The sequence below is a fragment of the Salinivibrio sp. EAGSL genome (assembly GCF_013366455.1).
In the GTDB taxonomy this organism is placed as follows: domain Bacteria; phylum Pseudomonadota; class Gammaproteobacteria; order Enterobacterales; family Vibrionaceae; genus Salinivibrio; species Salinivibrio costicola.
Genome location: NZ_JABWMG010000007.1, coordinates 1 through 115343 on the forward strand (window position 1 = coordinate 1; position 115343 = coordinate 115343).

Annotated in this window: 99 protein-coding genes and 8 pseudogenes; 47 read left to right on the forward strand and 60 right to left on the reverse strand. The window is 48.4% G+C overall.

The features are described from left to right. Positions 1-233: 233 nt before the first annotated feature. Positions 234-2225 (forward strand): methyl-accepting chemotaxis protein, encoded by a 1992-nt coding sequence (locus HLG76_RS05585; protein WP_175993248.1) that lies wholly within the window; start codon positions 234-236, stop codon positions 2223-2225. 74 nt (positions 2226-2299) lie between these two features. On the opposite strand, the pseudogene HLG76_RS05590 reads toward HLG76_RS05585, so the two are convergent. Continuing rightward, positions 2300-3090 (reverse strand): annotated as a pseudogene (locus HLG76_RS05590) (IS256 family transposase). Positions 3091-3152: 62 nt separating this feature from the next. Between HLG76_RS05590 and HLG76_RS14935 the strand changes: the two are divergent. Further along, positions 3153-3726 (forward strand): annotated as a pseudogene (locus tag HLG76_RS14935) (transposase); the annotation flags it as partial. A 480-nt stretch (positions 3727-4206) separates the two neighbouring features. Here HLG76_RS14935 and HLG76_RS14940 read toward each other — a convergent pair. Together HLG76_RS14940 and HLG76_RS05610 are read right to left on the reverse strand one after the other, a co-directional pair. Further along, positions 4207-4902, reverse strand: a complete 696-nt coding sequence (locus tag HLG76_RS14940; protein ID WP_254877636.1) for an IS4 family transposase — start codon at positions 4900-4902, stop codon at positions 4207-4209. Between the two features lie 559 nt (positions 4903-5461). Further along, positions 5462-6356: pseudogene (locus HLG76_RS05610) on the reverse strand (NAD(P)-dependent oxidoreductase). 121 nt (positions 6357-6477) lie between these two features. On the opposite strand from HLG76_RS05610, the gene HLG76_RS05615 reads away from it, so the two are divergent. Next, positions 6478-8226, forward strand: coding sequence for a bifunctional UDP-sugar hydrolase/5'-nucleotidase (locus HLG76_RS05615; RefSeq protein WP_175993251.1), 1749 nt, complete (start codon positions 6478-6480; stop codon positions 8224-8226). A 238-nt stretch (positions 8227-8464) separates the two neighbouring features. Here HLG76_RS05615 and HLG76_RS05620 read toward each other — a convergent pair whose 3' ends face one another. Then, on the reverse strand, positions 8465-9394 hold the full coding sequence (locus HLG76_RS05620) for a hypothetical protein (protein ID WP_175993252.1): 930 nt from the start codon (positions 9392-9394) through the stop codon (positions 8465-8467). A 349-nt stretch (positions 9395-9743) separates the two neighbouring features. On the opposite strand from HLG76_RS05620, the gene HLG76_RS05625 reads away from it, so the two are divergent. The 11 genes and pseudogenes from HLG76_RS05625 to HLG76_RS05670 all read left to right on the forward strand — a co-directional run bounded on the left by HLG76_RS05625 (position 9744) and on the right by HLG76_RS05670 (position 18975). Continuing rightward, entirely contained in the window at positions 9744-9917 is a 174-nt protein-coding gene (locus HLG76_RS05625; protein WP_021023852.1) for a hypothetical protein, read from the forward strand. Between the two features lie 143 nt (positions 9918-10060). Beyond that, the gene (locus HLG76_RS05630; protein WP_021023851.1) at positions 10061-10351 is read left to right on the forward strand and encodes an HlyU family transcriptional regulator; all 291 of its coding nucleotides are present in this window, start codon (positions 10061-10063) and stop codon (positions 10349-10351) included. A 293-nt stretch (positions 10352-10644) separates the two neighbouring features. Further along, positions 10645-12198 (forward strand): Re/Si-specific NAD(P)(+) transhydrogenase subunit alpha, encoded by a 1554-nt coding sequence (locus HLG76_RS05635; RefSeq protein ID WP_175993253.1) that lies wholly within the window; start codon positions 10645-10647, stop codon positions 12196-12198. Between the two features lie 9 nt (positions 12199-12207). Beyond that, positions 12208-13584 carry a Re/Si-specific NAD(P)(+) transhydrogenase subunit beta gene (pntB, locus tag HLG76_RS05640; protein ID WP_175993254.1) on the forward strand — a complete coding sequence of 459 codons (1377 nt, stop codon included), beginning with the start codon at positions 12208-12210 and terminating at the stop codon, positions 13582-13584. Between the two features lie 233 nt (positions 13585-13817). Continuing rightward, positions 13818-15257 (forward strand): DUF3404 domain-containing protein, encoded by a 1440-nt coding sequence (locus HLG76_RS05645; protein WP_077677100.1) that lies wholly within the window; start codon positions 13818-13820, stop codon positions 15255-15257. Beyond that, positions 15229-15894 carry a response regulator transcription factor gene (locus HLG76_RS05650; protein WP_021023847.1) on the forward strand — a complete coding sequence of 222 codons (666 nt, stop codon included), beginning with the start codon at positions 15229-15231 and terminating at the stop codon, positions 15892-15894. The genes HLG76_RS05645 and HLG76_RS05650 overlap by 29 nt, the downstream gene beginning before the upstream one ends. Beyond that, entirely contained in the window at positions 15891-16295 is a 405-nt protein-coding gene (locus tag HLG76_RS15170; RefSeq protein ID WP_368656345.1) for a DUF2861 family protein, read from the forward strand. The genes HLG76_RS05650 and HLG76_RS15170 overlap by 4 nt, the downstream gene beginning before the upstream one ends. Then, positions 16295-16807, forward strand: coding sequence for a DUF2861 family protein (locus tag HLG76_RS15175; RefSeq protein WP_368656346.1), 513 nt, complete (start codon positions 16295-16297; stop codon positions 16805-16807). Before HLG76_RS15170 ends, HLG76_RS15175 begins: the two co-directional genes overlap by 1 nt. 277 nt (positions 16808-17084) lie before the next feature. After that, positions 17085-18071 (forward strand): annotated as a pseudogene (locus HLG76_RS05660) (conjugal transfer protein TraF); the annotation flags it as partial. Between the two features lie 97 nt (positions 18072-18168). Beyond that, positions 18169-18336: a YoaH family protein gene (locus HLG76_RS05665; protein WP_077460953.1), complete on the forward strand. Its 168-nt coding sequence runs from the start codon at positions 18169-18171 to the stop codon at positions 18334-18336. A gap of 84 nt (positions 18337-18420) precedes the next feature. Further along, a complete protein-coding gene (locus tag HLG76_RS05670) occupies positions 18421-18975 on the forward strand; it encodes an HD domain-containing protein (protein WP_021023844.1) in 555 nt (184 codons plus the stop codon). 35 nt (positions 18976-19010) lie between these two features. Here HLG76_RS05670 and nadE read toward each other — a convergent pair whose 3' ends face one another. Then, the gene (gene nadE / locus HLG76_RS05675) at positions 19011-19850 is read right to left on the reverse strand and encodes an ammonia-dependent NAD(+) synthetase (RefSeq protein WP_077576974.1); all 840 of its coding nucleotides are present in this window, start codon (positions 19848-19850) and stop codon (positions 19011-19013) included. A gap of 201 nt (positions 19851-20051) precedes the next feature. Here nadE and HLG76_RS05680 point away from each other — a divergent pair, with 201 nt between their 5' ends. Then, positions 20052-20573, forward strand: a complete 522-nt coding sequence (locus HLG76_RS05680; RefSeq protein ID WP_021023841.1) for a nicotinate-nicotinamide nucleotide adenylyltransferase — start codon at positions 20052-20054, stop codon at positions 20571-20573. Positions 20574-20601: 28 nt separating this feature from the next. Here the strand turns inward: HLG76_RS05680 and HLG76_RS05685 are convergent, their stop codons facing one another. After that, on the reverse strand, positions 20602-21273 hold the full coding sequence (locus HLG76_RS05685; protein WP_077576975.1) for a hypothetical protein: 672 nt from the start codon (positions 21271-21273) through the stop codon (positions 20602-20604). Positions 21274-21467: 194 nt separating this feature from the next. Here HLG76_RS05685 and HLG76_RS05690 point away from each other — a divergent pair, with 194 nt between their 5' ends. Then, entirely contained in the window at positions 21468-22637 is a 1170-nt protein-coding gene (locus HLG76_RS05690; protein ID WP_021023839.1) for a 1-acyl-sn-glycerol-3-phosphate acyltransferase, read from the forward strand. Positions 22638-22647: 10 nt separating this feature from the next. On the opposite strand, the gene HLG76_RS05695 is transcribed toward HLG76_RS05690, so the two are convergent. Beyond that, entirely contained in the window at positions 22648-23562 is a 915-nt protein-coding gene (locus tag HLG76_RS05695; RefSeq protein ID WP_077460762.1) for a LysR family transcriptional regulator, read from the reverse strand. Positions 23563-23908: 346 nt separating this feature from the next. Between HLG76_RS05695 and chrA the strand changes: the two genes are divergently transcribed. Then, positions 23909-25054 carry a chromate efflux transporter gene (chrA, locus tag HLG76_RS05700; protein WP_175993256.1) on the forward strand — a complete coding sequence of 382 codons (1146 nt, stop codon included), beginning with the start codon at positions 23909-23911 and terminating at the stop codon, positions 25052-25054. Between the two features lie 142 nt (positions 25055-25196). Here chrA and HLG76_RS05705 read toward each other — a convergent pair whose 3' ends face one another. Beyond that, positions 25197-26225 (reverse strand): Gfo/Idh/MocA family oxidoreductase, encoded by a 1029-nt coding sequence (locus HLG76_RS05705; RefSeq protein ID WP_077460760.1) that lies wholly within the window; start codon positions 26223-26225, stop codon positions 25197-25199. 151 nt (positions 26226-26376) lie between these two features. Between HLG76_RS05705 and HLG76_RS05710 the strand changes: the two genes are divergently transcribed. Further along, on the forward strand, positions 26377-26781 hold the full coding sequence (locus HLG76_RS05710) for an antitoxin Xre-like helix-turn-helix domain-containing protein (RefSeq protein ID WP_025744909.1): 405 nt from the start codon (positions 26377-26379) through the stop codon (positions 26779-26781). Position 26782: 1 nt separating this feature from the next. Beyond that, positions 26783-27469: an RES family NAD+ phosphorylase gene (locus tag HLG76_RS05715; protein WP_175993257.1), complete on the forward strand. Its 687-nt coding sequence runs from the start codon at positions 26783-26785 to the stop codon at positions 27467-27469. 390 nt (positions 27470-27859) lie between these two features. Here the strand turns inward: HLG76_RS05715 and HLG76_RS05720 are convergent, their stop codons facing one another. Next, positions 27860-28399, reverse strand: a complete 540-nt coding sequence (locus HLG76_RS05720) for an RES family NAD+ phosphorylase (protein WP_175993258.1) — start codon at positions 28397-28399, stop codon at positions 27860-27862. Next, positions 28392-28754: a hypothetical protein gene (locus HLG76_RS05725; RefSeq protein ID WP_077661519.1), complete on the reverse strand. Its 363-nt coding sequence runs from the start codon at positions 28752-28754 to the stop codon at positions 28392-28394. The genes HLG76_RS05720 and HLG76_RS05725 overlap by 8 nt, the downstream gene beginning before the upstream one ends. 223 nt (positions 28755-28977) lie before the next feature. On the opposite strand from HLG76_RS05725, the gene HLG76_RS05730 reads away from it, so the two are divergent. Then, a complete protein-coding gene (locus HLG76_RS05730; protein ID WP_236719515.1) occupies positions 28978-29868 on the forward strand; it encodes an alkyl sulfatase dimerization domain-containing protein in 891 nt (296 codons plus the stop codon). A 58-nt stretch (positions 29869-29926) separates the two neighbouring features. On the opposite strand, the gene yciH is transcribed toward HLG76_RS05730, so the two are convergent. Both yciH and HLG76_RS05740 read right to left on the reverse strand, forming a co-directional pair. Next, a complete protein-coding gene (yciH, locus tag HLG76_RS05735) occupies positions 29927-30250 on the reverse strand; it encodes a stress response translation initiation inhibitor YciH (RefSeq protein WP_077460748.1) in 324 nt (107 codons plus the stop codon). Between the two features lie 68 nt (positions 30251-30318). Further along, entirely contained in the window at positions 30319-30687 is a 369-nt protein-coding gene (locus HLG76_RS05740; protein ID WP_077669199.1) for a DUF3319 domain-containing protein, read from the reverse strand. Between the two features lie 209 nt (positions 30688-30896). On the opposite strand from HLG76_RS05740, the gene HLG76_RS05745 reads away from it, so the two are divergent. Further along, complete coding sequence (locus HLG76_RS05745) at positions 30897-31850, forward strand: tyrosine-type recombinase/integrase (protein ID WP_175993259.1); 954 nt, start codon at positions 30897-30899, stop codon at positions 31848-31850. Here the strand turns inward: HLG76_RS05745 and HLG76_RS05750 are convergent, their stop codons facing one another. Both HLG76_RS05750 and HLG76_RS05755 read right to left on the reverse strand, forming a co-directional pair. Next, positions 31851-32855 (reverse strand): D-alanine--D-alanine ligase, encoded by a 1005-nt coding sequence (locus HLG76_RS05750; RefSeq protein WP_077669197.1) that lies wholly within the window; start codon positions 32853-32855, stop codon positions 31851-31853. 178 nt (positions 32856-33033) lie between these two features. Next, complete coding sequence (locus HLG76_RS05755) at positions 33034-33540, reverse strand: SPOR domain-containing protein (RefSeq protein ID WP_077460744.1); 507 nt, start codon at positions 33538-33540, stop codon at positions 33034-33036. A gap of 285 nt (positions 33541-33825) precedes the next feature. On the opposite strand from HLG76_RS05755, the pseudogene HLG76_RS05760 reads away from it, so the two are divergent. Next, positions 33826-36518 (forward strand): annotated as a pseudogene (locus tag HLG76_RS05760) (bifunctional acetate--CoA ligase family protein/GNAT family N-acetyltransferase). A 53-nt stretch (positions 36519-36571) separates the two neighbouring features. On the opposite strand, the gene HLG76_RS05765 reads toward HLG76_RS05760, so the two are convergent. Continuing rightward, entirely contained in the window at positions 36572-37489 is a 918-nt protein-coding gene (locus HLG76_RS05765; RefSeq protein WP_025744581.1) for a LysR family transcriptional regulator, read from the reverse strand. Between the two features lie 212 nt (positions 37490-37701). On the opposite strand from HLG76_RS05765, the gene HLG76_RS05770 reads away from it, so the two are divergent. Then, entirely contained in the window at positions 37702-39333 is a 1632-nt protein-coding gene (locus tag HLG76_RS05770) for a DUF2813 domain-containing protein (protein WP_077460742.1), read from the forward strand. A gap of 14 nt (positions 39334-39347) precedes the next feature. Here the strand turns inward: HLG76_RS05770 and HLG76_RS05775 are convergent, their stop codons facing one another. From HLG76_RS05775 to HLG76_RS05835, 13 genes are all read right to left on the reverse strand, one after another. Continuing rightward, positions 39348-39839 carry a DUF3833 domain-containing protein gene (locus HLG76_RS05775; RefSeq protein ID WP_051503302.1) on the reverse strand — a complete coding sequence of 164 codons (492 nt, stop codon included), beginning with the start codon at positions 39837-39839 and terminating at the stop codon, positions 39348-39350. A 53-nt stretch (positions 39840-39892) separates the two neighbouring features. Continuing rightward, the gene (locus HLG76_RS05780) at positions 39893-40432 is read right to left on the reverse strand and encodes a hypothetical protein (protein WP_108743657.1); all 540 of its coding nucleotides are present in this window, start codon (positions 40430-40432) and stop codon (positions 39893-39895) included. Continuing rightward, positions 40429-40947, reverse strand: a complete 519-nt coding sequence (locus HLG76_RS05785; RefSeq protein WP_175993260.1) for a DUF2878 domain-containing protein — start codon at positions 40945-40947, stop codon at positions 40429-40431. The genes HLG76_RS05780 and HLG76_RS05785 overlap by 4 nt, the downstream gene beginning before the upstream one ends. Positions 40948-40950: 3 nt before the next feature. Then, the gene (locus HLG76_RS05790; RefSeq protein WP_025744576.1) at positions 40951-42192 is read right to left on the reverse strand and encodes a cyclopropane-fatty-acyl-phospholipid synthase family protein; all 1242 of its coding nucleotides are present in this window, start codon (positions 42190-42192) and stop codon (positions 40951-40953) included. Positions 42193-42194: 2 nt separating this feature from the next. Further along, positions 42195-42941, reverse strand: a complete 747-nt coding sequence (locus HLG76_RS05795) for a DUF1365 domain-containing protein (protein ID WP_198532308.1) — start codon at positions 42939-42941, stop codon at positions 42195-42197. Next, positions 42938-44197: an NAD(P)/FAD-dependent oxidoreductase gene (locus HLG76_RS05800; protein WP_037367761.1), complete on the reverse strand. Its 1260-nt coding sequence runs from the start codon at positions 44195-44197 to the stop codon at positions 42938-42940. The genes HLG76_RS05795 and HLG76_RS05800 overlap by 4 nt, the downstream gene beginning before the upstream one ends. A gap of 3 nt (positions 44198-44200) precedes the next feature. Then, positions 44201-44926 (reverse strand): SDR family NAD(P)-dependent oxidoreductase, encoded by a 726-nt coding sequence (locus HLG76_RS05805; RefSeq protein ID WP_077460739.1) that lies wholly within the window; start codon positions 44924-44926, stop codon positions 44201-44203. Further along, complete coding sequence (locus HLG76_RS05810; protein ID WP_077460738.1) at positions 44923-45363, reverse strand: nuclear transport factor 2 family protein; 441 nt, start codon at positions 45361-45363, stop codon at positions 44923-44925. The genes HLG76_RS05805 and HLG76_RS05810 overlap by 4 nt, the downstream gene beginning before the upstream one ends. Continuing rightward, positions 45363-46802: a deoxyribodipyrimidine photo-lyase gene (phrB, locus tag HLG76_RS05815; RefSeq protein ID WP_077577161.1), complete on the reverse strand. Its 1440-nt coding sequence runs from the start codon at positions 46800-46802 to the stop codon at positions 45363-45365. Before phrB ends, HLG76_RS05810 begins: the two co-directional genes overlap by 1 nt. After that, positions 46793-47623: a MerR family transcriptional regulator gene (locus HLG76_RS05820; protein ID WP_025744573.1), complete on the reverse strand. Its 831-nt coding sequence runs from the start codon at positions 47621-47623 to the stop codon at positions 46793-46795. The genes phrB and HLG76_RS05820 overlap by 10 nt, the downstream gene beginning before the upstream one ends. Then, positions 47613-48566 carry a DUF523 and DUF1722 domain-containing protein gene (locus HLG76_RS05825; RefSeq protein WP_175993261.1) on the reverse strand — a complete coding sequence of 318 codons (954 nt, stop codon included), beginning with the start codon at positions 48564-48566 and terminating at the stop codon, positions 47613-47615. The genes HLG76_RS05820 and HLG76_RS05825 overlap by 11 nt, the downstream gene beginning before the upstream one ends. A gap of 137 nt (positions 48567-48703) precedes the next feature. Beyond that, the gene (locus tag HLG76_RS05830; RefSeq protein WP_037367758.1) at positions 48704-48955 is read right to left on the reverse strand and encodes a GIY-YIG nuclease family protein; all 252 of its coding nucleotides are present in this window, start codon (positions 48953-48955) and stop codon (positions 48704-48706) included. A 6-nt stretch (positions 48956-48961) separates the two neighbouring features. Then, complete coding sequence (locus tag HLG76_RS05835) at positions 48962-49606, reverse strand: YceH family protein (protein ID WP_175993309.1); 645 nt, start codon at positions 49604-49606, stop codon at positions 48962-48964. 234 nt (positions 49607-49840) lie between these two features. On the opposite strand from HLG76_RS05835, the gene HLG76_RS05840 reads away from it, so the two are divergent. Further along, positions 49841-50296: a polymer-forming cytoskeletal protein gene (locus HLG76_RS05840; protein ID WP_077645891.1), complete on the forward strand. Its 456-nt coding sequence runs from the start codon at positions 49841-49843 to the stop codon at positions 50294-50296. 13 nt (positions 50297-50309) lie between these two features. Next, positions 50310-50741 (forward strand): DUF3069 domain-containing protein, encoded by a 432-nt coding sequence (locus HLG76_RS05845; RefSeq protein WP_025744569.1) that lies wholly within the window; start codon positions 50310-50312, stop codon positions 50739-50741. A gap of 110 nt (positions 50742-50851) precedes the next feature. Here HLG76_RS05845 and aroG read toward each other — a convergent pair whose 3' ends face one another. After that, a complete protein-coding gene (gene aroG / locus HLG76_RS05850; RefSeq protein WP_175993262.1) occupies positions 50852-51934 on the reverse strand; it encodes a 3-deoxy-7-phosphoheptulonate synthase AroG in 1083 nt (360 codons plus the stop codon). A gap of 287 nt (positions 51935-52221) precedes the next feature. Between aroG and HLG76_RS05855 the strand changes: the two genes are divergently transcribed. After that, positions 52222-52761 carry a hypothetical protein gene (locus tag HLG76_RS05855; protein WP_077460732.1) on the forward strand — a complete coding sequence of 180 codons (540 nt, stop codon included), beginning with the start codon at positions 52222-52224 and terminating at the stop codon, positions 52759-52761. Between the two features lie 207 nt (positions 52762-52968). Next, entirely contained in the window at positions 52969-53166 is a 198-nt protein-coding gene (locus HLG76_RS05860; RefSeq protein ID WP_128080777.1) for a hypothetical protein, read from the forward strand. Positions 53167-53754: 588 nt separating this feature from the next. Here HLG76_RS05860 and HLG76_RS05865 read toward each other — a convergent pair. Then, positions 53755-55074, reverse strand: a complete 1320-nt coding sequence (locus tag HLG76_RS05865) for a DEAD/DEAH box helicase (protein ID WP_175993263.1) — start codon at positions 55072-55074, stop codon at positions 53755-53757. A gap of 257 nt (positions 55075-55331) precedes the next feature. On the opposite strand from HLG76_RS05865, the gene HLG76_RS05870 reads away from it, so the two are divergent. After that, on the forward strand, positions 55332-55814 hold the full coding sequence (locus HLG76_RS05870; protein WP_021023545.1) for a PaaI family thioesterase: 483 nt from the start codon (positions 55332-55334) through the stop codon (positions 55812-55814). A gap of 321 nt (positions 55815-56135) precedes the next feature. On the opposite strand, the gene HLG76_RS05875 is transcribed toward HLG76_RS05870, so the two are convergent. The 5 genes from HLG76_RS05875 to HLG76_RS15180 form a co-directional block, all read right to left on the reverse strand. Continuing rightward, positions 56136-59201, reverse strand: coding sequence for an efflux RND transporter permease subunit (locus HLG76_RS05875; protein WP_077460731.1), 3066 nt, complete (start codon positions 59199-59201; stop codon positions 56136-56138). Then, positions 59198-60307 carry an efflux RND transporter periplasmic adaptor subunit gene (locus HLG76_RS05880; RefSeq protein ID WP_077460730.1) on the reverse strand — a complete coding sequence of 370 codons (1110 nt, stop codon included), beginning with the start codon at positions 60305-60307 and terminating at the stop codon, positions 59198-59200. Before HLG76_RS05880 ends, HLG76_RS05875 begins: the two co-directional genes overlap by 4 nt. Next, entirely contained in the window at positions 60304-61341 is a 1038-nt protein-coding gene (locus tag HLG76_RS05885; RefSeq protein ID WP_077678821.1) for an efflux RND transporter periplasmic adaptor subunit, read from the reverse strand. Before HLG76_RS05885 ends, HLG76_RS05880 begins: the two co-directional genes overlap by 4 nt. Positions 61342-61466: 125 nt before the next feature. Continuing rightward, positions 61467-64778, reverse strand: a complete 3312-nt coding sequence (locus HLG76_RS05890) for a response regulator (protein ID WP_254877637.1) — start codon at positions 64776-64778, stop codon at positions 61467-61469. Beyond that, a complete protein-coding gene (locus tag HLG76_RS15180; protein WP_175993264.1) occupies positions 64779-65987 on the reverse strand; it encodes an HDOD domain-containing protein in 1209 nt (402 codons plus the stop codon). A gap of 179 nt (positions 65988-66166) precedes the next feature. On the opposite strand from HLG76_RS15180, the gene HLG76_RS05900 reads away from it, so the two are divergent. Continuing rightward, entirely contained in the window at positions 66167-66355 is a 189-nt protein-coding gene (locus HLG76_RS05900; protein WP_077460727.1) for a restriction endonuclease subunit S, read from the forward strand. A gap of 185 nt (positions 66356-66540) precedes the next feature. On the opposite strand, the gene HLG76_RS05905 is transcribed toward HLG76_RS05900, so the two are convergent. Beyond that, positions 66541-66882, reverse strand: coding sequence for a 4a-hydroxytetrahydrobiopterin dehydratase (locus HLG76_RS05905; RefSeq protein ID WP_077460726.1), 342 nt, complete (start codon positions 66880-66882; stop codon positions 66541-66543). Then, positions 66875-67747, reverse strand: a complete 873-nt coding sequence (gene phhA / locus HLG76_RS05910; RefSeq protein WP_175993311.1) for a phenylalanine 4-monooxygenase — start codon at positions 67745-67747, stop codon at positions 66875-66877. The genes HLG76_RS05905 and phhA overlap by 8 nt, the downstream gene beginning before the upstream one ends. Before the next feature lie 221 nt (positions 67748-67968). Between phhA and HLG76_RS05915 the strand changes: the two genes are divergently transcribed. Beyond that, positions 67969-68274, forward strand: coding sequence for a DUF6482 family protein (locus HLG76_RS05915; protein WP_175993265.1), 306 nt, complete (start codon positions 67969-67971; stop codon positions 68272-68274). A 17-nt stretch (positions 68275-68291) separates the two neighbouring features. Here HLG76_RS05915 and HLG76_RS05920 read toward each other — a convergent pair whose 3' ends face one another. The 5 genes from HLG76_RS05920 to HLG76_RS05940 all read right to left on the reverse strand — a co-directional run bounded on the left by HLG76_RS05920 (position 68292) and on the right by HLG76_RS05940 (position 72722). Continuing rightward, on the reverse strand, positions 68292-68711 hold the full coding sequence (locus tag HLG76_RS05920) for an SDR family NAD(P)-dependent oxidoreductase (protein WP_175993266.1): 420 nt from the start codon (positions 68709-68711) through the stop codon (positions 68292-68294). Continuing rightward, positions 68690-69025, reverse strand: a complete 336-nt coding sequence (locus HLG76_RS05925) for an NAD(P)H-binding protein (protein WP_175993267.1) — start codon at positions 69023-69025, stop codon at positions 68690-68692. Before HLG76_RS05925 ends, HLG76_RS05920 begins: the two co-directional genes overlap by 22 nt. Before the next feature lie 87 nt (positions 69026-69112). Further along, positions 69113-71080 (reverse strand): Fe(3+)-hydroxamate ABC transporter permease FhuB, encoded by a 1968-nt coding sequence (gene fhuB / locus HLG76_RS05930; protein ID WP_077677081.1) that lies wholly within the window; start codon positions 71078-71080, stop codon positions 69113-69115. Then, a complete protein-coding gene (locus tag HLG76_RS05935) occupies positions 71077-71946 on the reverse strand; it encodes an iron-siderophore ABC transporter substrate-binding protein (protein WP_175993268.1) in 870 nt (289 codons plus the stop codon). Before HLG76_RS05935 ends, fhuB begins: the two co-directional genes overlap by 4 nt. Then, a complete protein-coding gene (locus HLG76_RS05940) occupies positions 71943-72722 on the reverse strand; it encodes an ABC transporter ATP-binding protein (protein WP_021023558.1) in 780 nt (259 codons plus the stop codon). The genes HLG76_RS05935 and HLG76_RS05940 overlap by 4 nt, the downstream gene beginning before the upstream one ends. A gap of 240 nt (positions 72723-72962) precedes the next feature. On the opposite strand from HLG76_RS05940, the pseudogene HLG76_RS05945 reads away from it, so the two are divergent. Both HLG76_RS05945 and HLG76_RS05950 read left to right on the forward strand, forming a co-directional pair. Further along, a pseudogene (locus HLG76_RS05945) lies at positions 72963-74411 on the forward strand (FAD-binding domain-containing protein); the annotation flags it as partial. Between the two features lie 133 nt (positions 74412-74544). Further along, positions 74545-74706, forward strand: coding sequence for a DUF2256 domain-containing protein (locus HLG76_RS05950; protein ID WP_175993270.1), 162 nt, complete (start codon positions 74545-74547; stop codon positions 74704-74706). Here HLG76_RS05950 and HLG76_RS05955 read toward each other — a convergent pair. After that, the gene (locus HLG76_RS05955; protein ID WP_077677077.1) at positions 74642-75574 is read right to left on the reverse strand and encodes a LysR family transcriptional regulator; all 933 of its coding nucleotides are present in this window, start codon (positions 75572-75574) and stop codon (positions 74642-74644) included. The two genes, HLG76_RS05950 and HLG76_RS05955, sit on opposite strands and share 65 nt — an antisense overlap. Positions 75575-75673: 99 nt before the next feature. Between HLG76_RS05955 and HLG76_RS05960 the strand changes: the two genes are divergently transcribed. The 4 genes and pseudogenes from HLG76_RS05960 to HLG76_RS05970 all read left to right on the forward strand — a co-directional run bounded on the left by HLG76_RS05960 (position 75674) and on the right by HLG76_RS05970 (position 80467). Then, positions 75674-77041, forward strand: coding sequence for an NADH-quinone oxidoreductase subunit L (locus tag HLG76_RS05960; protein ID WP_175993271.1), 1368 nt, complete (start codon positions 75674-75676; stop codon positions 77039-77041). Continuing rightward, a pseudogene (locus tag HLG76_RS14955) lies at positions 77041-78813 on the forward strand (putative inorganic carbon transporter subunit DabA); the annotation flags it as partial. The gene HLG76_RS05960 and the pseudogene HLG76_RS14955, both read left to right, overlap by 1 nt. Before the next feature lie 8 nt (positions 78814-78821). Further along, positions 78822-79487 carry a putative inorganic carbon transporter subunit DabA gene (locus tag HLG76_RS15185; RefSeq protein ID WP_217706498.1) on the forward strand — a complete coding sequence of 222 codons (666 nt, stop codon included), beginning with the start codon at positions 78822-78824 and terminating at the stop codon, positions 79485-79487. Positions 79488-79495: 8 nt separating this feature from the next. After that, positions 79496-80467, forward strand: a complete 972-nt coding sequence (locus HLG76_RS05970; RefSeq protein WP_175993272.1) for an L-threonylcarbamoyladenylate synthase — start codon at positions 79496-79498, stop codon at positions 80465-80467. A gap of 10 nt (positions 80468-80477) precedes the next feature. On the opposite strand, the gene HLG76_RS05975 is transcribed toward HLG76_RS05970, so the two are convergent. From HLG76_RS05975 to HLG76_RS06005, 7 genes are all read right to left on the reverse strand, one after another. After that, complete coding sequence (locus HLG76_RS05975) at positions 80478-80936, reverse strand: PaaI family thioesterase (RefSeq protein ID WP_175993273.1); 459 nt, start codon at positions 80934-80936, stop codon at positions 80478-80480. Further along, a complete protein-coding gene (locus HLG76_RS05980) occupies positions 80881-81396 on the reverse strand; it encodes a NifB/NifX family molybdenum-iron cluster-binding protein (protein ID WP_077460715.1) in 516 nt (171 codons plus the stop codon). Before HLG76_RS05980 ends, HLG76_RS05975 begins: the two co-directional genes overlap by 56 nt. A 338-nt stretch (positions 81397-81734) precedes the next feature. Continuing rightward, positions 81735-82016: a DUF134 domain-containing protein gene (locus tag HLG76_RS05985; RefSeq protein ID WP_021023566.1), complete on the reverse strand. Its 282-nt coding sequence runs from the start codon at positions 82014-82016 to the stop codon at positions 81735-81737. A gap of 113 nt (positions 82017-82129) precedes the next feature. Further along, entirely contained in the window at positions 82130-83578 is a 1449-nt protein-coding gene (gene gnd, locus HLG76_RS05990; protein WP_077460714.1) for a decarboxylating NADP(+)-dependent phosphogluconate dehydrogenase, read from the reverse strand. Positions 83579-83589: 11 nt separating this feature from the next. After that, a complete protein-coding gene (gene pgl, locus HLG76_RS05995) occupies positions 83590-84315 on the reverse strand; it encodes a 6-phosphogluconolactonase (RefSeq protein WP_175993274.1) in 726 nt (241 codons plus the stop codon). Continuing rightward, positions 84312-85814 carry a glucose-6-phosphate dehydrogenase gene (gene zwf / locus HLG76_RS06000; protein ID WP_077460712.1) on the reverse strand — a complete coding sequence of 501 codons (1503 nt, stop codon included), beginning with the start codon at positions 85812-85814 and terminating at the stop codon, positions 84312-84314. Before zwf ends, pgl begins: the two co-directional genes overlap by 4 nt. Positions 85815-86050: 236 nt before the next feature. Then, positions 86051-86977: a LysR family transcriptional regulator gene (locus tag HLG76_RS06005; protein ID WP_077460711.1), complete on the reverse strand. Its 927-nt coding sequence runs from the start codon at positions 86975-86977 to the stop codon at positions 86051-86053. Between the two features lie 218 nt (positions 86978-87195). Here HLG76_RS06005 and HLG76_RS06010 point away from each other — a divergent pair, with 218 nt between their 5' ends. Continuing rightward, positions 87196-88827 carry an alpha-glucosidase gene (locus HLG76_RS06010; RefSeq protein WP_077576736.1) on the forward strand — a complete coding sequence of 544 codons (1632 nt, stop codon included), beginning with the start codon at positions 87196-87198 and terminating at the stop codon, positions 88825-88827. 122 nt (positions 88828-88949) lie between these two features. Here the strand turns inward: HLG76_RS06010 and HLG76_RS06015 are convergent, their stop codons facing one another. From HLG76_RS06015 to HLG76_RS06025, 3 genes are all read right to left on the reverse strand, one after another. Beyond that, complete coding sequence (locus HLG76_RS06015) at positions 88950-89471, reverse strand: GNAT family N-acetyltransferase (protein ID WP_175993275.1); 522 nt, start codon at positions 89469-89471, stop codon at positions 88950-88952. A 183-nt stretch (positions 89472-89654) separates the two neighbouring features. Further along, positions 89655-90962, reverse strand: coding sequence for an acetyl-CoA carboxylase biotin carboxylase subunit family protein (locus tag HLG76_RS06020; RefSeq protein ID WP_077460709.1), 1308 nt, complete (start codon positions 90960-90962; stop codon positions 89655-89657). Between the two features lie 138 nt (positions 90963-91100). Further along, on the reverse strand, positions 91101-92150 hold the full coding sequence (locus HLG76_RS06025; RefSeq protein ID WP_217706499.1) for a putative zinc-binding metallopeptidase: 1050 nt from the start codon (positions 92148-92150) through the stop codon (positions 91101-91103). Positions 92151-92345: 195 nt separating this feature from the next. On the opposite strand from HLG76_RS06025, the gene HLG76_RS06030 reads away from it, so the two are divergent. From HLG76_RS06030 to HLG76_RS06050, 5 genes and pseudogenes are all read left to right on the forward strand, one after another. Beyond that, a complete protein-coding gene (locus HLG76_RS06030; protein WP_077679553.1) occupies positions 92346-94349 on the forward strand; it encodes a hypothetical protein in 2004 nt (667 codons plus the stop codon). A gap of 365 nt (positions 94350-94714) precedes the next feature. Next, positions 94715-96544, forward strand: coding sequence for a M4 family metallopeptidase (locus HLG76_RS06035; RefSeq protein WP_077576738.1), 1830 nt, complete (start codon positions 94715-94717; stop codon positions 96542-96544). Positions 96545-96808: 264 nt separating this feature from the next. Beyond that, positions 96809-97546 carry an ABC transporter substrate-binding protein gene (locus HLG76_RS06040; RefSeq protein ID WP_077669172.1) on the forward strand — a complete coding sequence of 246 codons (738 nt, stop codon included), beginning with the start codon at positions 96809-96811 and terminating at the stop codon, positions 97544-97546. Between the two features lie 65 nt (positions 97547-97611). Beyond that, positions 97612-99165 carry a methyl-accepting chemotaxis protein gene (locus HLG76_RS06045; protein WP_175993276.1) on the forward strand — a complete coding sequence of 518 codons (1554 nt, stop codon included), beginning with the start codon at positions 97612-97614 and terminating at the stop codon, positions 99163-99165. Between the two features lie 27 nt (positions 99166-99192). Beyond that, positions 99193-99923, forward strand: a pseudogene (locus HLG76_RS06050) (substrate-binding periplasmic protein). Positions 99924-100019: 96 nt separating this feature from the next. On the opposite strand, the gene HLG76_RS06055 reads toward HLG76_RS06050, so the two are convergent. The 4 genes from HLG76_RS06055 to HLG76_RS06070 form a co-directional block, all read right to left on the reverse strand. After that, entirely contained in the window at positions 100020-100787 is a 768-nt protein-coding gene (locus HLG76_RS06055; RefSeq protein ID WP_158009974.1) for an ABC transporter substrate-binding protein, read from the reverse strand. A 65-nt stretch (positions 100788-100852) separates the two neighbouring features. Then, on the reverse strand, positions 100853-101917 hold the full coding sequence (locus tag HLG76_RS06060; RefSeq protein WP_077677388.1) for an efflux RND transporter periplasmic adaptor subunit: 1065 nt from the start codon (positions 101915-101917) through the stop codon (positions 100853-100855). Then, a complete protein-coding gene (locus HLG76_RS06065; RefSeq protein WP_175993277.1) occupies positions 101914-105222 on the reverse strand; it encodes an efflux RND transporter permease subunit in 3309 nt (1102 codons plus the stop codon). The genes HLG76_RS06060 and HLG76_RS06065 overlap by 4 nt, the downstream gene beginning before the upstream one ends. A gap of 135 nt (positions 105223-105357) precedes the next feature. Beyond that, positions 105358-105696: a helix-turn-helix transcriptional regulator gene (locus HLG76_RS06070; RefSeq protein WP_021023582.1), complete on the reverse strand. Its 339-nt coding sequence runs from the start codon at positions 105694-105696 to the stop codon at positions 105358-105360. A 214-nt stretch (positions 105697-105910) separates the two neighbouring features. Here HLG76_RS06070 and HLG76_RS06075 point away from each other — a divergent pair, with 214 nt between their 5' ends. From HLG76_RS06075 to HLG76_RS15105, 3 genes are all read left to right on the forward strand, one after another. Continuing rightward, the gene (locus HLG76_RS06075; RefSeq protein WP_077460700.1) at positions 105911-106102 is read left to right on the forward strand and encodes a DUF2892 domain-containing protein; all 192 of its coding nucleotides are present in this window, start codon (positions 105911-105913) and stop codon (positions 106100-106102) included. Between the two features lie 10 nt (positions 106103-106112). Beyond that, positions 106113-107813, forward strand: a complete 1701-nt coding sequence (locus HLG76_RS06080; protein WP_077661449.1) for an FAD-dependent oxidoreductase — start codon at positions 106113-106115, stop codon at positions 107811-107813. A 191-nt stretch (positions 107814-108004) separates the two neighbouring features. Further along, a complete protein-coding gene (locus HLG76_RS15105; RefSeq protein WP_077661450.1) occupies positions 108005-109747 on the forward strand; it encodes a PAS domain S-box protein in 1743 nt (580 codons plus the stop codon). 69 nt (positions 109748-109816) lie between these two features. On the opposite strand, the gene HLG76_RS06090 is transcribed toward HLG76_RS15105, so the two are convergent. Then, positions 109817-111298, reverse strand: coding sequence for a bifunctional diguanylate cyclase/phosphodiesterase (locus tag HLG76_RS06090; RefSeq protein ID WP_175993278.1), 1482 nt, complete (start codon positions 111296-111298; stop codon positions 109817-109819). 391 nt (positions 111299-111689) lie between these two features. Here HLG76_RS06090 and HLG76_RS06095 point away from each other — a divergent pair, with 391 nt between their 5' ends. Next, on the forward strand, positions 111690-112115 hold the full coding sequence (locus HLG76_RS06095; protein WP_077661452.1) for a YeeE/YedE family protein: 426 nt from the start codon (positions 111690-111692) through the stop codon (positions 112113-112115). A 15-nt stretch (positions 112116-112130) separates the two neighbouring features. Next, positions 112131-112568 (forward strand): YeeE/YedE family protein, encoded by a 438-nt coding sequence (locus tag HLG76_RS06100; protein ID WP_077661453.1) that lies wholly within the window; start codon positions 112131-112133, stop codon positions 112566-112568. 62 nt (positions 112569-112630) lie between these two features. Here HLG76_RS06100 and HLG76_RS15110 read toward each other — a convergent pair whose 3' ends face one another. Next, a complete protein-coding gene (locus tag HLG76_RS15110) occupies positions 112631-113929 on the reverse strand; it encodes a PAS domain-containing methyl-accepting chemotaxis protein (RefSeq protein WP_277918949.1) in 1299 nt (432 codons plus the stop codon). A 366-nt stretch (positions 113930-114295) separates the two neighbouring features. Then, positions 114296-115186, reverse strand: coding sequence for a cysteine synthase CysM (gene cysM / locus HLG76_RS06110; RefSeq protein WP_077661454.1), 891 nt, complete (start codon positions 115184-115186; stop codon positions 114296-114298). Between the last annotated feature and the right edge of the window lie 157 nt (positions 115187-115343).

Sequence of the window (115343 nt, forward strand, 5' to 3'; positions counted from 1 at the left end):
CCGCAGGCATACCGGCGATGGTTGAAAAATGAACACTTATGCGCTCGCCCTGGGTATCAGGTGGGTTATATGTTTTTTGAAATCACCTAGGTTTGATGAAGATTTAGATGTTTATAGTAAGTCGCCCTAGTTATTCGTTTCTCGGTCTACCGCTTTTGATTTTAATTTAGGCGTAACTTTTTAAATTCCGGAAGATGTCTGGTTGTTTTTTCATTAAAATAGGATTTTTTGATATGAGGGGATCAGTTTTAATAAGAATGTATTTGGGGTTCTCTTTTTTAGTGGTTTTGTTTATTGTGGCTGTTGTCTTGCTTATATTTAACATGAAGAATATGTATTCTGATTTTGAGGCTGTGAGTGAAGAATCTTTTCCATTAGTGTTGAAGTCAAATGAGGCTAGAACTAATCTTTTACATTTGGAGAAAGTTGTCAAAAACTATATAAATGAAAATGAAGTCAAAAAGCTCGACGGTATTAAAGATAACTTCTTTAAGGCGAAGGATGTTTTTGATAAAAAACTTTCAGAGATAGAAGATAGCGCCCGATTTCTCTCTATGGAAGGGAGTCACAATAATCCACTTATCGTTTTTGACAGCGAATACTCTTCAATAGCATCTTTAATCATGAGCTCTTATAAAAAAACATTGATATCTGAGAATCGTTTTTCACAGTTAATGAGAGATTTTCAGCGTTTAAATATGAAGTTAACTGTAGGGCTTAAAGAATACGTTGCAAAAAAGAATGATATAGCACTAACTTTAATGGCGGATGGGTTCTTTAGTCAGTTGCATAATTTACAAAATGACACATCAGATGCACTATCAAGTCGTGATCTTGCTTATGTGGATCAAGTCATTAAAAAAAATAGAAAATCGCTTGTGCACCTAAATTATGCATTTAAACTTTTATCTTCACAGGCTCCTGATTTAAAAGATAAGTTTGATTCTCCGTTGAAGGAATTTACCAAGCATATAGGAATGAATGACGGAGTTCTGGAAGAATATAAAATAGTTCTGCGTGACAAAAAAGAGCTAGATGAAAGGGTTATAAGATTAGATATGATGGCCAGGAAGGCAAGTTTCGAGTTGGGTGAAATAAGTAAAGTTGCCAAAAGTAACCTCGATAAATCTTTGTATCTTGCTAGCACGAAATACAAGGATGGTGTGGTGCATACGTTTGCTGTTGGGCTTATTTTGACAATAATTGCTGCCGGGGTCGGAATTAATGTGTCACGTAATGTTCGTCGGCCCTTATCTGACATTGTGAAAGTTCTAGAGGGATTGTCTGATGGTGATTTGAAAGGGAGGTTGTTAAATAATTATAGTAATGAATTTTCTATAATTGGTCGGCACATAAATCACATGGCCGATAGGTTACAAGAGCTGATCCTGAAAATTGGAAGCGCATCTGAGGATATGAATAAGGCAGCAATGAAAAACAGTGATGCTATTAGTGATACAAATAGTAAACTTTCTGAACAGAACGCTTTAGTGTTAAAAGCTAATTCAAGCATGAGAGGTATAGAGTTTTCAGTATCTAAAGTTAATGATAGTGTGAATGTGACATCTAATAAAGTTATTTCTGCAAAAAGAGCATCCGATAGTAGTTTAAATATGATGAACGACAATATGGAAATGATGGGTGTTTTGGAAGATAGGTTAGCTTCGTCAGTCGTTGCGGTCACTGATTTGAAAAGGAGTTGCGATCATATTGGCTTAATGCTTGATGTTATTCATAACGTGTCAGAGAAGACGAGTTTACTAGCATTAAACGCTGCTATAGAAGCCGCTAGAGCAGGGGAGAATGGACGTGGATTTGCGGTTGTCGCTGATGAAGTACGAGAGCTTGCTAGAAAAACATCGGAATCAACTATTGAAATAGAAGATAAAGTTCAGTATTTAAAAAGCCGCGCAAGTGAGACACATTGTGTTATTCTAAACTGCGTAGAAGATATGAAAAAGTCTAAATCTTATGCTCTAGGAACGAGTAAAGCTGTGAAAGTGATTCAATGTTCATTACAAGAAATAGCCAACGAAAGTAAAGATATCGAGAGTTGTATGAAAGAACAAAATAGTATGACGACTGATACAGCTATGAGATTGAATGCAATAAAGGAGCTGTCTGATGAAAGCAATCTTGCTATATCTAATATGACTGAGGTGAGTGCTGGTTTATCAACTATCGCTAAAGAACAATTTGATCTGGTAAAACAATTTGATCTATAGCGATCACTGATATGATTGAGGATGTTCAGTGTAGAGGGATCCGAGGGTGTTCAATATTCTGTGTCAGCCAATTTTCATAGGTCTATGTGATCATCCAGTCGGCCTTCGAAGTGAATGGTCAGCTGCGATAGCGTCAGGTTCCAGTTCTGCTCCGGGTGAGACCAACGCTCAGACGCCTTTAACATACCTGCGTAGATTAGCTTGAGCAAGCTGTTCTCATTGGCAAAACCGCCTTTGGTTTTAGTCAATTTGCGGAACTGGCGGTGCACGGCCTCAACGGCGTTCGTCGTATAGATGGCGGTACGCACGTATTCCGGGTATTTGAAGTAAGCAGAGAGCGTGGGCCATTTATTGCGCCAGGACTTAATAACGATGGGGTATTTGTCACCCCACTTAGCTTCTAAGTCATCTAGCGCACTCTCTGCGGCAGATAACGTCACTGCTTTGTACACACACTTCAAGTCGGCCATAAAGGCTTTTTGGCGCTTACTGGCCACGTATTTCATTGAGTGGCGAATTTGATGAATAATGAAGTGCTGTATCTCCGTCTTCGGATAGATACTTTCAATCGCTTCCGGGAAGCCTTTAAGGTCATCAACGCACGCAATAAGGATATCTTGTACACCACGGTTGTGCAGGTCGGTCAGCACGCTGAGCCAGTGGTGGGCACCTTCTGATTCTGACAGGTAAAGGCCCAGCAGCTCTTTTTTCCCCCAACGTTGAGGCCGAGAATGGTGTATACCGCTTTAGTGATAAAGCGGCCGTTCTCTTTGATTTTATAGTGAATGGCATCGAGCCAGACAATCGGATAGACCGCGTCTAATTGCCGCTCACGCCAAGCCTGAAGCTCAGGCTGTAGTGGCATAGTGAATTTGGCCACCTGATTAGAGGTGTTAAGATACGCCTCATAGCATGACAGGTGAAACCATGACCAAACGCACAAGACGTACTTTCAGCGCTGAATTTAAACGTGAAGCCGCTGAGGTTGTTCTCGAACAAAACTACACGATTATCGAAGCAGCTACTGCCATGGGCGTGGGCAAATCCACCATGGACAAGTGGGTAAGGCAACTCAGACACGAGCAATAAGGCGTTACGCCTCATGCTTCCCCCATCACAAAAGAGCAAATTGAAATTCGGGAGCTAAAGAAAAAGCTGGCGCGTCTTGAGGAGCATAATGACATTTTAAAAAAGCTACCGCTCTCTTGATGTCCGACTCTCTGAACAATTCTCGATAATCGAGAAACTCAAGACGAGCTATTCAGTCAACAAGCTGTGCCAGGTATTTAGGGTACACCGCAGCAGCTTTCGTCACTGGCAACAACGTTCAAAAAAGCCGATATGTGCCCAAAAAGTCGTGGAAGAAGCCAAGGTCAAGAAGCTCTTTCGCGACAGTGAAGGCTCTGCTGGCGCGCGTAGTATTGCGAGAATGGCGACGGATCAAGATGTCCCGCTGAGCCGCTATCGTGCCAGCAAACTGATGGAGAAGCTTGGTTTAGTGCTGAGGGATCCCCACTTTTTTCACCTGAGCTCTCCCGCTGCCATTGCCTTCAGCCCTCCAAGTGCTAAAGCCAGATCCCGCACTCTGCAATCATATCCTTTTCGTCCAATCAGCTCCCTACCCAAGAAAAAATAGGACAGAACCCGGCGGGTTCGAATCGTATTAGCCTGAAAGTCTTTATAGTAACCTTTCATGTAACCCACCTTTCCCAGAATGAGAAGGCCAAAGACTCAGCATCGCAATCAGCAATAAGATCTCAACCCACTTAGGGCAATGACTATCACTAAAGTTAAGTGATAAACCAAATCGCTCGTTCTTTGTGTCTCGAACCCCTTCTTCGATAGCTATCCGTTGGGTATATAACGCGACAAGGCGTTCAGTGCCCCAGCTGTCTTCAGGTAGGTTCGAGACTAACAGCCAGGGCTCTCTTCCTCCTTTTGCATGGACACGACTGGCGGTATCTCGTTTAAGTGAGCCACTTCAGTTCTTCGCTTTTCGGCCTTTAAGCTTCTTGCGGTAGAGCACTGCCTGGCAAGCATGCTTATGTTGTTTTGTGAGTCTTGCAACGCCTAACTGGCGCGGTTTAAGTTGGGCTTGTCCGAACAGTCTATCGGCTTCATGCCATTGGCCACCAACCTGGATATGGCTGTTACCTCGGACTCGGCCGAGCCAATACCAACCTTGCTCTTCTATAGGTTTGAACCACGGCACTTTAAAACCAGCATCGGTAGTGACGATGGGGAGCACCCCTTCGGGGATCATCATCGCAAGGCGGCGAATAAATGCCCTATGAACCTTCGAAGAAGCAAGTTGGCTCTCTGGATGAACTTCTTCATAGAGGATAAATGCTCTTCCTCCTACAGGGATCGTTGCCCGAATAATCTGCTTATCGACATGATTCACCGGGGACCAGTCCACAATAATGATTGGATGCTGAATGTTCCTGAGTAAAAAGTGACTCACGAAGGCATAGACACTCGCTCTTTCCCGCTGAAGATGTCGGTTGCCCAATAGGCGGCAGACCCGCTTGATACTGTGCTTAACCCTGGTTTGTGTACGTTTCATACCGCGACCGACTCCGGTTAACGTCAGTGTGCCACTTCCATTCAAGGCATCGGTGCAATCGAGGACAGCGTTGATGCGTCGTTTATCTTTGATGGCAGAGAACTCGGACATGAGGAAAAAAGAGTGTAGAATACTGGCTGGACTCATGATGGTTGGTGCTGTTGTGTTGTGGTGACCCATCATCGCCGATTATCATGGAACTACCTACCTTTTTTATCCTATCTCACTGATTCTTCTATGTAAGAAGTGGGGAGCCATCAGACTTTAAATCCAGCATCACTGATAATCAGTAAGATCACCTAAGAAGGTAAGATGCTTGCTAGGTCAGATAAAAACTGGTCATGAGCCGACTTTGAGCACTGCTTTGACAGTGGAAAGGTCTTCTCATATGTTACTCTTCGTGATTGACTCCGGGAGTCAAAGGGATCATAGGAGCCCTTTTAGGTGTGCTACTAAATAATAACTACTTATCTTTCTTACTCGTGCTTAACTGCTTATCACACCATTTTTCAATAGAGGGTGCGTATAAGGTGAATAGGCCAATCATCATGGCGATGGCGCAGATTACATAGATAGCTGTCATTGCAACCCTCCTTAGTGATTAACTTTAGTATATACCTTTTTTCGCCTTTCCTCGGCCTCAAGTGCCGAGGATTGACGTATTTTGAGGTTAGGTCGATGAAGATGGTTTGGTATCTGTATCAAACTGCTTGATCAGGACCGAGGTGTCGCAACGGCCATAGCCGCGCGCTTGTAACTTGTTATACTGTTGATCCACCTGCTCGGTTAAGGGAAGTCCCACGCCTAACTTGGCGGCTTCTTCTAAACAAAAGCCCAGATCTTTACGCATCCAATCAATCGCAAAGCCAAAGTCAAAACTGTCTTCCGCCATGGTCAAAGCACGGTTTTCCATTTGCCAAGAGCCTGCGGCCCCGTGCTGAATGGCATTAATCATTTTTCGATATCGAGATCAGCGGATTGCGCGAAGGTGAGTGCCTCGGATAAGCCTTGTAAGACGCCGGCAATACATATTTGGTTAGCCATTTTACAGCGTTGACCACTGCCATGCGGGCCAATATGTTGGATTGCACTGGCATAGGCGTTCATGACGGGTTCAACGTCACTGAACACAGTCGGGTTGCCACCGACCATAATGGTGAGGGCGCCTTTTTCCGCCCCTGCTTGGCCGCCTGAGACGGGGGCATCGAGAAAGCTTATGCCTTGGCGTTCGCATACTTGTGCCAACTCAAGTGCCAGCTCGGCAGAGGTAGTGGTATGATCGACCAGCGTACTGCCTTTTTCATATTGGCTAACACGCCAATATCGCCATACACCACACTGCGTACGTCATCATCGTTTCCCACACACAAAAAGACGATATCAGCATCAGCTACGGCTTCGGCTGGCGTTATTCCATATGTGCCTGAATAGGTGTCGCACCAGGTTTCGGCTTTGCGGGTAGTACGGTTGTACACGCGAGTCGGGTAGCCGTTATGTTGTAGGTGGCCGGCCATCGAAAATCCCATCACGCCGAGGCCAATAAAAGCCACTTTGGTCTTGTTCACTTGCATGTCGTCACGCTTCCCTGTTGTGGATTAGGTAGTAATCTATCAAAAACTTAACCTTTCTTGTATGTGTCAATGTTAAGCTTGTATCATCTTCTTTTGTGTTGTGGCACGGATTATTATGACAGCACGACAACCATTCTCATTAACCATCGCGCATATTAACGATACGCACTCACATTTTGAGTCTACGCCTGTCTCGCTCAGCTTAGAGAGCGAAGACACGCGGGTGTATGCGAATTGTGGTGGATTCGCACGTATTGCTTCGGCAGTGAAGCACTTTCGCCAACAGGCTGAACACAATCAGCACGGCTTTCTGTTTCTGCATGCGGGCGATTGCTTCCAAGGCACGCTGTATTATTCCCTATTTAAAGGAAAAGCGAATGCCGACATGCTTAATCGCCTAGGGATCGACGCGATGGCCATCGGTAATCATGAACTGGATCAAGGCAATGGGCCCGTTGCCGATTTTCTCGATGATATTCAGTTTCCTTTACTTGCCGGTAATTGGCATGTGGATGATGAAGCAAAAGACAAGCAAAAACGGGTAAGTGACAAGCCCGCTTTAATGGCATACGTGCCCGAGCACGCACGTGCGAGCACCCTGATCAAAACCTACGCGGGCCATCAAGTCGGTCTGTTTAGCTTAGCGGTTGAGCAAATGGCAGCGCTAGCCCATCCCGATCATGATACGCCGTTTTTGCCGGCCACTCAGATAGCCAAAAATACGGTGGCGTATCTGCGCGCTCAAGGTGTCAACACCATTATTTTGTTGAGCCACCTTGGTTATGATAAAGACAAGGAATTAGCAGCCGCGGTTAAGGGTATCGATGTGATCGTGGGAGGACATACCCATGTGCTGCAGGGAGACTTTCAAAACCTTGGTTTGGCGAAAGAAGATCCCTACGGCTATAAAGTCAACGATACCTGGATTGTGCAAGCCGGTTGCCATGCGCAATCTATTGGCCGCTTTACGTTATCCATTGATGAAAATGGTCGGCCAGCTGCCTTTAATGGCCAAAATTACGTACTGCTTGGACGCAGTTTGGCGATGGATGCCTCGCGCGAGCAACAATTAACCGCGGCTTCTTACCAATCGGCGCGTGATTACCTGAATAGTCAGTCTAATGTGCTGATTTTACCGAGTGATTTAGACCTAAAGCATTATTTGCAACAGACGTATCGCCCACAAGTGGCGCGACTAGAACGTGACATTGTCACGGATGTGCCTGAGCGTTTACGCCATGTACGCGTCCCTGACCGTGAAGGCGGTAGCGATGTGGCCCCTTTGGTCACTGAAAGTTTCCTTTGGGCCGCGCGTGAGCAGGGGATTGATGCGGAGTTTGCGATTCACAATGCCGGTGGCGTTCGCGTCGGTCTAAACGCTGGCCCGCTTTCAGCGGCATTGATTGCCGGTACACTGCTACCGTTTGCGATCGACGTGATTGCGTATCGCGTGACAGGGAAACAAATCCGCTGCGCGTTAGAAGGGGCAATCAATAATGCCACCAACAATGGCGTTGCGGGTCTTGGGACTGGTAGTTTCCCTTATTGTGCCGCTATCCGTTATCGCTATGAAGCGTGGCGCCCGATGGGGCAGCGCATTACCCAGCTCGAGATAAAACGGGATGAGCATTGGGTGAGCATGGACGATGATCACCAATATACCGGCGTGTCATCGTCCTATACGGCACAAGGAAAAGAGGGCTATGACGCACTGCAGACCGGTCGTCGTCGCTCAATTGGGTTATCAATGGCGGAGTGTTTTATTCAATATGCGCGTCAGCAAACGACACTCGCACTCCCGAGTCAGCCGTTAGTTTGCTACCTGCACACCCCCGATCAGATACAAACCTGTTGGAGCCAATAACTTGGCCCACCCTTTGCTTATTTACCGATAGGTCCGCACATTCGGCATGACGTTGCCGTTAGATTAAGTTTGGGTCGTTATTGTCGATAACAGTAATAGGTGACCTGAATGTAGCCATACTCTCGAAAGGTGAAGGTGATGGAAAAACGTGATTGGTTTGATGTGGGGTTGATTAGCTTTTGGCTGATAGCTTGGGCATCTTTGGTTTATTTTGTACCGGTTGTATAAACGAGCCGCGCTAGGGTACCTGCGTGTCAGCGCGATGCGCGTGACGTATGGCCCAGCGAACTAAAAGTGGCTGTAGGTAAATGGGTAACTGAATGGCACCGATTAAGGGTAAAAATACCGGGCCAAGTGCGACGCCGGCAACAGTATAGGTCAGTAATACATTGCGATTTACGGCGGCCACCGCGGCGATCATACTGGCTGCTTGTCCTTGTCGTCGGTATAAACCGAAGGCAATGGTAAAAAAAAGCATGCAAATTGCGACTGAAATTGCTAACAGTTCTAGGGCATACGCTTGATCGTTTTGCCAGGTTTCTCCAAATGGCCCCACCAGCCCCAAAGGAAAGCTAAACACCAGCACAATAGTAAACTGTGCGAGCTTGCCGTGAATGCGTTTGAGTTTTTCGGGCTTGACCAGCGCGTGAAAAATCGCGGCGAACGCCATGGGCCCGAAAATAAATACCACTAATCGAATCACGTAGCTTTGTAAATCCAGTGAAAAAGCATCACCACTGAATATTGTTAAATTGACGAATAAGACAACTGGCATCAGCAACGTTGAAGCGATGGTGTAGGCCATGGCGATCAGCGCGTCCATGCCTAACGAACGGATAATGGCGGGTGTGGCAAACAAGGAGCCGGTTGCGCAGATCCCACTAATCGCGAGTAATAACCCTGTCGATGCACCCAATAACCAAGCGATCGAACAGGTTATCAGCGTTAATACCACCGCATGAATAAATGCATATACCCACACTTGCCACTGGCCCAGTGCTTTTACCAGTAAACCTTGGTGGATGCCAAGCAGTGTAAATAGCATCAGCGCAAACAAAACATAGGGAAGAAAAGGAAACAACGCTAGCGATACCGCTGGAAATGCAAAGCCAATCAGCGCAGCAATAAAAAGAAAGATCGCAGAGTGTCGGGCTAGAAACGCAAGCATGGTCAACACCTTAGTGACATGTGTAACATTGATGTTATCAGGTTTTAATCGATAATCGAGCGATAAATCGCCATTTTTAATAAGTAAGACACGGCCATGTGCAAGTGACAAGGTATCGCATGGGTGTGGAGACGGCTTTCAAACAAAATAAATATAATGACAGCTCAGGGGAACGTAAAAGCAAATAGGCGCTTTTTTAACCGTAAGTTAACATGATTTTCTGATTAGCGATTGCTTGCTTTTCGGATTATAAAAACTAATCCTATGCTTTAATTTTCATCAATTTATCATTGTGGGTTAGCCACCTATACTACGCACCGAGTGATTCAGAAAATAAAGCGAGGATCGTATGACGACTGCAACGGTTAATATGACACGTTCACGTCGATCTTACGCGGTAACTATCAAAGGACTGATCGCTCATGCCATGGATGTGTTGTTTACCCGCAGCACGCAAGCACCTGCTTATGATGCAAGCCGTTTACCGGCGCATTTGCAGCGTGATATCGGCATAAACCGATAAGACGACAAAACGTAGACAGAACGCGAAACGCCACATCATCGAGATGTGGCGTTTTTTTATTTGTGGTTTAATCACCCTTGGCATTAACCAATCATATATTGCCTGATTTGTCCGAGCCGAAAGATAAAAAGGAGTAAAGAAAGATGGGATGGTTTTCCGCACTTTTTTCTGGTGGTCAATCGAAACAAGCTAAAGCGACTGTGACCCCAACAGATTACAAAGGCTATTTGATTTACCCCGAAGCGACCGCAGAAAGCGGCCAGTACCGTGTATGCGGGCGTATTTGCAAAGAAATCGATGAACAGGTGATGACCCATCACTTTATCCGTTCTGATCTATTGGGAAATCAAGACGATGCAAATAGCTTGATGATCACAAAGGCCAAAATGATGATTGACCAGAATGGCGACAAGATTTTTGCGCGTGGCGGTTAGGCGATGCTGAGTGATACCAAAATTAATGCATAACTATGAACAATAAAAACAGATAAAGTGTCGATTGGATCACATTTATACCCTAATGGCGATCCTCGCCCTGTGGTGATTAAGGAATAAACTCGTTAAGTTAAGACTGTTGCGTTGCTAAGCACAAAGCACTGACACCCGCAACTGAGTGAAAAATGGATAAAACCTTTTTTAATACATATTGAGTCAGTGAATGTCTCATAGGTGGTAACTCACCTGTGACAACTAAAAATTTCTTATAAGCCAACATTCAGGGAATAGCTATGCAGATTGGTGTTCCAAAAGAAAGGCTCGTTAATGAAACGAGGGTAGCTGCAACGCCAAAATCGGTGGAACAGCTTATCAAACTCGGTTTTGACGTAGTGGTAGAAAAGGGAGCGGGCGAAAAAGCAAGCTTCGAAAATACTGCGTACGAACTTGCCGGGGCGACCATTGTTGATACGGATGCCGTTTGGCAATCTGAGGTCATTTTTAAAGTTAACGCACCGGGTGTGATTGAACAAACCGGCGAAGATGAAGTGGAACGCTTGCAAGCAGGTACCACGTTAGTCAGCTTTATCTGGCCTGCTCAAAATGAAGAGCTGCTTGAGCGATTATCGTCTCGCAATATTAATGTGATGGCGATGGATGCAGTGCCGCGTATATCACGCGCACAATCATTAGATGCTTTAAGCTCGATGGCAAACATTGCCGGTTATCGCGCTGTTGTCGAAGCGGCCCACGAATTTGGCCGTTTCTTTACCGGACAAATCACCGCCGCTGGTAAAGTGCCGCCTGCCAAGGTTTTTGTTGCCGGTGCGGGAGTGGCAGGCCTTGCTGCGATTGGTGCTGCCGGGAGCCTAGGTGCCATTGTTCGTGCCTTTGATGTTCGCCCAGAGGTAAAAGAGCAAGTTGAAAGCATGGGCGCTGACTTTCTTGAAGTGGATTTCAAACAAGACAGTGCAGGCAGCAGTGATGGCTATGCCAAAGAGATGTCGGATGAATTCAATCAGGCCGCACAAAAACTCTATGCCCAACAAGCAGAAGATGTCGATATTATCGTCACCACAGCGCTGATCCCTGGAAAACCTGCGCCAACGCTGATTACCAAAGAAATGGTAGACAGCATGAAATCAGGTAGTGTGATTGTTGATTTGGCTGCGGCCAATGGTGGCAACTGCGAGTACACCGAAAAAGACCAGGTCATCACTACGCCAAATGGGGTGAAAGTGATTGGCTACACCGATATGGTTGGGCGCTTGCCGACTCAGTCATCACAGCTGTATGCTACCAACTTGGTTAACCTCACCAAACTACTTTGCAAAGAAAAAGACGGCAACATCACTATTGATTTTGAAGATGTAGTCGTCCGTGGCGTTACTGTTATTAAAGAAGGCGAAGTCACATGGCCCGCACCGCCGATTCAAGTGTCGGCACAACCGAAAGCGGAGCCGAAACCTGAACCTGCGCCGAAAGCAGAGGCAAAGAAAACGTCACGGGCAACCAAGTATGGCCTCATGGCAGCCGGATTGGGCGCTTTTGGCTGGGTGGCGAACTACGCGCCGAGTGAGTTCCTTTCTCATTTGACCGTATTCGTGCTTGCCTGTGTAGTGGGCTACTACGTGGTATGGAATGTGACCCATGCACTACACACGCCACTGATGTCCGTCACCAATGCGATTTCAGGCATCATTATCGTCGGGGCGCTATTGCAAGTAGGACAAGGGATCGGCTTTGTTACCTTCCTCTCCTTCATTGCCGTGTTGATCGCCAGTATCAATATTTTTGGCGGCTTTACTGTTACAAAGCGCATGCTTGAAATGTTCCGTAAAGGGTAAGGAGAAAGAATGTCTGAAGGATTGGTACAAGCTGCGTACATCGTTGCTGCACTCTGTTTCATTCTGAGTTTGGCTGGGCTCTCAAAGCAAGAGTCTGCGCGTGCCGGCAATTACTACGGGATTACCGGGATGGCTATCGCGCTGGTGGCGACGATTTGGGGCCCTGACGTCCAAGGTGTTGGCTGGATTATACTCGCGATGATTATTGGCGGCGCGATTGGTATTTACTATGCCAAACGGGTTGAGATGACGGAAATGCCGGAGCTGGTGGCGATGCTGCATAGCTTTGTCGGCCTGGCCGCGGTATTAGTCGGCTTTAATACCTATATTGATCACCCACCATTGACCGGTGCGATGCTCAATATTCACTTAGTTGAGATCTTCTTGGGCGTGTTTATCGGTGCAATAACATTCACCGGTTCAATTGTTGCCTTTGGTAAGCTGCGTGGCGTGATCTCGTCGAAAGCGTTAGCGTTACCGCATCGTCATAAGCTTAATCTTGCTGCCGTTGTGGTTTCCTTTTTGCTGTTGATCAACTTCGTGAATGCAGAAGGCTCTACGTTTGCACTTATTGTAGTGACGCTCATTGCGCTCGCATTTGGTTATCACCTTGTCGCCTCGATTGGCGGGGCAGATATGCCGGTTGTGGTGTCGATGCTGAACTCGTATTCCGGTTGGGCAGCGGCAGCGGCAGGCTTTATGCTGGCGAACGATCTACTGATCGTCACGGGAGCCCTGGTTGGCTCATCGGGTGCCATTTTGTCTTACATCATGTGCAAGGCCATGAATCGCTCATTCATTAGTGTGATTGCTGGTGGTTTTGGCTCAGATGGCGCTGCGTCATCGGGTGACGAAGAGGTCGGTGAATACCGCGAGAGTACCGCTGAAGAAGTGGCAGAAATGCTAAAAGACTCCAACAGTGTTGTGATCGCCCCCGGTTATGGTATGGCCGTTGCGCAAGCGCAATATCCTGTTTACGAAGTGACAGAAAAACTGCGTAATATGGGCATTGACGTGCGATTCGCGATTCATCCCGTGGCAGGGCGTTTGCCTGGGCATATGAATGTGTTGCTCGCAGAAGCGAAAGTCCCCTATGACATCGTATTAGAGATGGATGAAATTAATGATGATTTCCCAGATACGGATACGGTACTGGTGATCGGAGCCAACGATACGGTTAACCCCGCCGCAATGGATGACCCGTCTAGTCCCATTGCGGGCATGCCCGTACTTGAAGTCTGGAATGCTAAAAATGTAGTGGTCTTTAAACGCTCAATGAATACCGGCTATGCTGGGGTGCAAAACCCATTGTTCTTTAAAGACAACAGCACCATGCTCTTTGGCGATGCGAAACAAAGTGTCGAGGCTATTTCTAAAGCGCTATAGTTAAATTCAAAGGCACTATAGTTGAACTCTGGGACGCTATTATTTTAAAGAGCTCGTCCTTCAAAAGAGCCAGTGATTCAGCTGGCTCTTTTTTGTGCACGATCGCCGGCGCTGGATGTGAGTAAAAGCTATCTTGCCTAATAGCTATCTTGCGTAAAAGCTATCTTGCATCCTGACAGTCTGAACTTACAATGCACTGACATTATTTATAGGTTTGGTGGTAAGCTGTCACTATGCGAATTCTGCTGCTAATTATTTTTACGTTGACAGCTTGGCCAGCGATGGCGGCGAGTACATTTTCAGAGCAAATGACTGCGTTCCGGGCTCAGTTACTGTTGGCGGATCCTGTTGCTCGTTATAACCTCATCGGTATTAACCGTGCTTTTCCACGTGTATTACTCAGTCCAGAGAGCTTATTGCCACAGACGGCGCGCTACCCACTAAAAGATATTCGCCGGCTGTATCAGGCTGCGCAAAAGTGTCAAGGACCTTGGCCAGTGAATCCGCAAGTGACAGAGCCTTTGGTGTTTACTCGTGCCATGTGTAATAACACCCAGCTTCCGGTTGCTTGGTTTTCTCGCTCTGGGTTTATTCATCCAGGTGGCGGGAGCTATGCGGCCAAATACGCGGAGAAATATCCGGCGCGACGCAGCGAGCTTGTGCGCTTTTTTCATATCCAAGAGCGACCCAAAGCCGAACCTGACAGTTTACTCGGTCGACTGCAAAGAATGGATTCATCAGCCGTCGAGGCATTGAATAGCGGCGCTAAAACCTTGGTCAGTCAAAATGAAATGTGGATCCGTGTGGGCAGCTATTACCATTTGTATGCCGCGCAGCAATGGCAACCTCTTGTTGCTGAATTTGATTTACACCTTACGCCTCGGGGGGAGCAAGATTTTTGTTTGGCCCGTGTGGGGAACATTTGTTGGAATGAAGAAAAAGCGCCTAGCTATTGGCCTTATCTTGTCGGCGCGCTGATTATCATCAACCTGGTTGCCCTCGGTGGTTGGGGATTTAACCGATGGACGGTACAGCGTCGGTTGATGCAAGAGCGTATGCTGGTATTACAAATATTGACGCACGAGTTACGTACCCCCATTGCCAGCTTGTCGATGACGGTTGAGGGGTTTCGGCGTAAATTCGATACGTTACCAGAGCCCTTTTATGATGAGTTTCGTCGTTTGTGTGAAGATTCAAGGCGTCTAAAACAGCTGGCGGAAGCGAGTAAGGATTACTTGCAGTCGAATCAAAAGCCATTGGGCAAAGAAACGATTCCGTCTATCGAAGAATGGTTAGGATACATTTGTGAAGAACATCAAGTGACGCTTCAGGTAAGTCAAGATGGCGCGGTGCGGGCCAATGTCTATTGGTTGACGACATCATTGAACAATTTGATTGCCAATGCGGTCAAATATGGTGTCGCCCCGGTTGAAGTGCATGCAAAGGTATCAGCGGATCGTTTCACCATTGCAATATGCGACCAAGGCGATCTGACCGCCAAGGATTGGAAGCACATACGTAAACCCTTTGTCAGCCAAAGCGGTCTTGGGCTCGGGCTGACGATCGTAGAATCGATGATTGAGAGAATGGGGGGCAAGTTAATCCTTTCTGGTCCACCCACCACATTTACTTTGGAGATTCATTGTGACGCAACCGACGTTACTTCTGGTTGAAGATGATGCCAATCTAGCAGACGGCTTATTGGCAAGTTTGGAGCAAGCGGGCTACCAGTGTTTATATGCTGATAGTGCGGCGAAAGTTGCTGAGTTATGGCGTGATGCGGATCTTGTCATCTTGGACCGCCAACTGCCTGAAGGCGACTCAATCGAATGGCTCGCGGATTGGAATAAACTCAAAACCGTGCCAGTGATCTTGTTGACAGCCATGGTGTCCGTGCGTGATCGCGTTGGCGGGTTAGACTCGGGCGCTACCGATTATATCACTAAACCCTTTGCCGAAGCAGAGCTGCTCGCGCGCGTGCGTGTTCATCTTCGTCACCCTGTCGGAGAAGCGGAAATATCGAGTGACGATCTCGTGATCAATGAGGTGAGAATCGATACCGCGAGTCGTGCAGTCTTTTGTGGTGACCAAGAGATGACATTGACACGCACTGAGTTTGACTTGTTGCATTTCCTCGCCAAAAACGCAGGGCGTGTATTTACGCGTGATGAATTGCTCGATCAAGTGTGGGGGTATAACCATTATCCTACCACGCGTACGGTTGACACCCATATATTACAACTACGCCAGAAGTTGCCCTCGGTGAATATCGAGACGCTACGTGGCGTCGGCTATCGCATGAAGGCATGATGAAAACGCGCGCTCTCTTTGGACTATTAGCAACTATGCTGGGTGCTGGTGGCGCGCAGGCCGCGTGGTTTAACGGCAATGACGCGTTAACCAGTGCCCATCAGCGCCTATTAAATGGAAAAACCGCAGCCAGTGTAGAGGCCATGATTGAAGCCTGGCAGCAACCCAATCTTTCTGCTGCCAAGCAGGATCATCTCGCTCAGCTGCTTGCGCTCGCGATCACGGAGGACTGTGGGCGCAGTTTAAGCCAAAAGACATTGCCTGATTGGTTGAGCAATATATCTGTGCGTCGCGAAACGGTCCAAACCACGAGTCGGGTGTATTATCGGCTCCAAGTGTCAGGGGAGTCGCAAACGGGGGTGAATGCACTCACGTTAAAAAATGGCCGGATAAAACGGTGATGCATGGTGAGTTCTCTCCGGCGCAGCAACACGGTTGGCGTTTGATCAAAGATGGCCTTTCCGATCCTATTTCCCAAGGTCTTTATCAACTCACAGCAGAGTCAGTATCAGGCCATACGTGGTCGAGTTGGTTGCTTCTGACCCAGCCTCAGCCACGTCAAACATTGAGCTGGAAAGATACCCGAAGCTGGCACATTGCCCCTTTTGATGATTTTAACTCAACCTGTCAACGGCCCTTTCTGAGCCTTAACCTGTATCCGCACAATCAACCGGATGGTGCCCCGATCTGGTCTGCTGAAAAGCATAAGCGGCTTCCTACTCAGCTGCCAATGTTAGATGTGCCTAATGGTCAATACTGGTTTAGTGTTGCCCTGATTGAACGGCGCTGGCAGGGCGCGCTGTCAATTGAAGAAGTTCAGCGTATCGGCCGGGCGATTGATTTACCGGATTTGGATCCTGACGCTTTAAATAGGATAGCGCCGAGCCGCTCGGACAAACAAAGTGACGAATAAATAGACATTTGCGTTATGGTCAATTTGATAAAGTTCACACCTTTTTAGTGAGTTCGGTCCAATTTTTCACTTTTACCTCTATGCTTGCCTTTTAAATAGCAAATCAAAACATAGGGGTAACGCAATGACCTTTAAAACAAAAGCGCTTGTGGTGGCACTGGCCGCATGCTCAACCAGTGCGTTGGCGGCGACTAACCCAACCGATGCCCGTGCCAATGCCATGGGTGGGGTAGGCGTGGCATAGGGGGATTATCTTTCCGCAGGCTTTCATAACCCAGCTTTGGCTGCACTTGATCCCGATAGCGCGTTTGGGGTGCTTATCCCGTATATTGGTGCCGAAGCGCGAGATCCCGATGAGCTTATTGACGGCCTCGATGATGTCGCCGATGCGTTTGACCAACAAGATGCAACAAAAATTGAATCTTCACTGAGAGCGGTGCAAGGCGATAAAGCCTACGTCAATGCGGGTGTTGGTGCTGCGGTGGGGATTCCCACAGGCTCTATCTCGGCGACACTCTATACATCTGGGTTAATTGAGGGAGCAGTCTTAACAGATATCGATTCCGATGACTTTAATCAATCAACTGGTAACTTTACACCAGAATCCTCAGCAACCATTCTTGCCGCCGGGGTTGGTGAGTTAGGGGTGGCACTGGCAACCAACCTTGATATTGCCGGCCAGCGCGTCGCGGTGGGGGTAACGCCTAAACTGCAACGGATCACTACCTATAACTATGGCGTCTCGGTTGATGCTTATGATACCGACGACTGGGATGATAGCCGCTACCGCGAAGAAGAAAATGCTTTCAATCTTGATTTGGGCGCCGTGTGGCAATCGGGCCCTTACCGGGTTGGCCTTGCCGGCAAGAATTTAGTTAGCCAAGATGTCGATACCGTAACCAGTACGATAACGGATAACCGTTTTACTTATGAGCTTGAGCCGCAATTTACCCTTGGCTCGGCGTTTGTGTCTGACTTTGTGACCGTTGCTGCCGATTTAGATCTCAACAAGAAAAGCGGCTTTAAAGGTACGCTTAATGTGGATGATGACACCCAGTTTTTCCGAGTCGGGGCAGAGTTTGACGCCTTTGGCCATGCGCAACTACGCACCGGCTATCGTGCGGATCTAGAAGACAATGTCGATAATGCCTTTACCCTCGGTCTTGGTTTATCCCCCTTTGGTGTCGCCAATCTTGATATCGCCGCGAGTATCATCGATAGCAACACCTATGGTGGTTCCGCTCAGCTGGCCTTTACGTTTTAAATCAGTTACTGCATGACAAATGATTGGGCAGGCCCTAAAATGGCCTGCCTTTTTTAATCATCACTTACCAATCATTGATCATCAAGAGAGTAACCGAATGTTTGACGGCGTTACGCTAAACCACGAGCAACAACAAGAAGCGGCAGAGCGCATTCACGCGCTGATGGCAAAAGGCATGAGCAGCGGTGAGGCGATTATGCAGGTTGCCAATGAAATACGTTCGCAAGCAGCGCAAGCGGCTCAAGCCTCTTCGTCTGAAGAGTGAGACACACTGCAAACATATTGTGTTTTTATTTACAATTCCAACAATCCCTGATTAATTTAAAGTAGGTCAGTAAAGGAGTGTTGGATGGGTAGTCGGCTGGAACAAGCGCGAGAGTGGGCGAGGGTAAGACATGCCCTCCAGCGGTATGGCGCTCAGCCCTATCGTTGTCACCTGGATCATGTCGAGCGGATTGCCACGCCTTTTGGTGAACAAGCACGTATTGTGGCGCAACTGCACGATATTTTGGAAGACACCGCGACGCGTGTGGATGAGATCTCTGCGCTTTTCGGCCCCACGGTAGCCCGCGCTGTGATGCTGGTGACCGATCCGCGCCGACCCAATCGCGAAGAGCGAAAACGCGCGTTAAACCAGCGTTTGATTGTGCTTGATGTCACGGATGAGGCGGCTTGGCTTGCCTTGGTGGTAAAAACCTGTGATCGACTCGCGAACGTCATTGCCAGTAGTGAACACAGCCCAAAACGGTTTGAGCAATATCAACGCGAACACGGCGGCTTTCGCGTTGCTGTATATCGCCCCGGTTTGTGTGACAACTTATGGCAAGAGCTAGATGGCTTGATTGATGCCGGCCAACACGCAGACCGACATCCTGATCATCAGCTCCACGCGTCGATCTCTTAACCGCTGTTTTCGACGACGCTGTTAATGCTTAGTCGTTAGTTATCTAAGTCATACACAGTCGGGACGGGCTGTCGTTTGTGCTGCGTTGCCTGGTACACCTTAATAATCTTCTCTTTCACCGCATTATCGACTGGCTTACCTTCAAGAAAATCATCAATTTGCTCATACGTGAGTTGTAATGCGTCTTCGTCGGCTTTTTGTGGCGATAAGTCTTCCAAATCCGCGGTAGGGACTTTATGAACTAACACATCCGGCGCCTCTAAGTGGGCGGCAAGTTGACGCACTTGGCGTTTATTGAGACCAAATAAAGGGGCAAGATCGCAGGCGCCATCGCCGAATTTGGTATAAAAGCCGGTGATGTTCTCTGCTGAGTGATCGGTGCCGAGGACCAAACCTTGGGTTAAACCTGCAATTTCATACTGTGCAACCATTCGAGCGCGTGCTTTAACATTGCCTTTGGCAAAATCAATCCGCCCTTCGTTTGCTGGCAATAGCCCAACTTCCGACACTGCATCGAGTACCGATTGATGTGTACCGTCGACACCGGGTTTTACATTGACTGTCACGGTTTTACTTGGTTGGATAAATGATAGCGCGAGTTGGGCTTCATCCTCATCTTTTTGCTCACCGTAGGGTAAGCGTACCGCGATAAACTGATATTGCTCGGTGCCTGCGGCTTGATTAAGTTCGTCAACGGCTAATTGTGCCAGTTTTCCACATGTTGAAGAATCGACGCCTCCACTAATGCCTAATACAAGACTCCGGGTCCCTGAACGTTGTAGCATGGCTTTGATAAACGCAATGCGACGGCGTACTTCGAGTGCTGCGTCAATCGTGGGTTGCACGCGCATTTCTTCGCGGATCGGGTGTTCCATGTTGTGTTCCTCTTTTTAACTCTGGCATGCGACTTTAATGAAGGTTTGGCTGCGTATTATTGTGCATGATCTCTGGCGCGTTGGGTATAGCCAAATCAATCCCTTCGCGTTGCTGGTTACGTGTTAGGTTTTTGATTGGTTTCATGGCATCATTATGCGCGATATCCACCGCATCCAGAATGGTTCGGCTAAGAGAATACGATGACAGAGCAAATTGCAGTGTTTGGTAGTGCTTTTAATCCGCCGACGCAAGGCCATGCGTCGGTATTAGCACAACTGAACCACTTTGATCAGGTATTGCTGGTCCCTAGCTACAAGCATGCTTGGGGGAAAGCGATGGCGCCTTATGACACTCGCTGTGCGTGGGTGCGGACGTTTATCGATGATGTCGCGCTCTCGAACCTGACACTATGTCAACGCGAGGCATCGCTTGGCGCTGAAGGTGACCCTGTCACAACATTTATGCTGCTGAGTGCGTTACAGCAAGATTATCCAGAGGCCGCGTTAACTTTTGTTGTTGGACCAGACAACTTGGTTAAGTTTGGTCAATTCGCGAACAGTGACGAGATCCTTGCGCGCTGGTCTGTATTAGGAATGCCAGAAAAAGTGGTGGTCCGAAGTACCCACATACGTGAACGACTCCAGCAGGGACTACCCATTAGTGAGTTAACCACCCCGAACGTCGCGGCACAGCTAACCGATTCAGCGTTCAGGGCGTATTAGCACATGATAGATTGATTCGTCTTGTGTATCACGCCTCGAAGGTGTCGGTATAACGCGCATACAGTGATTCTGCTTGCGCGTGCGCGATGCCGATATTTGTCGCCGCCTTGGTTAATGTTTGCCCCGATTTAAGGGCTGCACGGAGTTGTCTCACGATAAAATATTCGTGTAAATCTTCCATGGTCAGTTGCGTGAGTGCTTGTAATTGATAGTGTTGTTCAGCGTTTGCGGGTGGTTGACCTGTTTGCGCTCGTGTCACACAATCTGCCAAGCTTTGGGTTTGTCGGTCGAGTGTTTGTGACGGTGTCATGAGTGAAACCTGATCTAATGCGACAGCTTGAAGCCGGCGTGCTTGCGCTGATGATGACGGCTGATATCCTGACGTAAGCAGTGCACAAAGGCTGGCAACAAGCAGGGGGGACACCTCGATATGGCCAACTTGTGTAGGCAGCTTCTGCGTGACACGTGGCGATATGGCCAGTTGATGTACTCGAGTGTTTGGCGTGATGGTCAGGGCATGCAAACACTCAAATGGAAGCCAAAACCCTTGACCACTATGCACAGGGATGTCGGCTTTCCCTAAGCGAACAAATACGACGCCGTCTTCAACAAACAGCAAATTAGCCGTGTAACGACGCTTACGAGGCGTGAAAGTCAGTGATGATGGTTGGTAAAACGTATGTTCGCTGGTGTACTTCATAATGGCGTCTCAATGTAACAAGGCGGCAATGGTGAGCACTTTTGCTGTTAAGGTCAAGTACACACCCCGAAAGGGAACCCTTTTGGTGCAATAAGGTCTGACCTCCAACCTGTGGAAAATATCGGTGGATTCACTTTGAATCCTTGTTTGGCTGCGTAAAATAGCGCGGTTTTTATTAGCTATAATGGAAGAACGTGCAGACAGTTAACGATCCCTATCAAGAGATTCGTCCTTATTATGACGAAGAAGTTCCAGGTGCGATTCAGCGTCTTATTCAAGATGATGAATTTATCAATGCGATTCTGTCTTATCGCTATCCACACGCATCAGGCCCGCTCGGTTGGCTACTCAAGCCTGCGCTAAAACTGTATCTGACCAAAAAGTGGAATAACATCAGAACCGTACAGGATGTGCAGCTACATGTTGCCAGCTATATGCGCAAGATGATCAAAACAAGCTGCGATAAAGTCACGGTCTCCGGTGTTGAAAATCTCGACCCAAGCCAAGCGTACCTCTTCGTCTCGAATCATCGGGATATTGCCATGGATCCCGCCTTAGTGAATTGGTGTTTGCATCAGCGCGGATTAGATACGGTAAGAATCGCCATTGGTGATAACTTGTTGCGTAAGCCGTGTGCAACGGAGCTGATGAAACTGAATAAAAGTTTTATTGTTAAGCGCTCTGCTAAAGCCCCCCGTGAAATGATGAAATCGCTATCACAATTATCCGCTTACTTACGTCTTTCTCTCGATGAAGGGCAGTCTATATGGATAGCGCAACGAGAAGGGCGAGCAAAAACCGGCGAAGACATCACTGATCCTGCGATCTTAAAAATGTTCTTTATGGAAGGCCGAAAACGTAAGCAAGATTTTGATACGTACATGGGCAACTTAAACGTGGTTCCTGTAGCAATATCGTATCAAAACGACCCTTGTGATCTGGACAAAGCGACGGAATTGGATGCGGTTAAGCGATTAGGGGCGTACGAAAAGAGTGAGTTTGAAGACATTCAGACCATCGTCAAAGGTATCGTCGGCAACAAGCGCCATGTTCATGTCGCCTTTGGTGAGCCAGTGACACTGTCACAAGATACGCCTGACTCCATGGCGGCGAAGATCGATAGCCAAATTCATCAGCTGTATCGGCTGTATCCGGCCAACTATATTGCGGCTGGGGTAGAACATGACAGTGTCACACCAGCCGAACGCCGTCTTTACGAGCAAAAAATTGCTCAAGCGCCTGAAGCGGCGCGTGAATATTTGCAACAAATGTACGCCAATCCAGTCCTCAACCAACAGACAGTAGGTGCTGTTCTTTCAGATGACGACGTCGTCGACGTTGTAGGAGAACAAAACGCCGAGTGACCTTGTCACTTTATTGGCGATCCCAAGGCGGTGGATCGCCAATTTCATCACGCATGAAATCGACAAACTCTCTGACCTTGGGTGCAAGATGCTTACGCCGTGGGTAAACGATATAAATTGGCAGTTCGAGACAAGGCTGCCAGTCGGGAAGTACCTCAACCAGCTCACCCGTGTCTAACTCATCGTTTAATAGATAGGTCGCGAGATAGGCGATCCCCAATCCCGCTTTGACTGCTTCGAGCACCGCTGGGGCATTATTGATTGTGTATTGGCCGCTGATATGAACCACTTGTTCCGTGCTGGCCTTGGTGAAGGGCCATTGGTCATAACGACGTTCACGGCTTTGATAAGTAATACAGTCATGATGACGTAATTCATTAAGTTGTTGCGGGGTGCCGTTATTCGCAAGGTAGGTTGGGGCAGCAACCAGTTTGAACTGACAGTCTGCTAATTTTCTCGCCACCATCCCCTCAGGAGGGTGCTCATGAATCGCTACCCAACAGTCATAGCCTTCTTCGACCAGGTTAGGTCGATGGTCGAACAAACTAATGTCGAGATTAAGATCAGGGTATAGCTGTCGGAATTTGGCAAAATGGCGCGTCATTATAGTATTACCGAATGACTGCGCGACGCCGATTTTTAGCTTACCGGTTACCTCATTCCGATAACCTGCGACCATGGCTTCGGCTTCATCTAAGGTTGCCATTAACTGGCTACCATAATCCGCATATCGAGTTCCCACTTCGGTCAACGATACCGAGCGGGTGTTACGCTGTACCAGTTGGACGCCCAAACGATCCTCGAGGTAACGAACCTGTTTACTCACTTGTGATTTGGAAATACCAAGTCGTTCAGCGGCGCGCGTAAAATGCTGCTCTTGTGCAACGGCAGCCAACACCACAATTTGTTGGAGATGTTCGAGCATAGTCTGTGCTTCCATGTTCTCAGTAGGGTGAGACTACCACATATTTCCCTGCCTCTGGAATTAATAGTGACAACGTCACACTAAGCTATCAGAGAAGCACCGTAAAACCCCTTCCTTTTCTTTTTTCTATCTTATTGTTTTTTAATGTCAATATATTATTGTTTCCTGTGAGATACACTGAAAACATTAAATGTAAGTACTCACTTTTAAAACGGTTATAAAATTTCACACTATCTTTCATTTATTCTTATATCGGCTTATTTATTGTTTATATCGACAATGAAAACTGGAATGGCTGTTTTTATTCATGATTGATATCGCATAAAATTTAGCGAGGAGGTGATAGATGATTGAATTAATCAAACAGTTTTTCTTATTAGGGTGCATGTCGTTTGGTGGGCCGGCCGCGCATGTCGGCTATTTTGAGCGTGTGTTCGTCAAAGAAAAGCGGTGGCTGAGTGCGGATACCTTTGCTTCTGGTTTAGCCATCAGCCAGTTTCTACCTGGCCCAGGAAGCAGTCAGCTCGGTATGTATATTGGCTATCAACGCGCGGGTTATTTAGGTGCGTTTGGCGCATTTGTCGCGTTTACCTTGCCTTCTTTTGTTTTGTTGACAGCGGCGGCGGTATTAAACAGCGGTGCGCAAGCTTCTGATTGGGTCGCAAGCATCATTAGCGCAGCCAAATTATTAGCGGTGGTGGTAGTGATTGATGCTACTGTCTCAATGGGCCGAAAATTTATCGGCTCGTTAGCGACTGGGACAATGGCGGTGGCAACAACGTTATGGCTATTGCTAACGCCATCGGGCGTATTATATCAAGTACTTCCCATTGTCATTGCAGGCATTGTAGGAGCTATTGGGTTTGCGAAGCCCCAATCACATCATGCACCAGTTAACATTGCGTGGCGCCGCAGTAGCGTGATCCTGGGTCTCTTTTTACTATTGCTCACAGTACCTTGGCTGTTTAATCAAACCTTATGGGTACAGGTGTTTAATCTGTTCTACCAAGCGGGCAGTTTTGTCTTTGGTGGCGGGCATGTGGTTTTGCCATTGCTCGAGCCCATTATCGGTGACGTTGTCACTGATTCGGCGTTAATTGAAGGTTATGCGGCGGCTCAGCTAGTGCCGGGGCCGATGTTCACCATGGCGAGTTATCTGGGTGCCAGTGTTGAAGGGTTAGCTCCCATTTGGGGCAGTATTATTGCAACGATTGCGATTTTCTTGCCTGGTGCATTACTTATGTTCGGTGTTTTGCCGATTTGGGAGGCGGTTAAAACTCAGCCTCGCTTGGCCGGGGCTATCAGCCTCATTAATGCCAGTGTCGTGGGGTTACTCGCCGCCGCGCTGTATCAACCCGTATGGGTTTCCGCCTACACAAAACCTTTGGATTTAGTGCCCATCGCGCTTGGCTTAGTGGCATTAACTCAATGGCGAATTTCGGTGTTTTGGTTACTCCTATTAATGATGGTGTACCAGTTTACTCTCGCTTAATACGCGCCATACTTTGTGGCCCAGCTGTGTCTGGGCTACTTTTTATCACTTAGCGCACTATAACTTTATATGTTGTAAAGCAAAAAGCTAAGTCACATCGCTCATGTGGCTCAGCTTCTTAATTAATTTATAAACTGCAGTCTTAGAACTGCCACGGTTGGCGAGTGCCTGTGTCGGAGGCTGTTTGTGCCAGCTCAATAGCATAGATGACTTTGCTTGCAGAAATTGGGCAAACAGGCGAGGGTTGGTTATCGGTAATTGCCTTTGCTAATCCATCGAACAGGCGGTGATATTGGCCGTTTTCAAGGGTGAGAGGATCAGGAGTGACGCTGTCACCAACTTCGAGCATCCCTTGATACGCTTGCTCACCAAAACCAGAGACAGTTACCATCAAACCTGCGCGTAGTTGCTCTTCTTGAATATCTAACCCTACGGTACTGAAGGTCGCTTTTTCACCCTGGACGACAAAGCGTTCGGTGGTACCTGAACGGTAAGGGCTGGAGGATAAAATTACTTCTGTGTTTGGGTAATGCAGCGTCACTTGAAAATAGTCGGTCGTTTCGCTGCTAGGGCGTAGCGCACGACAGGTGCCGGATACCGCATCCGGTTCCCCTAAAAGATGGAGGGCTTGGTCAATTAAATGAGAGCCGAGATCATAGAGAATGCCGCTGCCTTCACCTGGCAATTCACGCCAACGTTGGCGGACTTCTGGGCGGTAGCGATTAAAGCTGGAATGCATGACTTTGATGTCGCCAAGCTCACCTGCTAGGTGTAACCCTTTTAGGGTGAGAAAATCACCATCCCAACGTCGATTGTGGTAAGGGCACAACACTAAGCCTTTTTGCTTGGCCAGCGCCGCTAGCTCGAGACCATCACGGCTATTGGTCACAAAAGGCTTTTCTACCAAGACATGGCAACCGGCTTCTAATGCTTGTTTAACGTGTTGGTAATGGAGGTGGTTGGGGGTAGTAATCACCACCAAATCTGGGGTTTGTTGAGTGAGTAAAGTGTTGAGGTCGTCAAAGCAAGCCGCTTTAGGCAATCGCTGTGCAACTTGTTCGGGTTTACTGGACACAACAGCTGAAATAGCGAACTCAGAGATTGCACTCAAAAAAGGAACGTGAAATGTATTGGCAGAAAAGCCAAAACCGACCAAAGCTGTTTTTATCATAAAGCGTACTCGCATTGACGATGTATTATCAGCACTTTATCGGACATCGACACGCCAATCAATCTAAGTGCAAGATCTCTCTGTCTCAATATGGATATAATTATAGATTAAGTCCATAATGAGAGTGTGTGAGCATGAAATGGTGAATGATATGACAGCAGCACAAGCACCAAAGGCGGCAGACAAGAAGAGAATGGCTCAGGTCGGCTTCAAAGCTGCTGTAAAAATAATGGAAGGATGGGGCTGTACCGGCGCAGACATGCAGCGAATTCTTCGCATGCCAAGGTCTACATTCCAAAAGTACAAGGCGAACCCAGACACTATATCTATGGATGATGATCAGCTTGAGCGCTTAAGCTATATCGCAAACATTCACAGTAGCCTTCGAATCATCTTCGATAACCAAGAGAACGTTCAGGGTTTCATGTCGATGGAGAACAAAAACGCTTACTTCGAAGGGCAGACGCCTTTATCTATTATTAGTAGCGGCAAATTCGCTGATCTTTACGAAGTGTTCTGTCGTGTCGACGCGTTACGTTCAGGTCAATGGGGGTAGCATGCCGAATGCGAGAGAAAATCAAGCGGTAGGTTATAGGCTCATTCCGTCTAAGTACCCGACGATTGATTTGTTTGATGATGTCCTTAATCCGGAAGATTTTGAGGTGATGTATCAACTGCAAGCATTGACGAATCCACGTATTCTCGATGAAGTGGGTGATGTTTCCCTGATTAAGCCGGAGGAAATCCCGTACCACTGTGAACGTGGTCGTAGCTATGCGGTAGCCGCCTTTACGCACATTAACCGTGATGGCTCACGCTTTGCTGATGGCAGCTTTGGGATGCTTTATATTGGTGACACCGAACAAACCGCTGTAAAGGAGGTCATGTATCACCAGCGCAAGTATTGGGCTGGCGTTAATGGGCTTCACTATGATCGTTTGGTGTTTAGGGCGCTTCGTTTCACATTTGATGATAATAAGGTGATTGATGTGTGCGACAAGCCAATGACAGATCCAATTTACGACCTGATTGATTACTCTGCGGCACAGATGCTTGGCCGCCAGGTACGGCAAAATGATACATTATCAGGGATCCGCTACCACTCAGTGCGAAATGAAGGGAGGATCTGCTGGGCGATGTCTACGCCAAAAGTGGTTAGCGATGTCATCCAATGCTTCCACGCAGAAATGATTTGGAACGGGAAAGAAATCAGTCAGGTTGAGAAGATTTACGCAATGGACTGAGCGGTACGGCTGTATGTTAACAAACCAACCTTAAGTGCGCATTATGTATGTTATGTTAAATAAGGTGTTTATCAGATGACGAATCGTATCGATAAGACAAGCGCCTTGACTCCTCACCTCCATTTTCTCTCCCCCTTCAGTATTCTGACGCGATGATTCAACATAACTGACTATTTACCATAAAATAGCTAATCACCACTTTCTTTAATCAACTTAGTTCAAATGCTCCGCTTGACCTAAGATGCTTCAATCATGCGGTGATGAGCCAAACAAGATCAGCGTTATTGCTATCTTATACTTCTACCGCATTGAAGCGTCAGTTCGCCAAAGTCACGGCAACTGCTGTCGTGACCAGCCTGTTCCCCGCATTTCTTGCGGTGTCGGACGGCGCTAATAAGGTGATGGCGGCAGGCGTTCAAAGTCATCAATCACTTTAACCATGTTGGGTGGCGTATCACACCATCGCCAAAATACGATATTTTTCATGTCCTGAGTGGCTCCACGCGCAAAACTTGGCACAATAATGGCGTTGACCTTTGCACTGATGAGCTGCGTCGATAAGTACCAACTATCGGGCGTTTGCTGCTGGGTCACTTGATCTAACCAAGCACAGCTTAGCGTCGAGGGCTTGATGCCACAGTTTAGAAGCACTGTTTCATCGGTCAGATCGAGTACATTGTCGCAGTCGACATCATATTGACATATTGTCAGAGGCTGAGCTTTAAAACGAAACCCCTGCTGAGCCTCGACCCATGCACCTGATTGAGACAGTGAGGTGTATAAGGCGCCAACACCTTTTGGGTTAAACCGACCACCGTTGCGTCTTGCCCCTTCACCACTGTTAGGCGCGTATGACCAGCGAGGGTTATGGCCACGAAATACCGCACCTTCAAATTTAAACAAATGGTCCTTTAGCTTCTCTTCACGCATAACCGCCTTCGCTCGTATGATTGAGGTAGGCTCTGACCGCATCTATTCGATCGTGCTTAACCAGTTGTTCTGCGGTTAATCCGCCAAACTCTGGCAGCCCTTCGCTCCGATACCACGCGTAGGCATGAAATTCATTCCCCGTCCACGGAAGGATTCGGTTGATCACTTCTGTGCAGTTACGTAGTTGTTGCTGCGCCTTGATTGTTGAATATCGTTCGGTGCGACTCAGCGTGGAATAAGGTAACCCAGACAATGACGCAATTTCTTTCAAATTTGTATGGAAAAACGCGGCCATTTTGCTCGGTTCAACGATACCTTCTGCGTTCATGACTACATCTAAAATAGATCGGTTCATCGTAACCACCATGTCATTTAAATTTGACTTATATACGTCTAAAATGGATGACATTATGACAGTTGTCAAGCTGGGCTAAAATACAGCAGAACAGCAGGTGTTTACTGTACCGGGAACACAAATCACGGTTTGCTCCGGACGAATTCCACCCATTAACCTTTTTAGGTTCAGCAAGGTTTGCTACAGTTCATCAGTCATTAGATCATTCATTATAAGGATAACCATGAAAGCGCACATTTGGGCGTGTTTGCTCGTGGCGTTAGCCAGTTTTGGCGCGATAGCTCAGGACGAAAACGATGTTAAGCATACTAAGGCGGCCAAAGAGCCAACATCGTACGCCGAGCAAAGTATTTACGATAAACCATTGATGGAAAGGTATGTTTTGGATGAGATCCGGAACTTAAGAACCGATTTCCAAGCGTTAGAAAAACGTATGGTCACAGAGATTACCGACCGTGAGCTCGACGTGGCGGATAAGTCACTCAACTACGCTAATGTGACAGTGACCTACTTCTTTTATCTCATCGCGGGCGCAGCATCGCTCATTGCCCTCGTTGGCTGGCAGTCGTTACGTGATATTAAGACCAACACCAAAGAACTGGCGGATCAACAGTTATCTGAAATTGCAGAGCAATATGAGCGCAAGTTCCAAGCGCTCGAGCGAGATTTGAAGCGTAAAACGCGCATTATTGCTGAAAATAACAAAGAAATTGAACGCATTAACGAAATCCATAACTTATGGTTACGTGCGCAGCATTCGCAGACGCCAGAGCAGCGGATGGAAATTTATAATGAGATACTCAAAATCCGCCCTGGTGATCTCGAAGCGTTAACTCACAAAGCGGATGCCGCGATGGAAATGGGTGAATACCATTGGGCGCTAAGTATTAGTAACCGCGTCTTGGAAGTGGATGAGCGCAATGCTAATGCCCTATTCCAACGCGCTTGTGCTTATGCAAGGTTAGGTGCCGAGGACCAAGCCGTGTCTGACTTAGAGCTGGCGATAGCTGAAAGTGCTTCGTTGCGTGAGGCGGCTCGAGAAGAGGCCGACTTTGAATCACTGCATGGTCACGAGCGGTTTGATCTGTTGATTGACCCTGATGGACTTATTTAAGCAACAAAAAACGTAAATAAAAAAACCAGGCATGAGATGTTGCCTGGTTTTTCTTTTTTTACCCGCCGGCCAGTTTGACTGTGTGGCCTTTCTTTTCTAAGTACGTTTTGATGTTGTCGCGCTTATCCCCTTGGATCTCAATCACGCCATCTTTCACGGCTCCCCCGCAACCACATACTTTTTTGAGTTCGGCGGCGAGCTGTTTTAATTCAGCATCATCAAGGTCTAAGCCAGTGACTAAGCTGACGCCTTTACCTTTGCGCCCTTTTGTTTGGCGCTGGATACGAACAATGCCATCCCCTTTAGGGCGTTGAGGCTTCTCGGGCGTTTCTTTGATTTTTCCAGATTCTGTTGAGTAGACTAAGCGGTTTTCGTCAGACATGGTGATAGTTTTGCTTCGTTGAACATTTTAGGATGATACTATCAAAAGCAACCCTATGTTGGCAGTCACTATCCGCGCAGCTGCTCTCCATTTTTATCAATAAAAAGCTTTAATCCTGGTAGCGACCCCTTCATCAGTTTGCCTCGGACAATCATATACCAGCCCTTTTCATCTTTTTCTGGATCGTCGTTCATAATACGAAAACCATTATATTCTTCCACCTGCTTTTTTGACGATACGTCACCCTCTTCATCATCAAAATCGGCGGGATCGACAAGAATACTGGTGTCAGCCCACCACTCGATTGATTTTTTCACATTGTGCAAACTGCCAGATATCGATTTACCCCCGAGTCTAGCGCGGTAAACCTCTGTGGCCTCATCGCCACCTTCTGACTTTTCAATCGTATAACCACGATGAAAAAGGCGTCGGGTCATGTTTTTTCCTCCCGCAAATAGCCGTGTACGCCATGTTGCATTGAACTACGGCCTTGAGTCTGTTTTAGACTATTATCAGCCCTACTTAGAATTATTTCATTAATCCAAGCCATTAACGGATTTAGGGTCTAGTGTAATGAGACATAAGTCTAATATTTTTCATTCTAGCGTGTTAGACTGACAACAAACATATAAAGTTATAGTGCGTTATGAAAAAGATTTTACCGCTTGAACCAAAGCATATTCCCGATAGCTTGGCCCTTTTCAATCAAGGCGTAGTCAGTTTGGATGAGTGGGAATTGTTAACGCAAGGCGCTTACAGTCATAATTCATTACTCAGTTACCGTAATGACTGGCACGTATTTGCTGATTTTTGTCACGGCCAAGGGGTCACAGCCGTGCCATGTGCGATAACGACGTTGCGTCGCTTTGCCGAGCTTGCGGCTCAACACCGTAAAATATCGGTGATTCGTCGTGTCGTGGTCACCGTCGGCTTAGTACATCGACTACATCAACAGCGTGATCCCAGTAAACATCGCGAAGTAAAATACGCCATGGCTCGATTACTTCAGGCAAAGTTGCCGGAAAGTAAAGAAGCCACCCCCTTTCACGCGCAGCACATGATACAACTCAATGAACAACTCGCTGGTTCGCAAAGACTGCAAGATCTGAGAGATCGGCTTGTATGGTCACTTTCTTATGAAGGATTGCTTAAACGCAGTGAACTTGCCGCACTGACCACAGACGATCTGATTACTCAAGGTACCCAAACGTTCATAATAGTTAGAGATCAACGGGTAGCATTGAGTGAGCAAACAGCGATGTTAGTCGCCCAGTGGTTAGATAAAACAGGAATGAATCATGGCCCTCTCCTTCGTCGAATCAACAAACATGGCCATTTAGGTGAGACCGTATTAGACCCGTCATCGATTTATCGGATCTTTCGACGCGCGAGTCGCTTGCTGGGTGAGTCCGTTACTTTTTCCGGGCAATCGCCTCGCGTCGGTGCAAGCCGTGCACTTGCCAATAAAGGAATGACAATAAAACAAATCCAGCATCTTGGCCGCTGGAAAAGCCCCGCAATGCCGGCGCAATATGTCGGTAACACGATAGCAAGTGAACAAGCTAAAGCGCGATACCGACATAAGAAGCTGACGGAATAACTAGCTTACTCGCCGTCCCGTTGCATGGGTGATACGTGATGCGAGATATTCATCAAATGCTAACCCATGATGTTCGACCAATTTAGGGAACATGGAAATGGGCGTCATACCTGGAAAGGTATTAATTTCGTTGACGAGTACCGTACCGTTCTCAGTCAAGAAAAAGTCAATGCGCGACATGTCCTTTAATCGCAGTTGCTTAAACGCTTGATGGGCATAGTCGCGAATACAGGCAACTTGTTCCTCGCTAAGGTCGAGTGCTTCAATCTGTGTATTGCTCGAACTCCCTTCGCTGTATTTCTCTTCAAAGGTATAAAAACTCCCCTCTGGACAGCGTATTTCACCCGGCTTGGTGACAATAATTTCGTCGCCAACCTGAAACGCGGCGACCTCTAATTCACGCGGTTGAATCGCTTTTTCGATCAATACTTGGTCAGAAAACGTAAACGCATCTGCAATGCATGTTGAGAGCTGCTCTTCTTCAGTCACACGATAGCAGCCTACACTGGAACCTTGACTGGCCGCTTTGACGAAAACACCTTGATGCTCAGCAAAAAAGGCGGACGCACGTGCCATGCTTTGGTCACTTTGATCGGTGATAAACACGTAGGGTGTGTTCGGAATGCCGAGGGCATCAAACCACAACTTCGAGGTAATTTTATTAAAGCAAATTTGGCTACCTTCCGGGCCGCATCCTAGGTAAGGCAGGCCGGTGATCTCGAGTAGTGACTGAATATCCCCCGTCTCGCCGGGAAAACCATGGAAGCAAGGGATCACATAATGAATTTGCCTATGCTCAACCTTGCTACAAAGCATGCCATCAGTATCAAGGTGACAGCGCATACCATCGTCAAGATGCCATCCCTCTTGGGTGATTTCGACTTTTTGGACATTGACTCGAGGGAGCTTCGCTAGCTGTGATTCAATATACTGCGCAGAAACGAGCGAGATATCGTGCTCCGCACCACCGCCACCGCACAGTAAAAGCAGGTTTAGTTTCGTCATTATTTTCTCTCACCACGTGCATTAACACGTTACCTGAATATACCGCCATAGTAGTCAAATGCGACGTTGCTTTCACCTATCGACGCGTATTTGTTGGTATTTTTGTGTTTGATTGCTGCGGGTTTGTTCAAAGCTGACCCAAGAGCCAGCTTCTATATTGACAGGCGCGGAGATTCGACTAGTTAACGCGTGTCATCTCAGGCGTTGATGAACGCTTAATGTCTGCGATGTCACGAACAAAAGGACCATACTGCTGAATGGTTTGCGGTAAAGCCTTAATGGCACGCTTCGCTGCATCTCGTGATGAATATTCACCATACAACAAGGTATACCAAGGTAAGCCGTCTACCATTTTCTTGTTGCTCCAAAGTGGCTCGTTACTTGGAAGCCGTTTGGCGTAATCAGTAAACCCGCGATCATGGCTAAGTGCCACAATTTGAATGGTATACCCTGGGCCCTGGCTTGATGCTTTTACGGTTTGTTTTTTCGGCGCTGGCGACGCTTCCTCTTTCCAAGCGGATTGCCCTTTCGATGCAGATCGCTCTTTCGGTTGTGGTGCCGAGGTTTTCACAGTCTCGCGCGTATCGGTTGACTCAATGGTCTGACTATAAATTTCAGTGGTCACACCACCACCACTGCATCCTGTTAGCAGCAGCGCAACTGCAAGTAAGCCCAGTTTTTTCATTGTGATTCTGTCAGTTATCCAAATTTGTTTCATTGTGCCCCCGACCTAATAGCCATTCAACCAAAAGTTAACCTGTTACATAAGGTTTCCGGTGATAGCTCACAGATAGAACGTTAAACGACGTGCTTGAGTGTATCGTAACAGCCAGTTTCTGCCACACCCAGATCACATTGCGTTAAAAAAGACCGTTGATTTCAACGCTGAACCGATAGACTGGCTTCAGAGCTTAACCAATTGATGTGCCCACCGTTGATGACGCTGGGCGACGCTTTTTCGGAGGAAACTATGGCCGGCATCGATCAACTCCTCAAGCCTAAATCTATTGCGGTTATAGGTGCGTCCGACCGCAGCGACCGCGCAGGCTACGTTATCACCCGCAACTTACAATCCGGTGGATTTCAAGGCCCTATCATGCCTGTCACACCTAAGTATCAAGCGGTTGCCGGCATTTTGGCGTATAAAACGATTGCGGACCTGCCACTTGTCCCCGATTTAGCTGTTCTCTGTACCCGTGGTGAAGCGACGCCAGCGCTTATCGAACAATTGGGAGAAAGAGGCGTTAAGCTCGTCATTGTGCTCGCAGCCGGGATGCGCGGCCAGCTCGACTCACTCGGCACAAGTCAGTACGCGATAATGCAACGGGTGGCAGAGAGATACACCATGCGCGTGCTTGGCCCCAATAGTTTGGGCATGATTTTACCATGGCTTAACCTTAACGCATCCTTTGCACCTGTGCCGGCCAACAAAGGAAACATTGCTTTTGTCTCTCAATCGGCCGCCGTCTGTACCACTATTTTGGACTGGGCGCGAAATAAACGTATTGGCTTTTCAACCTTTATCTCATTGGGCGAAGCCTGTGATATTGATTTCCCCGAATTACTCGACTTTTTGTGTCGCGACAGTAAAACCGACGCGATTTTGCTCTACGTCGATTCAATTCGTGATGCACGACGCTTTATCTCCGCTGCGCGAGCGGCCGCCCGGAATCGTCGTATTCTCGTATTGAAAAGTGGTCGTACCCGCGGTGGGTCCGTTGCTCTTGAACAACTTAGTCAGACCAGTACAGGGTTAGATGCCGCTTACGATGCTGCAATCCGTCGCTCTGGGATGTTACGTGTGAACAACACGCACGAGTTATTTGCCGCGGTCGAGACGCTATCTCACTCCGTTCCTTTGCGTGGAGAACGACTCGCGATTATCACTAACGGCGGTGGGCCGGCAGTAATGGCGGTTGACACGCTGATGGATGCTGGGGGTAAGCTAGCGACCTTGAGTGATTCAACGCTTGACGCCCTAAATCAGGTCTTGCCTGCAAGCTGGTCGCATACGAACCCCATTGATCTGGTCGGAGATGCTGACACGCAGCGTTACCAAGCGGCAATAGATATCATGTTAAACAGTGATGAGGCCGACGCGGTTTTGATCATGCATTCCCCATCGGTCACGGCACCTGGACTGGCGACCGCCAAAGCCATCATTCATTCATTAAAAGAAAACCCTCGCGCGCGGCGCTTTAATATTTTAACGAATTGGCAAGGAGAGGGAGACGACGCCACAGTCGCCCGGCTGGCGTTCACGCATGCCGGCTTCCCAACCTATCGAACACCTGAAAGCGCCGTGACTGCTTATATGCACTTAGTCGAATATAGGCGCAACCAAAAGCAATTAATGGAAACCCCTACCTCGACTGGACTCATGGACTATGACTTATTGGCCGCACGGGCGTTTATCGAACAAGCAGAAGACATTGAGCATCTCACCCTAACGACCCATGAGGTACGACCCTTTTTAGAAGCTTATGGTATGCAGGTTATATCTACCTGGCTCGCGACCGACGCGGTAGAAGCCGCCCAAATTGCCGAACAAGTTGGTTATCCTGTTGCCGTGAAGCTTCGCTCTTCCGATATTCGTCATAAATCAGATGTACAAGGCGTGATGTTGAATTTACGTACAGGAGCGGAAGTCGCTAATGCCGCTCAAGCGATCCTTGATCGCGTGTCTGTCACTTTTCCCAACGCCCACATCCAAGGATTATTGATACAGTCGATGGCTCCGCGAGCGGTGCCCAGGAGCTACGCGTTACCATCAGTAATGATCCCGTTTTTGGTACCATCATTTTACTCGGAGAAGGCGGCTCTGATTGGGATGTCACCAAAGATGCGGCAGTCGGGATCCCGCCGCTGAATATGGCACTGGCGCGCTATCTTGTGATTGGCGCGATTAAAAGCGGTAAAATCAAGCAACGCGGCTTTCCTATTGCTATCGATGTACCGCGTCTATGTCAATTTTTAGTGACATTGTCACAAATGATCATTGATTGCCCGGAAGTCGATGAGCTCGATATCCACCCACTTCTGGTCGCTGGCGAGGAACTCACGGTTTTGGATGCATCGCTGCGGTTACGAGATTACGCGGGTAGCCAACAAAAGCGCTTAGCTATTCGGCCTTACCCTAAAGAATTGGAGCAATCGGTCACGCTTAAAAACGGACAAACCATTCTGCTGCGTCCTATTCTTCCCGAAGATGAGCCAACGCATAAGGCCTTTGTCGAAAAAGTGTCTGAAGAGGATCTATACCGCCGCTTTTTCTCTGACGTTGGCGAGCTAAATCATGAGGCGTTGGCGAATTTGACTCAAATTGACTATGACCGTGAAATGGCGATAGTGGCCACGTTCCAACTATCTTCCGGGAGAGAAGAAATCTGGGGAGTCGCGCGTTTATTGGCCGATCCTCAAAATACAGACGCCGAATTTGCGGTCTTAGTCCGCTCTGATTTAAAAGGTGTTGGTCTCGGCAGTGTGCTTATGAACACCATTATTAACTATGGCCGCCAGGCCGGCCTATCACGCATCACCGGGATGACCATGCCCAATAATCGAGGGATGATCGCACTCGCACAAAAATGCGGCTTTAGTATTGATGTGCAAATGGCCGATGGCATCGTCGATATGCAACTGCCGTTATCATCCAACGCGTAAGCGAAGACAACGCGCGACCAAAGCTGGTCAATTCAATCCAGCGCCTTCTTCATTCAAGACGAGGACTTATTAATCGGTATGTCGCCTGCTTGCATGTAAGGCGCAAGTAAATTGGGCAACTGTCTGACTAACCAGGATTTAGCATTGCCCATTCGATTGCGCTTCCAGGCTACTCCGAACTTGAGCTGAAACGGCTCTCCCCCTTTTAGGCGTTTTAAACGTCCGGCGTTGAGATCGTCTTGGACCCAAAACCAGGGCAACGTCCCTATGCCTTGGCCATTCAAAATAGCCGTATATTTGTCATGCATGGAACTGACGGTTAAGCGTGGTTGATTTTCCAGCACATTATAGGTTTTCGGCTGCATACCTCGCGCCGTGTCAGCAACCGCGACGCCACGGTATTTGGCGCGAACATCGGGTTCAACCGGGCGCGCTTCTTTATGTATCGGATGGTCGGGAGCAGCAACCCAATAGGCGCTCATTTCTCCCAGCGGCTGTACTTTTATCCCTTGAGGCACAGTATCGGGGATCGGCGCAATCAGTACATCTGCGCGCTCTTGTGCTAACGCCTCCCAACAGCCTGCTAGTATTTGCTCAGACAGTTTCAGCCGTGTACTACTCTTTTTAGCTAAACGCTCGATCAGCGGAAAAAAGAAGTCACTCTTAAACAATCCATCGTAGGCAAGACAAATTTCCAACTCCCAGCCGTGAGCCAATGATGCAGCATCCGCCACCATTTCATCTGCCGCTTTTAACAACATGCGCCCTCGCTCAACCAATAAATGGCCGGCATCAGTAAACGTCGCACGGTGGCCTGAACGATCAAAAATCACTAATCCAAGTTCGTCTTCAAGCTTCTGTACTTGATAGCTCAGCGATGAGGGCGCACGATTCAACGACTCAGCGGCAGCAGCAAAACTGCCTTTTCGCTCAATGGCATCAAGAACGTGTAAGGCTTCAAACGACAACATAATTTTCTCTCGATGATCACCCTAAAAAGGGCACGTAACAGATCTACACACTATATCAGGGTTTACCTTGCCACCCTATGGTAAATCGAAGGGCAATCCCTCGAGAGGAAGCATTATGTGTTAGTCACGATAAATCAGGCATATAGCACAAAATAACCATCGATTTCGTTTCCTTTTTCGTCAAGGTGTCATACTCTAAAACAGAGGTGACAATGAGATTAGACCGTATAGAAATTGCAGGCTTCCGTGGCATCCGGCGCCTATCACTCCAAGTCGATGAACTCACCGTGTTAATCGGCGAAAACGCATGGGGGAAATCGTCTCTTTTGGATGCACTGGAGCTCGCACTCCATCCCAGTGGCGATAAACCTCAGTTTAAACGCTCTGACTTTCATGTTGACCATGCCCTTGGCGTCGCACCAGAACAACAATTTCAGATTATTCTCCGTTGGCAGGAAAGTTTTCCGGGGGAGCATAAAGCTCGCCGTTATCGTCGTTTTAAGCCGCTCTGGAACGGTGAAAATGGCGGTTGCCGAACTTTAGATTACTGTCTGAACGCGACCATGCAAGAAAGTAAAGTGTCGGTACAGCGTGTATTCTTGTCTTGTCAGGGAGAGATAATTGAAAAGGTCGACAACGATGCGCTCGCAAGCCATTTAATGCAGATCCACCCCGTTGTTAGGGTACGTGATGCCCGACGTATGCGGGTACCTGGGCAAATGGTCAATAAAGACAATACGCGGGTTGAGCAACGTTTAGATAATACCTATCGCCGTTTATTAATGATGCCTGGGCACGTTAACAAAGGGGAAATAAAAAGTGGTCTGCATGCAATGCGTCAGCTACTCGATCACTATTTTGCCGCTGACGAGCATAGCCGCGCCCCCTACCCCATTCATGCTCCTGGCGCACTGTCGATTACTCATAATCAAATGCACCCCTTAGAAGCGGTTGCCGCCAATACATCCAACCAAAGCCGGCTCGTATTAATGGGGTTACTGAGTGCATTTGTGCGGGCGCGTGGCCCGAAACAACTCAAACGTAATGCCCGACCTATTATGTTGTTTGAAGATCCTGAAGGTCGGCTACACCCCACACTTTTAAATCAGGCATGGCGGCTCATCCAACTCATGCCCATGCAAAAACTGTTGACCACCAATAGCGGTGATTTGTTGGCTGGCGTTCAGCTCGATCATATTCGCCGGCTTGTACGCCATCCCACGGAAACACGTAGCCATCAAGTCCCTTCTCACCTACTGACGCAAGATGAACGTCGGCGTGTCACGTTCCACGTTCGCTTTCATCGTCCCAGCGCACTGTTCGCACGCTGCTGGTTATTGGTTGAAGGTGAAACTGAAATCTGGCTATTTAATGAGCTTGCACGATTACAAGGTTATGACTTTGCAGCGGAAGGTGTCCATTTAATTGAGTTTGCACAAAGCGGACTTAGGCCACTCATCAAGACCGCCAAGGCACTGGGCATTGAATGGCACCTTGTCGCCGATGGTGATATGGCAGGAAAGAAGTACGCAGCCACCGCGCGAGGACAAATCGAGCATCAGCCCGAAGGAGCAAGACTGACGGTACTGCCCGATAGAGATATTGAGCATTATTTATATAACAATGGCTATGAGCCGTTGTTTCGCGAGATGGCTGGCGTGGCGAGCCAGCAGCCGCACATGAACGATAAGCGTATCATCGCCAAGGCGTTAAAGCGCTACGCAAAACCCGATGCCGCCCTGGCCATTATTGCTTATACAGAAAATGAGCTGAATACGCCGATCCCTAAACTGCTCCGTTGGGTTATTCAGCGTGCCATCGGGCTAGCTAGAGGCGTTGGATAACGCCTCAAACACACTTATTGTTCGACGCGTTGGAAAAACAGCGTCACTTTGCCCACTTCAATGCCCCATTTTCGCATCGAGGTCACGTTAAAGAGATGATCATCATCTTGACGAAACATCCAGTCATCAAAGTGGAACTGGTATTCACTCTCGCCAACAGGCACCACTAAATCATAGCGCCAATTCAGGGCATTACCCGCAACGACACCCCTTGCCTCGCCGACGATATCGCCAGCCGTCCCCGTATAAGTACCATCTTGATGACGCGTAATCGTCCACACGCGCGTTTGGGTTTCTCCATCCGCATAGATAAACGATTCATCCAATGTGAGCGTGTCACCGTCGACCGTTCCCTCAATATCCACTTCGAAGCGGCGGGTTTGCTCTCCTGTAAAGTCTTGGACCATGCCCCACGCTTTGGTATGTCCATCAAAATACTCGAACATGTTGAACGCCGGCTCACGATCTTGATAATCATCGATATCCGCCGAACAAGCAGCAAGCATGATAACGCTTGCAAGGGTAAGGCATGCCCGGTTAAAACTGCGGGTCCACTTTGTCATGATGCTTCTCCTAATAATGCGCGCCGATGATCGGGGTACTCTGTGTTTTCTGATAACCAGATAGCTAAAAAGGCGTCGGCTAGATCTGTGTCATCGATCACTAATGTGGTGCGCCAATCTTGCCCTTGAGATTGATAATGGAAAACGCCTTTGTCCTTGTAGCGAACAAACGCAAGTCGATCGTCTTCGACAATATCGCCCCACGCATCATTAAGCGCAGTTTGCCAGCGTTCACGTTGTGAAGCCGAATAACCTAAATGCGCCCATTGGTCGTTAGTGGCTTTCATCAAGCGCTCGTCGCTAATATCACGGGCATACGTGATCACCAGAGCATGAGGTAATGGTGGTTCGTAATCGCCTGATGGCGTGCGTAATGACGATTGATAAATCGTCCACCAGCCCCAAGTAAAGGTCGCTTCCCCCACTTCGGGCCATTGCTGCCAGGCCATCGAGCCGCCGGTCGTTGGCTGCTCAGCTTGCACGGAAGTTGCCATGGTGAGAATGAGGCTGGCAATAAGTACTTTCCATCCTGTCATTGTTGTCCCCTTGTTGCCGCCATTCGCGCCTCTACTTTGTGTTGTAACCAACGCATTAAGACAACGAATAACACACTGTATATCGCCCAAACGCCGAGTAATACCACGCCCGTTATCCAAAAGGATTGCGGGAATGATAATGCACCGAGTCGCTCTCCCGCGAGATAACTGCTTGCTCCCCCCACACTGCCAATGCATGTGATCAACCAAATTGGCCGAGCGAGCACGAGTTCACGCATAAGCCACGCAAAGGCGCAAAAACCCAACCAAAGTAAAATAAGCCAAGAAGGCATGATCAGTGAGCTGGTGTCGACAGCTAACCACTGCGTATACAGCATCACACTGTCACCAATGATGCCTACTGGGGCAAGGGTTAAGATCCCAGCGATCACGGTACGATCATAGGCGATCGCAGCCAGTAACATCGCTCCCATCAACCATTGTAAACTCGGCGGCCCGATAGCCGCCGAAAACCAGTACACGTTGAACAATAAAGAGATCAACACAAAACGCATTATTTAGGCCTCTCGCCAAGCCGGACGACTGAGCAACAGCTGGACTGCACTGATGGTTCGCTCTCTGAAGCCGCCTTCGCAATAGCAAAAATAAAAACGCCACAGGCGCGCAAAACGATCGTCGTATCCGTATTCCCGCAAGGTCTCTGCTTGTTGATTAAACCGGGTATGCCAGTCAGCTAGCGTTTGCGCGTAATCCAAACCAATGTCTTTTAAATCCCGCATCACAAAGTCCGTTTGGGCGGTGAAGTGATCAAGTAAGACGTTTACCGAGGGCAAAAACCCTCCCGGGAAAATGTGCTTTTGAATAAAATCGACATTGCGACTGTAATGGTCATAACGTTGATCCGCTATTGTAATCGCTTGAATCGCCATCAAACCACTCGGCTTGAGTAGTGACTGACACTTTCGCACAAAGGTATCTAGGTATTCTTTGCCTACCGCTTCAATCATCTCTATCGAGACAAGTTTGTCGTACTCGCCGGTCAGATCGCGGTAATCCTCTTTAAGCAATGTGATCTGATTATCTAACCCCTCTCGTGCAATACACGCCTGTGCCCAAGCATGCTGTTCTTCCGAGATGGTGGTGGTAGTAACGCGACAGCCGTAATGCTTTGCGGCATAGATCGCCATGCCACCCCAACCTGTGCCAATTTCGATCAGGTGATCATCAGGCGTTAGCGACAGTTGTCGGCAGAGACGATCCATTTTTTCGATTTGCGCGGCTTCTAGTGAGGCTTCCTTTTCCGGATAAATTCCACTGGAATACAGCATTTGATCATCGAGAAAGTGACGATACAGATCGTTGCCAAGATCATAATGCGCGGCAATATTGCGGCGTGCTGTGTCTTTCTCGTTACGATTGCGCCAATGTGCCAGTTTATGACCGAGGCTCACCAACCAACCCGTGTGCTTTTCTATCCGATCAATCGCCGGCAAATTACGAGCAAAGACCCGAATCACGTCGGTTAGACTGGGCGATTCCCACCAGCCTTCAATATAAGCTTCGGCGGCTGCAATACTGCCACCGGTCAAAATCCGAGTATAAAAACGTGGATCATGGACTAAGACTGATGCATGTAATTGTGCCTGAGGATCTCCGCACTGCAAGGTCTGACCCTGCTCATCAACGAGCGAAATGGAAGCATCTTTGACGTGTGCCATTAACGTATAAACCAACTGCTTCGCGTAATGCTCTTTACGCGTCAATGTGCGTTGACTTTGAGGTACGTCCGTTACAGACATAATTACTCCTTCTTCGCACCCGGGTGCGGATAAAACGGTGCGCCCTTTATCCAAAGTTTGAGCGCTTGCCAATAAATACCAATGAGAACTTTTACTGTCTCTATCGGTGTCCGGATCAATAACTTACCCAATGTTTTTGAGGTAAAAGGCCGTCGTTGTAGGCCAAGTGTCGCGTCAAACTCCTTGGCTTCGCGGTGCGCTTCAAGATGCAAGTGCACGCGCTCGCGGGGCGGACGAAGACGCCAATGATAGCGTTGTTCTATTGGATTGAACGGCGACACATGAAACGCTTTATCATTTTCCCAACGCGTACCGGCCGGAACCGCGTAATAGTGGCGTTCGCCCCAAGGGGTGTTACTGACTTCTGCAAGCACGTAGCGCCAGTTATTGTCGTGATCATAGACGTAGTAAAAATTCGCCGGACTAAAATACACGCCGAGATAACGCAGCTGACACAGCGCATAAACTTTTCCTTCTATGCGCTCGCCCGTGAGTGTGTATACCTTGTCAAGACACGCCGCTTTGGTATCTTCTCGCCCATCTAAATAGTCTCGATAATCAAAGGCCGCCCAGCCCCATTTACCCAGCCGGAACCCCGTAACCTGTGACGACAGTAATGCCAGTTCGTCTAGGTCAATCAACGGCATAAAAACAGGATACGTGAACGTATGTTTGATCGGTGTATAGCGCCGATGCCGGACCTGGCCGACATACAAACCGCTATTCAAAGTTACAACCGACTCAGTCACGAATTGATGCCCTCCACCACGTCAAGTGCACTTTTAACGCCATCTTCATGAAAACCGTTATACCAATACGCGCCACAAAACCAGCTTTGCTGTTGGCCATTAATCTGATGACGCTTTTGCTGTGCTGCGACGCTCTCGGTATTAAACACTGGGTGTGCATACACAAAACGACGTAAAATCTTGCTGGGTTCTATTCTGTGTGTTTGATTGAGCGTGACACAAAACGTCTCAGGCGACTGAATTGATTGCAATATATTCATATTGTAGGTCAAAGCTGCCGGATCCGTGTCTATTTCTTCTGACAAGGGCAAATGATAATTCCAGCTCGCCCATGCACCTTGTCGCTTAGGTAACAGAGAGGTATCCGTATGTAGCACCACTTCATTATCTTGATAAGGGATGGCGCCGAGAACGTCACGCTCTGCATCACTGGGATCGGCTAACATAGCAAGCGCTTGATCGCTATGACACGCGAATACCACCTGATCAAACACCTGCTCGCCCTTATCCGTGGTGACATAGACCGCGCCTTGATCACGTCGAACCTGTTTTACCGGCGTATTGAGATGAATTTTATCGGCAAAAGCCGGTGTCAGTTTTTTCACGTATTCGCGTGAGCCACCTGGTATCACATACCACTGCGGTCGATTCGTTACATCTAACAAACCATGATTTTGGAAAAACCGTAGGAAAAAGGCTAATGGAAATCCACGCATATCCGACAGCGTTGACGACCAAATGGCCGCACCCATCGGTAAGATATAGTTTTGACAAAAATAATCACTGAATCCATGTTGGTTAAGGAAATCCCCTAAGGTATTCAATGATGAAGACGAGGCACTATCTTTCGCTGCGTACGCGTCACGTGCGAGACGATTAAAGCGCATGATTTCGGCTAGAAAGCGATAAAAACGTACATTAACGATATTGCGTTTTTGCGCAAACAACGACGACAAGCTGTGGCCGTTATATTCTAAGCCGTTTGCATCGTTGCGCACACTAAAACTCATTTGTGAAGGCTGACGTCCAACCCCGATGTCATTGAGCAAGCGCTCATAATTTGGATAAGTTCTGTCATTAAAGACGATAAAGCCGGTATCAATCGCGTATTGACCACTTTCGACCTCAATATCAACGGTCGCCGTGTGACCACCGAGGTAGTCATTCGCTTCAAATAACTGAATATCATGTTGTTTGTTAAGGTAATGGGCGCACGTTAACCCGGCAATGCCCGAACCAATAATGGCAATTTTCATGGTTTAGTTCCTTGTCATACGTCGAGCAAGGGCTATCTGCCAAGACATAGGCAGTAGCGCTAAAAATTTAAGAATAAACGTGAATTTTCGTGGGAAATGCACTTCTGTCTTGCCTTTGGCTAATCCAGACTGGATCGCCGCTGAGGCTTGTTTAACACTGACTCGCATTGGCATAGCAAAGTCATTTTTGTCCGTGAGCGGGGTTTCCACGAAACCAGGAGAAACAAGTGACACTGTCACTCCTTGCTGAGCAAGATCTGCGGATAACGTATTGGCGATATAGCTGATCGCCGCTTTGGAGGCGCCATAAGCTTCTGCTCGGGGTAGCGGCATGTAACTGGCAGAGGAACCCACGATCGCAAGATGGGTCGCATCACTAAAACCCGCTTGTAATGCTTCAATACAATTGAGCACACCAAAGACATTGATATCAAACACGCGCTTAAACAACGACACATCGACCCGACCTTGATCGATATATTCGCAGGTTCCCGCGTTTAAAATGATCAAATCTGGGGCCATACTGAGTTTGCCCAATGCCTGATGGGTTTGTTCACTATCGGTCGCGTCAAACGCCAAGGGGGTGAGTGAGGCATGATCATTTGCCATTGCAGACAGTTTGTCTTGATTGCGCCCACACGCGGTGACTTGCCAGCCTTGTCGCGCATAATCTCGAGCCAACTGTTCGCCAATGCCAGAGGTGGCGCCTGTGATCACTACGTGTTTCATTGTCCTAACCTCGTTTTAATCTGTTTCAGTAAGCGCCCGAGAACAGGCAATGCTTCATATAGCATTTCACCCATGTCAAAGTAGTCACGATGACGGATAATTTTGCCCTCGCTAAAGCGCAAGTGAGAGCAACCTTGAACCTGACGCGCTTTGCCTTTTTCTAACTTTGGATGCGAGAGTGTCATGGTCCAGGTGACAAATGCGTCATCGTCTTCGACCGTGGTGTGATGAATAACAAATTGACAGTCAGTAACATTCTCATAAAGCACAGTAAAATACTGAATGAAGGCTGCCAGTCCGACAATCTCATGTGCCGGGTCACGAAACACGATCTCTGGATGATAAAGGGTTTCTAATGACGTTAAGTTACGTTTGTTTAATGCCTTATAAATAGACACAAACTGCTTCACTCCGGCTTGTGTTTCATGATGTGCCATTAAAACGACTCCTGAGGCTGGTTTTTAGCCGCTTCAAATAAGGCTAACGCTTTCTTTCTTTGTTTAGCGTGATCAACCACAGGTCGTGGATAATCTATTGATTTAGCATACTTTTCTGCCCATTGCCAGGGTTGATGAACATGCTTGCCAGGCACCGATTTTAAAGCCGGAATCCAGCGGCGGATAAAACGGCCATCACTATCAAACCGCTCTCCTTGTGTTGTTGGGTTAAAAATCCGGAAGTAAGGCTGCGCATCGGTGCCGACAGATGCCGACCACTGCCAACCGCCATTGTTTGATGCAAAGTCGCCATCAATCAGTTTGGACATAAAATAGTCTTCGCCCCAGCGCCAGTCGATCAGCAAATCTTTGGTTAAAAAGCTCGCCACGATCATTCGTAAGCGGTTGTGCATCCAGCCGGTTTGATTCAGTTGCTGCATGGCGGCATCGACAATCGGATAACCCGTTTTTCCGTTTTTCCACGCCTCAAACAAGGTTGAGTCGTTTTCCCAGACCACCGACTCTCCCCAGCTTAAAAAACACTGCCGCTTGCTAATTGCAGGGTTCTGCGCGCTGACTTCTTGATAAAAATCTCGCCAAATAAGCTCAGACAACCAGGTAGCAGCGCCGGTATCGGGCTCACGCCAATCGCCGTTTTCCGCCTGAAGTCGGGCTAAGCATTGTCGTGGTGACAAGGCGCCGATGGCGAGATAAGGGGAAAGCTGACTGGTGCCATCCATCGCAGGAAAGTCACGGTGCTTTTTGTAATCTGCCGCTCGCTCGCGACAGTATTCGCGCAAACAATCAAGGATCCCTTTTTCGTCACTCGCCCACGCAGAGACATCTTCGGTTGGGTAGACAAACTCAATCGGGGCGAGTTGAGAAAAGATGTCTCTCACCACAGATGTTTCTTCTCGCACAGACGGCGCTCTACGGGGCGATAAGTCCAAGTTATCAAGCGCGCGCAAGCACGCTTTTTTAAACGGGGTAAACACTTTGTATGCTTCTCCCTTGCCTGACTTTATCGTTCCAGGGGCAAATAAATTGCGATCGGCATAGGTATGCCAAGCAATCCCTCGGGCAGCTAAATCAGCCTGCACGCGTTCATCTCGTTTGACTTCATTGAGCTCGTACTCATGATTGGCGAATACCGCTTGTGCATCTGTTTGTGTGGCATACTCTGCCACTGTACGCGCCGCCTCAGTAAAATCATTCGCCCGTTCAACCACTAATGGGATGTTGAGTGCTTTTAGCTCCTCACGCAGCGCTTCGAGCCGTGCTTGAATAAGTCCGGCTTGTGTGGGTGCAAGCTGGTGCTCAGCCCACTGCTGTGGTGTTTCGATAAAAATCCCGACAACAGGGCTAGATGACGCACTCGCGGCACTCAACGCCAAGTTGTCTAACACACGTAAATCGCGCCGAAACCAAACTAAATGCATAACGTCTTGTTCTCCCTCAAATCCTCGAGCTCGTCACCGTGTACGGAGTAAATGAATGCCTGGCTCACCACCTCAATCTCATTTTGCGACAGACAAAGACGTAGTTGGTTAAGCTGCGTACGATCAAGTCGATGGTTTGCCATCACCGCCAGTGTTTTAATTTGCTGCTCGCGCATGACCTCTAAAATCAAACTTAACTGGCTGTGTGCCTGTGAAAGTATAGTGACGTTGTAACCTTTTTCGTGAAGAGCTACCGCCATTAACAAACGTTGATACTCACTGGTTGGGTTGAGCGATACCAACCAACAAGTTGCTCGCGTGTTTCTCTTGGCATTCGCGGCGATCACCGACCGGCACTGTTCAATCACCGTGGTTTGCCAAAGATCACGCTGTAGCATACTGACCGCTCCATCGTGATGACTGAGCCATTGATCGACGGGTGTCATGACATGCTCGACCAACCAGTAAAAGGGATACTCTTTGAAGAGTTGGTCCAAACTTTGGCTAAGGCGCCTCACCGAGAACGTATGAATACAGTCGATCAAATCTCGAGCGACACCGTTGTCTTGGACATCGATAGATGCGGACGTTTGCACCAACAAGGGTTTCACCTTGCTAATTGGCACACCTTTGTCTAACCACTGAAGAATGCTCGCAATCGTGCTGACGTCATCGTCACTGTATAAACGGTGGCCTTTTGCGGTTCTTGCTGGTGACAATAAGCCATAACGACGCTGCCAAGCGCGTAAGGTCACAGGATTAACGCCCGTTTGCTCTGCGACCTGACTAATAGTGAGTGTGTGGGATCCCTCACAAGCCATAACGTAACCTCAGTGCGTCGGGGTATGGCTTAAGATAGACTTGATTGGCCAGATAATCGTCGGGATGATTATGTAAATGATGTGAAATTAAGGTCAAAGGCGCCAGTAATGGCATGGTGCCTTGACGATAGGCGTGGATAAGGTTCGCCAATTCTGCTTTTTGGCCTTTATCGAGATTATTTTTAAAATAACCTTGTAGGTGCATTAGCACATTGGTGTGCTTTTTACGGGTAGCGCGAATGGCAATCGCCTGCATAAAAGCGGTCCGATACTGTTCAAAGAATGCATCGATATCGTAATGCCCAATGTTCGCCATAAAACGCCCTAACTCGCGATAACGTTCGGGCGAGTGTGCCATCAACACCAATTTGTATCGGGAATGAAAATCAACTAGAGCTTTTTTAGTGACGCCACCTTCAACACTTTTATAGAGATCATCGAGCGCGAACAAACGGAACACGAAATTCTCTTTTAAGATAGGATCATTAAGGCGACCATCTTCTTCTATCGGTAGCCAAGGCATCTGCGCCATCAGTGCTTGCGTGTACAAGCCAACCCCTGAAATATCAGAGGCGTAGCCATTTTCGCGATACACTTTGACCCGCTCCATGCCACACGTTGGTGACTTTGCGCAGACGATGTATCCGCGGAGTGCTTTGTGTTCCAGCTCTTCCGCTTTACGCTCACTAAACGCGATCATTTTATCCGTGTAGTCTTTTTGTTGATCCTTGGTTTCAACAAGCTTTACAGAAAGATCGCCTTTATCGACCAGCCTAATCGCCGGACGGGGAACAGGAAGACCAATCCCCACTTCAGGGCACACGGGCACGAAATCCACATAAGGACCTAACTCTTTCGTGACGAATGTGCTCCGCTTATGGCCACTGTCAAAGCGGACTTTTTCACCGATCACACAGGCGCTTACACCAACTGGAAACGACATGCCTTACCTCTACACTCACTGTGCGACGGGTGCCGCACTTGTACATTTATATTATCTTGTACAAGTAAAGGTAGAGGATAGATCAAAATTGTACAAATTTTTTTATTTGTACAATTTAAGAGAATCAAAGCGACGTGCTATTGCTGAAGGCATAACGCTTCTTTACGTTCCTTAGGCCACTGTTTAATCTCCCATTCGCGTTGCATCGCAGCCCGTTTTTCCATGGGCTCTGACTGCCACGCCAATAATAGTGGACCTTTACCTCGCAATGCTCGGGCGCCTTTTCCGGCTGAATGCTGTGCGAAACGACGAGAAACGTTAGTGGTAACACCGCAATACAAGTGGCCTTGACGCGTTCGAATCAAATACACAAACCAAGGCGTGTCCATGCTCAATTACTGCCCCAACAGTGTACCTAACAGTTGACGTAGCTCTGATACCTCTTGCTCGAGTACCGTGACACGTTGAGAAAGGGAGACGTTATCAGACGCGCCAACCGCTTCTGATTCATCCTCTGAATGCATCAACGAATCAATCGACGCATCGGTAAACAAATGCCTGTACCGTGATTCTCGCTTACCCGCTTCACGGGGTAATTTTTGCACCCACTGTTGCTCAACCATGCTTGTCAGTGTTGCTTCGACGTCCGCCATGTCATCAAAGGCGCACAAACGTTGCGTTCGAGTTCTTAGTTCTCCGGGTGTTTGCGCGCCACGCAGTAACAGTACACAAATAATGGCTTTTTGCTGTTCACTAAACGTCAAGTCACCAAATGTCGTGTTACAAAACCGATGCTGGTATTTTGTCACACGACTTCCGCTCCCCTCTTGCGGGCTGACAAGCCTTGCTTCTTCCAACTGATGGATAACATCCAGCACGTCTGAGTCCGACATATCGTAAACAGGATCGCGATTGCTTTTCTGATTCACTGCGGTGGTCAGCGCATTTAAAGTCAGCGGATAGTGATCTGGCGTCGTGACTTCTTTTTCAAGCAAGCAGCCAATAACACGCTGTTGGTATGGGGAAAGCTGTATTGACATAGTAGAGATGGACATAGTTGATGTCTCTATTCGGCTAAATGATTGGCTTTATATCAATTGACGGTGATGCAAGCAATCGCTGTTCACTGCCTTAGGGAACACACGAGCCACTCAGCAACCCCGAATACTGGTAGCGGGATCACATCTTTATCACGCGCTTATCCGCCGATCATCCTCCATCAAAGCGTGGCTAATGGTATACTTTGACGAAATGAAGTATGTGGAGAGCACGACATGGGCCTGTTTAGTTCAAAATCTCATCCAAATCATGGGTTATCTATCATTGCCAAAAACTGCAAAGTGGTGGGTGATATCGATCTTGAAGGTGACATTCAAATTGATGGGTTTGGAGAGGGAAATATTACTCAAGCCAATGCTGTTGTTATTTCTGCTTCTGGCCATTTTCGCGGTACCATTCACGCTAAACATATCACTATCAATGGGTTAATCGAAGGTCAGTGTGATGCCGATGCCATCGATATCCTTTCACAAGGAAAAATGAAAGGCGTACTTAACACCGAACAATTAACCATTGAAAAAGGCGGCCTACTCGCCGGCGAAAACCGAGCTACCTTGTTAACGGATACCGTTGTCCCACTGCCTGAACAGAATCGTGCCGAGACCAAACAGGATCCAGACGCGCACCACGCCGATCATAAAACACGCTCTTCCTCATCTAAAAAATCATAAGGAGAATCGGTGTATGTCTGATACCGATGCAAACCCAACACAGGTCAGTTTTGAAAGCTTCTCCCCAGAGCTACAGTGCGTGATTCGCTATGAGCAAGCGCCTGAGGCCATGTACGCAATGATCGCATCTGTCCATGATGCTTCTAGTTCAAGTGTCAAAGAAGCGTGGGAAATACTGCCTGCCAGCGCACAAAATATTCTCGATAACTATGACCAATTTCATGCGCTCGTTGCGATTAGCCAAAGTTATGCAGGTATCGATGCGCTGAGCGAACTCGAGAAAGTCGACTTAAGTGATATGTCTGACGAGGCGAAAGAAAACTACAAAGCCCAAGTACTCGACGATGTACTTAGCTCTTGTGTCAAAGATTTAGCTAAACAGCTTAAACAAGCACGCTTAAAGCCGGGCTTGAAACGCGAATTCCAAGCGATTTTTCAAAAATAAAGAGATAGAGACGGCTAGCGCTAGCCGCTAACCTTGGTCGTTAAGAGTAAGCCCCCAAACGCTGGGGGCTTTTTTTATCGACGAACATTTTTCCTCGGCGAACAAACCAATTAGGCAGACTCACTAAGACGAGCCGCTTTTTCTCGACGCGCTCGAACAGCTGCTGCCAACTGGTGTAGTGCCTTCTCGGTATCATCCCAACCAATGCAGCCGTCTGTGATGCTTTGACCATAGGTAAGCGACTGACCATCCGTTAAATCTTGTCGACCTTCGACCAGGTGGCTTTCAATCATCACACCGAAAATTGCCTGATTTCCAGCGGCGATTTGGCCCGCGATATCTTCACAGACGTCTTTTTGTTTTTGATACTGTTTGCTGCTGTTTGCATGACTTAAATCTATCATTACTTTTTGACGCAGTCCCGCGCCCGTCAACGCGCTGCAAATCTGATCCACGTCTCCGGCACTGTAATTTGGCACTTTGCCCCCGCGTAAAATCAAATGGCAGTCCTCATTACCGGCCGTCGCGACAATCGCTGAATGGCCATACTTGGTCACAGACAGAAATTGATGAGGGGCACTGGCAGAGCGAATCGCATCCGTGGCAATTTTTATATTGCCATCCGTTCCATTTTTAAACCCCACCGGACAAGACAGGCCTGACGCTAGCTCACGATGCACCTGAGATTCTGTCGTTCGCGCCCCGATTGCTCCCCAGCTAATCAAATCCGCCATATATTGTGGGGTAATCATATCGAGAAACTCACCCGCTGCAGGTAAGCCAGTATCGGCGATATCGAGGAGCAGTTTGCGCCCTAAGCGTAAGCCATCATTAATTTTAAAACTATTGTCCAAATAAGGGTCATTAATCAGACCTTTCCATCCAACGGTAGTGCGTGGTTTTTCAAAATAAACCCGCATGACAACTTCGAGATCCTCACTTAAGGTTTCACGTAATTGCTTAAGTTGACGTGCGTAGTCTCGCGCGGCATCTGGATCGTGAATCGAGCAAGGGCCAACCACAACCACCAAGCGATCATCATCGTCGTTTAACACTCGGTGAATCGCCTGACGGGCGTTTACGACGGTCTGCTCTGCCGGCTCTGTTGCGGGGAACTTTTCCAATACAGCAATCGGCGGAAGAAGTTCTTTTATTTGCTGGATTCTTACGTCATCCGTTGGGTGTACACTCATGGGCTTGTCCTGTGTTTGCTTTTATCGTTTACGCGCTAATGCGGCCACTGATGGGCTTACGTTCTTGTGGTTACACGTCTACGCTAACCTGACATCTCTGCGTGTGCAAATATTTTTTTACAGAGAAAATAGTCATCAATGTTTTAAAAAAATTGACAGGGATAAATAGGCAGTATTTCCGTTGCGGTGCACGACAAGAGAATTCCCACTGCAAACACGACCTCGTTATTGCACTTGTCATACAGAAGCTATTACACTGATCATTAAATATAAAAGGAGTAAATGACGTGATCACACGCCTAACCACTAGCGCACTCTTGGGGATATGCCTTTGGGCTCCAACCGCCCAGGCGACCAACTTTGACTATAACCATATTCAAGTCAATGCATTAGGCAATCCTAGTGGGCTGGGTGGTTTAGCACGTTTTGCGTTTACCGAAGGGGCGCATTTTGTCGTCAAAGGGAATACGCAATTTGAAGGGGACTGGTATACCTCTGGCGGGGTTGGTTTTCATGCTCCTATTAACGAATTTGTTGATTTATACGGCGAACTTGAAGGTGCGTGGTTTAGACGCCCAGAGGATGACAGGCATGATGCCGGCGATTTGGCGACGGTCATCGGTGGTGGTATGCGAGCCTGGATCGCACCGCCCTTTGAGGCGAATCTTTATGTCGGTTCGATTATTTTTGACCAAGACGATAGCACCAGCCTTGTCGAAATTGGTGGTCGTTTTCACTCAACAGAAGCGTTATCTCTCGGCGCAACCTGGCGTGCTAATGGTTTAGAGCAAAACCGCTTGATTTTCTCAGTCAGATACCTGTATTAATAGCCTGTGATTCGTTGCTCTTCTTCTACAGCGTGATCATACCAGTGTGATCTTCTCTCGCTGGTGAAAATTTTAATCTAAGCTAAATTAAACGTAGAGGCGTACCACTCTGGTAAAAAGTGGGCGTCTTTAGTGCGTGGTGTAACACTCACGTCTGACGCTCGTCGTCATTGTACGTGAGAACTGTCGGAGGGTATAACGATGGTGATGACTCAGCGTATTGGTGAATTTGAGAGAAAAATACAAGAGGCCTATCAAGAGGGTAACATTGAAACGGCTCACCGCTTAGAGGAGCAGGTCGCGTTATTGCGGCGGCGTAAGCTAAAACCTGCTGCTGATTTTAAAGCAGCCAGTCAGGTAGAAGACTTTCACGATGTTTCTGACGGGGATTACTACGATAGTTAACACATCACCATAGAAGCGTCCAGAAATCACATTCTCATAAAAATGTATTATATGTAAAAAGCCTTCTCCAAAAGAGAAGGCTTTTTTATTTGCTGCCTAAAAACATGTGTTTAAAAAGGACGACTACAGCAAATTATTGTGCGGCACGCTCACGACGAACGATCCATGCCGCGGCAGTAATAAAGGCAACGACCAGTGCAGTTTCCACAGCAACACCCCAGTTTCATTGATGATTAAAAGACAAAAACCCAAGTTGCCAGCCACTCAAACCGTCTGAAGAATGAGCGACTATCAACAGATGCGCATAGTCTACGACTCAATGAGCTAAAAATCAGCTATAGAATCGATCTAACGCAAAGAAAAGCGCTTTTTTTGGCAAGATCGACACTTCGACAGATAAAGTTTCATCAACTCACAAAGTTAAACGTGACAATGCGCAGTTTTAGCTAGGGGTTTATTGTAAAAAGCGCTGAGCTAACTGATTGAGAAAAGCACGAATGGTAATAAAAGATTATTAGGCTCATCGACTCCGCTGCACCAGGGGGGGTACAGCGGATAGTCACGACAAAAGATAGACGTATTGTGGCGTTAGGATTCAGGTTTTGTTTTCTTTTTTGCTAACGGCACATCGCCGACAGGCACATTGTTGTAAAAGCTCTTATCTCGTTTTTTCGGGGCTTTAGGCTGCTTTTTAACCGGTGTTTTCTGGCGCTTTGCCGGTCCAGGCGATTTTTTATTAGGGGCTTTTTTCTCTTTAAAGCCTTTAAATTTACCCTCTAGGCCTTCTATTGCCGTAAATTCAAGCTTTTGTTGCAAGAAGCCTTCAATATTTTTAAAGCTTCGCCAGTCTTTCGGCCCAACCAGTGAGTAAGACAGGCCTTGGTGCCCTGCCCGACCAGTCCGCCCCACGCGATGCACATATTCCTCAGCGTGTTTTGGCATATCAAAATTAATGACCAAAGACACATTCAACAAATCTAAGCCGCGTGACGCAACATCGGTAGTGACCAACACCTCATGAAAGCCGCGCTCAAACTCATTCATAATACGACTACGTGATGCTTGGTTTAGCTCACCACTCAACGCAATCGCTTTATACCCTGCCTGTGTAAATCGCTCAGCCAATCGTTCCGTGTCTGCGCGAGTGGCAGTAAAGATCATGACTTGCTTGTGCACGTTGGCTTTCATCAAGTGCTCAAGCAAAGCCTGCTTATGATCCAAGTGATCACACAGTACAAAATGCTGCTCAATATCACTGTGCAGTCTTTCCGCTTCACCAACCGCGACTCGCTTAGGAGACTTTAGCATACCGGCAGCAATTTCAGTCACTTGCTGATGATCTAACGTTGCAGAGAACATCAGTGTCTGGCGCAACCTATGCTCAGCATGCGCATTCACGCTATCCAATTGTTCTTTAAAGCCAAGATCGAGCATGCGATCCGCTTCGTCTAAGATCAGCATCTCTAAACCAGATAAAGACACGTTGCGCTGTTTCAAATGATCGGCGAGTCGACCAGGAGTGGCCACCACAAAAGTTGGCGACTGACGAAAAACCTTTGCTTGCTCATTGAAGTTTTCGCCACCCAGAACGAGGGCCGCTTTATGAGTCGTGCCACTGGTCAGCATCCGCAACTGGCCATAAACTTGTTTGGCCAATTCGCGAGTCGGTGCCAATATTAACACGCGAGGATCACGACGACTGAGAGGTTTTGAACGCAAAACACGCTGCATCGCAGGCAGCAAAAACGCCAGTGTTTTTCCCGAGCCCGTTTTCGATGACGCCAGCAAATCTTTCCCTGCCATCACAACAGGAATTGCCTGACGTTGAATATCAGTTGGCTGTTCAAATCCACGGTGGGCAATGAGCGACAGTAAGCGTCTATCGAGTCCCAAATCGTCAAATTGCAAGGTATCACTCCAAAGGTAAATCAAAAGCAAAAGGCGCACACGCGCCATTTAAGGCGGCGAATGCTATCATACTTTACGCAAAAACACCGCACCAAAAATTTCGACACTCCAATATCCAGACGCTGTGATTACATGTATGTCTGTCTACGTTATCTGCGAAAAAAAGGCATCAGCCCGCAAGTTTGTTAACAAAATGTTGACGCACAAATAAACATCAATGTAGCGTTACAGGTAAGACCAGATAACAAGGAGTGTCTATGTTCTCGTCTCCACTCGCCCGTGCGAATCAGCATCTATCACTATTCGGTTTCCTAAAAGTCCCAATGATTGGCTGGTGCCGACCCAAGATCCTTTCGATCGACGATAAACATGTCACGATGAAAATTCCGCTAGGTCGACGCACCAAAAACCATTTGAACAGTATGTATTTTGGTGCTTTAGCCGTAGGGGCTGATGTAGCGGGCGGCTTTCTAGCGATGGCGATGGCAGAGCAGCGCGGTGTGAAGATTAGCCTTGCGTTTAAATCGGTACAAGCCGATTTCCACAAACGTCCCGAAGGGGATGTCATTTTCACCTGCCAAGATGGCGAAAAAATCAGTGCCATGATTGGCAATGCCATAGAGACAGGTGAACGCATCAACCAGCCGGTGACTATTGTCGCAACGTGTCCAAGCTTACATGGTGATGAACCAATGGCAACCTTTGAGCTTACGTTATCAGTGAAACACATCACTGATTAGCGCGTCGGCTTAACCGTAACAGCCTCGGCAACGCAGAAAAAAACCAGATTATCGGTCAGCAGATAATCTGGCTTTTTATCAGTAATCGTTAGCGATAACGACAATACAAAAAGCTCAGCGCACTCATTCTGACATCCGTGATACGGGTGCAAGAATCACTGAAAAATCATTGACTTTATACAAGCACAATAAAGCTGCGGATTTCATCGGTAATACACCGAGTTATCAACCGTTTCTGTGGATGACTTTAAAGTTATACACAGCTGGCGTTTTTCTTACTTTGAAAAACACAGCACCGCGCTAAGCGATGCCGGTTGATCGTTATTCAGGGTGATAACGAATTTGATAGAAAATGCGATACAACACCGGCACCACAATCAAGGTCAGCACGGTAGCAAACCCAAGACCAAACATGATGGTCACTGCCATAGGCCGGAAAAATACATCAGGTAGTAGGGGTAGCATCCCCAAAATGGTTGTAATTGCCGTCATACAAACGGGTCTCACACGACTAACCGCAGCATCAACCACGGCCTGGTATCGCTGTTTTCCACTCTCAACCTCTATATTTATCTGGTCGATTAGCACAATTCCGTTTTTAATCAACATCCCACTTAAACTTAAAAATCCCAGTAAAGCCATAAAGCCAAACGGTGTATCAAGTAACAATAAGCCAGTGGTCACCCCGATGACGGCCAGCGGTACCGTTAGCCAAATAATGACCGACTCTTTCACTGAGTTAAATAGCAAAATAGTGACCAAGAACATGAACAAATAGCCAAGCGGCATAATACTAAACAGCCCTTCTTTCGCCTCCTTGGAAGACTCATGCTCACCGCCCCATTCAATGCTGTAACCATCCGGCATCGGTATCGATTCAATATCGGCACGTACACGGCTCAATACGGTCGCGGCGGTTGTTTCTCGCAATGGATCAGGGTCGGCCAAAACAGTTAGCATACGTTTACGATTCTTCCGCATAATGATCGGATCTTCCCAACGCATGTCATAATCCAGGATGACCTGCTGCAAGGGAATATAATCTTGCAATGCTGGACTCCAGATTTTCATTCCTTCAAGCGTATTGATATTGACGCGCTCTTCATCCGGCAGTCGCGCAACAATGGGCATTAAATTGGTACCATCACGATAAACACCAATCCGCTTGCCACTAAATGTCATCGCCAGTAGCTCGTCGACATCCTTTTTGGTGATCCCATAACGACGTGCTTGGCTTTCATTAAATTCAGGTTCCAGCACCTTGGTACGGTTGCGCCAATCGTGGCGAATATTGACGGCATCGGGATCATCATGCAGCCGCGCTTCCACTTTTTTCGCTATCGCACGAAGTTCAGTGGGGTCGGAGCCAATAATACGTGCCTCTATTTTAGATCCCGTCGATGGTCCCAAAGAAATCGGTTTCAGTTTTAACTGTGCATTGGGGTGTTGGCGACGTACATACTCGCGCACCAATCCCATCGTTGATTTCACATGCTCATATTGGTCTACTCTTACTATCAGCTCACCGTAGGCGGCATAGCTTTTCTCAGGTGAGTAGGTCAGCATAAAACGTTGCGATCCCTGCCCAGCACTGGTAGACACATAGTTCACCCCTTTTTGCTCGCTGAGCCAGCTTGACACTTCGTCAAGCGTGTCTTGTGTGGCGCGAATATCAGTTCCTTCCGGTAACCACACATCAACCATGAACATAGGCGTGGTTGAGTCAGGGAAAAAGGACTGCTTAAGATGACCAAAACCATACACGCTCGCACCTAGCGCTAAGACCATCACCAGCAAAGTGAGGTAAGCATGGTGCATGCACGCAGTTAAAAAGCGCTTATACACCACAAAAAGAATACCATTATAGGGATCGCTTCCCTCGTCGCCCTCTTCTAAAGGCGTTTCTTTAAAAAAGAGGCTCGCAAAGAAAGGGGTCAATGTGATCGCGGTAAACCAGCTCAATAGCAAAGAAATTAGCAATACGGTAAATAGCGTTCCACAGTATTCCCCTGTCGCGTCTTCGGACAAACCAATCGGGGCAAACGCGGTGACCGCAATAACCGTCGCCCCCAACAACGGCCATTTCGTTTGTGTAACAATGTCATGCGCCGCTTGTAATCGTGTTCGCCCGCGTTTTAGTCCGACAAGGATCCCCTCCACCACCACAATGGCATTATCGACTAACATCCCAAGGGCTATCACTAAGGCACCAAGAGAGACGCGTTGCAGGTTGATCTCGAAATAGTACATGAACACAAAAGTGCCAAGCACAGTGAGCAAGAGCACTAGCCCAATCAATAGGCCCGAGCGCAAACCCATAAAGAACAACAGCACCACAATTACGATCGCCACCGCTTGTCCCAAGCTCGAGACAAAACCGGTGACTGAGTTATCTACTTCGTCAGGTTGGTTATAAACATGATGAACGTGAATACCTACCGGCTGATCGCTATTCAGCTCGGCTAATCGTTTATCTACTTTTTCACCCACTTCAACCACGTTGACGCCATCAGCAAACGAGATCCCAACCTGGAGTGCCTGCTTACCATTGTAAGCAATAATTTGACGCGGGACTTCTTGGTATCCACGTTTAATATCCGCCACATCACGTAGGTAAATTAATCCCTCGGAACCTGCTTCTGTTAAAATCAAACTGCCCAATTCTTCAACAGAAGAAAACTCGCCAGTTGGGTGAATACGGATATATTCATCACCGACCCGCAACGCCCCTGCGTTACTGACCAGATTTTGGGTCGCTAACAGGTTAAACAGAGTATCTGGCGAGATCCCCAGGCTACTCAATCGTTGAATTGAGACCTCGACAAAGACTTGTTCTTGCTGAGCCCCACTAACTTGTACCTTGCCCACGCCATCAACAAGCTCCAGCTCACGACGCAAAAAATCAACATAATCTTTTAGCTCGCTGTAACTGTAACCCTCTCCAGTTACTCCAAGTAAGATGCCGAATACATCGCCAAAATCGTCTTTGACTGAAGGTGGATTAACGCCAGGCGGTAACTCGCCTCGGGCATCATGGACCTTTCGTCGCAATTCATCCCAAATTTGCGGCAAATCATCTGAACGATATTTGGGTTTCATTTTCACTGTAATTTGCGAGAGGCCTCGGCTAGAAATCGATCTCACCTCGTCAACATAAGTCAGCTGTTGTACCGCTTTCTCCAGTGGATAGGTGACTTCTTCCTCCACTTGTTGCGGTGTCGCCCCCGGGTAACTGGTGACGATCATCGCATCTTTGATCGTAAAAGCAGGATCTTCGAGGCGCCCTAATCCTAGGAATGCAAGGGTGCCGCCGATAAGAAAAATCAGGGTGATCATCCAACTGATCACCTTGTTTTGAATAAAATAACCCGCCACACCTTGCTTCATGATGCTTGTTCCTCTTTTGACGCCAATTCTACTTTTTGTCCTTCAGACAGATGGTTGGCACCGCCGACGACGATACGCTCACCCATAGAAACTCCCGTTACGACTTCAATCTGTTGCCCATGAATGCGGCCCATTTCGACTTGTCGTTTGCTTACCGTTTGGGAGGCCTCATCGTAGACCCAAACATAACTATGATCGCGATCGAGTGGATCGCCATCTTGATTGAAAATCGCTTCGATAGGGACTGAAAGGCCTGTACGCGTCATTTTTAATCCATCACGAGCAATACTGACTTGTACCGGCATACCATCCAATATGAATTGGTCATCAGGCATTGGCATTGTCAACGTCACCACGAATGCCCCACTGTTGGGATCTGGCTCTGCGGTGAATTCATCGACGGTGGCTTTGTATGACTGCCCTTGCTCAGTAACGACCTTAGGTTGCAAGCGTGTTTGCACAGATGCTGCATCCCCACCTGCATTGTGACTAAAAAGAACATCTGGGACCTGAACGCGAATATCAGCGCGTGACGCATCATGAATATTCATAATCCCTTGTCCCGGAGCAATCGTCTCGAAAGGTTCTGCGTTCACTTTCGATATCACTCCATCAGCGGGGGCTTTCAATGCGACATAAGATAAACGGAGATTAGCCAAGGCTAATTCTGCTTGTGCAATTTGTCGCTGCGCTTTTAGTTCATCAAACTGAGACTGGGCTAGCATTCCTTTTTCAACAAGCGGTGCCGAACGCTGATACTGTGAGTTAGCAACGTCGAATTTTGCGTTCGCATTTTCAACCGCTAAGCGATAGTCCGTCGGTTCGAGACGGGCGAGGACCTGTCCTTTTGACACACGATCCCCGGCTTGCACATTAATGGCTTGAATTTCGCCCGGCACCCTAAACGCTAACTTGGCTTTATCGGCGGCAGCGGCAACCGCGGGGAAAGCAATCCGCTCATCCAACTGTTGTTGTGCGACTGTATGAGTTGAAACAACAGGCAAAGGTGCTGAATGAGACGCCGGATCAGGTTGACAGCCACTGATAACGCTTAGCCCGAGTACCACGCTAAGCCAAAGCAGCACCTTGATTAATTTTATTCTCATAATCCTCGCTCCTTCACCCAAGCTCTCACTCGATCACCGGCTTCAAGTGCGCCCGCACCCGTCGCGACAATGACATCGCCATTGTCAAGCCCAGAGGTAATCTTGCCGTTTTTGAGCACGACAGGAACCAAGGTGATCTCTCCGTCTTCATTCACCCGCCAAACCGCACTTCCTGAGTCTGATTGCACCACTGCCGTATCAGGGATTTGGGGCTGTGATTGCGCCGGTATGGTGACATGGACTTTCGCAGCCATCCCTGGTAATACATTGACCGCATCGGGTCGACTCAGACTGACCGTGACATGATAAGACGCGGTTTTTGGATCCGCTTCAGTATCGATCTCTTTAAACTGAGCCGAAAATTGGCGATGCTCATACGTGTCAAAAGAAACACTCGGCGTTAAGGTATCAAGATGCTGGGCGAAATAGTGAAAGTAGCGCTCCGGTAACTGGAAACTCACGTTAATAACATCTTTAGATTGAATATGCAGCACCGGAGATTGTGCTTGAGTAAACTCGTTGCGCTCTTTCATTCTTAATGACACGGTGCCTGCATACGGCGCTTTGAGCTCGGTGTAATTTAGGTTGGTTTGTGCCTGTTCAAGACCAGCCGCAGCTTCGCTTAGTGCCGAACGCGCTTCATCAAACCGCTGCTCCGAAATAACTTTATCATTGTGTAACCGATCAGCACGGTTAAATTGAACCTGAGCAAGCTGGTATTGTGCACGCGCTTTGTCTAACTGCAGTGAGTACTGTTGATTATCAAGCGCCGCGAGCATCTGCCCTTTCTTGACATCCATTCCTGCTTTTATCGGCATAGATTCAATAACGCCTGAGACTCGAAATGACAGTAACGCTTTGTTATCTGCTTCAACCTGAGCGGGGAACTCCCGGGTTAATCCTTCTTCATTCGTTACCACAGTCAATAACTTAGCAGGACGCGTTGGCGTCTCTGAGGGAGAAGATATCGCTGGCTCACCACACCCAAAAAGGATGAGAGCAGCGCAACTGGCTAATACAAAACGCTTTATCATCAGCTTATCCTTAACAATAAAACCTAGAGTCCGACAGCAACTGTCAGACCCTAGGTCTTTGATGGGTCTTTATTTTTCATTCTAACCGACACTGAGTGTTATGCTAACCAGCGCCAGAGCATGTATCAAGATGTTTCCGATAAACTGGCTGTTTGTTCGACAATTAATGCTGTTTGTTTCTCAATAGGAAGAATGTAGGGCTGCAACGATTCCAGATCTTCATGCGGTGACTTTTCCAACTCTAGACACGTTTTAGACAGTTCGTTCGCTCCGATCATGGCTGCTGCACCTTTCATTTTGTGTGCGAGTTTTTTAACTTTACCCACATCTTGCTGTTCAAATGCTTGCTTCAGCGCGGTTAAATCTTGGGTTTGATTATTAACATATTTATTAAGTAGCATGGTCACTAGCTCCATACTATCACCTACTTGATCTTTGACATGCTGAACGTCAATGGGGTATGAGTCACTCATGGCAGGTTCTCCATCATCTTGGGGCTGAGCTTCAACGCCGCTATCATCGCCATAACGGACCGAGTCTGGGTTAGCGTAAAGTAGTAACAATTCAATTAATTGATCTTTACTAAACGGTTTAGCTAAATGCCCATTCATTCCCGCGTCCACACATCGCTCAGCGTCCCCAGACAACGCATTGGCTGTTACCGCTAAAATTGGCGTGTGTTTATCGAATTCACGGATCTGCCGAGTCGCTTCAAAGCCATCCATTTCCGGCATTTGGCAATCCATCAAAATGATATCGAAAGGGGTCTTTTTGTGCAGTTCAAGCGCTTCTTTTCCGTTCACGGCTAGCGCTCGTTGGCAGCCGAGTTGTGCCAAAATAATATCAATAAGTTCTTGGTTAACAAGATGATCCTCTGCCACCAAGACATTGAGATCAAAATTGATACTGTCGTATTGCCCCGCATCCGGACTTGGATCAACTAACGTATGTTCATCTTCGTTCAATACTCTATAAAGCTCAGCATGGTAAATGGGACAAGTCAGCGTGGCCATTCCTGTATCATGATGCCCATCATGACTGATTGCGATACACTTATGCACGCTGCCGACAAATGCCTGGCAGCCTTGCATTTTGTCTTGATCGACCATTAGGACCGTCTGTTCAGGTTCGCCCAGTTCAAGGTTTCGTCCATCAGAGCATGGCGTTAGCGCGAGATTAAAACCTTGTAAATAAGCAGTCAGCGTCTTAGTCAATATTCTATCGCCAGAGACTAAAAATATATGATAACCCTCAAGAGCGTTGCTCAAGTCGTAACTTGATAAGAGCGTACAATCAGGATTAGGGACACTAATCGGCACTTCCGCGACAAAAGTAGTCCCTTGGTTTTCTTGACTGCGTATATAAATATCCCCATCCATTAAACGCAAAAGCTTGCGACAGACGGGCAAGCCCAGGCCGGTTCCTTGATAAGAGCGAGAATACGAATTATCAACTTGCGTAAAATTCTCGAAAATAGCATCATGACGATCTTCCGGAATACCAATTCCGGTATCCTCGACTTCCATGACAAGCTTGGTGATGCCACTGTCATCATGCGTTTGAAATAGATTAACACAGATATGACCGCGCTTAGTGAACTTCACTGCATTACCAACAAGGTTAATAATCACTTGTTTATAACGCATCGCATCTAATTCAATGTCACATGACATGTTGGGGTCGATATAGCAATGGAGACGTAATTGTTTTTCAGCCGCTTTCGCCGTAAATATACTTAGAGATTCATGTACGATCTCAGCCAAATCTACCGACTGCTTGCTAAGCGTCATTTTACCTGCTTCTATTTTGGTGAGATCGAGCACATCATTAATAATATTTAATAATGCCGTCGATGAATTCTGTAGGGTGTCAACAAAATAGCGTTGCTGTTGCGTAAGCGACGTTTCCATCAATAGATTAGACATCCCCACAATCCCATTCATGGGTGTGCGAATCTCGTGACTCATCATTGCTAAGAAGTTAGTTTTTGATTCATTTGCGCGCTCAGCTTGTTCCTTCGCTCGCGCCATTTCTCGTGAAATCATATCGTTCAGTGCTTTCTGTTGCACAAAGTGCACCATCGAACTCAAACTTGATAAAATCGGCTCTATCCAGCTTTGTAACTCTTCATTGTATGTCGTAGACTCATCAAAAAGGCAAACCACACCAACCATTTGATTTGACATGTAGAGCGGCGTGCCAAACACATTAACAATCATTTTCTGGTTATTACCGGCAACACCTGCCATCTGCAGACTACGCTTGCTCTGTTTCGTCTCAATAATATCTTCGATTAAGCCACGAACAAATTCCTCACCAATAAAGTTATTTTTAACCAGGCGCGTTTGTGCCAAAATACGGTAAGGGAGGTTGTAATCTATATCATCATCGTCATGATGGCCAACTTCAACAATAATACCATGATTGCTCTCACCAATACGGAGTAGAATGTCTAACACATCTTTAAAGCTCTTTTTAAAGTCCTCACGTATCAAAAATTTATCTTGTAAACTCTTCATCGCCGAGAAAAGCTCAGCACCTTTGGACACTTTTTGCTTGTCCAGATGTTGCTCAGTGATATCACGTATAATGGCGACATTAAGTGCGCGAGGATCTTCGTCTTTAATGGGGGTCGATTTCACTTGTACAACGCGAACGCCCTCGTCGGTCTCTATTTCATAGGAGCGTTCAACACGTCCATTCAAGCCGTAAAGAGCTTGAGAAAAATATCCACGAGAATTAGGCGTGACACGAGAAATTATCGTGGATAAACTGATTGCTTCGTCGGGAACCAACTCAAGCTCGAAAAGCTTTTTTGCCGACTCATTGATTGTAATAATGCGGTGTTTTTCGCCCAGCACTAACAAAGCATCCGTATAACTATGAATAACGGTATCCAAATATGCGCGACTTCTCTCTGCACGATTTATTTGCTTGGCATATTTCCAAATAAAAAACACCACTAATAGATTCAAAAGTACGATTTGTGTCGCTGTACGGAGCACTTCTGTATTTAACTCTCTATTAATATAACGACTATCTTGATAAATGATTAGTTTACCCACCTGGACAGACTGGCTGGTTTCATTGTAAACCATTGGAACGATGACTTTATTTAACTCGTCACTAGAGCGCATACCTTTGGAGTCAGTCACATAACGAAACTGATCATTAGAGTCAGTTAACTCTAAACGGTGTACATAGCGTGATCCCATTTCACTATCTAGATCATTTTGTACATTATTAAAGTCATAGTTCCACATTAACGTTGGTAACCGCTGCTTTAAACGTTGGGTAATCGAATTAATGTCTTGATTCATGTCTGACTCAAGGCGCTCTTTCGCAACGTGATAATTATAGTATCCGAAAACGCCCAGTAATAAGGTCGCCAATACCATTAAAACGACGGCTAGCCGCATCCCTACTTGATTCATCATTTACACCTGCATCGTTGCAGCTAAGGTCTGAGTTTGAAAACGTGCTTTATCGAAAGCTTTGAGTACAGCACGTTCTTTTAACGTCATTTTCTCACATACTGAGCCGACCCACTCCCAATTGGCATGCTCAATGTGCTTACATAACATTAACAATTCACCATAACGTCCTGATTGAGACAAGAGTGCATTTTTCGCTTCTTGGTCGAGATCAAGTTTCCCAACTAAATCTTCCATTGGCGCTGCTAACATAGCATCAAGCAGTGAAAAGGCACCAACTAAAAAGGCCTCATCAGGATCCATACCTTTTATCATTGGCGCCGTCTGTTGCATAAAAATCGCACGGAGTATCGCGGATGTCTGCAAATGAGAGCATTCTTGATGATTCATATTCGACATAATGAGTAAGGATATTAACCGACGCAACGACTCGAGCCCTAGATAGACAACCGCTTGCTTCGGGTTTGTGATCGGCTTTTTTTTCGATTTAGCCAGGATGTTCGCACTGGTTACAACTTTATAGAGTAACGAGACATCACGAGAAATCACGTCAGTGATTTCATCAATATCATGAGGACTACGATTAATCACGATGCAAGCATCTAATAAGCTGATCACAGATGGCGCCACATCATTATGACTTTTTACTTGCGGCTGTTCAAAAAAATAGCCTTGAAACAGACTAAACCCAAGTTGCTTGGCCAGCATAAACTCGTCTTTTTTTTCAACTTTCTTCGCAAGAAACCGAGTGTCTGGATAATCAGACATTGTGCTAACCCAGTTCATCGGGTCTTCTTTTGCCATACTAACAGTAATGACATCAAACAAATGCAAATGCCGCTGCCACCGGTTAGAAAACACGGTGCTGTCACCCTGTATCGTAAAGCCTGCTTTTCGGTAGGCCTCTAGCTGTTTAATCAGTACAGGCGTTGCTTTGCACGTCTCCGTAATATAGAGAACCAAACGCGCGACAGGAATAGAAAAGGGTATCTCATCTAATAAGGCCGTTTCTGAGAAACTCACGACATAGCGCAAATCATCATCAAGCTCCTTTCCCGATAGAAAGTTGGCACTTAAAATCCGCGATGTTGCGGTATCTTCATCAATCGAGGGAAATTTGTTTTGTAACCCTTCACGAAATAATAAATCGCTACCCCACTGATTTTGCTTGTCGTCAAAGATCGGCTGGCACGAAAAAAAAATCTCACTCACAATGTACTCCCCCCAAAACGATCCCTTAGTACAAACTTAGACCAAAGGAAGGACTTTTGATCGTTTTTTTGATTAAAGTGAGTATGTTAAGTCCATTTCCCTACCAAGATAGTGCCTTTTACTTGGGAGAAATCATGAATTTTGCTACGCTTCCCGCAAAGACACTAAGAGGATAAATCATGGATATCTTAAACCAGCTCGCTGATGATGCCCCCGAGCACGAGCCGGATTCGTTACCGTCACTCGACGAACAAAAAGCGATTGTGGCAAAACTCAAAGCGCTTGAGGAAAAAGGCGAGCTCACCGACGACGTATTGGCGCAGTATTTTGCCGCCAAACAAAAAGACACAAGCGACGAAGAAGAGTAAACTCAACACGATAAAGTGACCTTGTCACTTTTTAAATCTATCCTATTTTGCGCTATGAGTGTGATAGCCGAGACGTGCCAATGAAAGATGTGAGCCTCGCAGGATTGATACTTGCGTGACAGGGATAGATAGCAAGTGAGCGAAAAAGATACGCCCCGAGTTCAATCTTGGGGCGTTTTTTTGGTTTACTCAGGCGCAATGCCGTCGGTTTTCGCCGCACAAATAAAATCATTTTTGTGCAGGCCTTTAATCTTATGCGACCACCAAGTCACGGACACTTTACCCCACTCCAGCAAGATAGCCGGATGGTGGCCTTCTTGCTCAGCCAGTTCAGCTACTTGGTTGGCAAACGCCCACGCCAACTTAAAGTTGCGGAAAGTAAACTCGCGTTCGAGCTGATCAATCCCATCTCGCGTCACTTTGCTCCATTGTGGGATATCTTTAAGCAGCGTCGGCATTTCCTCAGCACTGACCAATGGGGCATCAATATTACAGGCTTCACATTTCAACTCAGTTAGTTCAGACATGTTGCGTTTCCTTTTGCTGTTCTGTCTTTTTCGGTTTGGGCGGGAACAAAGGCGCATGAAGGCCCAGTTCCATGGCTTGATGCACATCAGCAATCAAATCACGTTGGCTGATGGCAAATAAGTCGTCAATCGACTCAATGGTAAAGTAAATGGGTTGCATGATGTCAATCCGATATGGCGTGCGCATGACATCTATCACTTCTAAAGGCTTACGCACCGCTTTGTCGCTATTAAAGGCGTACTCGGTCTCCGCCGGCGAAGACAAGATCCCGCCGCCATAAATACTGCGATTGCCTTGCGCGTCACTGAGTAAACCAAACTCGACCGTAAACCAATACAAGCGTGCAAGATAGACGCGCTCTTTGGGCGTGGCCTGCTTACCGAGCTGACCATACATATGGGTAAATTCAGCGAATGCTGGGTGGGTGAGCATCGCACAGTGACCGAAGATCTCATGAAAATAATCCGGCTCTTGCAAGTAATCAAAGTCTTCTTTGGTGCGCAAAAAGGTCGCCGCGGGGAATTTTTTATCCGCCAATAAGGCGAAGAAATGGTCGAAATCAATCAATGCAGGCACGGGGGCCACTTGCCAGCCCGTCTCTCGCATTAACACTGCATTGACATCTGGGATCTGTGGCACCGTGTTATGCGGCAAGTCGAGCAGTCGTAAACCGTCGAGATATTCTTGACACGCTTTGTCCTTGATGCACGCAAGCTGCCGTGTGACTAACTGGCGCCATACATCGTTTTCTTGTGCCGACCAGGCTACACGACCTTGCTCATCAAGTGGTTTGGATTCGTATTTACTCTGTTTCACGTTCACCGCCTTGTGTCGTTGTCTGGCGTAAAAATCGCGCGTAAACAGCGGCCCTTAGCCTTACGCAATGTTTCCGTTACTCACAGATTACGTCGACTTTGCAGAGAAAATCATCTCCTCACCTCGGTTTTAATTTTACTTTTGCGTAACATTTATTTTACATTGTGCGTTCAAAAGGCTGTCGCTACGGGTAATGCCTCACCCTCGAGGGATCCGCGTGCTTGCATGGCTCGTAGTGGTTGAGAAAGGCCTAACTGCAGGGACGAGTGATGAATTTACAACTGAGCGAACTGATAAATTGCGACAACATTGACAAGATTCAGATCCGTGGCATTGATGGCATGTTATATCAAGCCATCGCCTTTTTACGTCACGGCGATACGGTGGAGCAGAAGCTAATTTACCACGGCGATAAGCCCTATCTGTCCCGCAGCTTGCTAGCGGTGAAAGATGATTTTGAATGGATTAACGCCGCGCAATACGTGTTAGTCACTGACACGGCGTATGACGAAATGATAGGGCTTGGCACGGAAAAGCCTTTATCGACCCTAGAGCAGCCATTGCATTGGAAATAACTCAACAATGCCCCAACCTATGGGGCAATTTCTTCCCCGTCCCACGCAAACAGACGCCCAGTATGACGACTGTCTAGGCCATCCAATACCGACAATAAGTAGCCAGCCGATTGAGCCGGGCTGAATAATTTACCGGGCTTAACATTGGCTTGGAATGGCGCGGATAAACGACTATCGACGGTCCCCGGATGCAGACCAACCACGGTCAATGATTTGTCCTGGCGGCCAAGTTCAATGCTCATGCATTTGATCAGCATGTTCACCGCCGCTTTACTTGCACGATAGGCGTACCAACCGCCCGCACGGTTGTCACTAATACTGCCCACGCGCGCCGACAAGATAGCGAGCTTCGCCTCAGCGTTACGTTTCAGTTTGGCCGCTAGATGTTTGCTCAACAGCAGCGGCGCAACGGCATTCACATCAAACAGCTGGTGCATGGCCTCACTGCTGCACGCCGCGAGGCTTTTTCTGGGCTGACCGCATCATCATGAAGCATCCCCGAGGCAATGATCACCGCGTCTAGACTGTTGTCGTCGATGTGCTCGGCCGCCGCTTGTATCGATGCGTCATCGCGAATGTTCACTGTCACCGGGGTGACCTTTTCACTTATTTCGGCAAGTAGCGCGGGGTGACGCCCCAAGGCAAAGACTTGCTGAATGGATGGCTTGTCGAGCAATGCGCGGCAAAAAGCTTCACCAATCGCGCCACCTGCGCCGACAACCGCCACACGCTGCATGGAATCACTGTTCATTCTCTTGGCTCCTCAAACAAAAAGAGATGCAAACTGCATCTCTTTAGTTAGGGATGAGGCGATCTTGTCGATCACCGTACGTTAAAACTATAGCTTACGTAACACAACCATGAGGTAAAGCCCGCCTATCAAGGAAGCAATGATCCCAGCTGGCATTTCTTGCGGATACAGCCATTGTCGTCCTAGCCAATCGGCAAACAGCATCAATCCCATGCCAATCAATCCGGCGGTGATCATGTGCGCGCGGGCATTTTTCGCACCCCAACTGCGCGCAATATGCGGAGCCATCAAGCCGACAAAACTAAGCGGCCCTACCACCAAGGTGGCACTGACGGTCATGACCGCGACGAGGGCCAGCAACAGCATGCGGGCACGCCCTACCTTTACCCCTAGCGATTGAGCAGTTTCGCCACCGAGCGGCAAAATATCGAGCCACCGCTGACACATCAATCCCAGTGCCACCAGCACCGCCGCAACCAAGGCCAATGTAGTCACTGTGCTGTCGGTCACATAATAGGTTGAGCCTGAAATCCAAGCGAGGACTTGATACGCGCGAGGATCGCCGCCCGCCATCAAGAAGCTCTGTACCGCTTGCATCAGTGCGGCAATGGCTACGCCAGTGAGCAACACCTTTTCTGGCTGGAAGCCGGTTTTGTGATTGAGTAGTACAATCAACGCCAAGGTTGCGCCGGCACCGATTAATCCGCCGACATACAAACTCAGCATAGACGCGCCCATGCCCGCAAAAATGGTGACAATCAGCCCCAGCGCCGTGCCGGCACTGATCCCCATCACCTCAGGGCTCGCCATCGGGTTGGCACTTAAACGCTGAAGCACGGCACCCGCAACAGCAAGCACACCGCCCGCCAATGCCGCCGCCAGCAAGCGTGGCAAGCGCCATTCCAACAAAGACCAATCGCCGCTGAGCGCCAGCCACTGCCAGCCCTCACTTTGACGCGATACGGTGGCAAAAATCACCACACCTAACACCAGTAACATCAACGTTCGGCCTAACGGCCAATCCTGACGCGGTGCGGGCGATCCCGATTGCATCTGTTGGCGTTGACGATTCCCCAGTGACACCCGTGGCAACAACCACAAAAGAAGAGGCGCCCCTAACGCTGCCGTCGCCGCCCCAGTGGGCACCATCATGGCCCGGCGGCCAGGTAACAGTTGGACAGCCAAATCGGTGGCTGCCAACATCAATGCGCCTAAAATCATCGCCAGGCTCAATCGGGTGATGAGCTTACGTGCGCCACATAAGCGCGCAATCGCGGGCGCGGCGAGACCGACAAAGCCAATCACGCCAATCAAGCTAACCACCCACGCGGTCAGAAGCACCGATAGCCCCAGAGCAATTACGCGAATTTTCGCCAGTGATACGCCCAAGCTTTTCGCTCCTTCATCCGAAAGACTCAAGACGTTGAGCGGCTTTAATAAGGCAAGGATCAACACGACCGCCAATCCAACACGTGGCAGTAAGGCTTGCACACTGTGCCAGTCGGTTTGCACCATCGAGCCCGCGCCCCACACCATCATGCCGTGTAGCGCTTCTTGATTCATCAACAGCAGTACAGTGCTGAGCGCACCGCAGTATAGATTTAGAATCAAACCCGCGATCACCACCACGGTGGGCGATAGGCCGCGTCGCCATGCCAGCGCAAACACCACCAGCATAGTCAGCACCCCGCCAGACATCGCCACCATCGCGCTCGACCAAGTCAATAGCCAAGGGGCATAAAGCGTCGCAAGCATCAGCGCCAAGCTGGCGCCATTCGCCACCCCCAGCGTAGAGGGCGAGGCCAAGGGGTTGCGCAAAACCTGTTGCATCAAGGTACCGGCCAGCCCCAAACACGTCCCCGCCAGCAATGCGGTGACCAAGCGCGGCCACCAGGTTAAATGCATCACCACCCCAATCGACGCACTGTCATCCAGCGACCACAACGACTGCCAAAGCATGGAAACATTCACATCCCACTGCCCCAATTGAGTGGAGGCGAGGCTTAACAGTGCCGTCAGTAACGCCAAGGGTACCCATAATAGTTTCAGTTTCATGACTGCTCCCCTTGTTCAGGGTCGGTCAATGCCACGGTCACAAGGCGGGCAAAGCGTAACGCCGATGGAATCGCACCAAAACTCCATACGGGGTCAATCATCAATGGCGTACGTCCCGTACGTTTAACCAAATATTGCCAAAACATATTGGTCTTAAGGGTTTGCTCCACACCCGCGGGGAGCGGGCGCACAATCACCAGCTGCGCATCAAGGTCTAGCAGCTCGCGGGTGGAAACCATGCTAAACCCCCAACTGTTGGTGGTGTTTTGCCACGCATTGCTGAGCCCCAATTCACTGATGGCGGCGTGATACAAGCTGTTGGTCCCAAACACCCGCACATGGTTGGGGTCTAGGAACTGGATCATCAGCAGCGGGGGCTGTTCACCGGGGATCGTATCGCGCAAGCTCGCCAATTGCTGTTTCGCATTGGCAATCAGGGTTTCACCGACCTCCGGACGGTTGGCCTCATGTGCAATTTGCCGCGTCACGGTTTTGAGCGATGCCCAGCTTAGGCCGCTTTCATACAGAGGAATTGAACTGACCGGCGCAATGGTGCTTAACTTGGGCTTCATTGCCTTAAAAATGGGTGAAATTAGAATTTTATCGGGATGAAGCTCGGCCAAACGCTCCATGTTCGGCTGGGTGCGAAGCCCAATATCAACGGTTTTTTCTGGAATGGGCGGGGCTTTCACCCACGAATTGTAATCCGCCTTTTGCGCGACCGCGACGGGCGTCACCCCCAAGGCCAATAAGGTTTCAGTTTGGGTCCAATCCAGCGAGAGAATACGAGGCGACGCGCTGACGCTCGCTGACATCATGGCCGCGGTCAGCCAGACCATAAGCGTCAGAAAAGAGGACTTGATCATACTGGCGATAACTCCCCCGGCATAGCGACCGCATAGCCGGCGGCATGATCGGCAATCGGCATTTCAATACCATAAATCGATTTGAGGGCCGACTCTTGAAACACATCACTAACCGCACCTTGAGTCAGGACTTGCCCGCTGTGCAAGGCGACAATCTCATCACAAAAACGCGCCGCCATATTAATATCGTGCACCACAATAATGATGGATTTATCCAGCTCTCGGCTGAGTTTTCGCACCAAGGTCATCACTTCAACTTGGTGGGCTACATCTAGTGCAGATAGCGGCTCATCGAGCAGTAAGTAACGCGTTTGCTGTGCCAGCAGCATCGCAATCCATAGCCGTTGGCGCTCGCCGCCCGATAAGGTATCGACCAAGCGCTCGGCATAATCTTGGGTACCGGTGAGCGCCATTGCCTCGTTGATCGCTTGGTGATCGGCTTTGGTCAACCGCCCCAGCAAGCCATGCCAAGGATAGCGACCAAAACTGACCAACTCATACCCAGTTAAGTTATCTGTTGCCGGTAAATGCTGTGGCAAATACGCCACCTCGCGCGCAAACGCTTTTTCTGACCATTTCGACAAGGGCTTTTGGTCTAATGCGATCTGTCCGCTGCTGGTTGCCTGTTGCTGCGCTAACAGCTTTATCAACGTCGATTTGCCCGAACCATTGTGGCCGACCAACGCACAGATTTTTCCTGGCGTAAACGACAAGCTCACCTTATCAAGCAACACTTTTCCGTTGACGGCAAACGCAACGTCCTTTGCCTCTAACATATCCCGATCCTACTGCTTAAGTACAAGCGCGGGATGCGCCTGTCAGTTAATTCTACAGTTGGTAATTTTCCGATGCCTAAAAAGCAAATGCAAACCATTTTGATTTCGCTTTGTGCGCTTAGCGCTTGTTAATCAGAGAAATTAGACCTCAACCACGTCACCATCAGGGATCCAAACACCATTCAGCCTCGTACCGCCAAGGGTGAATAAAAGTTTGTTGTTACGACTGTCGAGAACGCTATGTCCGCGCCGATCAGCCTTGTGTGGCTAAAACGCGATTTACGCCTGCGGGATCACGCCCCCCTACAAGCCGCCATTGCCGCTGGGCGTCCCTTGGTGATCCTGTACCTGTTTGAGCCACTGCTGCTCAACGATCCGCACCACTGCGAGCGCCATTGGCGATTTGTCTGGCAATCGCTGTGTGATCTCAATCAACAGCTGGCACCGCTTGGCGGGCAGGTCACCATTTGCCAAGGTGAAGCACTCGCCGTTTTCGACGCCATCCACCAGCAGCAGGCAATTGGCGCGGTCTACAGCCATCAAGAAATTGGCGTCGACGCGACATTTTCTCGTGATAAAGCGGTGGCGAAATGGCTGGCAAGCCATCAGATCCCTTGGCATGAATTTCCCACAGGGGCGGTGATCCGCGGCGCAAAAAATCGGGGGGATTGGGACGCAGAATGGCAAAAGGTGATGCGCGCCCCTCTTGCCGATCCGGATTGGCAGCAAGCGCGCTGGCTAGACACATCACTCACGCTACCCGCGCTCGATCACCACAAGTGGGATTCTCCCGCGCCACGCTTTCAACCCGGCGGCCCAAGTTGGGCGTATAAAACCTTGCAGTCTTTTTTCCGCGAGCGCGGGCAAAGCTATCAACGCCACATCTCTAAACCGCTCGCCAGCCGCAAAAGCTGTACCCGACTGTCACCCTATCTCGCATGGGGTAACATCAGCTTGCGCGAAATGTATCAAATTACTCTCCTCCATTGGCAGAAAAAGGGTTGGCGGCGTGCGCTGGTCGCTATGGTGTCGCGTTTGCATTGGCACTGTCATTTTATGCAGAAATTTGAAAGCGAGCACCACATGGAGCATCGCCCCGTTAATCGCGGCTACTTACATTTTGAGTACGCGAACGGTCCGCAGAGCGATGCGCATCTGCTCGCATGGCAACAAGGTCATACCGGTTATCCGCTCGTCGATGCCTGTATGCGTTGCCTGCACGCCACCGGCTATATCAACTTTCGTATGCGGGCGATGCTGGTCAGTTTTTTAACCCACCATCTACTGATTGATTGGCGCCGCGGTGTCCATCATTTGGCGCAGCTATTTCTCGATTTTGAGCCCGGAATTCATTACCCCCAGTTTCAAATGCAAGCTGGCGTAACGGGCGCAAATACCTTGCGCATTTATAACCCAGTGAAACAATCGCAAGAGCAAGATCCGGAAGGGGCATTTATTCGTGAATGGTTACCTGAGCTTTCTCCCTTGCCCGACAGTTTGATCCACACCCCGTGGCAAATGACCGACATGGAAGCGATGATGTACGGCGTGGTGCTTGGCGAAGATTACCCGAAAGCCATTGTCGATATAGAACAAACCGGCAAACGGGCGCGTGATATTTTATGGTCGTTTCGTCAACAAGACGCGGTTCGTATCGAAAAAGCACGGATCCTTGCCACCCATGTGCGTCCAAACAGCCCTGAGCCAACAAATGGCCCTGAGCAACGAATAAGCGATAAGCGGATCAAAAGCCTTGATCACGCGGATAAGCACACAATGAAACAACGGTCACGTGCCACTCAATCTACTGGAGGCAACCCAGATGGCGCATAAAAAGCCGCATCTTCCCAGCAAGGCATGTTTGACGTGCGAACGCCCGTTTACGTGGCGTAAAAAGTGGGCACGCTGTTGGGACGAAGTTAGGTATTGCTCTGACCGTTGCCGCCGGGAAGGTCGTCGCCATGCGCGAGCGGCGACGCACTGAACGCATCTAAAAGCGAATTCAATTTCGGATGTACCCACTGACGTTTAATCGATACCGCATAAAACGGCTCATACACACTCGGCAGTAAGGCATAGCGGGTGAGCATGCCACTATCTAGCTCATCGCGAACCACCACTTCGGGCATCACCGCTAACGCGTCATTATCTCGGCTTAAAAGGCGCAACATCGCCATATCATTGGCTTCTGCCATGATGTAAGGCTTGAGTTGATACTGCGCAGAGATGGCATCAAACCCCGAGCGAATCGGGTTATCGCCATAAGGCAACACCCACGCTTGGTGCTGGTAGCTGGCATCTAAGGTGGGCGATAACGCTTTACCCGGCCAACCAATCACGGCTACCGGCTGGCGTGCCAGTTGCTGATACTGCCAAATTTGTTTATTGGTCCCCCGCACCGCGATATTGGTTAGCGCCAAATCCAACTGGTGATCAGACAGCGCATGAAGCAAGCCGGTTTGATCCATCGACTGCAACACATAGCGGCACTCTCGTTGATTGACCAATGGCTGAATAAACTGCTCGATAAAGTTCCGCGACATGGTGGATAAGGTGCCAATGCGAATCGTGGCACTGGACAGCGCCCCGCCACTGGATAGCAACTGCTCTAACTCTTCCCCTTGGCGAAAAATCTCTTCGGCATAGTTCATCGCTTGATAGCCACTTTCGGTCAACGTCAATGTACGACCTTGCCGCTCAAACAATTGCACCTGCATCGCCTGCTCAAGCTGCTTGATTTGTGACGACAGCGCCGACTGCGAAATATGCAGGTTACGGGCGGTCTGGGTCAGGTTGCCATGGCGTGCCACCTGCCAAAAATAATACAAATGATGGTAGTTAAGTCGGCTCATCGTTCTATAAAACAGAATGAAAAGTAATTTATTATGTATTTTACTTAATTGTAGTAAGTTTTCACAATGGTTCGCATAACTATTGCTGTGAGGTAAGTCATGTTATCCCTATTTCTCGTCACGCCGCTCAAACTGGTGCTGCTGGCACTGGTTGCGCTTCTTGGCGGTGTTATCTGGCGATACAGTGCCACCGCGTTTGCAGGCCAAACCGACAAACACCGTTTTCTTTTATCCTTACTGCTCACCTTGTCGGCAGTCTTGTTGGTTTTAGTCAGCAATCACCTGTTGCTGTTTTGGCTTGCTTGGGTGGCGGTTAGCCTCTCATTGGGTCGCTTAATTCTTTTCTATCCGCATCGGCCTCGCGCCCAACTCGCGGCACACAAAAAAATGCTGCTCGCCCGCTTTAGCGAATTGCTACTCGGTGGCGCATTTTTACTGTTATTTTTCCACTACCAAACCGCGCAGATTGACCAATTGATGTTTCAAGTCAGCCAGCAGCCTCACACGCTGACTGTAAGCATCGCCGCCTTTATGCTGGTGGGTGTGGCGATCATTAAGTGCGCGCAACTGCCCTTGCACGGCTGGCTCATTCAAGTGGTGGAAGCACCTACGCCTGTCTCTGCCTTGTTGCACGCCGGTATTGTGAATCTTGGCGGGATCTTATTGATGCTGCTCGCGCCAGTGCTCGCGGCGAGCCCCAGTGCCAGCTTTACACTGCTGGTTATCGCCGGTGTCAGTACCCTGGTGGCAGGGCTGGTGAGCCTGACACGCGTGAGCATTAAGGTAAAACTGGCGTGGTCGACCGTCGCACAAATGGGTCTGATGTTAGTTGAAATCGCCCTAGGCCTTTATGAGTTGGCACTGCTGCACTTACTGGCGCACTCTTTCTACAAGGCGTTCTCTTTCCTCAACAGCGGCAATGGGGTGAATCATTGGCTAGCAACCCAACTGGCCGACGCCTCAGTTCCGCGTCGCTGCCATTGGCTTGCCGCGATGGCCACCACCGCCGGTTTGATTGTCGCCGTGCACCTGAGTGTCGGTATTTTAAATAGTTTTGCAGCCGGTTGGTTGCTGTGGATGGCGATGACCATGCTGCTATTACCGGCCTTTACCCGCCCAGGCGCTGCTCGCCCGACACGCGTGCTGCTCAGTAGCGTGTTTGCGCTTGGCCTGCTCGGGCTCTACGCCGCCATTAAACATAGCTTGATTGTGTTTGTCGCGGGTGGAAATGCCACCTATTTATTTGCCGATGCCTTTGCGCTGGTGCTGTTTATCACGCTGTTTGCTCTATCACTGGCGGTCCAGTACTGGCCTCACAAAGCGTGGGTCAACCGCCTGTTTATTTGGCTAAACGCCGGGGCTTACCTTGATGAGTGGGCGACACGCTTGACTCTCAAATGGTGGCCGAGTGCTTCTTTAATCCAACTACAAACGACCCAATGGCAACCGCATAAGGAGACGCGTTAATGATTGCGAAAACGCCCAACGTATCTGCATACCCTGAGTCCCTCGATGTGAGCGATTTTCGCGATGCCACCCAGCAAGCGGTCGTAGCGATTGCGCCAAGCTGGCCGTTGGATCAAATGATTGCGGTGAACCCATGGTGGCCGCAACGCTTTACCCCCATTGAGCAAGTCTTTGCTGAGCAAGCGGTGTTAAGTGGCCACTGTCCGCTAATGCCGTCGGCGTACTATCTGTCGCATTGGCAATCGCCCATTAGTGAGGCACACCTTGCCGAGGCCATTTCAACCTCTGGCAGCGCATTAACAGTGAGTGATTGTCTGCGTGCACTGCGCATTCATAGCAGTAACCTCCCGCGTTGGAAGCCATTGGCTGAGTTGTGTGACCGCACTCGGGAAACACAACAAGGCTTATCGTGGCAGCAAGAAATCCAGCAGCAAGTGAGCCAGTTTCTCGCGCTTTATCACCAATACCCACAGCGCTTTGATGCCCAAGGCCAAGGCGGTGAACACCTTTATCAATGCTGGTTGAGTGTGGTGAGCCAAGATAAAGGCATTAAAACCCTCACTGGCGTGGATTTGCTCGCCGATTTCGCCGCTCTACCCACCCAAATGGATGCACTGATCGCTGAAGCGGCCGCCTTTTGGCAACCGATTCTTCATGACCCAAACGGTAACTTGGCCTATTGCCACGCGCTGATGCATGGTTTATCAGGTTGGGCAAGCTGGCAAGCCTGGTTAGATTGGCAGCAACAGCTCGGTGACAGTGAACAGCAAGATCATGGTATGGGCCTATTCGCGATTTTACTCGCGTGGGATACAGTGCTGGCACGTTGGCTTGCCAAACACCGTGAAGCAGCGTGGGCAAGCATTCGTCAATCCATGCACCACCAAGCGGTGAATGTGCGCCATTGGTATCACCAAGCACAACAACAGCTCGCGCCACTGTGGATTTGGCAGCAAGCGCTAGAAATCAGTCAGCAGCGCCCTTGGGCACACGCCCTGTCCGCGCAGGCCAGTGTCGACACTCTCGCCACCTCGCCTACGCTGCAAGCTGTGTTTTGTATCGATGTGCGCTCTGAACCGATGCGTCGCGCGTTAGAAGCACAATCTGATCGGATTCAAACCCTTGGCTTTGCTGGCTTTTTTGGCTTGCCGATCGCCTATCAACCCACTGATAGCCAGATTCAACGCCCGCAACTGCCCGGCTTATTGGCACCGGCGATCACCGCCTCACAAACTCATGCCACCCCCGAACGCTGGTTGCGGATGACCAAGCTCGGCTGGCAACGTAGCCTTGATGCGCCCGCCGCCAATTTAGGCATGGTCGAAGCCGGTGGCATGCTAAAACTGGTGAGTTTGTTAAAGCGCGCATTGCGCATTTCTGGCACCGAAAACCCGCTAAATCGACTCAGTCATACTGACAGTGATTGGGCGCTCACCCTTGACAATACGCCGTTAACCCCAGCAGAAAAAGCAGAGCTAGGCACTGGTATCTTGCGCGCCATGGGCATTGCTGACCATTTAGCCGATGCCGTCTTGTTGGTGGGTCATGGCAGTGAAACCTGTAACAACCCTCATGCAGCAGGGCTTGACTGTGGTGCTTGCGGTGGACAAACCGGTGAGGTGAATGTACGTGTACTCGCACAGCTTCTTAACGATGCCGACGTGCGTGATGCCATGGCACAGCAAGGCGTAACGATTCCCGCCAGCACCCGTTTTTATGCCGCCATGCACAACACCACGACCGACGCGCTGGATGTCTTTCACGCCCCCGAGCATGCCCAATGGCAAACTTGGCTGGCCGCTGCGAGCGAGCAAGCACGTGCAACCCGCGCCAACCAGTTGATCAAACGCCTACCCAGCCATCCAAGCTCAAACGCTTCTTTGCTACACGGGCCAAAGATTGGGCACAAATGCGCCCTGAATGGGGACTGTGTGACAACGCCGCGTTAATCGTGGGCCCGCGCACCCTGTCTCGACAGATTAATTTGCAAGGTCGCAGCTTTTTACACGACTACGACTGGCATAGAGACAGTGACTTTAGCCAGCTTACGGCAATCCTCACCGCGCCCATGGTGGTGACCAATTGGATCAACTTGCAGTACTTTGCTTCTGTTACCGCACCGGAAAAATTTGGCAGCGGAAACAAATTGCTGCACAACATCGTGGGTGGGCACATTGGGGTGTTTGAAGGGAATGGTGGTGACTTGCGAATTGGCTTATCGCATCAATCCGTGCACGATGGCCGTCGATATCGCCACCAGCCAGTGCGATTAAGCGTATTTATCGCTGCCCCTCGGGAGGCAATTGATAGTATACTTGCACGCCATAACGATATAGCCGCGCTGGCGAATCACGGCTGGCTGTACTTGATGCAAATTGATGCGCAAGGTGCAGTATGGCAACGCGATCGCTCGGGTCAGTGGTATCACCTGAACGTAGCAACATAAAACGGAGCATGTCGTTGAAAACGCAACTTCTCTCAGCGCAGTGTTCAACGGACCTAACACAAGCCGCCGAGCTACTGAAAGCCGGCGAACAAGTCGCGGTGCCTACAGAAACCGTGTACGGTCTGGCAGCGGATGCCAGCAATCCAGACGCCGTCGCGGGCATTTTTACCGCCAAAGGGCGACCCGCCAATCATCCTTTGATTGTTCATCTCGGTGACGTCGCATCGATCACCGAGTGGGCAACGCCGATCCCGGATGAAGCATATAAGCTGGCGAATGCCTTCTGGCCAGGGCCGATGACGCTGCTGCTGCCACGTGCCGAGCATGTTTCACCGGTCGTCACGGGTGGATTAGATACCATTGGACTTCGCGTTCCCGCGCAACCTGTGTTATTGGACCTGCTCGCCACCCATCAGCTTGCCGTTGCCGCCCCGTCAGCGAACCCGTATAAAAAGCTCAGCCCCACCACGGCAGAGCAAGTGATGCATGGTTTAGGCGGAAAAATCGCCGCGGTGATTGATGGCGGCCCTTGCCAGCATGGGCTGGAATCGACCATTGTCGATCTTACCAAGCGTCCATTCCGTGTACTTCGCGCCGGTCCCATCACCGCCAGCGAGTTGAGCGCCGTGCTGGGTGAAACAGTCGACGCCCCCGAGCAGCACGATAGCGTAGTACCCGGCAATGTCGGTAGCCATTACCAACCCAACACCCGGTTGCAGATGGTGGCTGCGGACTTGTCTGATCTCCCTGCGCCCCATCCGGAAAAACGCGCGGCCTTGCTTCACTTTGGCGAAGCCCCGACACGGGATGATCTGGTCTGCATTGCCATGCCGGATGACGCCGCGCGCTACGGGCAAGCGTTATATCACCAACTCGCCCAAGCCGACCAACTGGGCGTCGATGAAATCTGGCTCGCCCAGCCCCCTCATGGCGAAGCGTGGCTTGCCGTGCATGATCGCCTACGCCGCGCGGTCAGCTAGTTTTTGACGCTCACAACGCGCGTGTTTGCATAAAGCTTGCCGTTGCAGTGGCACACACAGTGTCTGCAACGGTCAGTGTTGCCTCCAACTGACTCATTCCGTGTTTCGCTTTCACACACCAGGCACGTACCTCAGCCTCAACGGCAACGGGCACTGGATGGTGATAGCGAATATTAAGTGACGCTGTCACACTTTGCGGGGCAAACAAGAAGGTACAATGGGTCAACGCCGCATCCAAAAGCGTGGCAATGACCCCACCGTGCAGCTGGTTTTGATACCCCTGCCAAGCGCTTTCTAACCACACTGTTGCGGTGACGGCATTGTTATCGTCTTGATAAAATTTAAAATTAAATAGCCCGTTGTCACTGCAAGCCACACACTGATGATGGGAATCCGGCGGGATAACAGGTTGCTTATTCATGGCAACCGCAACCGTGGCCACTGTTTCGACCTCGTTGACCTTGTCCATGTCCACACCCCCGATGTTGACCACCTATACCACTATCTTGCGCGCCACATCCTCGCCCACGTCCTGAATGACACGCTGCTTTCCGTTGTTGTGGTTGTTGCTGTTGCTTCATTCGCTGCAACGCCGGCCGCCCTTGACTCGCATCCGTAAGCGGTTGCCAGTACGCAGGCGACAACCACTGGGTAGGATTTAGGCGACCATTGGTTAACTGATAAACATGTAAGCCAGCATCAAGTAATCCCGCTAACGCATGCTCGCCAATATGACGGGTCACCACACGTGTTACTTGGTTAGCTTTCAGCATCGCTATCAAGGCGTTTTTGGCACCGCAACCTTCTGTTACACGTGGGTTGGCGAACTGAGCGAGTGCTTGGCCATCGTCGTCAAACAGCGCAAAGTGCTCGGCCTTCATAAAATGTCCCGCAGGACGGTCTTGGTTCATCGCAATAGCAATTGTCATCTTCCGTTCTCTCTTTATATAAATGGCATATGCTAAAAATACGCCTGATTTATGGCATATGCAAACTATTCTGTGAGAGAAAAATGAAGAAAGTCACGTCAAGACGTGGAGAGTGTTCGAATCAAGCTGCAACGTCGTGCGACAAAATACTTTTTCGAACACGCGCTCATCCTTGCTAAGTCGCATGATGAATGACAATAACTAAGTGGAAGCATTAGTTTAAAAATACCTATTTTCACGGCAATCATTGACGTGAAAATACAGTTTAGTAAACCATAAAAGCACCTTGGTTAGTCACATACAGCACAGACCTTTTTTTGTAAATGATTAACCCAACACTACTCTTCTGACTCAAACACCAGTGCTTTGCCTTCTACGAGGCAGGCGGTGGTTTTGGCGCGGGCGCGTTTAACCAGGTTGGCTAACGTTTGACGAGATACGCCCATGACTTCCGCGGCTTGCAGTTGCTGCATCCCTTGATGGTCAACAAGGCGCATGGCTTCGAACTCATCCAAACCTATGGTCACCGTCTCTAGCTCACTGAGTGGAATGGCGTTGGGTTTAAAACAATTGGTATGCGGTTTTCCGCAGATACGGCGGGGCATTTTAGGGCGCGGCATAGGTTCTCCTTTTTCGCCTATGCTAAGTGAGTTTTTTGCTTATGCCAACAAAAAGGGATGCCAATGCATCCCTTTTCTATTTATTGCTACGAGCAGTGACTTAGCCTGTCACGTTACACGTCGTACGTCGTCGAGGCGGTGTTACCGCCAGTGCCTGTCCAGTTGGTGTGGAAGAACTCACCACGTGGCTGATCAAGACGCTCATAGGTATGCGCACCGAAGTAGTCACGCTGCGCTTGCAGCAGGTTGGCTGGCAAACGTGCTGTGGTGTAGCCATCCAAGAAGGTCAGCGCCGATGTGGTACATGGCATTGGGATACCGGTTTCCATCGATTTCGCCGCCACTTTACGCCATGCGGCTAAGCAGTTATCTAAGATCCCTTTAAAGTACGCATCTGAGCCCAAGAAGGCCAAGTCAGGATCCTTAGCAAAGGCATCACGGATGTTACCCAAGAAGGCCGAACGGATAATACAGCCGCCACGCCACATCAGCGCGACGTTGCCGTAGTTGAGATCCCAGCCGTTCTCGTTTGACGCTTCACGCATCAGCATAAAGCCTTGCGCGTAAGAGATAATTTTTGACGCCAGCAGCGCTTGACGCAGCGCATCAACCCACTCGGCTTTGTCACCATCAACCGGCTGGATATGTTTTTCAAATAGCTTCTCTGCCGCGACACGCTGATCTTTCAATGCTGACAAGCAACGCGAAAATACCGATTCAGAGATCAGGGTCAGCGGAATGCCAAGATCCAGCGCGTTAATCCCAGTCCATTTACCGGTGCCTTTTTGACCCGCGGTGTCGAGGATTTTCTCAACCAAAGGCTCACCGTCTTCGTCTTTATAACCCAAGATGTCCGAGGTGATCTCGACCAGATAGCTATCCAACTCGGTTTTGTTCCAGTCGGTAAAGACTTGCTGCATCTCATCATGGCTCATGCCAAGGCCGTCTTTCATGAACTGATACGCCTCGGTGATCAGCTGCATATCGCCATACTCGATACCGTTGTGCACCATTTTCACAAAGTGGCCGGCGCCATCACGGCCGACCCAGTCACAACATGGCTCGCCGGTATCGGTTTTCGCTGCAATACCTTGGAAAATAGGCTTCACCGCTGGCCACGCCTCTTCTGAGCCGCCTGGCATAATAGACGGCCCAAAACGCGCGCCTTCTTCACCGCCAGACACACCAGCACCGATAAAGTGAATGCCTTTTTCTCGCAGCGCTGCCACACGACGGTTGGTATCTGGATAGTTGGTGTTACCGCCATCAATAATGATGTCGCCTTTCTCAAGCAATGGCGTCAGTTTGTCGATAAAGGTATCGACCACATCACCGGCACGAACCATCAGCATCACTTTACGTGGCGTTTCTAGCTTCTCAACCAGCTCTTCCAGCGAATAAGCGCCAACGATGTTAGTGCCCTTGGCTGGGCCTTCAAGAAACTCATCGACTTTGGCCGCGGTTCGGTTATGTGCCACGACTTTAAAGCCGTTGTCGTTCATGTTGAGGATCAGGTTTTGGCCCATGACCGCCAAACCAATTACGCCAATATCACCTTTCATCGTGCTCTCCATTAATTCTGTCCTGGTAATTTTTTTGCTGCCGCGGCATCGAGTACCCATTCCGTCGTGCCTTTGGCACTGCGGATATTGGCGGCAGGATATGGCAGTTGCGTGGGCTCGTGTGTGGCGATCTCATGTACAATCGCTTGCTTGCCTTCACCCAACACCAGATAACTGATTTTCTTCGCCGCGCGCAGCACACGGGCGGTTTTTGATACACGCTTTTGACCCGATTCAGGATGCGAGGCCACCAGCGCCAGTGCGGTATTGTCATATTGAGGATCGTGCGGGAATAGCGAGGCGGTATGGCCATCGCCACCGACGCCCAGCAAGACCCAATCAAACACAGGCGTGCCGTTTTCGCTTGGGATCAGCGCTTGCATTTCCGCACTAAAGCGCGCGGCTTCCACGTCCGGATCGTCTTCACCACGAATGCGATGAATGTTCTCTTCTGGAATGCGAATCTGGCTAAACAGTAGTTTGTCGGCTTCGCCAAAGTTGCTCTCGGCATCATCCGGTGCCACACAGCGCTCATCGCCCCACCAAAAATGCAAGTTTTGCCACTGAATCGCCGTGGCGTAGTCATCACTGGCTAAACGCTTAAACAGCATTTTGGGCGTGCTGCCACCAGATAGCGAGATGTGTACGGCACGATCTTGCTCGCTGAACGCTTGCATCGCGTCAGCTAAGTGATTGACCACCGCGTCGGCGTCATCAAAAATACGGGCATTGATCATAGTTCGCAGTATTCCGTGTCTGTGAGGTTTTTGCAGGGGAAACGCCACGCATGGTCGTCTCGCGCCAGCAAGTGGTCGGCTTCTTTCGGCCCCCAAGTGCCACAGGCATAACCATATAGCGCTTTGCCATTATCCTTGTATTGGAGAATTGGCTCAACAAACTGCCAGCAGGCTTCCACCGCGTCACTGCGGGCAAACAAGGTTGCATCGCCTTTTAAGGCATCAAGCAATAAACGCTCGTAAGCCGTCAGCATCTGGGTTTCTTCCAGCGACGTATAATGAAAATCCATGTTTACCGCTTTGGCGTTAAAGCCAGCACCCGGCTCTTTCAGGCCGAAACTCATTTGAATGCCTTCGTCGGGCTGAATACGGATCACCAAGCGGTTTTCGGGCGCATTTTTGCCGAATACGGGATGCGGGGTCTGTTTAAAGTGGATCACCACTTCGGTCACGCGCGTCGGTAAGCGTTTACCGGTGCGCACGTAAAATGGCACCCCATTCCAACGCCAGTTGTTGATAAACATCTTAAGACCAACGTAGGTTTCTGTGCGCGAGTCTTCCGCCACACCTGGCTCATCACGATAGCTGGGTAATGCTTTGCCGCCAACTTGCGATTCAGTGTACTGGCCCAGCACCAAGTTATTGTGCAAGTCGTCTTCAGAGAGCGGCTCAAGCGATTGCAGCGCTTTAAACACCTCATCACGCATTGCATCAGCATTGATCTGTGCAGGCGGCTCCATCGCCACGAGCGACAACACTTGCAATAGGTGGTTTTGGAACATATCCCGAACCGCGCCCGACTGGTCGTAATAACCACCGCGACCTTCTACGCCAAGATGCTCCGCACCGGTAATTTCAACATAGTCAATGAAGTTGCGATTCCAAAGCGGCTCGAACATCGCATTGGAGAAACGGAAAACCAACAGATTCTGTACCGTTTCTTTGCCTAAGTAATGGTCAATACGGTAAATCTGATGCTCTGCAAAGTAGGCGTGAATGTCTTTGTCTAACTGACGAGCGGAGGCTAAGTCGTAACCAAACGGCTTTTCGACCACCAAGCGTTTCCAACCGTTACTTTCATCATTCAGGCCATGTGCGGCTAGACAGGCAGGAATAAAGTTGTACAGCTTCGGCGGCGTAGCAAGATAAAACAGCGTATTACGCTGGGTGAAACCATATTGTTCGGACAATTCGTCTAAACGCCCTGTTAGCGCGCCATATTCGTGGGTGTCAGAGATATTGAACGATTGATAATGCACGTGCGCCATAAAGGCGTCGAGCGTGGCAGGATCGGTTTCTTCAAGCTCTTGCATCGAGCGACGGAGCTTGTCACGGAACGACTCGTCACTATAGAAGGTGCGGCTTGCGCCAAGAATTGCGAAAGACGCAGGCAGCTGTTTGTTCGCATACAAATGATACAGGGCTGGGATCAGCTTGCGGAAGGTGAGATCGCCAGATGCACCAAAAATAACAATACTGCTGTTTTCTGGAATTACCATCATCTTTCCTTTGATAATAAAGGTACTGCATGTGATTTGCGCCACAAATTAGCAGCGCAGTGGCCAAATTGGTAATTGGCCCTACCTATTGATGCCATTGATGTCGCCACTGAAATATGGAGCCGGCTAACTCATCCCTACATTTGCAGCCAGCACGACCAATTCAATGTGCGACAAAAGCACTCTAGTCTAGCACTTTATTCGTCAATAAGCTGCCCCACACTGGTAAGAGGTGCTCAATCGACATCGCTCGCCATCCAGTCAGTCCCGCTTTCCAGCAGACACGTAACGAACTGCGAGACTTTATCGCTTGTCGCCCCGTACGCGGTATAAACACCCACGTTGCCCCGTTTTTCTGCATTAACCCAAAGCATGTTAATTCCCTTAGCGCCGAGAAATGACGCGGCTTTATCGGTGTAAGGCATGAGAGCATGCGTACGTTGCAACAACGAGATGCTGGCTGAGAGTGAGTCGAGATCAAAGGCATGCGGGTGAAGGTTTAGCAACGGTGGTAAAGGACGAGAAAGTAAATGGGCATGGCGAGGATGATCGGGTGTCACTCGCAATAATGGCCAGTCAAAAAGATGCGCTGACAACACCGGCTGATGGTGGCGCTTCAATTGGTCAAACAAGGGATGATCCTGATGTGCAAACCAAGCTTCTGTATCTTGGAACAAAGGGGTAAAACGCACCTGACTGGTGGCAATTAGTTCACTGATTTCATGGCCAATAAAAACATCAATATCGCCATTTAAAAGCGATGACATTAATGCCAACCGATTACCAAACTCAATATGCACCGAACACTGATGCTCGGCTTGATACGCCACCACCGCCGATTCGACAAACAAAGGCCACCAGGCTTCTCCCGTCCCTAGCTTAACCTGTCCGGCTTCTCTGGCTTGTAGCACATGCAACTGTGCTTGTAATCGTTGGCGCGCAGCGTGTTGGGCCGTTGCGTGCTGATAATAAAGCTCGCCAGCAGCCGTCATACTGACGCCACGCGGATGCCTTATTAATAATTGGCTTAATAGACGCTGTTCTAACTTTTGGATTTGCGCGGTCAATGTAGGCTGACTGATCCCTAGCTTTAACGCTGCGGCTTTAATGCTGCCACTCTCAGCCACAGCCAAAAAATAACTTGCCGCTTTTTCTACGTCCATTGCATCACCGTTCACATTTTTGCTTTAACCGTTATAGTTTAAAACACTTACTCGCATCAATCATAGCCGTTAAATAGGTTTATATTCACTCTTTGGTATAGCCATATAGCTATAACAAAGAGAGAGTTATCTATTTTTAATCCCCGTCTTGGGCAGGTACATTCATATCCATTATCGAACGCGTGTTCAAACTGATAAAAAACAAAGAGGTAATGGGTATGCAGTACGCTTGGTGGCATGATGCCGTTGTTTATCAAATCTACCCACGTAGTTTTTACGACACCAATGATGATGGCATTGGCGATCTGAACGGAATTATCGAGAAACTCGATTACTTACATTGGCTCGGCGTCAATGTGTTATGGCTATCACCGGTGTACCAATCGCCGATGGATGACAATGGCTACGACATTTCCGATTACTGCGCGATCGCGCCTGAATTTGGCACCATGGAAGACATGACGCGCTTGATTGATAAAGCCGGCTCGCTCGGCATCAAAATCGTGATGGATTTGGTAGTCAATCACACCTCCGACGAACACCCTTGGTTCCAAGCTGCGCTTCAAGACAAAAACAGTCCCTATCGCGACTTTTACATTTGGCGTGATGCCAAACCCGATGGCAGTGCGCCGGATGATCAAGGCTCAATCTTTGGTGGTAGCGCATGGCAATGGGAGCCAAACACCGAGCAGTACTACTTTCACTTGTTCTCCAAACGTCAGCCCGATCTGAACTGGGAAAACCCCGCCGTCCATGACGCCGTGTATAAGATGATGAACTGGTGGATTGACAAAGGCATTGGGGGATTCCGCCTTGATGTAATAGATTTAATTGGTAAAGAGATCGACAAAGGCATCACTGGCAACGGCCCGCGCCTTCACCCTCTGCTGCAGGCGATGAACCAAGCAACATTTGGCGGCAAAGGCTTGCTCACCGTCGGCGAAACATGGGGCGCAACGCCGGAGATCGCCAAACTTTATAGCGCACCGGAACGCAATGAACTCTCCATGGTGTTCCAATTTGAACACATTACCGCGACCTGGAAAGACGGCGATAAATGGCAGCCCGTGCCGCTGGATGTCGCCGCCCTTAAACAGGTACTGTTCAAATGGCAACAAGAGCTGGCCGATAGCGGTTGGAACTCACTGTTTTGGAACAACCACGACTTGCCCCGCGCCGTATCTAAATTTGGTCACGACGGAGAGTACCGGACACGCTCAGCAAAAATGCTCGCCACAACCTTGCACTTAATGAAAGGCACGCCCTATATCTACCAAGGGGAAGAGATTGCGATGACCAATGTCGCCTTCCCGTCTATCGACGATTATCAAGACATCGAAACCCGCAATTTTTACGACTTGCGTGTTGCAGAAGGCGTTGATCCAGACACCATGATGGAGGCGGTCTACCAAAACAGTCGCGATAACGCCCGTACTCCAATGCAATGGGAGAACGCACCGCAAGCAGGCTTTACCCAAGGAACACCATGGTTACCGGTTAATCCTAACTACACCACCATCAATGTGGCACGGGCAACTGAAAATAGCGGCTCGGTGCTCTATCACTACCGTGAGCTGATTAAGCTGCGCAAGCAATACCCAGTGATTGCACATGGCCAGTTTGCGCCTGTGGAAGAAGCCCACCCTGATGTGATCGCCTACGAGCGCTTCGACGATACCCACCGTATTCTCGTGGTCAGCAACTTTAGTGAGCAAAAACAAACCATCACCCTCCCCGAACACTGGCGCTATAAGGCCTTAACCTGCCTTAGCTACAACATGGATCCGGTCAAACAGTTAAGCACCACCTACAAACTGGCCCCTTATGAGTCGTTTGCAGTGATGCAATAGCAAGGGCGTTTCGTCTGCCGATACCATCAATATAATCGGGTCGCGCCTGCAGATAGCTGCAGGCGCGAAGCCAAAGCCGACTCACCCCTCTTACACGCCATAAACGACGTCTACAGAAGGCATTAATACATATACCCAAGCCAATCCATATGCCCTGCTGGCCATGATTTGTCTGTCATCGGTTTTACATATAATTCATCGACATACTCGACCGCAACACCATAGTTAGTGTGTTCATGAATGCGTAGCCAAGAGGCATGTGACTCGACAAGCTGAAAGCCATTAGCCACATAAAAATCGTGCAGCTCAGAGATGAGAATAATGAAATCAACATCTTTGTCTTTGGCATAGTCAGTCAGTTGCGCCAGCATACCCGAGCCAATCCCTTTTCTTTGCCAAGCGCTGTCGATGCAAAAATCACTCACCCCTAATACTTTGTATACGTCGCCACCGACATTCACTGCCCTATAATCCAACCCCATATAGCCAATCAGTTGATTACCTTGGTACTGCAATGCCCGCATGTGGAGAAGCTGCTTGTAGTAAGAACGGGCAACTTGATGGTCAGGAAATGCCTTGTTTCTAAGGGCTTGAATAGCCTCATGCTGCGCGTTAGACACTTCGATTTCTGGGAGAATTTCCATGTTTAAGCTATTGATAATAAATCCATTTATTCAATTATTAACGAAGTCGACATATTAATATGGTTCCAATCATCTTGGCTCATAGGTGACGGGAAAATGTGTTTTAGCTCACACAAAAAAGCCTGGGTTAGAGACGCCTCTAACCCAGGCTGCGGAGGATAAGCAAGGTTTTATCAAGACGTACTAGACGTAAAAATCCAAGTCTTCTTGCGCTTTTAATAAATCCCGCATTTTGATCGGATCATCCCCGAAGAAGAACACCAGCCCCCAGTGGGTACCAAACGCATCTCGCTCTGGAACCGTCTCTTCAGCAGGCGCTTGAAGCTCATGGAAATCAAAATAGGGATGTTCTATACACTCTTTTGGCATTTCTAACTGACTGACGACACGCCGTTTGGGATATACGCCAAAGCAGCCAGCATAGCCTTTTGCATCAACAACTTCACGCGGGAAGAAAGCATCAACTTCTTCTTTTGTGCTCTTAGGATCAAACACCAAAAATGAAGCCTGATAAGCATTAAAGCCATAAGCTCGCTCAATCAACTCAAACGCTTTAAATCCCGGTGGGCGGTAGGCGACCTCACCAAAGTACATAGTGCCGTCACTGGTCACAAAGTATTCTGGGTGGATCTGACCGAACTGGATATCAAAGGTTTTAATCAATAACTCAATTTGCTTAGTAATCGCGTCTCGCCAACTCTCGAGCTCTTTTGTCGCAGGCACAAACACCGAGTAGCCGAGTGTGACGTATTCAGAGATATTTAAGAACATGATCTTGCCATCATGAATCCAGGCTTCAACGGCAAACTCCCATCCATCGAGATGACTTTCCATAAGCAGCGGGTATTCTTCAGCCGGGATAGCATCGATTTCGTCAACGGTTCGCAGCATGCGATGTCCTAAACAGCCTGCTTTATCAAACGCTTTGACATGAATCGGATCGTCTGGATCGCCGTCAAGTTTGAGTAATGTTTGATTAACTCGCTTCATAAATCGCACGATATCTTCTTTTTCATGCGCCTCTTCAAAAATGCCGACACGAATACCGCCAAGCTGAGCTCGACGTTTCATTAGCGCTTTATCACGGAATAAAATCGATTGCCCGTACATCCGAGGATTATCAAGCAGTACAGAGTTGATGGCGCCGGACCATTCAACGGTTTCTTCAAACAGTGGCACAGCGACATCGACGCCCTCAGCCTTGAGTTTTCTAGCAAGCTCGATAGAAGTGTCATCAAGTCGAAGGAAATCCCATGACATAAACGGGATATTGTTCGCAGTACAAAAATCTCGCGCCCACTCAGGTGCAACCACGATATAGCGACGATCAAATTTCTGGGCCGCTTTAATTGCGTTGACACTCCACCCTAATAGCGCAATGTAACCTTTGTTTGGATCTTTGGGGGTTTCAGTTCCTTGGACAGAGTCCATAGAGGGATCTCGCCAGGACAAAACTTCTGGTGACATGTCTGATTTAGGCGTAATCGCCATATTTATAACTCCTTTTATTTGATACTTAGGCATCGGAAACGGACCAACGTTGATGCGATGCATCCTATTCCCATCCATCGTCTTTTAAAGACACCATTCCAAGTAGATGTTCGTTAAGGCCTTTGACCTATATAAAACTCATCGCCCCTGCGCGCCACGACGAAGCCAGTCATGTACAAACGCAAGCTTTCGATGGGCAGTCTCAGACAATACATAGGGATAAACGTCAGACAAGCCCATGGATCGATTAATATGATTTACTCGCATCACAATGGCAGAGGCCACATGAACCAGCAGCTCCGTGTCAGGCTCGGCATAGGGATCCCAGCCGTGGCTAGGCATCTCCGGCGACACAAGCCCCGAGGCCACAAAGCTATCAGTGATATCAGTAAGATGTAATAGGCTTGCTGCCGTTTCCGCCCAATCTTCATGGGGGTGAGCCGATGCATAAGAAGTGATGTACGCCTGCTCCCACCCTACCGGTGGCCCTTGATGATAATGATTTTCTAGCGACGTGGTGTAATCGCTACGTTCGTCCCCGAACATCTCACGAAATGCATTAAGAAAATCTTCTCGAAGGCTTAAGCGCCACCAAAGCATATGCGCAATTTCATGGCGCATATGGCCTATCAGCGTTCGATACGGTTCATCCAAGGCTTCCCTGCGGGAGATACGCACCACAGGATCGGCCTCAGAAACGCTCATTGTTACCACGCCATCCCCATGCCCCATTGCCGCCAACGTATTACCATCAGCGAGCATATGAAAGGTAGGCCGTGTACCAGGATCTTCTGGTCGGAACCAATGCCACCGCCCTAAGTTATCGATGACCCAGCGTTTAGCCGCTTCCGTTTCTGCCCAGTAATCAATGGCGTTAGGTATGTCAGGATCTGGTGCGAGTGCTGTCATTGCGCAAGCCCGGCAAAAAGCACCTTCTTCAGGCGCTATCCAATTACATCCTATAATGACACGGTTGGCACAAAATGGTGGCATAGGCAGAAAAGCACGCGCCTGAGGGTCATAAGCTACCGGTGTTCCCTCTGCAGTGGCCAAGTTGTGAAACCATAACGTGCCGGAACCTACCGGATTCGTGAAACTCATCATATTCGGCAAAACTCCAGAAAAGGCAAACGATGCCGCGGAAAAGTACTTTCCGAGCCACCCACCGTAGGCTTTGGCTGTGCTCACAACCAGCGATATTTCCCTAAAACTGCGACTGGGTCACAACAAACGGCTTTCGATTTGCTTAGCAATCCAGCGCCATGCGTGGAACACCTTGGGGAGTAGCCTAAATGTGATCTAAGCGCGCTTTCGCTTCCCCCTGCTTTCTCGCTCTTGTAGACTACGCGAGCGTTGACTATCTACTGATAAGAAAATTGATTTATGCCTGCGATTACACCGGCCTTTAAAGTGATAGACGGTTTCTCTCTCTGTGCCAATGACACGGAGCGCCTTGATGTATTCTTTACCTACCTTCGTGAAGGAGAGCCAAAGCTGGCAGAATTGCGTCTTGAGCAGCTTGTCTTAGCGTTAGCCAACTCCCCCTCTCAAGCCGCGCTCTTTGCCAACAGCGTGTGCAATGAAGCCAAAAAAATAAAGCTGTCACCGGCGTTTGTGCAGTTGGGGATTTTCTCTAAAAACGGTCTTGTTACCGATATTTTTCGTCGTCTTTATAACAAAGTCAATCCGCCGCCTAAGCGCTGTAACGATATTAACGACCTATTAAGTTACTTTGTAGGAGGGGAAGATAAAGCGTGGGTCAAAGCCATCTCTCATAAGTGCTGGTTTAAGCTATACCGCCTCTTAGTAAAAAGTGCCGCTCCCGAAACAATCCGCTCAACAGGTGCGTACATTAAAAGCGAGCTATGTTATTCGTTAGAAATGCTATCTATCTGGATTGCCGCGGAGGAATTGGATCCAGAGCTATTACGCATTGATCGACGTCTCAGCGAGGTTGATTCGCCATTCATTGCATTGCAGCGTGAAACCCACCAACTTGTGAACGCGATTAAAAACGACACGTTGGATCCCAAAGACAGGGCACATTTTTGGGTGATAATTGAGCAATGTCAGCAGCAGGTTAAGCGGATCCGAGCCCGTGGTATTAACCAAATGGGCTTCTCTGCGCACGCCTCACGTATGCTTGAGCGCTTGGATCAAACGTTAAACCGAATGGTGCTACTGATCCAAATCCTAGACTTTCGGCATCCACACCAAAAAGCACGCTGCGTATTAAACCTCTGGCGGCAATTGCTTATTTCAGTGACTGAACGCAACAGTGTACGCGCGATTTATCGCAAAAGTACCCGCACATTCGCACAAAGCGTGACACAAAATAAGAGCAACCACGGCGAGCATTATATCGCCAAAACCAAAAACGATTACTTTAAAATTCTGCGCGGCGCCTGCGGCGCAGGGGTGATTATTGCCCTGTTAGCATGGGTAAAAATGTATATCGAGACCCTGCAATTATCACCACTTAACAATGCATTACTGGTCAGTTTAAACTACGGCGTCGGCTTTATGCTGGTGCACATTTTACACTTTACCATTGCCACCAAGCAGCCGGCGATGACCGCGGCAAACTTTGCTGCACATGTGGAAAAGAACAAACAAGGGCGCACGCGTAGTAAAAAGCTGGCACGGTTACTGATCAATGTGAATCGTTCTCAGTGGTTTGCAGTCTGGGGCAATATCACCGCGGCAATTATCGTAAGTGTGTTGGTTAGTCTGCTTTTTAGCCATTTATATGGCAACCCGGTACTAAACAGCGAACAAGTGGCCTATCAAACCGCTGCGATTCATCCGATCCATGGTTTAGCCTGGCTTTACGCCGCTATCGCTGGGGTCTGGCTATTTTTGTCAGGTATTATTACCGGCATACTCGATAATCGGGCGGACTACATTGAGTTGAAAGATCGGTTAATCGGCCATCCGTTATTCCGCGCAATCTCGCTTCAACGACGAGAGCGGATAGCGCTGTATATTCATCAAAACTATGGTGCATTGGGGGGTAACTTTATTTTTGGTGTGCTTTTAGGCATGACCAGTTACTTAGGCTATCTTATTGACGTTCCGCTTGATATTCGCCATGTTGCCTTCTCTTCTTCCCATGCGGCCTATGCGCATATTAGCGATTACCAGTCGTGGTTGACTGTTTTATCCAGCCTATTTTTTGTATTGATGATTGGCTTTATCAATCTGTGGGTCAGCTTTGGCCTCGCATTATTCGTCGCGCTGCGCTCGCGTAACTGCGAGCTAGACATCGCATCGGTCCGATCCGCCGTTATCAACCAAATAAAACAACGCCCAACCTCTCTGTTTTGGCCAAATGATCACCAGCCCCTGACTAAATCACAATCGTCTAGTCAGCGTCGTACGCCATAGATAACAGGCATGACATCGACGAGGGTCACGCTCAAGTGACCCTCGCTTATCTCGTCGACCATGCTATACATTAAATTTGCGGCCAGTCTCTCATAACTAAATAGTCATTTATTCTGTAAATAATTCTGGTCATTGATGAATCAATAACCATAACCTCTTTTAGATAAACGGTTCACAGCAAGGTTGAACACGCTATTGCATTTAAAACGGTCCGACCATGTCAGTGTTTGTTTACACAACTAATTGTAACAAGCTTGTAAAGAGAGCTGTTGATAGGTCACGTTAGAGAAGTGGACTAAAACGTTCGCCTTCCTATTGTGCGGTTGGGAAGAAAGGAATCTTTCAACAACAATTAGGGCAATAACATGAAATTATCTAAATTAGCATGGCTTATCGCTTCTGGCATGGCCATTAGCACTCCCGCTGTGAGTGCCGATCTCATTAACGTTACTGACGAAACAATACTCAACCAAGTTTTGAATCAACCGACTGGCGTTTATGCACCGTCAGGATCGCAAACGAATCCTTTAGGATTTAAAGAGGTCAAGCGTGTCACCTTGCCAAATGGCAAAATCAAAGTCCGCTACCAACAAACCTTTCAAGGTGTGCCGGTTATTGACACGGCTGTTGTTGCGACAGAAAAGCAGGGCCAACGGAGCGACGTTTACGGCACCATGGCCCAAGGCGTAGCGAATGACATTGTTAATGTGTCACCCGCGCTCAACAGCCAGTCTGCGTTAGAAGCGGCCAAAGCCGATTTTACGCAAAGCCAGAAGACACTTACTTCCGCACCTTTCGAAAACGAAAACACCCGCTTGGTGGTGAGGCTCGATGATCAACAAAATGCACAACTCGTCTACCTCGTTGATTTCTTTGTAGCTGGTAATGATCCAACCCGACCATTTTATATAATTGACGCTAATACAGGCGAGATCTTAAAACAATGGGACGGCATCAACCATGCCTCGGCAGTCGGCACCGGGCCGGGCGGCAATGAAAAGACTGGTCAGTATACTTATGGCACCGACTATGATGGCCTGCCTATCGATAAAGTCGGCAGTACTTGTACACTTGAAAACGACAAAGTCAAAACGGTCGATTTAGACAATGGTACCTCCGGTAGCACTGCCTTTTCCTACCCTTGCACGGACACCGGTAATTACAACGATAAAAAATATGTTAATGGTGCCTATTCGCCGCTCAATGACGCGCACTACTTTGGAAATGTTGTCTTTGACATGTACAAGGACTGGATGAATACCGCGCCACTTAGCTTCCAACTCACCATGCGAGTGCACTATGGCAACAATTACGAAAATGCATTCTGGAATGGTCGTTCAATGACGTTTGGCGATGGCCAAAACACTTTTTACCCCTTGGTCGATATCAACGTCAGTGCTCACGAGGTTAGTCACGGCTTTACGGAGCAAAACTCGGGGCTAATTTACGCTGACATGTCAGGCGGGATAAATGAAGCTTTCTCTGATATCGCTGGCGAAGCCGCTGAATTTTATATGCATGGTGATGTCGATTGGCTGGTTGGTGCCGATATCTTTAAAGGCTCCGGTGGGCTCCGTTACTTTGAGCAGCCTTCTCGCGATGGCAACTCGATTGATGACGCCGGCCAATATCGTGATGGCATGAATGTTCACCACTCAAGCGGTGTATACAACCGTGCCTTTTATCTACTAGCCAACAAAACGAATTGGGATGTTCGTAAAGGCTTCGAAATATTTACTACGGCTAACCAACTATATTGGACCGCAAATAGTACATTTGATCAGGGTGCATGTGGCGTAGCAAAAGCCGCCAAAGACCTGGCTTATAACGAGCAAGATGTCATTGACGCCTTTAACGCGGTAGGTGTTAGCGCAAGTTGTGACGATAACACTAACAATGTACTTCTACCAAACCAGCCTATTACAGGCTTAGCCGGTGGCAGTGGAAGCGAGACTTTTTTTACATTTACCGTGGATAGTAGCCGCAGTGTCAACGTCAGCATGAGTGGTGGATCTGGTGATGCAGACCTTTATGTCAAGGAAGGAAGCAAACCGACCACCAGCAATTGGGATTGCCGCCCCTACAACAACGGCAATAATGAAAACTGCACACTAAATGCGCAGCAAAACGTGACATACCACGTCATGCTACGTGGCTATCAAAACTATTCAAACGTCAGTTTAGTCCGCGATTAACCGCTATCATGCCGCTGTAATCACAGCGGCATTTTTGTCTAGTCGACATAGGGTATTTACTGAAAAGATAGACAATTTAAGGTCTATCCTTTTTCTCTTTGATGATTTAGCTATCAATGTAAACGCTGAGCGTGCATATAAATTTATAGCTTTCATCATGTTATAGACATTAATCACACGATTATCACAGCTAAAAAAAGATCACGACGCTCATATTTTTTATCTCGTCTACGCTTATAAGAAGATAAAAAAATTGGAGGCACCATGCTCAAACACCTGTTCACACTCGCTTTCTCAGCATTACTACTGATCACGACACCCGCTCGTGCCGATGTGCTGACTATGCCATCTCTTGAATGGCCCCCTTATTCTGGTAAAAACTTACCGGATCAAGGCGCCTCTGTCGCTGTTGTGCGCGCAGCGGTTCAGGCCATGGGTCATGAGCTAAATGTCGAGTTTTATCCTTGGTCGCGCACCGTGTACCTGGTAAAAAACGATGCCAAATATGCAGGGTATTTCCCAGAGTATCACTATGGGACAGATGATCTCATTTTCTCTGATCCTATAGGAACCGGGCCACTGGGTTTTGTTGAAAACGTTAACCGCCCTATCGAATGGTCAACGCTTGATGATCTTGCACCTCACACGATTGGTGTCGTCCGTGGTTACGTCAACACACCGGAATTAGATGCCCGTATTGCGAATGGTTCATTAAAATCCTCCGACGTCACCAGCGATACCCAAAACCTACAAAAAGTGGGCCGAGAGCGTATCCCTCTCGCGGTGGTTGATGCCAACGTTCTGGATTACCTCAAAGAGAATGATCCTGCCCTTAGTGCAGTAAAAGCCAATCTACAAATGAACAAAAAGCTTCTCGTCGACAAACAACTCCATATCGCATTTGCTAACAATGAGGCGGGAAAAAAGTGGCGCGATATCGTTAATCAAGGGCTCAAGAAAATCGATATCGAACAGATAATGAAAGAACGTTTGGGCGAATAATCTCCCTTACCAATAAAAGCGATCGAAATGGATCGTGCGGCAAAGACAAATGGAAGAGTAGCGCTATGTTTAAGAGTCTTAAAGCAATATTTGTCACTCAAGTGGTTATTGCTGTTTCTATCGTGTTAGGCATATCAAGTTATATTGATTACCAGAGCACGAAAAAGGAACTGAGTAGCGCGCTTGAAACCACCGTGGCTAACGCCACCAACCGAATGAACCTCAGTCTCCCAAAAGCGATTTGGGATTTTGATTTGGAAGCGGCGAAGTTATCCATTTCTGCCGAGCTCAAAGCGCCAGATATAAAAGCGGTAAGAGTGCTTGATAAACAAGGCGAAGCCATTGTGTTTTTGCGTCTTGGCCAAGACAATGGCAAAGACGGTGAAAGGCAGGCAAAAACGATTGGTGATGGTGAAAAATCGATGTACGAGTCGATGATGCTGAAAGAGAACGAGCTGTCATTTACAGAATATGGAGAAACCAATCTAGTCGGTACATTGCAAGTTTTCTACAACACTGAGCGATTAGAAGCCGCACTAGCAGACACACTGAAACGAAGCGTTATCGAACTCGTCGTGCTTGATATTGTCATTATTGTGTTCCTAATTCTGGCACTCACTGCAACGGTGGTGAAACCACTCAATGATCTCACTGCTAGAGTTCGTGAATTGGCCAGTGGCGATGGTGATCTTTCTAAAGTTATCCCCGCGCCAAAGTATAAAGAATTTGCTCAGATAACCGAACATATTAATCATTTCACCGCCTCTCTTCGTGAGATCGTCAATGAAGTGACACAGGCATCGATTAATCTCGCCAGCGTCTCAGCAGAAAGTGGACAAATGGCACGAACCAACGCCGAGCGTTTAGAACAGCAAAAACAGAGCCTGTCTACCGTCGCTGCGGCCGCAACACAAATGAATCAGTCGATCGCAACGGTTGCGGATACAGCGAATGATGCAGCGACACATGCTGCCAATGCAACCGACCTTGTCAATCAAGTCTACGGCACTATTGAAAGTTCAGCGTCTGAAATTATTAACATGCGCACTGAGATGGAAAATGTGAATACTGAAATGCACAAGCTGTTAGAAGAGGGTGAGAAAATTTCAGATGTCGTCAACGTGATCAACGATATTTCAGAACAAACAAACTTATTAGCATTGAATGCCGCGATTGAGGCGGCACGAGCGGGCGAACAAGGGCGAGGGTTTGCGGTTGTCGCCGATGAAGTGCGTAGCTTATCAGTGAAAACCAGCGAATCGACTGAGAAAATCCAATCCAACATTAAGTCACTGAGTGACGCAACGGAATCGGTTGAAAAAGAAATCAATCGTATTAGTAGCATTCTAGAAAGCACCGCAGGGCGCGTATCAGAATCACAAGAATCCGTTAGCCAAGTGCGCGAAACCATTACGGATATTTCTGAGCGTAGCGGCCAGATTTCGCAAGCAACCGATGAGCAGCGTCAGGCCATCGATGAAGTCAGCCAAGCGATTAACGAGGCCTCAGAAGCGACTAATCAGGTTACAGAAGGGGCGCAAGATAATGCCACGCGCACTGATAAAGTGCTGACGCTCAGTGAGGATATCAAAGGGCAAATGGAGAAGTTTAAAACCTAGCTCAAGCGCTAATAAAAAGGAGAACACATGAAAAAGTTAATCTCAGTTGGCTTAGGGTTATTACTACTTATACCCAGTGCCATGGCTAAAACATTGACAGCTGCGCAAGATCCTTGGCCACCTTTCGTGACTGCGGATCCAGAGCGGCCTGGTATTTCTGTTGAGCTAGTAACAGCAGCCATGGAAACACAAGGCTATCAGGTGGACTTTAAAAATATGCCATGGGCACGTGCACTGGATGCAGTGAATAAAGGGAATATCGATATATTACCGGCAACGTGGCACACCAAAGATCGCACTGAATTTTGCACTATAGTGATGCATACATGGATAACGAGCTGACGTTTATAAAACGCTCTGGCGATGACTTCCAATTCTCTAACTTGAATGATCTTGAGGGTAAAGCCGTTGGTGTTGTGCGTGATTACGGTTATGGTGATGCCTTCTTAAATGCCACAAACTTTGAAAAACCAGTTGCCAATAATCTTGCAACAAATTTAAAGAAGTTACTAGCCAGCCGAATAGATTTGACTCTGGAAGATAAAATCGTCGCCCAGTCCGTCATGCAAAAAGAAGGGCTTGATAGTAACCAGTTTTCTTTTACTGATAAGTCACTATCAACCAACGCTTTGCATGTGACGAGTGGTAAGGCCAACCCAGATGGAAGAGCGATTATTGATGCTTACAACCAAGGACTTAAAGCTATCAAGGCAAACGGTACATTTGAAAAAATCGTGAAAAAATACGGTGTCGATTAATAAACAATGCACCCATGACACAAAAAGAGGTGCGATTGCACCTCTTTTATTACGATTTACGTGCGTTAAGTTCGCACGTTTAATTTAAATAACCATTTAGTCTAAATAACCATCAAGTATTGATTTTAATTGACCAGACTGGCGCATGGATTCAAAGTTTTGGTCGAGCAATGCTTTTATCTCATTAGCCTCTGGGTGTTCACGCGAAATCATCATATGGAACTTATCACCCATATTGCCGGGAATCGGCTCGACTTGCATCCCGCCAGCGAGGTAATCAATGCCTTGTGCTGCTTTGAACCCTGCGAGTATCTCGTAGCGTGCTAAAAATACATCACAGCGCCCTGCTTGCGTCTGTTTTACCAGTTGCTTAAAGTCTTTTGCTGACTTCCTCACCTGGCTATCATCAACACTGAACCCTGTGTAGTTATAGCCCAAAAGGCCACACATCCGCAGCTGGTTAATATCATCCGCTGTCTCGATGTTCAGGCCATTCGGATGTTGTTGGGTTGAGTAAATATAGCTAGGCTGCAGAGTGTAATAATAGTCAGTTAAAAGAAAATCACGATCGCGTTCTTCGCTGTAAGATGCGCTGAGCGCAATGTCGTAATTACCTGATTTTGTCTCAAAAACGCACCGCTTCCACGGCGGTAAATCTACCGATACATCTACTCCGCTGTTTTGAAAGATGGCATTGAGGACATCAATGTCATAGCCTTCGATATTCTCGCCTTTTTTATAGTGAAAAGGTGGCCAATTCGCCCCATCACCACACACTTTAAGCGATGAGGTATCGAGTGCCATCGCTGGTCCTGATAATAAGCTGCCGGCTAAGGCCGTGGCAGAGAGTAACGCAATCTTCATAGTCAACTCCTTGAGGGATAACTCACCTCTAAGTATCGTCGACATTGTTAAAAATGCGAACGCGATCAGTCAGTCTTCTGCGATTTAGGATGCAGTAATACAGTTTCGCCAGCCTTTAGCCCTTTTCGCACTCGGCCCTCTTCGGTCAGTACCACCAAGCGTCTTATAATTTGGTTGTCTTCAACCACGTTCACATAGTCAAGTTGACCAATTTGGTAACGCGCGTTAGCAGGAACCGATAAAATAGAGTCTGCCTTTTGTGACACTGTCACTTTAACAAACATGCCAGGTAGTCGTGCCTGATCTTCACCGTCTGTAACAGGCAAAGTCAAAGCAACGCGATAGCTACGTGACGTCGCATCGGCGGCCGGCGTGATCGTGCGTATCGTTCCGGTCAGTGTTTTTTCATAAGTTGGCAAGCGTAGATGAAGCGTGTCTCCAATAGTCACAAAAGGCAGTGAAGACTCGGCGATGTTCACTTGTGCCTCCATACTGTCTGGGTTGTACAACGTCAGCATCGCTGCACCCGGCGTCGCCGTATCCCCTTGATTGATAATTTTTTCGGTGATCAGTCCAGTAAATGGCGCGCGCACTAGACTAAATCCGAACTGGGTTTCGGCCTCATCCACTGCCGCGATCGCCCGGCGGTATTCAGAGCGCGCGGTATTTAAGCGGTTCTCGGCATCATCGAATTGTGATTGCGGCACGAGCTTTTTCGCTAATAAGGTTTCCATCCGGCGATAATCGCTGCGCGCAGTATTCAGTTGTGACTGTGCTGAGGCCAGTGCTTGTTGCACTTGGCGCACTTTAGCACTGAGATCGGCGTTGTCTAAGCGGATCAGTATATCGCCTTGCTCCACGCGATCGCCAACATCGACCAGGACATCGGCAACCGTTGCCGTCATTCGCGCCGCCAATGTTGCGTTTTGCCGCGCCACCAGCTGCCCTGAAAAAGTTCGGGTTTGCGGCTGCTCAATCGCGGTAAGCGTCAAGGTGTTATGATCGTCCGCTCCTTGCGAAGAGCTGGCCTTTGAGGTCACCTTTTCTGTAAAGACCCCAGCCATACCAAGAAATAGCACTAACAATCCAGTGCCCAGCACGACGGCCTGTAATCCTTTTTTCTTATTCATGCCTCGTCTCCTTCTGCCGGTAAGCCATGGGTAGGATGATTTTGATACGCTAAGTTGTACACCACAGGCACAACCAGCAAGGTAAAGACGGTTGATGCCGCAATCCCGAAAATAATGGCCCATGCGAGACCATTAAAAATGGGGTCAAGGGTAATAATCACATTCCCTAATAAGGTGGTACCGGCGGTCAGCAAAATCGGCCGCATACGTACCGCTCCCGCTTGTATTAAGGCTTCACTAAGTTCCATACCGCGCGCCAATGATTGCTGAATAAATTCAATCAATACCAGGGAGTTACGCACCACGATGCCGGCCAATGCAATCATGCCTATCATCGCGGTAGCGGTGAAAAGTGCTGGGTTTGGATAGCCGTTAATGTCGCCACTTAAGCCATTAAGCAACCAAAAACCGGGCATGATGCCGATTACCGTGAGGGGAATTGCCAGCATAATCATCCCAGACACCGCCGGTAAGCCGGTTTGGATTAGCATCACGATAAAGACGCCTAACAAAGCGGCGCCGTAAGCTATACCAAGGTCACGGAATACATCAATGGTGATCTTCCACTCTCCCTCGCCGCTCCAAACAACATTAATATCGTCACGCACCTGCCAACCATCACCAGCACCATTGTCGAGGTAACTACGCGCTGCAAGCGGCCGTGGTGTATCCGTTTTTGGCTGATTAAAGTCAGCGATCACATCAGCGACCACCTCCCCAGGTACACGTCCAATTGGCTCGGCATAGACATACACCACAGGCTGAAGATTTTTATGATAAATCGGTTGGTCCACCGGTTGTCGCTCAAAATGCCCCAACTCGCTTAATGCCACCAGCGGTTGCGGTGCATCGACCAAAGCGCCTTGCACCGATTGTTTTGCGACACCGGCACGGCCTCGTATATGAAGCGCTAATAAGGTATCCAGTTTATCGCGTGCATCCGGGGCTAAACGCAGCGTGACCGGTAAGGGATCGATTTCATCAGCATCCGCCAGGTGAGCCAACGTGACGCCTTGATTGGCCGCGCGCAATGCTTGGTTAATATCAGTGATAGCAACGCCAGACAATGCCGCTTTTTCTTGATCGACCACAAACTGCCAGCGCGATAGCGGTCCTTGAATACTGGTACTGACTTCCGAGACTAACGCTTCTCGTTCCAATCGCGCCGCAACCTGTTGGGCTTGCGCTTGAATATCTGCATAAGGCGTACTCGGTGCACCATAGACTTCTGCGACAAGGGTCGCCAGTACAGGTGGGCCGGGTGGCATTTCCACCAGTTGTATGTCGGCATTATGTTTGGCTGCGATCGATTCCAGATCATCACGCAAGCGGGTCACTAAACCATGTGATTGTAATTCTCGCCGCTGCTTATCCACCAAGACGACGCGCAATTCGCCCTGATAGGGGGCATTTCGCGCAAAATAATGACGCACCATGCCATTAAAATCCATCGGTGATGCAAGCCCCGCAAACCCCGACACAGAGACAACTTCCGCTTGCTGCTGAAGATAAGTGTTCATCTCACGTAATGCATTCGAGGTCTCGACATAACTGGCGGTTTCTGGCAAATCCAACACCACCTGAAATTCGTTTTTGTTGTCATAGGGTAAGAGTTTAAGCGGCACGAGACGTAGCGCCGGTAACATCGCCGCTACCACAAACAGCCCCCCTACTACCATAAGAAACCTTTTCGCACGGCGATTATTTTCTAACAGGGGAAGTAATAGTCGACGATAGCCCCGATAAAGTGGTGTCGTTTCCATACGATAGTCATCACCCTTATTCGAGGCACGAACAATTTTTTTCGCCAGCCAAGGCGTGACTAAAAACGCCACCAAGGTACTGATCACCACACTCACAGGCACATTAAATGCCAGTGGCGCCATGTAAGGTCCCATCATCCCGGTGATAAAAAACATCGGAGTAAACACAATAACAATCGCCACCGTCGACATGATCAGTGCCCGTTTGATTTCCAGCATCGCCAGCACAATGGTGCGACCCCGCGGCTTATTATCATGGGTCAGGTGGCGCTCAATATTATCGATACTGGCTATTGGGTCATCGACAATCAGGCCCAACGCCAAAATCAGAGCAAACAAGGTGACACGATTGATGGAATACCCAAAAGCGAGATCAAGCCCCAGTGCCGCGCCATAGCTAATCGGAATCGCGATGGCCACGACCAAGGCACTGCGCCAGTTTAAAAACAGCCCCACAAACACCACCACGGTCAGCACGGCAATACCTAAGCTCGAGACTAAATTATTGACTTTAGCATCAGCGGTTTGACCATAGTTGCGAATAATCTCAACCTCTACGCCCTCCGGGAACTGGGTATTCGCTAAACGATCGAGGGTGCGCGTTACATCGTCGGCAACCGTCACCGCGTTCGAGCCTTTTTGCTTGGCAACCGAGATAAATACAGCGGGATGCGGTTTGGTCTGTTGTTGCGATTGGATCCAAGTATCGGTGCTGGCCTCAGTGGGACCATCACTTAACGTGGCGACATCTTGTAAGTACACAGGCTTGCCATTCACAACCGCGACAACCAACTGGCGAATATCGTCACGGCTTTGATACCACTGTCCGGTTTCAAGGACATACCGCTGGCCTTGATGCTGAATATCACCGGCGTTACGTTTTTGATGACTCAGTGAAAACGCACGGGTTAAATCGGCCACACTGATTTGATAACTTGCCATTGCCGCCGGATCGAAAGCCACTAACACCTGGCGTGGCATACCCCCGACAACGTTAACCACATTGGTTTGGGGAAGGGCTTTTAAATCCAAGGTGGCTTGCTCAGCAATACGACGCAGCGCGTAATGATCGACAGTATCTGGCTTATCGCTACGCAGCGCCGCCATCACAATAGGGACATCATCAATTTCAACCGGCTTAATCGCCCACTCGCTCACCGCGGCAGGGATCGCATCTTGGTTGGCGTACAGCTTGTTATATAGCTTGACCAGCGCTGATTCGCGATCTTCTCCGACATAAAAACGCACGGTCACACGCGCCGATCCGGTTTGTGTCGTGGAATAAACATACTCCACCCCGTCTATTTGACTGACTTTTTTCTCTAGCGGCTGCGTCACCTGCTTTGCCACTTGTTGCGCGCTTAAGCCCGGTGCTTGTATCAGCACATCTGCCATCGGCACCACAATTTGCGGATCTTCCTCTTTGGGTGTAAGCCACAGCGCGGCAGCCCCAACCAAAAGTGCCAACGCAATTAAAATAGGCGGAAAAAAACTGTTCATCACACGGGTAATAAACGGGCCTTGAGGTTGATCATCTCGCATAGCAGTTCCTTGTTGCTGTCGTCCGTGCGCATCCTTTTCGGAATGGATATAACGTCTACATGCCTAGATATAACTTAGTTAACCATCGCCGTCTGATATGTTGGTAGCATCACAACAACGAGTAATAAATCAAGATTACGGGCAATAGATGCGTTGTAACGTGGCGATAATATCCGCGACGTTGGGATCTCGTAAGCGATAAAATACCTGCTGTGATGATTTACGTACGCTCACCAGTTGATGACGTTTGAGCACGCTTAAGTGTTGAGAAAACGCCGACTGACTGAGGCTCGAACCTTGTTGCAACTGTCCCACATGGGTCTCTCCAGCCAGTAGCTGACATAACACCACCAGGCGCTCAGGATGCGCCATTACCTTCAACAAGGTCGCCGCTTTCGATGCTTGTTGTCGCATTGCGCCAATGTCCATATCAGGCACATCATCTTTTTCATATAACCCTGTCTGAACCACCATGTTAGGCTCCTGTTGTAAGGACTTCCTTAAGCTTAGCCCCTCTTATTGTTTAGTCAACTCTAATTTAGACAGATTATCATTAGACTTTTCTAAACATAGCGACTACAGTGAAAGTAACGCTGGATTCAATCCATATAACAGGACACGCACCCAAAGCAACCAACGTCAGTCGAGCGGTAGCTACAGTGCAATATCAATGCAAAGGAGTCTTACAATGACAATTGAAAATGCAGTTCGCGTGATCGCTGGCAGCATAGTGCTGCTTTCTGTGGTACTTACCCTCACCGTGCACAGCCAATTTGTTTGGCTTACTGTATTCGTGGGCGTAAACCTCATTCAAAGCGCGTTTACAGGGATTTGTCCGGCAGCCTTTTTCCTGAAAAAACTTGGATTACGTCACGCTTAACGGAGTCAAAATGACCAAGATAGTAATTATTGGAGGCGTCGCCGGTGGCGCTTCTGCTGCAGCTCGTGCACGCCGTCTGACCGAGGACGCTGAGATCATTATGTTCGAACGCGGCCCCTACGTTTCGTTCGCTAACTGTGGTTTGCCTTACCATATCGGTGGCGATATCACGGATCGCAGTAAGCTCTTGCTACAAACGCCAGATAGTTTTCGTGCGCGCTTTAATGTCGATGTGCGTATTAATAGCGCCGTCAGTAACATTGACCGCGAAAACAAAACCGTTACGGTCACTCGGGCCGATGGCAGCACCTATCAAGAGAGCTACGACAAATTACTATTAAGCCCTGGCGCGGCGCCAATTATGCCGCCGATTCCTGGCTTAGATAACCCACTCACACATTCTTTGCGCAACATCCCGGACATGGATGCAATTTTGCACACCATCGAGATGAACAATCCTAGTCACGCAACTGTCGTCGGCGGAGGCTTTATTGGTCTCGAGATGATGGAAGCACTCCATCAGCGTGGCATTGAAACCACCCTTTTAGAAATGGCCGATCAGGTGATGACGCCGGTTGACCGCGAAATGGCAGGCTTTGCCCATCAGAGCATTCGTGATCATGGCATTGATTTACGCCTGGGGACGGCCTTGGCGTCGGCCGAATACATTCCAACCACGCATGTGGCCAGTGATGACGCCGGTGAACCCAGTGAACCGCAACACTTAGAAGGTTCACTGAGCCTCACGCTAAATAATGGTGACACGCTACACACTGAATTGTTGATCATGGCTGTCGGCGTAAAACCTGAAGTCACCCTAGCACAACAGGCCGGCCTGGCGATTGGTGAAAAAGGCGGGATCGTGGTCAACAGCACCATGCAGACCCAAGACCCAGATATTTATGCGGTCGGGGATGCCGTCGAAGAAATCGACTTTGTCACTCACAAGCCGACGCTGGTACCACTGGCTGGACCGGCTAACCGTCAAGGGCGCATGGCCGCTGACAACATGCTAGGAAGCACTGAGCATTATCTTGGCACCCAAGGCACCGCCATTTGTAAGATTTTCGATCTGGCCGTTGCCTCTGTGGGCCAAAATGAGAAGCAACTTAAACAGGCCAACATTGATTACCAAAAAGTCTATGTTCACGCGGCAAGTCATGCGGGTTACTACCCGGGCGCAGAAATTGTCTCGTTTAAAATGTTATTTGCACCCGACACGGGCGCTATTTTAGGCGCACAAGCGGTAGGCAAAGATGGCATTGATAAACGCATTGATGTCATGGCGGTTGCACAGCGTGCCGGGATGACGGTTGAGCAACTGCAGCATTTGGAGCTGACCTATGCCCCACCGTATGGCAGTGCTAAAGATGTGATCAACCAAGCCGCGTTTGTAGCAACTAACCTGATTAAAGGTGACGCAAAAGCGGTTCATTATCACGATTTAGCGACCCTAGGTGATGATCAAGTGCTTCTGGATGTGCGCAATGCCCCTGAACGCGAAAACGGAGAGTATATCGAAGGCGATATCCATATTCCGGTTGACGAACTGCGCGGGCGCATTCATGAGCTTCCCAAAGACAAAGAAATTTTGATTTACTGCCAAGTCGGCTTGCGCGGCAACGTCGCCTATCGCCAGTTAGTCAATCATGGCTTTAAAGCCCGTAATTTACTAGGCGGCTATCGCACTTACAAGTTTGCCACAGCTTAAACGCGAATCATTGCCAGTCAAAAGCGCGAGCCAATGCTCGCGCTTTTTGTTTATTGGAAAACCCGCCCAACCTGGCTTATACCTATTAAGTTACCATCATAATTTGTCAGTTTTATTGATAATAAAGGTACCGACTTAGGGCTCACACCTTTTGTCTCACAGCTTAAAGGCCATTAACAGAGAGGATCAATATGCTAGGTCGTTCTAACTCTCACCTACAAGCGCTTGAGCAAGCAATTATCGCGGTTGTCACCATTGATCACCACAATAACATCACTTTCTTTAATCAGGCAGCAGAGGACATTTGGGGATATTCAGCAAGCGAGGTGAAAGGAAAGAACGTAGCAATGCTGATCCCCACCGAATTACAAGCCAACCACGACAGCTACGTTAACCGACACAGATCTGGGGGCGAAGATCGCATCGTCGGGCGTTCTCGTGAAGTGCAGCTCAGACGAAAAGACGGCTCATTGACTTGGGTGCAACTGTCTTTATCCAAGATACGCGTCTCTGGCAAAATTCATTACACGGCATTTGTTCGTGATGTTACCGCTGAACGAGATGCGCGAGAGATGATGACCCAAACCCTCGAACAAGCGCTTGATGCTGTGGTGTGTATTGATGAAAATAATTGTATTACCTTTTATAACAAAGCGGCCGAGCAGCTGTGGGGATACAGCAAAGAAGATGTTCATGGCAAGAACGTTAAAATGTTGGTGCCTCATGCAATCCAAGCCAACCATGATGACTATGTAAATCGCAACCGAAAGACCGGCGAAGATAGAATTGTTGGCACCAGTAGAGAAGTCGAGATCGAACATAAGGATGGTCATCGACTCTGGGGGCAGCTCTCATTATCGAAGGTACATCTTGGTAATCGAACACTTTATACTGCCTTTGTAAAAGATGTCACTGAGACTGTGCAACGCCGGGAAGAAATGCAGTTATTGTCCATGGTGGCAAACGAAACCGATAATGCGGTTATAGTCACTAACCCACAAGGAGAAGTGGTTTATGTAAACCGTGGTTTTGAGCGGATGTCAGGGTATAGCTTAGATGAGATGAGAGGCAAAAAGCCTGGTCATATTCTTCAAGGAGCAGATACTAGTCCTGAAACCGTGCAAAACATTCGTGATCATCTTGCCCGCCATGAGCCCTTCTATGATGAGATTCTTAACTACAGCAAAAATGGTGAGCCTTACTGGATTTCACTCTCCATTAATCCTATTAGGGATGATAACCACCATATTACGCACTATATCTCTGTGCAGGCCAATATTACTCAGGTAAAACAAACCTACTTAGATTTCACCCGCAAATTAGATGCTATCAGCGGCGCATTAGTTATTATGGAAATTTGCCCCGACGGTAAACTTGATTCCATAAACTCTCTATTTGAAGACGCCTTGAAAAATATCGGTACGCGATGCGAAGACGCCTCCTATGACATCTACCATAAAATCACACACGAATTAAAAGAAAGTATCGATAAACAAGGCCATGCCTCTACCCTCATTGAGTTTAATGGAAAAGGGGAGCAACTCGCAATTGATGCGAGGATTTGTGTACTCAAAGATTTTTCCGGCAATATACTCAATTATGTCATGTTTGGTATTGATATCAGTGCTCGACGTAAAACCGTGGCAAAAACGCAAACATCAATGCAGTCCGTTTCTCAGTCAAGCCAGGAAGTGATGAAAATTATTGATACTATCAACAACATTTCCGAGCGCACCAATCTTCTGGCACTGAACGCAGCGATCGAGGCCGCTCGTGCCGGTGAGCTCGGACGCGGCTTTGCGGTGGTCGCCGATGAGGTTCGCCAGTTGGCTCAAGTCTCTCACCAATCGAGCAAACAAATTAGCGAGTTGGTAGAAAGTACGGTTCAAAGCATTGATGAGCTTGCGGTTTTATTGAACGACATTGAAAGCTAGAGCGTCAATAAGCGCGAGATAAAAACACTCGCGCTTTTTCTTTTTATACGTTGGCCAAAGTCATGACCATTAAACCGACTGGACTATAGCCAACTGCTCTAAAGGCGCTGGATGTCCAAGATAAAAACCCTGCGCGTATTCACAATCGAGCTGTTTTAGTAACGCTAGTTGCGCACGCGTTTCTATACCTTCAGCTACAACATGAATACCCAAACCTTTAGCAATCCCGATAATGCCGGCAGTAATCGCTTTAGCACGGTGGTCTTTTTCCATCGCCTGGATAAAACTACGATCAATCTTAATTTCATCCACGTTGATCCGGTTAAAAATACCCAACGAGGTATAGCCGACACCAAAATCATCGATCGAAAAGGTAACGCCATGGCGTTTAAGTGTATCAACAACCCGCGCGCACTCAATAATGTCATCTAATGCGGCAGTTTCTGTGATCTCCAGGCAAAGATAACGAGCGAACTCAGGGTTAGCCTGCAAATAGGTATCGATACGTGCTATCGCGTCCACACTGTTAAATTCAACCGCGGAGATATTGACCGATACCCGTTTAACCATATTGCCTAGCAGCTGACTTTCGTTTAGTTGTTTGGCGGCTTTTTCTAACACCAGTGCCGTTAAATCCTCGCAAAAATGCTGCTCTTCAGCTAGGGGAATGAACACACTCGGGGGTATATTGCCATATTGACCGTGTGTCCATCTTGCCAACACCTCTAGGCCGGTTAACTCTCCAGAAGACAAGCGATACTGTGGCTGAAAAACAATATCAATCTGCTTATCATCAATGGCTTGGCGAAGATCGTAGACAAGATTTTGCCGCTTTTTAGCCTCTTCTGTCAGATGGATATCGTGATATGCAACGGCATTTTTATGCTTTTTCGCTTCGTTCAATGCGCGTGTCGCCGCTGTCATTAAAGCCGTGGTGTCTTCGCCATCCGAGTCAAACACCGCCACGCCTACCGAACAGGTAATGTCTCTATCGTATCGTTGCAAAAACTGGTTACACTGACGATGTAACTTGTCAATGTATGGCGTCATTTCGCAAACATCGGACAACGTCAACAAACATGCAAATCTATCGGCGTGAACTCTCGAGGTTAGGTTTTCAGGCACGGTGGGCGTATCTATTTTACGCGCCACCCCCATCAGCAGTTGATTGGTGCGATCAAAGCCCAGCTTATTGGTTACCGACGTGTAGTTATCAATGTCGAGTACAAACAACATATAGCACGACTCAGCATTAGCACGCTGCAGTAATGTATCAGCGCGACGAATGAATACGGAGGGACTATGAAGCCCGGTAACCGTATCGATGTCACTCGCTCGCTCTAAATCACGATTATTTTTCTGTGCTAACCCCCAAAGTAACACTGAGGTAATAACGACGAACAGGTGCCCCTTGAACGACTGTGCCCAAGTATACATTTCAAGATTATCGGACAGCACGTTAACCAATTTATCGGAAAACAGTATCCACAACGAAGCAAAAAAGAAGTAAGTTAATGCTAATTTTAGTGCGTAGTACGCTGTTTTCTTCATTAAAAGCCTTTTTTATCTCTTAACACTGCTCAGTTGCTCCTCTTTGACACCTACGGCTGTGATATTCGTCGAGTATAGCAGCTCTATCGCTTCACAGCTTCAAGCTATTGAATCAAATAAGTATAATTTGCCCAGTGTTGCTCAGATAACCAAAATGCAGAGAGCGTAACCTACCGACTCTATGATTGCACCTTCGGTTTTTACTGACTAAGACGGTGCGTATTGCTCAGTCTAGTTTAAATTAGATTGGAGCAACGATTAACACAGGTCAACACGTCCAACAAGCAAATAAAACACCCAACCCTAAATTAGTATTGACTTATAAATGTGTTCAAGTATGCTGCCCTTCTCCTTTAGCCATAACGTTTTTTGACTCACTGAGAGGAAAATCATGACGTTTCAAATCCCATGGGATGCCTTGTTTGGTGGCATGCTGGTTGGCACTGCCTGTCTCGCACTTTTAGCACTCAATGGCCGTATTGCCGGGATCAGCGGTATTGTGTCAGGCGCGTTATCATCACACGGCCGTGAAGCTCAATGGCGAGGTCTGTTTTTGCTGGGTATGGTCAGTGCGGGGGTCTTCATGCCATTTATCGGTTTCGAATTACCCAACTACACAAGCCTTGCGCCTGCACTCACACCTATGGTTGCCGTACTCGCGGGGTTGCTGGTCGGGATAGGCACTAAATTAGGTAACGGCTGTACCAGTGGTCATGGCATTTGTGGCATGGGTCGCTTATCGAAACGGTCAATCGTGGCAACGCTCACTTTTATGGGTGCTGCCTTTGTCACTGTTTTTGTTCGTTTACACTTTTAAGGACGTTTATCGCTTATGTTTCGCCTTGTTGCTCTACTCTCAGGCTTTATCTTCGGTGTGGGTATGATGGTGTCAGGCATGGTCAATCCCGCGAAGGTGATTGGCTTTCTGGATGTATTCGGCCAGTGGGATCCCAGCCTTGCGTTTGTGATGGGCGGTGCGCTGTTGGTCTTTGTTCCCGGCTACTTTTTGGGCGTACGTCGGCAGAAAAACCCCGTACTGGCCGATCAATTTTGTCTACCCAAGACGCAAACGCTTGATAAAAAACTCATCGGCGGCGCATTACTCTTTGGCACCGGCTGGGGACTCGCCGGACTTTGCCCAGGACCGGCGATCACGGCTATTGGCTCCGGCGCACTACCGATCGGTCTATTTGTGATTAGCATGCTAGTCGGGATGCGCGTCATAACCTATCTTCAGCAAACACGAATACCGTCACCAGTAAAAACTTAAATAGACTCATGCGAGATGGTGCGCCCTGATATCCGCTTTAGACAGGGCGCCAAAGTTTAGCGCTAAGTAGCGAGACGTTGAACTGTATCAGAGACCTCTTCAGCTCCGGCATAAATATCACGCATGACGGTTTCCGCTGAGGCAATTTTTTCTCGGCTCTGCTCCGATTCTACTGCCACTTCTTCCATCGACTCACTCACACCATGGGTCAATTTTCTATTTTCATCGACAACATTGGCGATTTGTGTTGTCGATTCACTGGTGCGTTTGGCTAAACTTCTCACTTCATCAGCTACCACAGCAAATCCTCTGCCCATCTCGCCGGCACGAGCTGCTTCAATAGCAGCATTTAAAGCAAGTAAATTGGTTTGTTCAGCGATTTGATTAATCGTGGTCACAATCTCTTCAATGCTCTGTGCGTGCTCAGTCAGTTGGTGGAGTTGCTCAGCCGTTGATTGCATTTTCTCAGTGACATGGCTAGTGATATCGACCGCTTCTTTGAGCAAAGCACTACCATCCTCAACATGTTGAAGTGTCGCGGCTGACGAATGGTGGGCGAGTTCAGCGGCTTGAGAGACTGCATGGCTTTTCTGCACACTTGCAGTGATGTTGGAAGCAAATTTCACGACCTTTTCAACACGCCCACTATCACCGAATATGGGGTTATAAGTGGCTTCTAACCAGATTTCATTGCCCAATTTGTCACGCCGTTGATATTGTCCACCCTTAAATTGTCCATCTTCCAGCTCTGCCCAAAAGTTCGGATTTTGCTCATAAAAGTCAGCGTCGCAGAATATACGATGATGCTGCCCTACAATGTCATCTAACTCATATCCCACTGTGGCTAAAAAATTGTCGTTAGCATGGATAATGTTGCCTTGGGGGGTAAAAATGATGGCCGCCATGGAACGGTCGAGCGCCATAAACAACGCCTCTTTTTTGGCTTTTTCTTGGTGGACTCGCGTCACATCGGACGCGATTTTGCGAACTTTAACCACTCGTCCGGTTTTATCTTTAACTGGAAAATAAGACGCATCCATCCAAATTTCGTTACCATTTTTGTGCCGGCGTCGAAAAACGCCCTTCTGTCTTTCGCCCTGACCGAGACGCATCCAAAAATCGCGGTATTCTTGGGACTCTGTCGTTTCAGGAAAACATACTGCCGAGTGGTGCTGTCCAACCACTTCATTACTCTCGTAACCAATAATATTAAGTAATAGTTGATTGCAACTGAGCACAATTCCATCAGGAGAGAAGGTGATGGTGGCAACACCTTCTATGATGGCATCAAGCTCGATTTCTAGTTGTTCTCTGTTTGTCTCGCTTTCGGTAAGTAGGCGTCTAGTTTGATTAAACATCATGGTGGCTCCCCCGTTAACTCTAGGACCATATCGTTACTTTTCATGCTTCTTTACTTCAGTGGCTAGCCAATCCACAAGAACATTTTAAAGTATGTGAACTACGTTATTAGTCGCGTAATATCAGTAAAGCGTAGAGCATCTTTATTTATCCGATAATCAGGCGTATTAACTAATAAGCATTAGAAGAATGAAAAATGTAACAAAAAATATATTACCATTAATAACAAAGAGTTAATTACCATCTGGCTTGTATTAAAAGACTTCATAATCGCCTAGAAAACCATCTACTTTTCCGTTTATTGCATTGTCCCTCATACTAAGTAATTTTTTCTCATCATTACGACCTAGATCTTTTAGCTAGAACGGTTAAGAAAACAGTCCCGACGATAAATAGCGATCGCCGCGATCGCAAATAATGGCCACCACCACAGAGCCGGGTTCAGCTTTGGCAACTTGCAGTGCCGCATATACGGCCCCGCCAGAGCTCACACCCGCACAAATCCCCTCTTCTCGCGCTAATGCTCGCGCCGTTTCTTTGGCGTCTTGCTCAGAAATATCCATCACCACATCGATATGCTCATCGGTATAAATACCCGGTAAATACTCAGCCGGCCAGCGCCGGATCCCAGGGATGGCACTGCCCTCTGTCGGCTGTAAGCCAATGGTTTTTATCGCGGGGTTTTGCGTTTTTAGGTACTTTGATGTGCCCACAATGGTGCCTGTGGTGCCCATGCTGGCAATAAAGTGGGTGATTTTTTGTTGGCTTTGCTGCCAAATTTCAGGCCCTGTACCGGTCACATGAGCCTGAAAGTTATCCGGATTATTGAACTGATCCAACACTTTGCCCTTGCCCTGTGCTTGCATGGATAACGCCAAATCACGCGCACCTTCCATACCCGACACTTTAGAGACGAGAATCAACTCACTGCCATAGGCACGCATCGCATCTTTGCGCTCCTGGGTAGCATTTTCAGGCATGATTAAAATCAGGCGATAGCCTTTAATCGCCGCCGCCATTGCCAGCGCTATCCCGGTGTTGCCACTGGTCGCTTCAATCAAGGTATCGCCCGGTTGGATATCTCCCCGCGCTTCAGCCTGCACAATCATGTTCAGCGCGGGCCTATCTTTGACTGAACCGGCCGGGTTATTGCCTTCAAGTTTAACCAAAACAGTACTCCCCGTATCAGCGCCTAGACGCTGCAAGCGTATCAAGGGTGTTTGTCCTACGTAGTCTTCAAGCGTTGGGAAATCAGTCACGTCTCTTACCTCTGCCTATCTTTTTCACTGGCGTCATGCCGTGGGGCACTGTCTATAAACGCCATGTTACAAGGGTTTATCACTGGCACGCAGATAAATTGTCACTAACATATACAAAATGGTTATAGTAAAACTGTTTTTTATTCCTAATGATTGC

Excerpts from the sequence above, each read along its gene's own strand:
- HLG76_RS05585 (WP_175993248.1), top strand. The coding sequence starts at position 234 with ATGAGGGGATCAGTTTTAATAAGAATGTATTTGGGGTTCTCTTTTTTA.
- HLG76_RS14940 (WP_254877636.1), bottom strand. The coding sequence starts at position 4,902 with ATGTCCGAGTTCTCTGCCATCAAAGATAAACGACGCATCAACGCTGTC.
- HLG76_RS05615 (WP_175993251.1), top strand. The coding sequence starts at position 6,478 with ATGACAGCACGACAACCATTCTCATTAACCATCGCGCATATTAACGAT.
- HLG76_RS05620 (WP_175993252.1), bottom strand. The coding sequence starts at position 9,394 with ATGCTTGCGTTTCTAGCCCGACACTCTGCGATCTTTCTTTTTATTGCT.
- HLG76_RS05625 (WP_021023852.1), top strand. The coding sequence starts at position 9,744 with ATGACGACTGCAACGGTTAATATGACACGTTCACGTCGATCTTACGCG.
- HLG76_RS05630 (WP_021023851.1), top strand. The coding sequence starts at position 10,061 with ATGGGATGGTTTTCCGCACTTTTTTCTGGTGGTCAATCGAAACAAGCT.
- HLG76_RS05635 (WP_175993253.1), top strand. The coding sequence starts at position 10,645 with ATGCAGATTGGTGTTCCAAAAGAAAGGCTCGTTAATGAAACGAGGGTA.
- pntB (WP_175993254.1), top strand. The coding sequence starts at position 12,208 with ATGTCTGAAGGATTGGTACAAGCTGCGTACATCGTTGCTGCACTCTGT.
- HLG76_RS05645 (WP_077677100.1), top strand. The coding sequence starts at position 13,818 with ATGCGAATTCTGCTGCTAATTATTTTTACGTTGACAGCTTGGCCAGCG.
- HLG76_RS15170 (WP_368656345.1), top strand. The coding sequence starts at position 15,891 with ATGATGAAAACGCGCGCTCTCTTTGGACTATTAGCAACTATGCTGGGT.
- HLG76_RS15175 (WP_368656346.1), top strand. The coding sequence starts at position 16,295 with ATGCATGGTGAGTTCTCTCCGGCGCAGCAACACGGTTGGCGTTTGATC.
- HLG76_RS05665 (WP_077460953.1), top strand. The coding sequence starts at position 18,169 with ATGTTTGACGGCGTTACGCTAAACCACGAGCAACAACAAGAAGCGGCA.
- HLG76_RS05670 (WP_021023844.1), top strand. The coding sequence starts at position 18,421 with ATGGGTAGTCGGCTGGAACAAGCGCGAGAGTGGGCGAGGGTAAGACAT.
- nadE (WP_077576974.1), bottom strand. The coding sequence starts at position 19,850 with ATGGAACACCCGATCCGCGAAGAAATGCGCGTGCAACCCACGATTGAC.
- HLG76_RS05680 (WP_021023841.1), top strand. The coding sequence starts at position 20,052 with ATGACAGAGCAAATTGCAGTGTTTGGTAGTGCTTTTAATCCGCCGACG.
- HLG76_RS05685 (WP_077576975.1), bottom strand. The coding sequence starts at position 21,273 with ATGAAGTACACCAGCGAACATACGTTTTACCAACCATCATCACTGACT.
- HLG76_RS05695 (WP_077460762.1), bottom strand. The coding sequence starts at position 23,562 with ATGCTCGAACATCTCCAACAAATTGTGGTGTTGGCTGCCGTTGCACAA.
- chrA (WP_175993256.1), top strand. The coding sequence starts at position 23,909 with ATGATTGAATTAATCAAACAGTTTTTCTTATTAGGGTGCATGTCGTTT.
- HLG76_RS05705 (WP_077460760.1), bottom strand. The coding sequence starts at position 26,225 with ATGATAAAAACAGCTTTGGTCGGTTTTGGCTTTTCTGCCAATACATTT.
- HLG76_RS05710 (WP_025744909.1), top strand. The coding sequence starts at position 26,377 with ATGACAGCAGCACAAGCACCAAAGGCGGCAGACAAGAAGAGAATGGCT.
- HLG76_RS05715 (WP_175993257.1), top strand. The coding sequence starts at position 26,783 with ATGCCGAATGCGAGAGAAAATCAAGCGGTAGGTTATAGGCTCATTCCG.
- HLG76_RS05720 (WP_175993258.1), bottom strand. The coding sequence starts at position 28,399 with ATGCGTGAAGAGAAGCTAAAGGACCATTTGTTTAAATTTGAAGGTGCG.
- HLG76_RS05725 (WP_077661519.1), bottom strand. The coding sequence starts at position 28,754 with ATGAACCGATCTATTTTAGATGTAGTCATGAACGCAGAAGGTATCGTT.
- HLG76_RS05730 (WP_236719515.1), top strand. The coding sequence starts at position 28,978 with ATGAAAGCGCACATTTGGGCGTGTTTGCTCGTGGCGTTAGCCAGTTTT.
- yciH (WP_077460748.1), bottom strand. The coding sequence starts at position 30,250 with ATGTCTGACGAAAACCGCTTAGTCTACTCAACAGAATCTGGAAAAATC.
- HLG76_RS05740 (WP_077669199.1), bottom strand. The coding sequence starts at position 30,687 with ATGACCCGACGCCTTTTTCATCGTGGTTATACGATTGAAAAGTCAGAA.
- HLG76_RS05745 (WP_175993259.1), top strand. The coding sequence starts at position 30,897 with ATGAAAAAGATTTTACCGCTTGAACCAAAGCATATTCCCGATAGCTTG.
- HLG76_RS05750 (WP_077669197.1), bottom strand. The coding sequence starts at position 32,855 with ATGACGAAACTAAACCTGCTTTTACTGTGCGGTGGCGGTGGTGCGGAG.
- HLG76_RS05755 (WP_077460744.1), bottom strand. The coding sequence starts at position 33,540 with ATGAAAAAACTGGGCTTACTTGCAGTTGCGCTGCTGCTAACAGGATGC.
- HLG76_RS05765 (WP_025744581.1), bottom strand. The coding sequence starts at position 37,489 with ATGTTGTCGTTTGAAGCCTTACACGTTCTTGATGCCATTGAGCGAAAA.
- HLG76_RS05770 (WP_077460742.1), top strand. The coding sequence starts at position 37,702 with ATGAGATTAGACCGTATAGAAATTGCAGGCTTCCGTGGCATCCGGCGC.
- HLG76_RS05775 (WP_051503302.1), bottom strand. The coding sequence starts at position 39,839 with ATGCTTGCTGCTTGTTCGGCGGATATCGATGATTATCAAGATCGTGAG.
- HLG76_RS05780 (WP_108743657.1), bottom strand. The coding sequence starts at position 40,432 with ATGACAGGATGGAAAGTACTTATTGCCAGCCTCATTCTCACCATGGCA.
- HLG76_RS05785 (WP_175993260.1), bottom strand. The coding sequence starts at position 40,947 with ATGCGTTTTGTGTTGATCTCTTTATTGTTCAACGTGTACTGGTTTTCG.
- HLG76_RS05790 (WP_025744576.1), bottom strand. The coding sequence starts at position 42,192 with ATGTCTGTAACGGACGTACCTCAAAGTCAACGCACATTGACGCGTAAA.
- HLG76_RS05800 (WP_037367761.1), bottom strand. The coding sequence starts at position 44,197 with ATGAAAATTGCCATTATTGGTTCGGGCATTGCCGGGTTAACGTGCGCC.
- HLG76_RS05805 (WP_077460739.1), bottom strand. The coding sequence starts at position 44,926 with ATGAAACACGTAGTGATCACAGGCGCCACCTCTGGCATTGGCGAACAG.
- HLG76_RS05810 (WP_077460738.1), bottom strand. The coding sequence starts at position 45,363 with ATGGCACATCATGAAACACAAGCCGGAGTGAAGCAGTTTGTGTCTATT.
- phrB (WP_077577161.1), bottom strand. The coding sequence starts at position 46,802 with ATGCATTTAGTTTGGTTTCGGCGCGATTTACGTGTGTTAGACAACTTG.
- HLG76_RS05820 (WP_025744573.1), bottom strand. The coding sequence starts at position 47,623 with ATGGCTTGTGAGGGATCCCACACACTCACTATTAGTCAGGTCGCAGAG.
- HLG76_RS05825 (WP_175993261.1), bottom strand. The coding sequence starts at position 48,566 with ATGTCGTTTCCAGTTGGTGTAAGCGCCTGTGTGATCGGTGAAAAAGTC.
- HLG76_RS05830 (WP_037367758.1), bottom strand. The coding sequence starts at position 48,955 with ATGGACACGCCTTGGTTTGTGTATTTGATTCGAACGCGTCAAGGCCAC.
- HLG76_RS05835 (WP_175993309.1), bottom strand. The coding sequence starts at position 49,606 with ATGTCAATACAGCTTTCCCCATACCAACAGCGTGTTATTGGCTGCTTG.
- HLG76_RS05840 (WP_077645891.1), top strand. The coding sequence starts at position 49,841 with ATGGGCCTGTTTAGTTCAAAATCTCATCCAAATCATGGGTTATCTATC.
- HLG76_RS05845 (WP_025744569.1), top strand. The coding sequence starts at position 50,310 with ATGTCTGATACCGATGCAAACCCAACACAGGTCAGTTTTGAAAGCTTC.
- aroG (WP_175993262.1), bottom strand. The coding sequence starts at position 51,934 with ATGAGTGTACACCCAACGGATGACGTAAGAATCCAGCAAATAAAAGAA.
- HLG76_RS05860 (WP_128080777.1), top strand. The coding sequence starts at position 52,969 with ATGACTCAGCGTATTGGTGAATTTGAGAGAAAAATACAAGAGGCCTAT.
- HLG76_RS05870 (WP_021023545.1), top strand. The coding sequence starts at position 55,332 with ATGTTCTCGTCTCCACTCGCCCGTGCGAATCAGCATCTATCACTATTC.
- HLG76_RS05875 (WP_077460731.1), bottom strand. The coding sequence starts at position 59,201 with ATGAAGCAAGGTGTGGCGGGTTATTTTATTCAAAACAAGGTGATCAGT.
- HLG76_RS05880 (WP_077460730.1), bottom strand. The coding sequence starts at position 60,307 with ATGAGAATAAAATTAATCAAGGTGCTGCTTTGGCTTAGCGTGGTACTC.
- HLG76_RS05885 (WP_077678821.1), bottom strand. The coding sequence starts at position 61,341 with ATGATAAAGCGTTTTGTATTAGCCAGTTGCGCTGCTCTCATCCTTTTT.
- HLG76_RS05890 (WP_254877637.1), bottom strand. The coding sequence starts at position 64,778 with ATGATGAATCAAGTAGGGATGCGGCTAGCCGTCGTTTTAATGGTATTG.
- HLG76_RS05900 (WP_077460727.1), top strand. The coding sequence starts at position 66,167 with ATGGATATCTTAAACCAGCTCGCTGATGATGCCCCCGAGCACGAGCCG.
- HLG76_RS05905 (WP_077460726.1), bottom strand. The coding sequence starts at position 66,882 with ATGTCTGAACTAACTGAGTTGAAATGTGAAGCCTGTAATATTGATGCC.
- HLG76_RS05915 (WP_175993265.1), top strand. The coding sequence starts at position 67,969 with ATGAATTTACAACTGAGCGAACTGATAAATTGCGACAACATTGACAAG.
- HLG76_RS05920 (WP_175993266.1), bottom strand. The coding sequence starts at position 68,711 with ATGCACCAGCTGTTTGATGTGAATGCCGTTGCGCCGCTGCTGTTGAGC.
- HLG76_RS05925 (WP_175993267.1), bottom strand. The coding sequence starts at position 69,025 with ATGAACAGTGATTCCATGCAGCGTGTGGCGGTTGTCGGCGCAGGTGGC.
- fhuB (WP_077677081.1), bottom strand. The coding sequence starts at position 71,080 with ATGAAACTGAAACTATTATGGGTACCCTTGGCGTTACTGACGGCACTG.
- HLG76_RS05935 (WP_175993268.1), bottom strand. The coding sequence starts at position 71,946 with ATGATCAAGTCCTCTTTTCTGACGCTTATGGTCTGGCTGACCGCGGCC.
- HLG76_RS05940 (WP_021023558.1), bottom strand. The coding sequence starts at position 72,722 with ATGTTAGAGGCAAAGGACGTTGCGTTTGCCGTCAACGGAAAAGTGTTG.
- HLG76_RS05950 (WP_175993270.1), top strand. The coding sequence starts at position 74,545 with ATGGCGCATAAAAAGCCGCATCTTCCCAGCAAGGCATGTTTGACGTGC.
- HLG76_RS05955 (WP_077677077.1), bottom strand. The coding sequence starts at position 75,574 with ATGAGCCGACTTAACTACCATCATTTGTATTATTTTTGGCAGGTGGCA.
- HLG76_RS05960 (WP_175993271.1), top strand. The coding sequence starts at position 75,674 with ATGTTATCCCTATTTCTCGTCACGCCGCTCAAACTGGTGCTGCTGGCA.
- HLG76_RS15185 (WP_217706498.1), top strand. The coding sequence starts at position 78,822 with ATGGCAAACTTGGCTGGCCGCTGCGAGCGAGCAAGCACGTGCAACCCG.
- HLG76_RS05970 (WP_175993272.1), top strand. The coding sequence starts at position 79,496 with ATGTCGTTGAAAACGCAACTTCTCTCAGCGCAGTGTTCAACGGACCTA.
- HLG76_RS05975 (WP_175993273.1), bottom strand. The coding sequence starts at position 80,936 with ATGGACAAGGTCAACGAGGTCGAAACAGTGGCCACGGTTGCGGTTGCC.
- HLG76_RS05980 (WP_077460715.1), bottom strand. The coding sequence starts at position 81,396 with ATGACAATTGCTATTGCGATGAACCAAGACCGTCCTGCGGGACATTTT.
- HLG76_RS05985 (WP_021023566.1), bottom strand. The coding sequence starts at position 82,016 with ATGCCGCGCCCTAAAATGCCCCGCCGTATCTGCGGAAAACCGCATACC.
- gnd (WP_077460714.1), bottom strand. The coding sequence starts at position 83,578 with ATGAAAGGTGATATTGGCGTAATTGGTTTGGCGGTCATGGGCCAAAAC.
- pgl (WP_175993274.1), bottom strand. The coding sequence starts at position 84,315 with ATGATCAATGCCCGTATTTTTGATGACGCCGACGCGGTGGTCAATCAC.
- zwf (WP_077460712.1), bottom strand. The coding sequence starts at position 85,814 with ATGGTAATTCCAGAAAACAGCAGTATTGTTATTTTTGGTGCATCTGGC.
- HLG76_RS06005 (WP_077460711.1), bottom strand. The coding sequence starts at position 86,977 with ATGGACGTAGAAAAAGCGGCAAGTTATTTTTTGGCTGTGGCTGAGAGT.
- HLG76_RS06010 (WP_077576736.1), top strand. The coding sequence starts at position 87,196 with ATGCAGTACGCTTGGTGGCATGATGCCGTTGTTTATCAAATCTACCCA.
- HLG76_RS06015 (WP_175993275.1), bottom strand. The coding sequence starts at position 89,471 with ATGGAAATTCTCCCAGAAATCGAAGTGTCTAACGCGCAGCATGAGGCT.
- HLG76_RS06020 (WP_077460709.1), bottom strand. The coding sequence starts at position 90,962 with ATGGCGATTACGCCTAAATCAGACATGTCACCAGAAGTTTTGTCCTGG.
- HLG76_RS06030 (WP_077679553.1), top strand. The coding sequence starts at position 92,346 with ATGCCTGCGATTACACCGGCCTTTAAAGTGATAGACGGTTTCTCTCTC.
- HLG76_RS06035 (WP_077576738.1), top strand. The coding sequence starts at position 94,715 with ATGAAATTATCTAAATTAGCATGGCTTATCGCTTCTGGCATGGCCATT.
- HLG76_RS06040 (WP_077669172.1), top strand. The coding sequence starts at position 96,809 with ATGCTCAAACACCTGTTCACACTCGCTTTCTCAGCATTACTACTGATC.
- HLG76_RS06045 (WP_175993276.1), top strand. The coding sequence starts at position 97,612 with ATGTTTAAGAGTCTTAAAGCAATATTTGTCACTCAAGTGGTTATTGCT.
- HLG76_RS06055 (WP_158009974.1), bottom strand. The coding sequence starts at position 100,787 with ATGAAGATTGCGTTACTCTCTGCCACGGCCTTAGCCGGCAGCTTATTA.
- HLG76_RS06060 (WP_077677388.1), bottom strand. The coding sequence starts at position 101,917 with ATGAATAAGAAAAAAGGATTACAGGCCGTCGTGCTGGGCACTGGATTG.
- HLG76_RS06065 (WP_175993277.1), bottom strand. The coding sequence starts at position 105,222 with ATGCGAGATGATCAACCTCAAGGCCCGTTTATTACCCGTGTGATGAAC.
- HLG76_RS06070 (WP_021023582.1), bottom strand. The coding sequence starts at position 105,696 with ATGGTGGTTCAGACAGGGTTATATGAAAAAGATGATGTGCCTGATATG.
- HLG76_RS06075 (WP_077460700.1), top strand. The coding sequence starts at position 105,911 with ATGACAATTGAAAATGCAGTTCGCGTGATCGCTGGCAGCATAGTGCTG.
- HLG76_RS06080 (WP_077661449.1), top strand. The coding sequence starts at position 106,113 with ATGACCAAGATAGTAATTATTGGAGGCGTCGCCGGTGGCGCTTCTGCT.
- HLG76_RS15105 (WP_077661450.1), top strand. The coding sequence starts at position 108,005 with ATGCTAGGTCGTTCTAACTCTCACCTACAAGCGCTTGAGCAAGCAATT.
- HLG76_RS06090 (WP_175993278.1), bottom strand. The coding sequence starts at position 111,298 with ATGAAGAAAACAGCGTACTACGCACTAAAATTAGCATTAACTTACTTC.
- HLG76_RS06095 (WP_077661452.1), top strand. The coding sequence starts at position 111,690 with ATGACGTTTCAAATCCCATGGGATGCCTTGTTTGGTGGCATGCTGGTT.
- HLG76_RS06100 (WP_077661453.1), top strand. The coding sequence starts at position 112,131 with ATGTTTCGCCTTGTTGCTCTACTCTCAGGCTTTATCTTCGGTGTGGGT.
- HLG76_RS15110 (WP_277918949.1), bottom strand. The coding sequence starts at position 113,929 with ATGATGTTTAATCAAACTAGACGCCTACTTACCGAAAGCGAGACAAAC.